The sequence below is a fragment of the Hyphomicrobium album genome, from assembly GCF_009708035.1.
GTDB classification, from domain to species: domain Bacteria; phylum Pseudomonadota; class Alphaproteobacteria; order Rhizobiales; family Hyphomicrobiaceae; genus Hyphomicrobium_A; species Hyphomicrobium_A album.
The window spans coordinates 730,152-841,948 of sequence record NZ_WMBQ01000002.1; the positions used below are offsets into that span (position 1 = coordinate 730,152).

Here is a 111,797-nt window from a genome sequence, read left to right on the forward strand (position 1 = left end):
GCGATCTGCCACGGGCTCGATGGGACCGGACAAGGCCCTTTGGCGCAAGCCATGAAAATCGTACCGGCCGATCTGACGCAGATTGCCGTGAAGCATGCGGGCGAATTTCCGGACGCGAAAGTTCGCGACGTGATCCGCAACGGCGGCGCCGTGCTCGGCCATGGCTCGACGGCGATGCTGCCTTGGGGGCTCTACTTCAGCGAACGGCGCAACCCAGATCTTGCAAAGGCGCGTATCAAGGCGTTGACCGAGTACATCAAATCAATCCAGCAGGGCAGCGCCCCCGGCCGCTGAATGAGCGCGGCCCGATGCGCCTAGTCCTCAGTCAAGCAGCTCGGCAAGGCGGTCGAGGAAGACGGCTTGGCCTTTGAGTATCTTGTCGCGTGCGATATCGAGAGAGAACCACTCGGCGCGATCCACTTCCGGATACTGTTGCGTGCAGCCGCTGCGCGGCGGCCATTCGATCTCGAATGAGCTGCTGACCAGCCGGCCCGGCTCCCAGTCGCTTAGCAGCGCGAATATCGTCACCAGCTTGCCGCTTGGCTGTTTGGCATCGCCGAGCGGAAGGCACTCGCCCTGCGGATGATAGCCCAGCTCCTCCGCGAACTCGCGGCGCGCGGCGGTCTCTTCTGCCTCGCTGCCCTCGATCTCGCCCTTCGGAATGGACCAGGCCCCCGCGTCTCTGCGGCGCCAATAGGGGCCACCGGGGTGGGCGAGCAGTACCTCGAGACGACCACCGCTGCGGCGGTAGAGGAGCAAGCCGGCGCTCTTCTTGCTCGGCATCTGTGGCTCGGACTACTGGATCGAGCAGGATCGCGCTCGCCGACTATTGCGGCCGTCGGCTTTCCGCGTCGGGGCTTCTATCGTGAAGATAATAATAGATGCTCTCGATGTCCTCGATGGAGAACTGGATTTGCGGCATATCCTTGTGCCGCGATCCGATGCCCTCGGAGAGTTCAACCTCGAGGCGCTCCCACGGGTAAGTACCCAGCACCGTATAGAGGTTGGGCGCCTCCGCGAGCGGGCTGGGCTGCCCGGCGACAACGGCGTGGCAACGGCTGCAGTTTCGCTCGAGAATTGCTTGGCCTGCTTCGCGCCCGTCGGCAGCTGCCGACGGCTGCAAGCTTGCGGTCAACAAGGCGCCGGCCAGCACGACGTGCATCGCATCCAATCTCAATCCAAGCATATTGCTCACCTCGTTGGGCCGCTGTCGATTTTAGCTGGCGAGTCTTTCGAGCGCGCTCATGTTGGTGAGTCGCAGGCCGTGGCCCTCGGCTCGCACGAGCCCACGCTGCTGCAGGGCAATGAGGGCGTCGGTGAGCATGCCGATGTCGACGCCAAGAAGATCCGCTACGAAGCCCGAAGCGAGGTTGTCGGGGATGCAGGCCGGATCGCGGCCCTCATACTGGTTGTTGCGCGATACGCTGATGAGCAGGGCGGCGAGTTGATCGATGGTGCGCTCGATGTGCGCCTCGGGCGTGAGCTCGAAGACTCCGCGAAGGCCGACGCGGCTTGGCGCTTCGAGCGGCAATTCGGGGCGCGATCCGGGCTGATGGGGCATTGTCGGCTGCATGCTCGTCTCCATCGCTGAACTCAGTGCAGCCAACCACGGCGAAGTCACTGTAAGTTTTGATCGGTGCGCAGTTTTGTAGAGTTTTGTAACAAGCCCAAAAGGGCGTGGGGCGAGAGCCGAGCCCCTGGCCATCGAGTTTGCCGCAGGATCTAGCAACGAGGCGCAACCTCAGTCGAGGTCGGTAACCGACACGATCCGGAACGTGCGCATGTGACCGTCATGCTCTTTGAGCGAGACATACTCGCCGGGAGCAAAGCGATGCTTGTCGAACCGGAAACCAGGTTCGTCGTCATCCTCGGTCTTCGGATCGTAATCTATGGCCCAGGTGCCGCCGCGCTTATGGACCAGGCGCCCACGCTCCTCCTCGCCGGCCCAGAAGCGGCGAACACGGCAGCGGTCTCGGTTGAGGCGCCACTCATCAGCGACTAGGCAGTCGTCCTCGCCGATCGGCGCGATCAAATCATAGCCGCGCTCGCGGCTGCCATCCGGAAAGTCGTGATCGCGCGCCAACTCAAGTCGAATACGTTTCAATGTCATGGCAAATCTCTCATGGGGCTTGCCCAATGCGGAACGGATTAGCGGGGTTCTGGGCGCCCTCCGAGAGCCCCGCCCTTGTTTCGATTCGAAAAGCGTTAGCAGCCGTGACGCACCATCCTTCTGTGGAAGCGTGGCGGGGCTACACGCATGCCTAGCGCGGAGGCGCGCCATCGGGGTTGATCTCGATCACAGAGGCGCGGGCAGCGGCGGAACGATCGATTCGTTTGGCCCCGCGGCGACCCAGAAACTGCGACATAGCGACTGCATTGATCTCGATCATGCTGCTTTGTTGGCACACTGATAGATTGGCTCTGAGTTTGGCGCGTTAGGGAGAATATTCATGTCCAAAATAGAAACGATGGCGTTCAATCCGTGGCTAACTCTGGCGCGACCGGTGCTCCAGGGTTTGCCGGAACAAGCCTTCGAAAAGTCGGCATCGTTGACGGTCCAATGGTTGGAGTTCCTCAATCTGCGCTTGCAGGAGGATATGGGGCTTTGGAATTCCCTCGCGCGTTGTAAGACGCCGCAAGACGTGCAGCGGGCTTACGCGGACTTCGGGAAGACGGCCTGGGCCCAATATCAGGAATACTTTCGCGCCCTCGCCGGAACGGCCCTGCCCAAGCAGGAGATCGTGCCGGTCCAGGGATCGCACGCGAAGTACAAGGCCGCGGCCTGAGTTGGTCGCGCGGAGCGCGGGCGAGGTTAGCTCTGGCGAGCGGTCAAGCGCAGCTACCTCAAGACCGATGCGGGCTGGCAAGCACGCGCGACCGCGGGAGGCGACAGAGCTAGAATAAAGTCTGTCACGCGCCCAGTGCGTGCTGTCGCGCGGCGTTGATCAACGCGCCCGGAAGATGCGAGCTGCAGGCCATGATGGGGGTAATGACCGCCGTGTCGTATTCGTCGCCGGCGCGATACGTCTCGAAGAAGCGATTCAACGAGCTTACGCGCTCGGGCATGGCATTCGAACCCTGCAGACCGACCGATCCACCATCGTTCGTGCAGGCGAACTTGACGTTTGGATGGCCCGGTTCGCGGCAGAAATAGCTGTTGGCCGTCCACATCCTATCCAGCATGCCGAGACATCTCCTCCGCTGCAGCTGTGCCCACGGCTCCTGCGGAAAAGTCGGGCGCCTGTGCTTTCTGGCCCACCCGGCGGTGGGCCTTGCTTGTCCATTCCTTTTAGGGGAACGGCGCTTCTCTATCGTGCTTAATTGACCCCACTTTGAGTGAGGGATACTTGGCTTGGACGAAGGTTAGGCGCAGGGATTAGCGCGCGTTAGCGCGGGAACGGGTGGAGCGACGGGATGTCCGAACTAAGGAACAAGTTGCCCCCGTGCGTGTGGTTTATGTTGGTCGGGTTGATCACGACCACGTTTGTTGTCAACCTCCTTACACCCCTCCGCACCGCACCGGACGCAATCAGCCTGATAATCGCACGCATGTGGGCCCTGATCGGCATCGGGGCAGGCCTTCTGATTTATGAGCTCGTGTGTTTGGTGCGGCGCTTTTCGAATCGAGCATCGGCCCCAAACTGAATCCGCGCGGCGCTGAAAGCGCTTGGTGATCGACCCCTGCGTCCCCCTTCCAGCGGACCGCCCAGCCTGCCGATCGCCGCGGGCAGTTGCAGGTCAAGCGTCTGGAAGTGAGCTGAAGGAGTCATACTTTTCTGATCGCCGCTTCGATCGAGAATTCGCAAGCTATTGCGTGTCCGCCGATGATCCTAGGTCTGTCGAAGTTCACCCATCAAACCCTCCGCAGGTTAATTGCATCAGGGAGCGGTCTCTACTACGCGCTCGTCGACCGGTTCGGCCGCTCGATCACCTACCTCCCTCGGTTTGTCGCAGGAAACGGACAGACGAAGTACTGCCTTGGAAGCGGTTCTTCTTTGAATGCCTATCTGGCACTAGGTGCTCTCTGTGCTTCGGGAAAACCGGCCCGCATGTACGTGATGATCTTCCAAATATCTTCGCGGGGAAGTGTCTCCTTGAAGGAAGGCATTGCACTGCCGAATTGCTTGCCACCTTCAGAGATTGACCAAAGCAGGTACTCGTCCACTGCTATAGGCTTTGTGATCATGTAAGCCAGCAACGCAGGGGATGGAGAGAGGGCTTTGGCCATGTCTCCTTTGCCCATGCCGTTCATGCCGTGGCATCCGGCACAATGCCGCGCATAAAGCTTGCGTCCGGCCACACTTACGCTCGTCGACTGTCCAACAGTCGAACGCATTCCCTGGTATTCCTTGGCCGCGCCTAATTCCACGAAGGCCTTGTGGCGCAACAGCCGGGTCTCCAAGCCCTTCGGCATGCGGCCGGGCTCCCACAGATGGCGCGTCATCCATTCAGGTTGCCAGTAGTCAAAGTCTGGTGGCCGCTGTCCCTCTTGTCCGATGGCCGCAACCGTAAGCCAAACGAGCGCCACGACCATGGATGCGGAACGGCATCGGCTAGACTTCGCGGTCGCGATTGGATTGCTCACAGGCGCGTCTCCTCGGGATGATGGAAGCGGCGACAACGAGAGGTAGGTGACTAAGACTATCGAGCCGCGTGGCTGAGACCCTTGACCCACGTCAACGCTGGCGCCCGGTGGAAGGCGCACAAGATCTTGCCAGCTCGCCACTAAGAGGTCCGTCCCGTGACTGATCTTGCGACAGAACGCGCTTACATGGTCGAGCACCACATTGCGGCCCGCGGCGTGCGCTCGCCCCTCGTGCTCGAGGCGATGGCGACGGTGCCGCGCGAAGAATTTCTGCCCTCTCACCTGCGCGAATATGCCTACGAGGACACGCCACTCCCCATCGGCGAAGCGCAGACCATATCGCAGCCATACATCGTCGCCTTCATGACCGAAGCCCTCGGCCTGTCCGGAGGTGAGAAGGTTCTTGAGATCGGTGCGGGGTCGGGCTATGCCGCCGCCGTTCTGTCGCGCATCGCCGGCGATGTCTACACGGTCGAGCGTATCGGAGAGCTTGCCGCGAAGGCTTCCGAGCGGCTGTCCGATCTCGGCTATGACAATGTGCACTTGCTGCATGCCGACGGCACGCGCGGGTGGCTCGAGCACGCGCCTTACGACGCGATCATCGTCGCTGCCGGCGGCCCGGAGGTCCCCAGGTCGCTGAAGCAGCAACTCGCCATCGGCGGTCGCCTTGTCATCCCCGTCGGTACCGACCCGCGCGTTCAGGAGCTCGTGCGTTTGACGCGCGGCAGCGAGGATGAATTCAAGTCAGAGGATATTGCGGACGTCCGCTTCGTCCCCCTGCTCGGTGAAGAGGGCTGGGCGGAGACGAAACCCCAGAAACGCGCGGCTAAGGCGGCACGGGACCGCGTTGGGGAACGCGATCTGATCGATGCGGTGCGGGAGCACGCGGAGCCGTTCGGGTCGATTGAGCTCGCCGACCTCGAACCGGTGCTCAAGCGGATCGGCGACGCGCGCTTGGTTCTAATCGGCGAGGCGACGCACGGCACCGCGGAATTCTATCGGATGCGCGAGCAGATCACGCGAGCGCTGATCACGGAGAAGGGCTTCAAATTCGTCGCCATCGAAGGTGATTGGCCGGACGCGGCGCGCATCGACAACTATGTGCGACACTTCGAGTACCAGCCCGCGGGGTGGACCGCATTCGCCCGCTTTCCTACGTGGATGTGGCGTAACCACGAGGTTCGCGAATTCGTGGAATGGCTGCGCGGCGAGAACGCAGATCGCGAACCGGGCAAGCGCGCGGCCTTCCACGGGCTTGATCTCTACAGCCTGCACAATTCGATCCGCGAAGTGCTCGACTACCTGGACGACGTCGATCCGCATGCGGCGCAGGTCGCGCGCGAACGCTATGGGTGCCTGACCCCATGGCAGGCAGATCCCGCCACCTATGGACGAGCAGCCCTCACCGGGCGCTACCGCTCCTGCGAAAAGGAGGTCGCCTCCATGTTGGCCGGCATCCTCACGAAGCGGCGGGAGTATGCGCTGCGGGACGGCGAACGCTACTTCGGTGCAGTGCAGAACGCGCGACTCGTTACCAATGCCGAGCGTTACTATCGCATCATGTACTACGGCTCGCGAGCGTCCTGGAACCTGCGCGACAGCCACATGTTCGAGACCCTGAGGGCGCTGCTCGCCTTCTATGGGCTCGATAGCAAAGCCGTCGTGTGGGCGCACAACTCCCACGTCGGCGATGCTTCAGCCACCGAGATGTCCATCAGGGGCGAGTACAATGTCGGTCAGCTGTGTCGCAGCGAATTCAAACAACAAGTCTATCTGATTGGTTTTGGCACCGACCGGGGGACGGTTGCTGCGGCCTCAGACTGGGATGGTCCAATGCAAACCATGGAGGTGAGACCCTCGATCGAGAAGAGCTATGAGCGACGGTTTCGCGCTGCCGCTCAAGACATGGGCGAGCCGAAGTACTTCCTGCCGTTGCGAGGCAAGGCGTCGATGCAAGAGGCACTGCAGCATCCGCGGCTGGAACGCGCCATCGGCGTCATTTACCGGCCCGAGACGGAACTCGCGAGCCACTATTTCCAGGCCGTCCTTCCACGCCAGTTCGACGAGTACATTTGGTTCGACGAGACATGCGCCGTAAGTCCTCTTCCAACGGTGGATCTCGCGGGCATGCCAGACACCTATCCGTTTGGTCTCTAGCGATCAGGAGGAGCGAATGAATCTCGAAAGGCTCACAGTGCGCTCGGCAAACTGCTCGCTACTTCTTCTCCTGGTCTGTGCGAGTACGCAGCTCGCCGCGGCCGAGGGAAGGACGCGGGCTGCGGTATTCAACGACGGCAAGCAGGAGTTCGAGGAGAACTGCATCGCCTGTCATGGTCGGGACGGCACTGGAAAGGGCGAGCTTGGCGTTAAGCTCGTGAAGCCGCCAAAGGACCTCACCGCCATTGCCAAAGCCAATGGCGGCGAATTCCCCTTCTGGCGCGTCTTCGACATCGTCGCCGGCGATACCGACGTGCCGGGGCATGAAACATTTCACATGCCACTTTACTCGCAACGCATGCGCAGTCAGGAGGCCGCCGGTCTTCCGCCGGCGCATGTGCGGGTGCTTGAGCTCACGCACTATCTCGAGAGCATCCAGCATGAGTGATCGCGCAACTGCGGCTCAATCCGCGTGAGGGCACTGCATGTGTGCTTGAGGGACGTGGACTCGTGCGCTAGTTAAGGAGTGCAACGCGTGTTGGACCGTTCGTTTTCGGCCCGCAGGGCGACGCGGCAATGCTGAGCTCGCTTCTGCGCCTACCGCTGCAATGGAAAGTGCCGATGCCGGGCAGGCAGCCGAACGACCCATCCGGATCGCGCCCAAACGTCAAGCCGTTGCTCGCGCTTGGCCTCGCCGCGCTCCTGCTCGTGGGCGGCGGCTACGTCGCCTGGCGCACGCTATCCACACCCAGCCTGCCGGCCGGTATCGCCAAGGCCAACGGGCGTATCGAGGCCGAGCGCGTCGACGTGGCGACCAAGCTCGCCGGGCGCCTGAAGCAGGTGCTCGTCAAGGAGGGTGACAGCGTGACCATCGGGCAGACGCTCGCCCTGATGGATACCGCGGAACTCGAGGCCCAGCTCAACGACGCCAAGGCAACGGCCCGACAGGCCGAGCGTCAGCTCGACCAGGCCATCGCACTCCTGGCGCAGCGCAAGAGCGAGCTCACACTTTCTGAGCAGGAGCTCGATCGCGCCGAAAAGTTGGCCGCCAAGGGATACACGTCCAAGCAGGTAGTCGAGCAGCGTACGTCCGTGAAGCTTACGGCCGTAGCCGCGGTCAACAGCGCTCAAGCCCAGATCGACGTGGCAAAGGCGAGCATCGAATCGGCGACGGCGCGGGTCGCCCGCATCCAGACCTATCTCGACGATAGCGTACTCACCGCGCCGCGGTCCGGGCGCGTGCAATATCGGCTCGCGCTGCCGGGCGAAGTTCTGGCCGCCGGCGGCAAGGTCCTCACCCTGCTCGACGTGACCGACGTCTACATGACCGTCTTCCTGCCGACGAGCGAGGCCGGCCGCTTGCCGATCGGCGCCGAGGCGCGCATCATTTTCGATGCGGCGCCCCAGTATGTCGTGCCGGCCTCGGTGTCGTTCGTCGCCACCGAAGCCCAGTTCACGCCCAAGTACGTGGAGACGCAAAGCGAGCGAGAGAAGCTGATGTTCCGCGTGAAGGTGCAGCTTCCGCCCGACGTGCTGGAAAAGTACGTTGCCTGGGTGAAGACCGGCGTGCCGGGCATCGCCTTCATACGGCTTTCGCCGAAGGTGCAATGGCCTGAGAATCTCGCCGTTGCACTGCCGTGAAAGCTTTTGGCGCCCCGCTTCCTGTTGCAGAACTCCGCTCGGTGACCCATCGCTACGGACGATCGGTTGCGCTCGACAACGTCTCCATCGAGATACCCGCAGGGCGCATGGTGGGTCTTATCGGGCCGGACGGCGTCGGCAAATCCACCGTTCAGGCACTGATTGCCGGCGTGCGCCAGATTCAGTCGGGGCGGGTGATCGTGCTCGGGGGCGACATGAGCAGCACGCGCCACCGCAACGACGTCTGCGCCCGCATCGCCTACATGCCGCAGGGTCTTGGTCGCAATCTCTATCCGACTTTGTCCGTCTACGAAAACGTCGACTTCTTCGGGCGGCTATATGCACAGGAGGAGGAGGAGCGGCGCGCGCGTATCCAAGAGCTGCTGCGCTCCACCGAACTCGAGGCATTCGCCGATCGGGCGGCCGGCAAGCTGTCTGGGGGCATGAAACAAAAGCTTGCGCTGTGCTGCGCGCTGATCCACGACCCGGATCTTCTGGTGCTCGACGAGCCGACCACCGGCGTCGACCCGCTGTCGCGCAGGCGGTTCTGGGAGCTGATCGAGCGCATCCGCGAGCGCCGCGACGGCATGAGCGTCATCACCGCCACCGCCTATATGGAGGAGGCGGAGCAGTTCCAGTCGCTGATTGCCATGGACGACGGGCGCGTCGTTGCCACCGGTACGGCTGCCGATCTCAAGAACATGACCGGCCGCGACACTCTCGAGGCGGCCTTCATCGAGCTCCTGCCCGAGGAAAAGCGCGCGGGGCACACGCAACTCGTCTTCGTTCCCCGCACGCGCAGCGGCGGCGCGCCGGCCATTGAGGCCAACAATCTAACCAAGCGCTTTGGCAGCTTCACGGCCGTGGATCGCGTCAACATCCGCATCGACCAGGGGGAGATCTTCGGGTTCCTCGGCTCCAACGGATGCGGAAAATCGACGACCATGAAGCTGCTGACGGGGCTGTTGCAGCCGAGCGCAGGTTCCGCTCGCCTCTTTGGGCGCCCGGTCGACGCCCGCGACCTGGAGACGCGCAAGCGCGTCGGCTACATGTCGCAGTCGTTCTCGCTCTACACGGAGCTGACGGTGCGGCAGAACCTCGAGCTGCATGCACGCCTCTTCGAGGTTCCGTCCGACGCGGTCGGTGCGCGTGTGGAGGAGATGCTGGCGCGCTTCGGGCTCGCCGCGGTCGCCGGCGCCATGCCCCTGTTGCTGTCGCTCGGCATGCGCCAGCGGCTGCAGCTCGCCGTGGCCGTCATCCACAGCCCGGACATGCTCATCCTCGACGAGCCGACGTCGGGCGTCGATCCTGTCGCCCGGGACAACTTCTGGGAGCTGCTCATCGAGTTGTCGCGCCGGGACGGCGTCACCATCTTCATTTCCACGCACTTCGTGAACGAGGCCGAACGCTGCGACCGCGTCTCGCTCATGCACGCGGGCCGCATTCTCGCGATTGGTGAGCCGAGCGAGTTGCGGAATGCGCGCGGGGCAGCGACGCTCTCCGATGCTTTCATCGACTATCTCGAGGTCGCCGACGGGAAGGAGGACGCGGCGGAGGAGGGCGCGATCGAGGCTGTCGCGGCCGGGCAATTCGCGTCGCCAGTGGCTGGGATCATAAACAGCCAACGGCGCCCTTGGTTCAGCCCCGCCCGCATATGGGCATTCGCGCGACGCGAAACTCTGGAGCTGGTTCGTGACCCCATACGCATCACGTTTGCCCTGCTAGGACCGGTCGTTCTTCTGCTCGCGATGGCGTACGGCATCTCGTTCGATCTCGAGAACGTGCGCTACTCCGTGCTCGACCGCGATCAATCCCAGGAAAGCGCCACACTGCAGGAGAGTTTCTCCGCGTCGCGCTACTTTCAGCAGCGGGCACCCCTGCGCAGCGAGGGCGAAATCGATGCGCGGCTCAGATCGGGCGACATCAAGGTAGCGATCGCCATACCGCCCGAATTCGGTCGCGATCTGTTGCGCGAGCGCGCGCCGGAAGTCGGCGTTTGGCTCGATGGCTCCGATACCTTCAGGGCCGAAACGGCACGCGGCTATGTGCAGGGGGTGATCAACACCTACCTGCAAGACCTGGCGCGCCGCGAGACGGGCTCAGTTCCCAATCTCAGCCCGGCCGATATCGAGACGCGCTTCCGCTACAACCAGGCCTTCCTCAGCATCTACGCAATATCTCCGGGTGTCTTGATGATGCTCATCATCATGTTCTGCACCATGCTGACGGCGCTGGGGATCGTACGCGAGAAGGAGCTCGGCTCGATCACCAACCTCTATGCAGCACCCGCCAGCAAGCTCGAGTTTTTGCTCGGTAAGCAGTTGCCGTATGTCGGCATTGGCCTCGTTAGCTTCGTCGTGTTGGTGCTTGTCATCGTCTTTGGGTTCCGCGTGCCGATGACCGGCAGCTTCGCAGCATTGGCTCTGGGAGCGGTTCTGTTCGCCGGCGCAGCGACCGCCTTCGGGCTCGTCATATCCACATTCGTGCGATCGCAAATCGCCGCCATCTTCGGCTCGGCTATCATCGTATCGATCCCCACGGTGAACTTCTCCGGCATGATGTACCCCGTCTCGACGCTCGAAGGCGGCGCGCGCGTGATCGGAACGCTATTCCCTTCCCTCTATTTCCAGCGCATCAGCACCGGCGTCTTCAACAAGGGACTCGGTCTCGCTGAGCTCTACGCAAACCATTTGATACTCGCGCTGTTCTGCGTCGTATTCCTAGCGGTCGCAGCGCTGCTCTTGCGCAAGCAGGAGGCGTGAGGCATGCGCTCACTCGCTCACATCTACCGCCTGGGAGTGAAGGAGCTCTACAGCCTGCGGCACGACCCCGTGCTTGTGTTTCTCATTCTCTACACCTTCACCTTCGCGATCTACACGGTCGCGACCGGAGTGAAGACGGAGGTGCGCAATGCCTCCATCGCCTTCGTCGACGAGGACGGAACCGAGCTATCGCGACGTATGCGGGACGCGTTCCTGTGGCCTTACTTCAAGCCCGCCGCGCTGCTGCCCTCCACCGCCGATATCGACCGCGCGATGGACGCGGGCAAATATACCTTCGTCGTCGTGATACCCAGCCGCTTTCAGGCCGACCTCGTCGCCGGACGGCATCCGACCCTGCAACTCGACGTCGATGCCACGGCTATGACTTTGGCCGGCAACGGCACGACTTACATCACCACTATTCTGCAGAACGAAATTTCCGGTTTCGCGGCCCGCAGCGAAGGCGGGGCGGCGCTGCCGGTGAGCATTTCGGTGCGCTCCAAGTTCAATCCAAATCTGGAATCGAGCTGGTTCATGGCCGTCATGCAGATCGTCGGCAACATCACCATGCTGTCCCTCATCCTTTCGGGTGCGGCCGTGATCCGCGAGCGCGAGCATGGCACCATCGAGCATCTGCTCGTCATGCCGGTCACGCCGGCGGAGATCATGTTGGCCAAGATCTGGGCCAACGGCAGCGTCATCGTCGCGGCGGCGCTCTTATCGTTGGTCGTCGTCGTGCAGGGACTGCTCGCCGTCACCATCGCAGGCTCGATCATGCTGTTCTTGCTGGGCACGGCGCTGTTCCTATTCGCCATGAGCTCGCTCGGCATCGCGTTGGCCACGCTGGCGCGCTCCATGCCTCAGTTTGGGCTGCTGGCGATTCCATTTTTCGTGGTGATGAACATGCTTTCCGGGGGTGTTACGCCGCAGGAAGGCATGCCGGCATTCCTGCGCATGCTAATGCAGGCATCACCGTCGACGCATTTCACCAGCTTCTCGCAGGCTGTGCTCTACCGCGGCGCCGGTGTCGACGTCGTCTGGCCACAGCTCGCCGCCATGACGTTGATCGGCACGGTACTGTTCGTGGTGGCCGTCCGGCGCTTTCGCAACACGATGGCCGTGGGCCAGAGCTGAAGTAGGTGGCAAAGTTGATGACACTGACGTCAGCCACCTTGCCCCGTCCGTACCCAGAGACCAAATGGTAGCGGTCGGATCTGGCTCTTAGCCGTCCACCGAGCGCGATGCACTCGACGAGCGGCAGATGCTGGTTTCAACTTATGTTGCTAGGTGCGCTGGTACGAGCAGGACATCACAGCTTGCGGTGCCCATGACCCATTCGGTGACGCTACCAAATATCGCCCGGGAGCTGCCCGTCTGCCCGTGGGTTCCCATGACCACTAAACCCGGCTTGCGAGTCGCGATGAAGGCATCGATAGCGTCTTCGGGCCAACCATAAACGGCGAGCGGCTCTGCGGCGGAGGCCACCGCTCCTAGTGGTCCCATTTCGGTCGCTACTTCGGAGAGGAGTCCGTGAACCGCCAGGCGGCGCGTCTCGCCTGCAAGGTCGGTCATCGGTTCCGCCTTATGACGCACCTTTCCGTAGGCGCTGAGGACGGTAATGTGGGCTGTCGAAAACCACTCCAGAGCAACGCGCAGGGCGCGGCGCGAAGCCGGCGAGAAATCTACTGCAACCATCACGGAGTCGTATCGACCACCGTCCTCTCCGCGTGCGACGAGCACAGGACGCTGCCCAGCTCGCAAAAGTTTCCCCGCAGTCGTTCCAAGCAGGTCCTGGGCAAAGCTGCTTGGGCGGTGGGGACCGAGGACAATCAGATCTGCGGCATAGTCAATCGCGTCGCGTAAGATCTCTTCAAAGGTTCTTCCTTCTAGAACCGCGGTTGTGACCTTCGCGATTCCTTCCTCTCTCGCCCGCGCGGCATGCGCGGCCAGCTCCTCACGGGCGAACTTTTCCTGGGCCAGCTTGAGCTGCTCAGGAAAGTCTTCGGAACAGACGTAAACGAGCCGCAGGTCAGCGCCCGATCCCAGAGCCAATTGTATGCCGCGCCTCAACGCACGATGGCCGCGCGGTGTCCAGTCGACGGCGACGAGAATGCGCTGCAAGGCTCCGTGCGGCATGGCGCTGCTCAGATGATGATGGTTTCGGCAAGATGGTCGGCAACTTCTTTGGACGAAGCTTTGGTAAGATCCTTTGCCACTTCGCCGTGCAATAACGGCTGCAGCCGCTTTGACATGGCTTTGCGAAAGTCGCCAAGCATTTTAGGGGGCGCCACGACAACAAACCGATCGAATGCCCGTTCAGCCACGCTCTGGTCGAGCACTTGCGCCAGATGCTCGGTAAACTCGCGCTTGGCATCCTGGTGGGGATCGACCCTTGGCTCGATGGCGTGGCGGGCATGCCCGACGGACTCGTGAGTGCGGGGCAGGCTATCCCTTACCATATCGCTAGTGCGCGGGTGCTCGGCGGTAAGCTCGCGCCCCGAAAGCTCAAGGCCCTTACCAGGGCCTCGATTGACGAAGATTCTGGCCCTCGCCCCATCAGCCACAACAATCCACGTGATGGTCGGCTTCATGCTCGTGCTCCTTCTCTGCAATGGCCGCTTACAGCGGCTATCACCGGCAAATGAGTACCGGAAGTTTCGTTCTCACAAGAACTTCTTGAGCCTGACTTCCCATGACGAAACGCGCGATCCCCCGGCGGCCATGGGAGGACATAATGATCAAGTCGCATCCACACGCATCGGCGGCTTCAAGAATGCCGTCCGCGGGGTAATTGTTCGGTACGTGGCGGACGGCGCACGCAACGCCGACATCGGCAGCTCTCTGCGCCGCGGCGTCTAAAATTGTCGCGGCGCGGGCCGCGCAGGCGTCATTGTATTTGACCCAGAAGGGCTCTTTCGTGAGCTCAGGGGGAAAATCGGTTGCCCAAGGCTCTGTGACATAGACCACCGTAACTGTAGCGCCCAGGTGCTTGGCCAAGGTCACGCCAGTCGATACCGATTTGTCGCCCAGAGCCGAACCATCCGTGGCAATCAAAATATTCCGGTACATGGCTTCATCCATAGAGAGAGGCCGGCGACGTTGTTGCGCCGGCTCCCCGACTCGTCAGCATCCGTGGCGACGTAGGCAACGGGCAAAGCGCCAGGTGCCAAGCCCCCACCGCCATGCGCACTTGTCGCTCCATGCATTGCAGCGGTTAAAGCCCGCGTGCTGCACAAGATTGGCCTGCAAGATTGGCAATTTAGCCGCCTGCAGCGCTTGGGCTTCGCCGATTGGTCCAAAGAACGGCATCGACACTGCGAGTAAAGCGGCGGTAACGACTGAATTGCGGGGCATATCTCTTTCTCCTTGCTAGAGACACGCCTACATTGCCGTCTTTGAATATGCCCGCCTTGATCTGGATCACCCATCTGGGCCTGATGGATCAGGCACGCACCGACCTCGAGGCCGTAGAGGGCGACATGACGAACACGCGCCGGGAGTTTCTCAGCTTGGCAGGCCGCTATTGCGCATCGTCGGCGCTCATCGCTGCGGCGGGCCCGCTCGCCCATGCGGCGGGACCCGGGCACGAGACCGTCGACAAACCGCTCCCCCTTCCGTCGGAAGGCATGCCCATGCCGCAGACCAGCGCCAGCAAACCCGACGCCAACCTCGTCCGGCGGATCAAGGCGATCTCCAACGTGTTCGAGGTCGGCGGAACCGAGCCGGACTACGCCTACGTCGAGAACCTGGGCGATGGACGCGGCTATACGGTCACCCAGTACGGGTTCTGCACCTATAACAGCGAGGTCTCGCAGGTCATCGATCGCTACGCGGCGCACGTACCCCAAACGCCGTTGAAGCGCTTCCTCGCGCAGTTGCCGCCGGTCAAATGGACGGACCAGGACCTGCGCGGTTTCGCGGCGGCGTGGCGCAGGGAGATCAAGGCATCGAAGTTCCTCGGCCAGGCGTGCGACGAGGAGGCTGACATTCTCTATCTGGGGCCGGCCGTCGAGGCGGCAGTGGCGGTGGGTGTCCGGTCACCGGTCGGCATATCGATTTTCTACGACACACTCTTGCAGCACGGGGGCAGCGGCGACCCGGATTCCCTGCCGACGATCATCAAGCGGACGCTCGAGGAGAACGGCGATGTCGACAGCAGCTCGGAAGCCGAGTTCCTGAGGACGTTTCTCGCCGTCCGCCACTCGGTGCTCGAGCATTCGCACAACCAGGAAACCCGCGACGTGTGGCGCGCCTCGGCGCGGCGCGTCGATGCCTTGCGCAAGCTGCTCGACGGCAATCCGGATCTCGTGCCGCCGATCAAGGTCACCAACGCCGACGTTGACGTCACGGTCCTTTAGTTCCATTCAAGGCGCGCGCGGCACCACGCTGTCGAGGTCGACCGTCGCCTTGCGATCGAGCTTGCCCCAGCCGACGAAGTGGCCCTTCGCCGCGTTCATCACCGACTTGGCGAGCACGTAGTAGAGCAGCTGCCGGTAGCCGAAGCGTTGCAGCGCCAGCCACCAGAGCAGCCGCCAGTTCTCCCGCTTCTCGAACATGAAGGCGACGACGGCCGTCATATAGTCGACCGCGATGAACACCGCGTAGTAGAACAGCGTGACCTTCAGGTGGGTGGCATCGTACTGACCGCCGTGCTGCAGGACGTCGGAGGTGACGGCGATCACCTGCACGATGAGCAGCAGGTCGACGAACGGCGACACCAGTCCGAGCAGGATCTGAAACAGCCACGCCTGCGGCAGGGCGACGAGACCGAGCGCGTGGTAGCGTGGGCGCAGCGTCACGTCCGCATGCTTCCACAGGCACTGCAGCGTGCCGAACGACCAGCGGAAGCGCTGCTTGGCGAGACCGGCGACGGTGTCCGGCGCCTCGGTCCAGGCCACCGCATCGGCATCGAAGATCGCCCGGTAGCCGGCCTTCTGCAGCGCGATCGTCAAATCCTGATCCTCGGCCAGCGTGTCGGTGGGGAAGCCGCCGAGCGCGAGGAGCGCCGACCGCCGCCAGGCGCCGACCGCGCCGGGTACGACGGTGATCGTGTCGAGCGCCGCCAGCGCGCGCCGCTCCAGGTTCTGCGCCGTGATGTATTCCAGCGCCTGCCAGCGGGTGATCAGGTTGATCCGGTTGCCGACCTTGGCATTGCCGGCAACCGCGCCGATCGACTTGTCACCGAACCAGCGTGCGAGACGCGCGATGGTGTCGGGCTCGAAGTGCGTGTCGGCGTCCAGCGCGACGACGATCTCGCCATGCGAGGCCGCGATGCCGGCGTTGACGGCGCGCGCCTTGCCGCCGTTGGGAAGGGTGAGAAGTTTCACGCGCGGATCGGATCCGAACCGGTCGCGCACGACCTCGCTGGTTCCGTCGGTCGAGCCGTCGTCGATGACGATCACTTCCAGATCGGCGTGGCCGCTTTCGAGGATGCGGGCCACCGACCCGGCGATGACCTTGGCTTCGTTGAAGGCGGGGATGAGAACCGAGACCGTGACGCCGTCGCTCGCCGACAGGGGCGGCGGGGGTACGGATTTATAATGCCCCCAGATTGCCAGGCCGCACAGCGCCGCGAGGCGTGCGAGGCCTAGACCGATCGCCAGCATGAACAGCCAGTGCAACGTCGCCTGCAGCCAGCTCGCGGTGATGAAGACGTACCAGTTGACGATGGCCGAGCGGTCGCCGGGGGGCACCGGCGGCATGACCTGATCGCGCGACCAGCCGGCCAGCTCCGAAACGGGGACGATGTCCAGCCCCTTGGCGCGCAGCCCGTCGATGATGCGCGGCAGCGCGGCGACGGTCCGGGCACGGTCGCCGCCGGCGTCGTGTAGCAGCACCACCTGGCCGTGGGTCTCGGGGTTGGTGTCGCCCATCCGGTCCATGATGCGTTTGACGATCTGGTCGGCCGGCGGCTCCATCCAGTCGTCGGGATCGACCCGCAAGCCGACCGTCACGTAGCCGAGCTGCTGCGCGATCTTCACCGCTTTGATCTCGTCCGGCGTGGTCGGCTCGGCGTCGCCGAAAAACGGCGGCCGGAAGAGACGCATCGAGCGGCCGGTGAGCGCTTCGACGAGGCGCTGCGTGGCGTTGAGCTCGAGTTTGGCGCCTTCACCGGACGCCTCGGCGATGTTCGGGTGGGTGAAGGTGTGGTTGCCGATTTCGTGGCCCTCGGCGAGGATCCGCTGCACGAGGCGCGGGTTGGTCTCGCCGTTCTCGCCGACGATGAAGAACGTCGCCTTGACGCCCTTCTGCTTGAGGATGTCGAGGATCTGCGGCGTCCAGTCGGCGCTCGGACCGTCGTCGAAGGTCAGCGCCACTTTGCCGGGCACCCAGCCGGAGCGGCGGATGACGTACGAGGTTGGGAGCTTGGTGAAGGTCTCCGACGTGATCAGGCGGCTCGCGGCGTCGGTCTCGAAGGTGCGCGCTCCGTCGGCCGGCTCGGCGGCGATGTCGAGGATCTCGCCCTCGCCTTCGATGTCGACGTCGCTGCCGGGGACGATCGTCTTGAGCGCGGTTGGGATAGGCGCATTGTAGGGCCGGCCGAACACCGACCAGATCGACGGATCCTCCGAGCCGAGACGCCAGAGCGCGTAGCCCTTGGGACGGAATACATCGGCGGCGCGGATCTGGTTCTGGGCGGTCACCGCGTCGAGGAACCAGACGTGATGCGTGCTGCCGTCATCCTCGAGGTAGTCGAAGTGCGGGTTCAGCGTCTTGTCGTCGAAGACGATGGGAGCTGCGGATTCCTTCGAAGCCAGCACCGCCTCCAGGAAGGTCATGTCGACGGCGGGCGGCTTGCCGGACCAGTCGTAGGCGTAGTTGCCGATGGCGACGATGGTCTTGGCCGGATCGAGCTCGCGCATGCGCCGGGTGAGCGTGTCGACGAACCACGGTTGCGAGGCGATGGGGCCGGGGGAGCCCTCCTCGAAGTGCTCGTCGTAGGCCATGAGGATCTGATAGTCGGTGGCCGCCGCGTAGCTGCGGTAGCTCCAGTCGGGATCGTCGAATGGCGCGGCGATGGCAGCCAGCCAGCCGTGTGGGGCGAAGGCGGCGCGCAGCTCGTGCAGGAAGGCGAGCATGTTGGCGTGGGCATCCTTCGGGACTTCCTCGAAATCGATCACGAGGCCCTGCGCAGCGTTGGCCGTCAGGAATGCGACGAGGCTGTCGATGCGCGCCTGGCGTTTGTCGGGATCGGCGAGCAGGCGGCCGAGACCGGGGCCGTCCCATTTGCCGTCGGTGGCGTTCTGCAGCATCGGCAGCACGCTGGGGCGCTGCTTCTGCTTGGCGAGCAACTCGACCGAGCGCTTGTCGACGCCGGTCTTCAATTCGAGATCGGGGCCGGTCAGCTCGAGCCAGCTCGGCACCACCCAATCGAGTTTCGGCAGCGCCGCTTGCAACGAGGCAAAGCTGCTGTCGTCCCAGGTGACGTAGAAGCCGATAGACAGGGGCCGGCTGCCGGTGCGCCCGTGCGCCGCGAGCAACTGCCGGGTCGTCGCCTTCGGCATGGTTGCGGTCTGTTCGGGAGCGCCGACGACGTTGGTGCGGGCGGCATCGGCGAGGCGCCGGGCAGCCGGGAGCAGCTCGCGGCGCTGGGCGATGTCATTCGCTGCGGCGACGGCGACGCGCTTGTGGGGCTGATCGATCGGCGGCGCGGATGCGCTCGGGAGAATGAGAAGGCTCGCCACGAAGAGGAGCAGCACCACCGTGCTGGCGACCGAGACGGTCCAGCCGAGATAGCCGAGGATCGCCGAGCGCCGCTTGGTGGGATCGAAGAAGATCGGGTGTCGCGTCAAAGGTGGACCTCAAGAGGTGTCGCGGGAGATGAAATGGTGCGGGCGCCGGCCGCGCGCCGAAGCCCGATCGGCAGCCATAGCAATGCTCGCCCGCGCCAAAAACATACTGTTCGGTAAGCCCATAGGAACGCGGGCTTATCCTTGAACACTTGTTAGCGATGCCGAACGACCGGCCGCAGCCGCGTTGCGGTTTTTGCAGGGCTACGACGCGGCAACCAACTTTGCTGCAGTGCGTTGCACCCTCCATCCCCCGCTATGGAGTGCCGTCATGAGCAAGCTGATCCCGGTTTTCGCTTCTTTGGCCTTCCTCGCAACCGCTCCGGCCACGGCGCGCGCCGCCGACCTCGACGACGGCGGCTATGCCGTCGAGGGGGTGGTAGTGGACGGCGACGCGCCCGTTGTGGTCGAGCGCGAGCGCATCATCGAGCGGCGCTATTACCCGAGCGGTGCCTACGTCGAGGTCGAGCCCCATCCGGAGGTCGAGGTCTACGCCCGCTACCGGCCGGACCCGTACCCCGCTCGCGGTTACTGGCGCGCCGGCGACGAGTGGTAGGACCCGCCCGCGGTAGAACACTCTGAAAACGCGTGCGCGCGGATGATGTGGGCGGCTATACCCGGCAGGAACTTGCAGCTGCCGGGAGCCTGGCTTGACCACATCTCATCCGCCCTGCCGCGCCACCGCGGGTGCCGGTGGCTAACATGCGCGTGCTCGTCACCGGTGCCGACGGCTTCCTGGGCCGCTACCTCGTAGCCGACCTTCCCGGCCACACTCTCGTTTGCGCGTCGCGGCGCCCGATGCCGGGCGTCGACTGGCGACCCTTGCCGGACCTCGGCGGCAAGATCGACTGGGCGCCGCTGGTCCAGGGTGTCGACGCCGTGGTCCACCTCGCCAATATCGCCCATCAGCAGGCGAGCGAAGATGATTTCGCGCGCGTCAATCAGCGCGCGACGGCATCGCTGTGCGCTGCGGCGAAGGCGGCCGGTATCCGGCAGCTCATCTATGTATCGTCGATCTACGCGCAGGTGGGCCATTCATCGGCGCGGGTGGTCCGCGAGACCGACGTACCGGCGCCGGTCAACGCCTACGGTCGCTCGAAGCTCGCCACCGAGCGCGCCGTGGCGGAGAGCGGCGTGCCGTACACGATATTGCGCCCGGCGCTGGTGCTCGGTGCCGGCGCCAAGGGCAATGCCGGGACGCTCGAGAAGCTCGCGCGCCTGCCACTGCCGCTGCCGCTCGGCTCGATCGACGCCAAGCGCTCGTTCCTGTCGGTGGAGAACTTCCCCGGCGCGGTCGCGACCGTGCTGGCCGATCCACGGGCGCTGGGGGAAACTTACATCGTGGCCGATCCGGAGCCGCGCACTCTGGGCGAGGTCGTCGCCGATATGCGGGCTCGCCTGGGGCGCAACCCGAACCTGTTCCCGCTGCCGCGTGCCGGCCTCGAGCTCGGGCTCAAGGCGATCGGCGGGCGGGGCACCTGGGAGAAGATCGGCATGCCGTTCATCGCCAGCGCCGATAAGCTCCTGGCGCTGGGCTGGAAGCCGAAGCGATAGGCGCCATTAGGCGGCGCAAACAAAAACGCGAGGCCCTGACGAGCCTCGCGTGAATTGTCTAGGCGCCGATCCTGAGATCAGAAGCCGAGGTAGATGCCGAAGCCCGGACGGCGACGGTAATAATAGGGATAGCCACCGCCGTAGTAGTAGGGCCGGTAGTAATACGGCCGGTAGCCGTAGCCGCCGTAACCGTAACCGCCGTAACCACCGTAGCCGTAATATGGCCGGCGGTAGCCGCCCCAACGGCGATAGCCGCGGCGGCGGTAACGGACTTCTTCGGTCACGCCGGCTGTTTTTGCGGTCGTGCTGGTCGTGATGTCGGCGCGGGACGCCGCGGGAAGCGCCGATGCGCTCGGCGCCGAGACGTAGAGCAGCCCGGCGATTGCGGTTGCGACGAGAGCGGTCGTTCTGAGGCGCATCGCGTACTCTCCTATTTCTTGTACACCTTTTGTTTGCTGACAAAGCAACCACCGCGCGCGGCAGTCGTTCCGCGGGGCGGAGGGTGATTGGTTAGATAATTGTCGAAGACGGCGATTTCCAGGACGCTCCGTGCAAATCCTGTTGCACGTCGTCACATTGCGCTGTCATGCGCACTGGTGCCGTCACATCGAGCACCTATATGGCGAGCCGGGACGCGTTCGCGTCTGCCGCAATTCAAGAGCGCAGGAGACATGCCATGGCGAACTGGTTCATCACCGGCGTCAGCAGCGGATTTGGCCGCGCGCTGGCAGAGGCCGTGCTGGCAAAGGGCCACAAGGTGATCGGCACGGTTCGCCAGGAGGAGGCGAGGGCGCCGTTCGAGGCGCTCTCTCCGGGCAATGCGACGGCGGTTGTGCTCGACGTCACGGACGAGGCGGACGTGCATACGGTGGTCGACGAGGTTGTGCAGCGCCACGGCAACATCGACGTGCTGGTCAACAATGCCGGCTACGGTCTCGAAGGCGCGGTCGAGGAAGTGAGCCTCGATCAGGTGCGCGACCAGTTCGAGGTCAACGTGTTCGGGCCGGTGGCGGTGATGCAGGCGGTGCTGCCGCATATGCGCAAACAGCGTTCGGGCCACGTCATCAACGTGACGTCGATGGGCGGCCTCACGGCATTTCCCGGCGTCGGGATCTATAACGGGAGCAAGTTCGCGCTGGATGGCATCTCGGAAGCCCTGGCCAAAGAGGTGAAGCCGCTCGGCATCAAGGTGACGATTGTCGCGCCGGGCTCGTTCCGCACCGACTGGGCGGGACGTTCCATGGTGCATGTCGAGAAGCCGATCGCTGACTACGAGCCGACGGCCGGTGCTTTCAGGCAGGCGCTCGCGGACCGCAACGGGCGCCAGGGCGGCGACCCGAAGAAGGCGGCCGCGGCGATCATCGCGGCGACCGAGGCGACCGAGCCTCCACTGCGCCTCATCCTCGGGCCGGACGCGCTACGCTTCGTCGGCGACAAGCTCAGCGCGCTGCAGGCGGAGATGCTGAAGTGGGAGGCCGTGTCGGCGTCGACCAACTTCGACGACTACGTCGCGCCAAAGCTCTAGGCAACGGGCGCCGGCGCCGAAGGAGCGGCAGACTTGCGCGCGGCCTTGCGGCGGGCGCGCCACTCCTCGAGCCGCTGCATGACGACGAACACCGACGGTACGAACGTGACGGTGAGGATCGTCGAACCGAGCATGCCGGTCAACACGGCGATACCGATCGACTTCTGCGCGTTGGCGCCAGCCCCCGAAGCGAGCACCAGCGGCACCACGCCGAGGATGAAGGCGAACGACGTCATCAGGATGGGGCGGAAGCGGGAGCGGGCCGCTTCCACGGCGGCCTCTAGGATGTCTTTGCCCTCGTGGATGCGCAGCTCGCGCGCGAACTCGACGATGAGGATGGCATTCTTGCTCGACAGCGCGATGAGCAGGATGAGGCCGATCTGGGTATAGAGGTTGTTGCCGACGCCGAGCGCCAATAGAGCTGCGGCGGTGCCGAGCAGCGCCAGCGGCACGGAGATGATGACCGTGGCGGGGGCGAGCCAGCTTTCGTACTGGCCGGCCAGCACGAGGTACACGAGCAGCAGGCTGAGGCCGTAGATCATATAGATCTGATTGCCGACCTCCTTCTCCTGGTAGGACATCGCCGTCCACTCGTAGCCGGTGCCCGGCGGCAGCGTGTCGGTGGCGATCTGCTCCAGTAGGTCCATGCCCTGGCCGGAGGAGAAGCCTTGCGCGGTGGCGGTGATCACGGTCGCCGCGGGGTAGAGATTATAGAGGCTGATGATCGATGGACCGGCGACGGTCTTCACCGAGGCGAGCGTGCCGAGCGGCACCATGTTGCCGTCGTTGTTGCGCACCTGCAGGTACTGCAGGCTTTCCGGATTGATGCGCGCCGAGGCGTCGGCCTGCACGTAGATCTGGAAGACGCGGCCGAACTTGTTGAACTGGCCGACGTAGCTCGAGCCGATGTATGTGGAGAGCGCGTCCAGGGCATTGCCGAGCGGTACGCCGAGCGTCTCGGCCTTCACGCGGTCGATCTCGACGTTGATCTGCGGGGCGTCGGCGCGAAACACGTTGGTCGCCGACTGGATCATCGACTGGTCGCCAGCGCGGCTCGTGATGGCCTCGGCGAGACGCTGCAGCTTGGCGTAATCGAACGAGCCGTCGCGCAGCTCGACCTTCATCGTCGCGCCGGCGACGTTGCCGATGCCCTGGATGGCCGGTGGCGGAATGATCAGCGCCGTGCCGTCGGGGATGTCCTTCACGCGCTTGGAGAGGCCGAGGTAGAGGCCTAAGAGGTCCTCGCCTTTGCCGCGCTGGTCCCAATCCTTGAGGATGACGTAGGCGACGCCGGCGTTCGACAGGCTGGCGCTGTCGTTGAGCGCGGCAATGCCGCCGATGGCGACGATGCGCTCGACGCCCGGCTGCTGCTTGAGGCGATTGGTGAGGTCGTCGAGCGCGCGGGTGGTGCGCTCGAGCGAGGCGCCCTCGGGCAGCTGCACGACGGCGATGAAGTAGCCTTGATCCTCAATGGGCAGGAAGCCGGTCGGCACGCGGCCCAGGCTCCACACGGCGAGGACGACGAGCGCGGCGACGATCAGCGCCATGAAGCCGGCATGGCGGACCATGCGGGCGACCATGCCGGTGTAGGCGTGCTCGAGCTTGTTGTAGACGTAGTTGAAGCCGCGGGCGAGGACGTTGCGCTTTTCGGGCGGCGTGACCGGGCGCAGCCACAGGGCGCACTGGGTCGGCTTCAGCGTCATCGCGTTGATGGCGGAGATGAGCGCCGTGGCGGCGATGACGAGCGCGAACTGGCGGTACATCTGCCCGGAGAGGCCGGGCAGGAAGGCGGCGGGCACGAACACCGCCATGAGCACGAGCGTGATGCCGATGATCGGCCCCAAAAGCTCGTCCATGGCTTTGACCGCCGCGTCGTGCGGGGTCAAGCCGCGCTCGATGTGCTTGGCGGCGCCCTCGACGACGATGATGGCGTCGTCGACGACGATGCCGATGGCTAGGATGATGGCGAACAGCGTCGACAAGTTCACCGTGAAGCCGAGCATGGCCATGGCGGCGAAGGCGCCGATGATGGTGACGGGCACCGTCGTCGCCGGCACCAGCGTGGCGCGCCAATCCTGCAGGAAGACGAGGATGACGACGAGCACGAGCAGCGCCGCCTCGATCAGCGTGCGGTAGACGTCGTGCACGGCGGAGGAGACGAATTTCGTCGTGTCGAACGGGATGAGCCAGGTCATTCCCTCGGGAAACGCCTTGGCCAGCTCGTGCATGCGCTCCTCGACGCGCTTGGCGACATCGAGAGCGTTGGCGTTGGGGAGCTGGTAGATGGCCATGCCGGCGGAGGGCCTGCCGTCGAGCTTGAAGGTCTGGCTGTACTGCTGCGCGCCGAGTTCGACGCTCGCCACGTCCTTCAGGCGCGTGATCCGTCCACCCTTGTCGGTCTTGACGATGATGTTCTCGAACTCGGAGACGTCGTCGAGCTTGCCGTGCACGTTGATCGAGTATTGGAACGCCTGGCCTTGCGGCACCGGGGGCAGGCCGACCTGGCCGGCGCTGGTCGAGCGGCTCTGCAGGTTGACGGCGTCGATCACATCCTTGGGGATCATGCCGCGCGCTTGCAGCTTCTGCGGATCGAGCCAGATGCGAATGGCGTATTGCCCGGCGCCGAACACCGAGACACTGCCGACGCCGTCGATGCGGGCGATCTCGTCGACGAGATTGATCGTCGCGTAGTTGGAGAGGAAGAGGCTGTCGTAGCGGCCATCCGGCGACGTCAGCGCCACGATCTCGAGGATCGAGGTGGACTTCTTGTTGGTCTGCACGCCCTGCTTCTGCACCGCGTCGGGGAGCGAGGCGAGCGCGCTCGAGACGCGGTTCTCGACGAGGATCTGCGCCTTGTCGCCGTCGGTGCCGATCTTGAAGGTGACGGTCAGCGTGTACTGGCCGTCGCTGGTCGACAGCGACGACATGTAGAGCATGCCCTCGACGCCGTTCACTTTCTGCTCGATCGGCAGCGCGACCTCGCGCGCCACGGTAGACGCGCTGGCGCCCGGATAGCGCGCGGTGACCACGACGGTCGGGGGTACGACGTCGGGATATTGCGCCACCGGCAGACGAGCGAGTGCCACGAGGCCGAGGATCACGATCAGAAGCGCGATCACGTTGGCGAGGACGGGCCGGTCGATAAAGAATTTGGCTATCATTTGCCGGCGGTCGCCGCGTCGTTGCCCGCCGCCGCAGCGGCCGAGGCGGTGGTCATGACCGGGACGACGGTGTTGCCGGGCAGTGCCCGCATGACGCCGCCGACGACCACGCGCTCCTTGGGCTCAAGGCCGCTGTTGATAATGCGCAAGCCGCCGTCGACCAATTCGCCGATCTGCACCTGCCGTTGCTCGACGACGTTCTTGTCGTTGACGACGAGCAGGTAGCGGCCCTCCTGGCTGGTGCCGAGAGCGATGTCCGGCACGAGCAGGGATTCGACGTTGTTCTGCTTGGGAATGCGCACGCGCACGAACAGGCCGGGAGTCAGCACGTTGTCCTTGTTGTCGAAGATGGCGCGGCCGGCCAGCGTGCCGGTCGAGGAATCGATTTCCGGCGCGACGTAGTCGAGCGTGCCGGTGTGCGGATAGCCCTGCTCCGTTTGCAGCCCGAAGCCGACGGGTATCGGCCCCAGGTCCGACAGCTTCACGCCGGCGATGCGCATCTGCTCGCGGACAGTGAGTACCTGCTGCTCGTCGATGTTGAACTTCACGTAGATGGGCTTCTGCTGGACGATCGTGGCGAGCTTGGTCGGCTCACCAGCGCCGACCATGGCGCCCGGGTCGACGTAGCGGGCCGAGACGGTGCCGTCGAACGGAGCGACGATGGTCGTGTAGTCGAGGTTGCGCTTGGCCTGCGCGACCTGCCCCTTCGCCTGCTCCAGCGCGGCGAGGGTGGAGTCGCGCTTGGCGCGCGATTCATCGACCTGGGCGATCGACACGGCGGCCGTCTTCACGAGATCCTGCTTGCGCTTCAGGTCGGCGTCTGCCTGCAGGAGGAGCGCCTCCTGCTGTGCCTGCGTCGCTTCGGCGATCTGCAGTTGGATCTCGAAGTCCTTCTTGTCGATCTGGAAGAGCAGGTCGCCCTTCTTGACGTCGGCGCCGTCCTTGTAGCCGACCTTGTCGAGGAACCCCTGCACGCGCGCGACGAGGTCGACGCGATTGAACGCGGCGGTTGAGCCCGTCACCTCCATGTAGAGGGTAACTTTGCGCTGCTCCGGCTTGGCGACGGTGACCTCGGCCGGCGGCGGCGGCTGGTAGGTGTTGCGATCGCCGCACGCGGTCAGCAACACGGCGAGCGCCGCGGCGCCGGCGCCCAAGCGAATTGTCGTTGCAAGTTTTGGCATCGCTGTCGAACCCATACCCCCGCGGCTGGCCACGCAAGATACGATACCGCGATTTAACAATTGCTGGCTCGGGCGCCCTGAAGATATTGGCTTCAGGATGGGGTTCGGCGGCAATCCAAAGGGTGTGGCGGGGAAGCTATGATATTCTGATAACAGAATTATTCCGGGCGGCTGCGTCCGCGGGCGCAGTTGCGCCGCCTTCCGCTTGCCGATACCGTCCGCCGGCAAGAAGCATTTATAAATTTGTTACAGGGCGGGATGTTTTCCAACGAACTCAATAGCGTCGGGCATCCCCTGGCGAGCCGCAGCCGCGGGATTCTCATCGGATCGGTGATCTTAGTCGCGGCGGCCGTCGCACTCGTCAGCGCGCGTACAGTCGCCGCCACTTTCTGGGTGCTCGTTGCAAGCTTTCTGATCAGCTTGCTATTCCGTCGCGACCTCGAGCTCGCGCACCTGCGGCCCGGCCCCGTGGCGATGTCGCTCGGCGCGTTCGTTCTTTATGCCACCTTGAGCGCCACGTGGGCCGCCGTTCCGCAACTGCCGCTCGAGAAGGGCGGATTGGCACTCCTCGCGGGCGCCTGCACGTTGCTGATGGCGGCGCTCATCAACGCCGAGACGCGGCCGAACCTCATGCACATGGGCGAGGGGCTCTACATCGGGCTTTTGATCGGTGTCGTCTACCTCCTCATCGAGATACTGACGGATCAGGCGATCAAGCTGTATCTATACCGGGCGCTGGACTTGGGACCGGGCGATCTGTTGCCACTGAGCTATTTCAGCTGGGAGGGCAACTATCTGCGCGCTATCTCGACGGAAGACCTCACCCGCAACATGACCGACGCGACGCTGTTCCTGTGGCCGGCGATCATGGCCGTCGTGGGAGTTTGGCGGCGTCCGTGGTGCCAGCTCGCGGCCGGCGCCCTGCTGCTGCTGACCGCGGTGGTCGTCTTGGCCTCGAACCACGCGTCGTCGAAGCTGGCGCTGGTGACCGGGTTGACGGTGTTTGCGCTGGCGTCGCTTTCGCTACGCTGGACGAGGCGTGCGGTGACCGTCGCTTGGCTGATTCTATGCTTGGCCGTCTTGCCGCTTGCGCTGTTGGCGCACCGCATAGACATCCAGGATGCAGACTGGCTCGAGCAGTCGGCCAAGCATCGCGTCATCATCTGGAATTATACCGCCGAGAAGACGCTCGACGCACCCATCCTGGGGGTGGGCGCCAACATGACATACCTGATCGGTCCAGAGCTCGAGCGGCACGCCCCGCCGTCGTCGCAGCTACTCGGCGTGCCGCGCACGCTGTCGATCCATTCGCACTGCATCTACCTGCAGACGTGGTTCGAGCTCGGCGCCGTCGGCGCGCTGCTGCTGACAGCCTTCGGCTTATCGGTCATCGCGGCGATCGGGGGGCTTGCGGCGCGGACGCAGCCCTACGCATACGCGACTTTCGCTTCGTCGGCGGCGATGGCCGCGGTGAGCTACGGCATGTGGCAAACCTGGTTCATTGCGTCGTTTGCCCTGACCGCAGTCCTCTGTGTCCTCGGCACGCGGTGCCTCGCGCGCGACGACCGGCCCGGCGCCCCGGCGCCTGGCGGCGCCGGGTAATCGCTCAGAGCGCGGGGTAGTCGGTGTATCCCTTCGCCTCGCCCGCATAGAAGGTGCTCGGGTCGGGCGTGGCCAGCGGCGCGCCCTCGCGCAAGCGCTCGACGAGGTCGGGGTTGGCGATGAACGGCCGGCCGAAGCAAATTAGATCGGCAAGATTCTCGGCGCGCGCCTCGACGGCGAGTTCCAGCGTGTAGTTGTTGTTGGCCATATAGAGGCCATTGAAGGCGCGGCGCAGCTTCTGCAGGTCGAAGGCGCCGGACGGGTTGCGGTCACCGCCGGTGTCGCCCTCGACGACGTGGATGTACGACAGCTTGAACGGGTTGAGCTGCTCGACCAGCGACAGGTAGACCGGTTCGGGGTTTGAATCGCCGATGTCGGCGAATTTGGTCAGCGGCGCGAGGCGGATGCCGACCCGGTCACCACCCCATACCTTCACCACGGCATCGACGACCTCGACGACAATGCGCGTGCGGTTCTCGATCGAGCCGCCGTACTGGTCGGTGCGCTTGTTGGTCTTGTCGGAAAGGAACTGCTGCAAGAGGTAACCGTTGGCGGCATGGATCTCGACGCCGTCGAAGCCTGCTTCCTTGGCGCGCTTGGCGGCGTGCGCGTAGTCGGCGACGATGCCGGAAATCTCGGCGGTCTCAAGGGCGCGCGGCGTGACGAGCGGCTTGAACCCTTCGTACGTGTAGGCCTGCTGGTTCTCGGCACGCACGGCGCTCGGCGCGACGGGGAGCGAGCCGCCCGGCTGGAGGTCGGGGTGCGAGACGCGGCCGACATGCCAGAGCTGCAGGTAGATGCGGCCGCCCCTGTCGTGCACGGCCTTGGTGGTCAGCTTCCAGCCCTCGACCTGCTCCTTCGACCAGATGCCAGGGGTGCGGATGTAGCCTTTGCCCTGCGGGGAGATGTTGGTGGCCTCCGAAATGATGAGGCCGGCGGAGGCGCGCTGCGCGTAGTAGGTCGCCTGCAGCTCGCCGGGCACGCCCTCGTCGTCGGCGCGCGAGCGCGTCAGCGGCGCCATGACGATGCGGTTGGCGAGGGTATAGGGGCCGAGCACAATCGGATCGAAGAGATCCGACTTGGCGGCAAGGGCGGAAACGGGCTTCGACATCGGGTGCCTCCGTTAGATAATCGTCTAAGCGAATGACCATCTAGGCGCTCGGCGCCGACAGACAAGGCCCGTGGCGACATTGCCGCTGGGTTAACGACTTTCGAGGGGCCCAAAAACAAAGAGGCCGCCCTGAGGGCGGCCTCCGTGAGACATCGGCGGCGATTGCAGCGATTGTTGCGCTGCGCCGCTAGTGCTTCAGGTGCAGACCGGAGGCATATCCGGCGTGAACCCGAGCGACCGCGACATCGCCGTCCTCAAGATCCCACTCGACATCGGATCACCTCCTCTCAGCTGTTGAACGATGGACTCAGGCTGCCATGGTTCGCGACCGTTGCAAAGTTACGATTTTGAAAGGCGGCGGAAGCTCCGGCGTTCTACCGGCAACCGTCAGAACCGCCAGGGCGCGGTGGCGCGCAGCCAGTCGGCGAGCTCCTGCCAGGGCTCGACCTTCCAGTACCGGCGCGCCGCGGCCGATGGTGACGGCAACACGAACGCGTCGCAGAAGTCGGGCGGACGCCGCTTCTGGCGACCGTAGGGGATGCGGTCGGTGCGCCGGCGCAGCCAGAGGCCCGCCGCCTTCTTGCCGGTAAAGGCGATGGCCCGCGGCTGGCACGCGCGGAGCTTCGCGTCGAAGACGGCGATGTCGGCCGCAGTGACGACGACATCGCGGTCCATGCCGCAGCCCGTCTTGCTCAAGTCAGTGAAGCCGATGCCGATGCTCATAAGCTCGGCGAAGTCGCGCGCTGCAAAGCGCGGCGGGATGAGCTCGACCTGCCGCAGCATCGGCCAGAACCTGTTTCCCGCACCGGCATAGTAGATGCCGCGCGCCAATGATCGGCGCCCGGCGGCGGTGCCGACGAACACGACGTCGAGATTGTCGGCGAGGACATCGGGGAGCAGATGCGCAATTGCCGCCGCATCCGATGGCGGCAAAGTCGGCGCGGCGATGCGAAGCGCGAGGTCCGCGTCCATGGAGGCCCGTTGGCGAATCAGCGGCGCGATCTGATGCAAACGCTGTGGCGTCGGCGGCCATGCCGCAATCGGAATTTGACGAGTATTCACGGGTTTGGCACCGCGCGTTGCTTTCATGCTCGCGGGGTGACGAGCATGTTGGACGCCGCGACGCTGGAAGCGGAACGCCAGGTGATTGCATTGCCATTTGCGTCTCCCCGCACGTGAGGCACTCCCAAGCCACACCTTGCGCAGCGGCAAAGCGCATCCCGTCGCCCTGCGTCCTTCGGCGATGCGATTGCGCCGTTTACGCTTCCTTGAGCATTCGGTTACGCCCCCGGCGCAAGCGCCGGGAGTGAGCAATTTTGCGAATAAGCTCAGAAGATCTTCTTCGTTCGGTCGCCGCCCGGCCAACGTTAGTTCTCTCTTCCCCGGACCTGATTGGTTGAGGTCACGGTTAGAGAGGATGCACCTATGAAGATCGATTTCACCCGGCGGCAGGCGCTGGCACTCGCCGTTGCCGCCAGCCTCGTCGGCGGCGCCTCGGTGGCGCAGGCCCAGACGACGCTGCTCAACGTTTCTTACGATCCGACGCGCGAGCTCTATCAGGAGTACAACGCCGCGTTCGCCAAGCACTGGAAAGAGAAGACCGGCGAGGACGTCACCATCCAGCAGTCGCATGGCGGTTCGGGCAAGCAGGCCCGCGCGGTCATCGATGGCCTCGACGCCGACGTCGTCACCCTGGCGCTCGCCGGTGACGTCGACCAGCTCGCCAAGAAGGGCAATCTCATCCCTGCCGATTGGCAGAAGCGCCTGAAGGACAATTCGTCTCCCTACACCTCGACGATCGTGTTCCTGGTGCGCAAGGGTAACCCCAAGGGCATCAAGGACTGGAACGATCTGGCCAAGGACGGTGTCGAGGTCGTCACGCCAAACCCGAAGACATCGGGCGGAGCACGCTGGAACTACCTCGCCGCGTGGGGTTATGCGCTCAAGCAGGCGGGCGGCAGCGACGCGACGGCGAAGGACCTCGTCGGCAAGATCTACAAAAACACCAAGGTGCTGGACACCGGTGCTCGCGGCTCGCTCACCACATTTACCGAGCGTCAGATCGGCGACGTGCTGATCTCCTGGGAGAATGAGGCCCATCTCGCCACTAAGGAACTCGGTCCCGACAAGTTCGAGATCGTCATTCCTTCGATCTCGATCCTCGCCGAGCCGCCGGTCACGGTCGTCGACAAGAACGTCGACAAGAAGGGCACGCGCAAGGTCGCCGAAGCCTACCTCGAGTACCTCTACTCGCCGGAAGGCCAGGAGATCGCCGGCAAGCACTTCTATCGCCCGCGCGATGCCAAGGTGGCCGAGAAGTACAAGGCTCAGCTGTCGCCGGTGAAGCTGTTCACCATCGACGAAGTCTTCGGTGGCTGGGCAAAGGCGCAGAAGACCCACTTCGACGACGGCGGGATTTTCGACCAGATCTATGCGCCGGGCGCCGCCGACAAGAAGAGCTGATCTGAATAGGACGATCGGTCAAAACCTCGATCAGCAACGGACCCACGCCGCACGCTGATCGAGGCTACCGCTCCCGAATACCGATCGTCGGGTGTGCGCCGACTTTCTCGCTGGGGTTCCCGCTCACGCAAGCGCAGGAAGCCGGCGCACGCACTTTCACCATCCAACGAGGCGAGGCTCGCCATGGATACCACTCTCATCGTACCCGGCCTGCACGGCAGCGGCAGCGATCATTGGCAATCCTGGTTCGAGCGGCAGATGCCCGACAGCGTGCGTGTCGAGCAGAACGACTGGGGCACGCCTGATCTTTCCCTCTGGTCGGCGCAAATCCATCACGCGCTCAACCGCAATTCCGGCCGCATCTATATCGTCGCTCACAGCTTCGGCTGCCTCGCAGCCGTGCAGACGGCGCACGACCATGGCCAGCGCATCGCCGGTCTCATGCTCGTCGCGCCGGCCGATCCGGCCCGCTTCGGATTGCAGAACGTCATCACCAACGGCGTGCTCGGCGCGCATTCGGTTGTCGTCGCGAGCACCAACGATCCGTGGATGCCGATCGATCGCGCCGCGGCCTGGGCGGAAGCTTGGGGCTCGGAGCTGATCAATCTCGGCGCTGCCGGACACATCAACGTCAGCTCGGGATACGGCGCGTGGCCGCGCGGTCTCGCCATCTATCGCTCGCTGCGAGGCGACGTGCCGCGCAGCTTCGCACAACGCCGCGCGCACGATGCGCTTCACGCAGGAGACTTCTGATGCGCGCGCGTCGTTCACCGCGGCACGCATTGCATTCGCTGCAACGGAAAAGTGTGTCCGCTGCGCAGCAGCGCGCGATCGCTGTCATCAGTCATCACAATGCGTCGTTGACGAGGAGGTGAGAGACCTAAAAGCTGTAGATATATCAGTCCGTTATAACTTCACTTGACGCCAATATAACGGAGACCAAGTCGCGTAGCGTCTGTTGCGTAATTGTAAGCGTAGGAGTTTGTGATGTACGGGGGAGTAGGGGGTAGGGTCGGCCTTGCGCTGGTCCTTGGTCTAGGCATATTCGCCGGAGCCGCGCCGGCTCGCGCTGCCGATCTCGGAGGAGATTGCTGCGCAGACCTAGAGGAGCGCATCGCCGAGCTCGAGGCGACCACGGCGCGCAAAGGCAACCGCAAAGTTTCGCTCGAAATTTCGGGCCATGTGAACGAGGCGGTGCTGTGGTGGGACGACGGTAGAGAGAGCAATGCGTACGTCGTTACCAACGACAACTCGCGCACGCGCTTTCGCTTCAAGGGCAAAGCCAAGATCGATAAGGATTGGGAGGCCGGCTATCAGATCGAGATCGGCATTCGTACCGCCAACTCGAAGCGCGCCAACCAGTTTAACGCAAAGGGCAATGACTTCGCTGAAGACGTGGGTTTCGATATCCGCGACTCATACTGGTTCGTGAAGAGCAAGACGTACGGCCGTCTCTCGGTCGGCAGGCAAGGGACCGCCACCGACCAGATTACCGAGATCAATCTCTCTCAGACAGCATCGTTCTCCAAGTATTCTGACATCGAGGATACGGGGCTGGGCATGCTGCTGCGCTCCAAGAACGGTGGCCTCACCGCCAATGGAGTCGGCGCCACGGGCCAGACGGGCCTTACTTGGCGGCGTCTCATCGGTGACGGCGGCGACCAGCCGGGCGAAGGCGAGCGGCGGTTCAACGCCGTGAAGTATGTATCGCCGGAGTTCGCCGGCTTTACCGCCTCTGCCGCCTGGGGCGAGGATGACTATTGGGATGCAGCCCTCAACTGGCAGGGCGAGTTCCATGGCTTCACCATCGAGGCTGGCATCGGCTACGGCGAGATTACCGATAACCTGCAGACACAGACTGTCTGCGCCTTTTCAGCTGTTGGGGCGCCCGACACCAAGTGCAGCCAGTTTGGCGGATCGATCAGCGTCCTGCACGAGAAGACCGGCCTGTTCGTCAACTTCGGCGCCGGCGAAAAGACGGATGACGTTGCGCGCCGTACGGCGGTCGGTGCCGCCGGAGCAAGTGACGAGCAGACGTTCTGGGCCGTCCAGGGTGGTATCGAGAAGAAGTTCACCGAGTACGGCAAGACGACCGTCTACGGCGAGTACTATGACTACGATGGCGGCGGTAACAGCCGCCGTACCATCGCGTCCGCGACCGACCCGCTCAATACGGTCGGCGTCGCCGGCGCGCAGATCTGGTCGACCGGCGTGCAATCCTACGGCGCCGGCATCGCCCAGGGCTTCGACAAGGCGGCGCTCCTCGTCTACCTCTCCTATCGCCACGTCGAAGGCGATTTGACCCTCCGCAATCCCGTCACGGGGGCGATCGCCGATTCGCCGCTCGACGACCTCGACCTCGTCATGTCGGGTGCGATTATCAAGTTCTGATCTCGCAACGCCGGTACAACACGCAGAAAGAGCCGCCTCCGGGCGGCTCTTTTTGTTTGCGCGATCGCTCAGAGTGGCGGCGGCGCCAACCATCGCGGAGAAAACCGGCAAACGGCTGTCACAGAATCACATGCCAATCCTGGGGTGAGGCGCGAATCGGTTAGCGTCGATGCAAATCAAAGCGTTGTGCCAGCACGCGGTCGTTTCTTTGCGGAGGCATGTCATTGACCCGGATCCTGACAGGCCCCGCGCGGGCGCAACTGATCGCCGCCACTTTGGCCGCTACCTTCGCATGTGCGCCGTCGCTTGCGCAGGCGACGGACCCCGGCAGCTCTTGCTGCGCCGATCTCGACGCGCGCATCGCTGAGCTCGAGGAGACGGTCGCACGCCGCGGCAATCGAAAGGTCGGCCTCGAAATCTATGGTCTCGTCAACCAGGCGCTGCTCGGCTGGTATGACGGCAAGGAATCAGACGCTTACTTGGTTACCAACGACAACCAGCGCACGCGCTTCGGCTTCAAGGGGAAGGCGAAGATCGACAAGAACTGGGAAGCCGGGTTCAAGATCGAGATCGGCATCCGCTCAGCGAACTCCAAGCGCGTCAGTCAGATCGACCCCAAGGGCGACGACAACCCGGACGACGTCGGCTTCGATCTGCGCGATATCTACTGGTACCTGAAGGAGAAGCACCGCGGCACTCTGATCGTGGGCTTGAGCAATGCCGCCACGGACAAGATCACCGAGATCAATCTCACGCAGACGGAATCGTTCGCCAAGTACTCGGACGTCGAGGATACCGGTCTCGGCATGCTGCTGCGCTCGGCCGTGAACGGGCGGTTGACGAGCAGCGGCATTTCCTGGCGGCGCCTCATCGGCGACAGCGGCGATCAGCCGGGTGAGGGTGAGCGCGGATTTGACATGATCAAGTACGAATCCCCCGCCGTGCACGGGTTCTTTCTGTCGGCTTCGCTGGGTACGAAGGAGTTCTGGGATGTGGCGCTCCGCTACAAGGGGGAGTTCGGCGACGTCAAGTTCGAGGCCGGTGTCGGCTACCTCGAGGTCATCGACGGCGCGGAACTGGCGGTGTGCGCCGCCGCGGAGGTCGACAATATCGCCTTCGACGGCACGGTACACTCAAACCAGGACTGCCAAAGCTACGGCGGATCGTTCAGCGTTCTGCACGAGAAGACGGGCCTGTTCCTGAATTTCGGCACCGGCTTGAAGGTGGACAACTTGATCCGCGACACGCAGCGCTTCTCCGGCACCAACGTTGACGAGGACCAGTTCTTCTGGGCGGCGCAGGCGGGCGTTGAAAAAAAATTCAACGACCTCGGCAAGACCACCATCTACGGCGAGTACTACAACTATGACGGCGCCGGCGGTACGCGGCGCACGGTCAGGGCCGGCGATGCGCTCAACCCGACCGGAACCGGCAACTGGGCCGAGTGGTATACGGACGTGAACATCATGGGTGCCGGCATCGCGCAGGGCATCGATAAGGCCGCGATGATCCTCTATCTTTCATATCGTCATGTAGAGGGCGAGCTGCAGCTCCGACAGCTCAACGGCGTCGTGGCCAACGGGCCGATCGCGGATGCGCCGCTCGATGATCTCGATCTTCTGTTGACGGGCGCGGTGATCAAGTTCTGATCGTCTTCGAGATCCGCGCTTTGCCGCCGGCTTCATAAGCTCATCTGTTTTTCTTCGTTCCCCGCATAACCCGTCGCTCCTAGCTTCCCTAACAAGAGTTGGGGCTGTTCAGGATGCGGGGGTGCCGATGAGCTCGTCGGCAGAATTGCTTATGGCGCGGACGGACAAGGAGCACGGCACACGTCGGCCGCGCTTCGATGGTGGCGCGAGTGCGCCGCGATCGCTTCCCGCCATCATCGGCACGAACCTGAAGCGGCTGCGCACCCGTCAAGGACATTCGCTGGAGCGTCTCGCCAAGCTTGCCGGCGTCAGCCGCGCGATGCTGAGTCAGATCGAGACCGGCAAGAGCGTCCCGACCATCAGCCTGTTGTTGAAGGTCGCCGAGGCACTCGGCGTGTCGCTGGCGACGCTGGTGTCGAAACCCGCGTCGCAACAAACCAAAGTTCTCGTGCGCAATACCTCGCCGCTGCTGAGCAGCAATGGCGGCCGCTTCACGGCGCGGGCGCTGTTCGTTCCCTCCGAGGCGGACGCACGCGTCGAGTTCTACGAGTGTCGCCTCGCCGCCAAGCACCGCGAGGCGTTCGAGCCGCAGGTGGGCGGCACGCGCGAGAGCATCGTGGTGGTGAAGGGACGCGTCGAGCTGACGGTGGGGGTCGACCAGCCGCTGCTGCTGTCCGAGGGGGACGCAGCGCTGTTCCAGGCAGACGTCGAGCGCATCTTCCGCAATCCCGAGGGGAACGAGGCCTTGCTCTACCGGGTCGTCACCTACAACGGGAAGAGCGGCTGACGGCGCCGAGCCATTAGCAGTTTTCCGCATAAGCACTGCAGTTTTTGTTCGTTCGCGCTGAGCAGACGTATCGCTACGCTGCCGGCGTCATAACGAAGGGGGTAACCATGTCTGCCGACCACGTGCTGTCCTGGGCCGGACTGCTCAGCGCAGTGCTGTTCCTGACGCTCATCGTCGTCATCGCATAGGCACGGCGGATCGGGAGCCAAAGGTCATGGCGGCGGCGCGCAGGGTACTGCCCGGTTTCGGGCTTTCGATGGGGGTGACGCTCGCGTACCTCTCGCTGATCGTATTCATTCCACTCACGGCTGTCTTCATCAAGAGCGCGTCGCTCGGGTGGAGCGAGTTCTGGCACGTCGCGACGACCCCACGCGTGATGGCCTCCTACCGCTTGAGCTTCGGGGCCTCGCTGCTGGCGGCAGCGATCAATGTCGTATTCGGCCTGATGCTGGCGTGGAGCCTGGTTCGCTATAACTTCCCCGGCCGTCGCATCGTCGATGCGCTCATCGATCTGCCGTTCGCCCTCCCGACCGCCGTCGCCGGCATTGCCCTGACCGCTCTCTACGCGCCCAACGGGTGGCTCGGCCATTACCTCGAGCTGATCGGCATCAAGGTTGCGTTCACACCGCTCGGGGTGCTCGTCGCTCTGGTTTTCATCGGCGTGCCCTTCATCGTGCGTACGGTGCAGCCGGTGCTCGAGGACCTCGACATCGAGTTCGAGGAGGCCGCTGCCAGTCTCGGCGCCACGCGTTTGCAGACCATCCGTCGCGTCGTGCTGCCGGCGTTGGGACCCGCGCTGCTGACCGGTTTTGCGCTGGCCTTCGCCCGCGCCGTCGGCGAATACGGCTCGGTGATCTTCATCGCCGGCAATCTGCCGATGATCTCGGAAATCACGCCCCTGATCATCATCACCAAGCTCGAGCAGTACGACTACGCCGGCGCGACGACGGTGGCCGCCGTCATGCTGATCGTGTCCTTCATCCTGCTGCTCATCATCAACGTGCTGCAGGCCTGGACGGCGCGCTCGAACGAAAGGTCGCGGTAAATGGCCGTCGTCGCCCACGCCGCGCCGTTCGCCCGCGCCGAGCGCTTCGAGGCGAGCCCCGCCGCTGCCGATCCGCCGCTGGTGAAGTGGATCGTCATCGGCATTTCGCTGGCCTTCTTCGCCACCTTCCTACTGTTGCCGCTGGTGGCGGTCTTTGTCGAAGCCTTCAAGAAGGGCTGGGAAGCCTATTTCAGCGCCATCGCTACGCCCGACACGCTCTCCTCTATCAAGCTAACGCTGCTGGCGGCGGCAATCGCCGTCCCGCTGAACGTCGTCTTCGGAATTGCTGCCGCGTGGGCGATCGCCAAGCACGACTTTCGCGGCAAGCAGTTTTTGATCACACTGATCGACCTGCCGTTCTCGGTTTCGCCGGTCATCGCCGGCCTCATCTACGTCCTGGTGTTCGGTCTGCAGGGCTGGTTTGGGCCATGGCTGTACGAGCACGACATCAAAATCATCTTCGCCGTGCCCGGCATCGTGCTGGCGACGATCTTCGTCACGGTGCCGTTCGTCGCCCGCGAGCTCATTCCGCTCATGCAGGCGCAGGGACGCGAGGAAGAAGAGGCGGCGCTGGTGCTCGGCGCCACGGGTTGGCGGATGTTCAAGAGCGTGACGCTGCCCAACATCAAATGGGGTCTGCTGTATGGCATCATCCTCTGCAACGCCCGCGCGATGGGCGAGTTCGGCGCCGTGTCGGTCGTGTCCGGCCACATCCGCGGTCAGACCAACACCATGCCGCTGCACGTCGAAATTCTTTATAATGAGTACCAATTCGCCGCCGCGTTCGCCGTGGCGTCGTTGCTGGCACTGCTAGCCCTGGTCACCCTGGTCCTGAAGACCTTCGTCGAGTGGCGGGCCGGCATTCAACCGCATGAGCCCGAGGCACCATGAGCATCGAAGTCCGCGGCATCCGCAAAACGTTCGGCAGCTTCGTCGCGCTGGATAACGTCAGCCTGGATTTTCCGACCGGCCAGCTTGTCGCGCTGCTCGGCCCTTCGGGATGCGGCAAGACCACGCTTTTGCGCATCATTGCCGGCCTCGACTACGCGGATCAGGGCAGCATCATCCTCGACGGCGAGGATGCCTCCGGTACGCACGTGCGCGAGCGGCAAGTCGGATTCGTGTTCCAGCACTATGCGCTGTTCCGGCACATGACGGTGTTCGACAACGTCGCCTTCGGGCTGCGCGTGAAGCCGCGCCGCCTGCGGCTGCCCGAGCGCGAGATCAAGAAGAACGTGAAAGAGCTGCTCGAGCTGGTGCAGCTCGGCTGGCTCGCCGATCGCTATCCCTCCCAGTTGTCCGGCGGCCAGCGCCAGCGCATCGCACTTGCCCGCGCCCTCGCAGTGCGTCCGCGTGTGCTGCTTCTCGATGAGCCGTTCGGCGCGCTCGACGCCAAGGTGCGCAAAGAGCTGCGACGCTGGCTGCGCCGGCTGCACGACGAGCTGCACATCACCTCGCTGTTCGTGACCCACGATCAGGACGAGGCGATCGAGCTGGCCGACCGGCTGGTGCTGATGAACAAGGGCAAGGTCGAGCAGACGGGCACCGTGCGCGAGGTCTACGCCAAGCCGGCCACGCCGTTCGTCTATTCGTTCCTCGGCGCGGTGAACAAGTTCAGCGGCCGGGTCGATGGCGAATATCTGCGGGTCAACGGCAACGTGATGCCGATTGCCGGCGGGGGCGGCGTCAATGGCAGCGACGTCGTTGCGTTCGCCCGCCCGCACGAACTCGACATCGTTGCCGCCGACCGGGGCGATGCGGTGGGCGTGCCTGCAACTGTGAACCGCATCCTCGACGTCGGCGCCGTGGCCCGGGTCGAGCTGAGCGCGCCGGCTTACCAGTCGAACGGCGCCGGAAAGCCGGCCGAGCCGCAGTTCTTCGAGGTGGAATTATCGGCCCAGAAACTTTCCGAGCTTAATCTCGCCGCCGGCCAGCCAGTCCGCCTCGTGAGTTCGAGGCTCCGGGTCTTCGATCGAGGCGCCCAGACGTGAACTTCCAGCAGCTTCGCATCATCCGAGAAACCGTACGGCGCAAGTTCAATTTAACGGAAGTCGCCAACGCCCTGCACACGTCGCAGTCGGGTGTCTCCAAGCACATCAAGGATCTCGAGGACGAGCTCGGCATCGAGTTGTTCGTGCGTCGCGGCAAGCGGCTGCTCGGCCTGACGGAGCCCGGAAAGGAGCTGGTCGGCATCGTGCAGCGCATGTTGCTCGACGCGCGCAACATCAAGCAGCTCGCCGAGCAGTTCGCCTCTGCCGATCTCGGCGAGCTGACGGTGGCGACGACGCACACCCAGGCGCGCTATGCGCTCCCCCAGGTGGTGGTGAAGTTCAAGCAGGAGTTCCCCAAGGTGCGCCTCGTTCTGCATCAGGCGAGCCCGAAGGAGATCGTCACCATGCTGCTCGAGGGAAGCGCCGACATCGGCGTCGCCACCGAAGCGCTGGAGGAGAACCCGGACGTCACCTCGTTTCCGTACTACTCATGGGACCATGCGGTGATCGTGCCGGCGGGGCACGAGCTCGAAAAGGTCGATCCGCTGACGCTCGAAGCGATCGCCGAGTGGCCGATCATCACCTACGACCCGGGCTTCACCGGCCGCTCGCGTATCGATCAGGCATTCGCCAAAGCGGCGATCGTGCCGGACATTATCATGACGGCGCTCGACGCCGACGTGATCAAGACCTACGTCGAGGCGGGGCTGGGCATCGGTATCATCGCCTCGGTCGCGTACGATCCCAAGCGTGATACGGGGTTGAAGCTTCTGTCGGCGAAGGGGCTGTTCGCGCGCAACACCTCGCGCATCGCCGTGCGCCACGGCCGCTACCTGCGCGGCTACGCCTATCGCTTCATCGAGTTGTGCTCGGCGGACCTGACAGAATCGGTGGTGCGCTCGCGTATTGCGCCCAAGGCCGACGACGACGTCACCGACTAATCTCAGCCAACAGCTTCTATGCGAAGCGCGAGCTGCGGCGGGCAGTCGATCAGCCAGTCCTTGATGCCGTCGGCGACGGTGCGATAGACGGCGGCGCCGGTCGCCTCGCCGAGCGCGGTGTGCTTACCCGCGTATGATTGCGGGTCACCGCCTAGGGGAGCGGCGACCGCGACGCAGTCCGTGCCTGTGCCGGTGACGGCGAGGCCACCGCGCGCGATGCTGGCGTCGATTACGGCCGCGGTGCGCGCCTCGGTGGCGATCGACATGGCTTCGAGCATCGCGCCTTCGGTCAACGACTGCCCGACGTGCACGAGCAGATTGATGGTGCCGGTGAACGGCGGCGGCTGATGCAGCCGCGTACCGACGCGCTCGCTGTTCGACAGTCCGACGGTCGCGATGCAGCGCACGTGCTGATCTTCGACCGTCGCGCGCGCCACTTGGTAGCGCGAGATATCACGCGAGGTGACGAGCGTCACGGCATCGTCGAGGCCGGCAGCGGCGATCCGCTGCCGGATGACCTCGAACGCGTCCACCTCGGGCGGCAGGTCGGCGTTGCGCACCTCGAGCCATGCCACGCGGGTCGCAACCTGGAGACCGGGGCGGAGCGGCGCCCAGCTCAGGACCTGGTGCGGCCCGTTGAACGCCACGACCAGGTGCGGCGGAGCAAGCGCGATCGAGAATGGGTCGTGCATCCGCCTCTCGCGGTGAATTGGGCCACGGCATCGCTACGGTCGGACGGCGATTTATGCAAGTGCGACGGCGATACAACCGATGGTCAGGGCCTGCAGGACGCAGGCTAGGCGAATGACGGATAGTGCACGCCGGATGTCGCCCGCGGTGGCCTCGGCGCGGCCGTCGCCCATCCAGTGGTCGTCCACGGCGACACCGCCATAGACGCGCGGTCCGGCGAGCCGCAGGCCGAGGGCGCCCGCCATTGCCGCCTCGGGCCAGCCGGCGTTGGGCGAGCGGTGTGCCCGGGCGTCGCGCATCACGGCGCGCGCCGCCGCGGACGCGTCGAGCCCGGGCAGCAACGCCGCCGCAACGACGATGAATAGGGCCGACAGACGTGAGGCCGGCAGGTTGACGAGGTCGTCGAGGCGCGCTGCGGCCCAGCCGTAGGCGTGATAGCGCTCGCTCTTGTGGCCGATCATGCTGTCGGCGGTGTTGATGGCCTTGTAGGCGCCGGCACCGGGGAGCCCGCCGACGAGCAGCCAGAACAGGGGCGCGACGACGCCGTCGGAATAGTTCTCCGCCAGGCTCTCGATGGCGGCCCGGCTGACCGCGGCCGTATCAAGCGCGGCCGTATCGCGGCCGACGATCCGCGCCACCGCCGTGCGTCCGCCCCCGATGCCGTCCTGCTCCAGCGCCGTGGCGACGGCGCTCACATGCTCGTAAAGGCTCCGTTGGGCGATCAGCGTGCTGGCGAGTGCTCCCACCAGGATAAGGGCGAGGACGGGCGGCAGCAGGGACTGGACGACTGCGACAATGGCGACGCAGAGCCCTGCCGTGACGCCGACGGTGACCAGAAGTGCGGCCAATCCGTGCAAGCGGCGGCGGCCGAAGGAGAGGCCGGGCGCGTTCCAGTGGCGCTCGCACCATGCTATCAGGCGCCCCATCCAACTCACCGGATGGCCGATGCGGGCGAACACCCACTGCGGATAGCCGAGGGTGGCGTCGAGTGCGGCGGCGGTGAGCGCAGTGAGCGGGTACATGAAAGTCGATCCAAGCGCGGTGGTGCAGCCGGGTGCTAGCACGCCTGAGGGGCGGGCAGAAACCATCGAGCATGGCGGCGATCTCGCCGCGGCGCGCTTGCGGTTTCCGGCGGCACCCGAGCCGTGGATCGATTTGTCGACGGGCATCAACCCGCATGCCTACCCCTTGCCGGCAATCGATGCAGACCTATGGGAGCGGCTGCCACAAGCTTCCGACGAACAGGCGGTGTTGCAGGCGGCGGCGCAACGCTACGGCTGCAAGGCAAACAATATCGTCGCGGCGCCGGGCAGCCAGGCATTGATTCAGGTTCTGCCGCGTCTCTTCGAGCCATCCGACGTCGTCGTGCTCGGTCCGACCTACGGCGAGCACGCAGCCGCGTGGGAGCGTTGCGGGCATCGCGTTGTGGAGCGGCGCGCGTCGTCTGACATTGGCGAGGCGCGTGTCGCCGTCGTCGTCAACCCGAACAATCCGACCGGGCGGGTGATCGCCGCCAACGAGTTGCGCGCCCTGGCTGCCGTGCTGGCACAGCGTCGCGGGCTGCTGGTCGTCGACGAGGCGTTCGCCGATTTCGCGGAGCCGGGCGTGAGCGTCGCGGCGCAACTTCCGCCGGCGACGGTCGTGCTGCGCTCGTTCGGCAAGGCGTATGGGATCGCCGGCGCGCGGCTAGGGTTTGCCGTGGCAGATCCAACCTTGTGCGCGAGGCTGAGCGGTGAGCTCGGACCGTGGGCGGTGTCGGGGCCGGCGCTCGCGATCGGTTCAGCAGCGCTTGCCGATGAGCGCTGGCTCGCCGCCATGCGCGTTCGGCTGGCTGAGGATCGGCGGCGGCTCGATACATTGCTGCAAGCGTGCGGATTGGTAGTCGAGGGCGGCACGCATCTGTTCTGCCTGGCGCGGCACGCACAGGCGCGAGCGATCGCCGACAAGCTCGGCCGCTCGGGAATTCACGTGCGCCGCTTTGCGGCGGAACCGAAATGGCTGCGCTTCGGCCTGCCGGGTGCGGAGGCCGAATGGGAGCGCCTTGCGGACGCGACGACCGCAGAGTGAGCCGCGGTACTCACCGCCCCGGCGGCTGGTCGAGCGCCTTGCGCACGAGGTTCTCCTTCAGCGCCGGCGAGCACAGCTCGATAAAGCGGTAGACGTAGGCGCGCAGGTAGCGGCCGCGCCGCACGCCAAGGCTCGACGTGTTGGTCTCGAAGAGACCGGTGGCCTCGAGCCGGCGCAGCTTGGTATCGCGCTCCATGTCGAACGCCATGGCGGCGATGATGCCGACGCCGAGACCGAGCTCGACATAGGACTTGATCACGTCGGCATCCAGCGCCGAGATGGCGATATCGGGCACGACGCCGGCGCGCGCGAAGGCGTCGTCGATGCGCGTGCGGCCGGTCAGGCCCTCGTCGTAGGTGATGATCGGCCACTCGGCGATGTCGTCCAGCGTTAGCGGATCGCGGGAGAGAAGCGGGTGCCCGACAGGAACTACGACGGCGTGCTCCCAACTAATGTAGGGGAAGGTCGCCAGGCCGCTGGTGTTTTCCATGCTGTCGGTAGCTAGGCCAATATCCGTTTCACCCTCGAGCAGGATGGTGGCGATATCGCGCGGGCTAGCTTGGTTGAGCGCCAGGCGCACGTTGGGAAACGCTTGTTTGAAACGGGCGATGATCGGTGGCAGCGTATAGCGCGCCTGCGTGTGAGTGGTGACGATGCGCAGCGTGCCTTCGTCCTGAGCCGAAAGGCGGCTACCGATTTCCGACAGGTTGCCGGCGTCGATGAGCATGCGCTCGACGATCTCGATGGCCTGCTTGCCGGCCTCCGTGAGGCCGAGCAGGCGCTTGCCGCGTCGCACGAACAGCTCGACCCCCAGCTCGTCCTCGAAATCCTTGACGTGCTTGGAGACGCCCGACTGGGAGGTCAGCAGCACGTTGGCAACTTCCGTTAAATTGAAGTTGCAGCGCGCGGTTTCGCGGATGATGCGGAGTTGCTGGAAGTTCATGCCGGGCTCGCGTCCGGCGCATATGAGGATTGGCGCATCGTCTCCCCGCAAGACAGCACTGATCTGCGGGGAACGTAGAAGCTTTAAGCGCCGGACTGAATAACGATATTCGGATTAGCTTATGCAGATTCCTGCTTAGGCCGGTCCGTAGACTGTCATCGCGTGACGAATGTCTGAATTAGGAAGCGGCGGGCTCCGCGGCAGTGCCCTGGCTGCGCCAGCGCACCACGAAGTCGAGCGGCATGGCGATCGACCAGCGCACACCCTGGGGCGGGAACTCGTAGTCGACGTTGGCGCTCAACGCCTGGCCGACGACGCGCTCGATGACGACGTGGCCAAAGCCCTTGACCGCCGCCGGCACGACCCTGGGACCGCCGCGCTCTTCCCAGCGTAGAACGAGCCGCAAGGTGTCTTCCGCGTCGGGCTCGAAGGCCCAAGTGATACGCAAGCGTCCGGCCGAGGTGGACAGCGCGCCGTACTTGGCCGCGTTGGTCGCGAGCTCGTGCAGCGCTAGACCGAGGTTCTGGGCGGCGGTCGCGTTGACGAACACCGGCGCGCCGCGCAATTCGAGGGCCTCGGACGTGGCGCCGGTGAACGGCTGCAGCACGGCCCGGATCAGCTCTTCCAGCGACGCGCCGGTCCAATCCTCGGCGACGAGCAGGTCGTGCGAGGCGGAGAGGCTCTGCAGGCGCTGGATGAGCTGCGACTGCAGCACCGCGACATCGGTGCTGTTGCGAGCCGTCTGCCTTACCATGGCGACGATTACGGCGAGGAGGTTCTTGGTGCGATGCGACAGCTCGCGCATGACCATGCGCAGATGCTTCTCGACGCGCTTGCGCTCGGTGATGTCGCGGAAGACCGCGGAAAACCCGAAGATTCGTCCATCGGCCCGGCGCATCGGCGCGACGTTGACGGCCACGTCGATCAGCGTCCCGTCCTTGCGGCGGCGGACGGTGTCGCGCGACACGTGCTCACCATGCCGGAGGTGACGATACTTTTCGGCAAACTCCTCGTCAGCGTCCTCGGCGAAAAGCAGCCGATCGGATTTACCTATGACTTCCTCGGCGGTGTAGCCGAACATCTGTTCGGCCCCGGGATTCCACGACTGGATCAAGCCTTCGCTGTTCATCGAGACGATGCCGTCGGGCGAAGTGGCGACGATGGTTGCCAGCTGGGCGTTCTTCTCGGCTTCTTCCAGGTGCTCGGTGATGTCGGTGTTGGTGCCGAACCAGCGGATGACGTGCCCCGCGTCGTCGCGGATGGGCATGGCGCGCGACAGGAACCAGCGATACACGCCGTCGCGGCCCTTGAGCGGGAAGGTGTCTTCCCATACCTCGCCCGTCGTCAGGCAGCGGTTGACCTTTTCCATCGCGCGGTCGACGTGGTCGGGGTGCTGGCGCTGCGGCCAGCCCCACTGCTTGGCTTCCTCGAAGGGGAGGCCCGTGTAGTCGAACCAGCGCTTGTTGTACCAGAAGATGTTGCCTGCCTCGTCGGCCATCCAGGCGAAGGCGGCGATGTTGTCGGCGAGCGTCCGGAAGCGCGATTCGCTCTCGCGCTGGGCGCGTTCGGCAAAGACCCAGGGCGTGGTGTCGACGACGATGGCGAGCGTACCGCCGACCTTGCCATCCTCGAAGCGGACCGGGCTGTAGTCGAGATTGACCCACACGTCCTCGGGCACACCGCGGCGCTTCAAGTTGAAGTACTTGTCGCGGAACGACAGCGCTTCGCCGCTCATCACGGATTCAACGACGCGGGCGTTGAAGTCGGCGACTTCCGGCCACGCCTCGGCGACCGGCAGGCCCAATAGTTCTGGATGGCGCGATCCGGAAAACGTCGCGTAGCCGTCGTTGTAGATCATGATGCCCTCCGGCCCCCACAACAGCACCATCGGCACGGGCGATGCCATGATGAGGTCGACGGCGCATCTGAGGCAGATCGGCCATGCCTCTCTGGGGCCGACTGGGGTAGCGCCCCAGTCGAACTGCTCGACGAGCTCTTTCATTTCGTGGCTAGCGGATGATGGCATGTGGCGGAATTTGCTCAATCAACTGCCGGTATAGCATTCGGTTCCGTATCGGCATCGCTACCGAGGGACTTACCGAGCGACGCGGGAACCAACGGGTGAGCCTCAGGTTCTTCTACAACGTCACTGACGGCTTTCTATAGACGAGGAGATCATGAGCAACCTTCTCTACTGGGCGGTTATCTTTCTTATCGTGGCACTCGTCGCCGCCTTCCTCGGATTTGGTGGCGTCGCCGGCGTCGCGACGGAAGGAGCCCGCATCCTGTTCTGGGTGGCTATCATCCTCGTCGTTCTGTCCTTTATCGGCGGCATGATCCGCCGCGGCTAGAGCATCGCCGATCCGTGCTTCTGAAAAATAAACGTGATATAATAATGGCTTGGCCACGTTCTCGGGTCCGGCCATTGGCTGCATGGAACCCGTTTCGGAACTTTTCACGAAGTTGAGCGTTTGTGCCGGTTGCGAAGACACCGAACAGTGGGCGGCCTATAAAGGGGAGACCATGTCCATCTCAGAAATCATCGCGCCGCAGCTTCCGTATCTGAGACGGTTCGCGCGCGTATTGTCAGGCAGCCAGGACAGCGGCGACGCCTACGTCGTGGCCATGCTCGAGGCCATCGCGGCAGATCCGTCGATGTTCCCCGCCGATCTCGAGCCGCGCGTCGCGACCTATCAGAGCTTCCTCGACGTCTGGAGTTCGGTGCGGCTCAATCAGAAGAAGTACGACGCGCCCGTATCCGAGCGCCTTGCCGCCGCCGATCGCAAGCTCGAGGCGATCACGCCGCGTGCCCGCCAGGCGTTTCTGCTGATGGCCGTCGAGGAATTCTCGACCGCGGATACCGCGAAGGTGCTGAAGACCAACGAGACCGAGGTCAAGGCGCTCGTCGATCAGGCAGCGTCCGAAATCGCCGAGCAGGTCGCGACCAACGTTCTCATCATCGAGGACGAGCCGATGATCGCGCTCGATCTCGCCGACCTCGTCACCGGCCTGGGCCACGACGTGTGCGAGACGGCGCGTACGCATAGCGAAGCGGTAGCCGCCTTCAAGAAGCACAAGCCGGGCCTCGTGCTGGCTGATATTCAGCTGGCCGATGGCAGCTCGGGCCTCGAGGCCGTCAACGAGATCCTGCAATCGTTCGACGTGCCGGTGATCTTCATCACGGCCTACCCCGAGCGCCTGCTCACGGGCAGCCGTCCGGAGCCGACCTTCCTCGTCAACAAGCCCTTCCGCACCGAGACGGTCCAGGCCGTCATCAGCCAGGCGCTGTTCTTCGACTACAAGGCGCACCGGCCGAACGCGAAGGTCGCCGCCGGCTAAGGCAGGCCAATCGAGACAACGAAAAGGCGGGCCCCGGCCCGCCTTTTTCGTTCGACTGGATTTTCGTTACTTGCCCGAGCGCCGCGGATTCCGTTACAGCGCCCGCGCCGTGCGCGAGCGAGGCCGCGGCGGAGATTCCTCGCTATCAGCCTCGGCGCCGGACGCGGCGCCGCCGGACTGCGCAGGCGTCGTCGTCATCAACTCGTTGAGGCGGGTGCGGGCGCGGTTTACGCGGCTTTTCACGGTGCCTACGGCACAGCCGGAGATGTTGGCTGCGTCCTCGTAGGAGAAGCCTTCGGCGCCGACCAGGATCAGCGCCTCGCGCTGGTCCGGTGGCAGCTTGGAGAGCGCCCGATTGAGATCGAGAAGGTCGAGATGCCCCTGCTGCTCGGGCGGGACCGAAAGCTTGGCCGCGAGCTGCCCCTCGCTATCGGCGATCTCCCGCTTCGTCTTGCGCAGCTCCGAGAAGTAGGCGTTGCGCAGAATGGTGAACAGCCACGCCTTGAGGTTGGTCCCCTGCTCGAAGGAATCGAGATGGTTCCAAGCTTTGACGAGGGCTTCCTGGACGAGGTCGTCGGCGCGGTCGCGATTGCCGCACAGCGAGATCGCGAAGGCCCGCATGTTGGGGATCGCCGCCACCAAATCGTCGCGCAGCGCGGTGTTCTGTTGTGCCCGACTGCTCACTCGCGGTCCTCCCCATCACGCTCTTTCCCCGAGCCTTGGCGGGACTCGGCGTCCTTGAGCTGATTGATGAGGTCGTTGATCCTATCGGGAACGGGCGTGTTGAGGAGTTCTCCATACGCAGCCCTCAATTGTTTGCCGAGGATGCCCTGCAGAACCTGCTGGCTATTGCCTCGGCCGGGCTGAGCGGCGGTATCCTCGCTAGCGGCCTTAACGGGCCGCCCTGTCGTGGGCTCGGAGGCGTCGTCAGCCGCCGCCGGCGCGGCGGCGCGCTGCGGCTCTTGGGGGGCAAACGCGCCGTAGGGCTTCCCCCAAGAGGTCTTCTTTTCCTCGGACATTAACCGGCCCTCCCGCCTCCCGCTTTATGGTTCTTGCGCTACCGCCCTGGATTGCGAGCCAGGGTTGTGCGGCTGCGGATCATATCGTCCGACTCCCAAGGGCAAGCAACGTCCAAACCGAGAATAAGTTCCCGCCACTCGATTTAATTGACGCAGTGCGGAACGTTCGCGCGGAGCTGACGTTAGGTTCGCTGGGCGCAGGTGTGCGCGAAAGGGGCCAAGGGGGCGCACGTCCATGAATTTTTGGTCCGATGCTTGAGCGCTTCCGTCAGGGCGGATGGTCCATCCAGGCCCAATTCCTGCTCTACAGCGCCGCGCTGCTCATTCCCGCTCTCATCTTCAGCGGCCTCATGATCCTGCGCTCCGCTTCCCTCGAGCGGGAGGCGATGGAGGACGATGTCAACGGCGTCGCGCGTACGGTGGCCTCCGCGCTCGACCGCGAGCTGGCGGCGATAACCACGACACTCACCGCGCTCGCGTCCTCTCCGGCGCTGACCGAAGGGGACCTCAAGGCATTCTACAAGCAGGCCATGGCCGCCCGTGATGTGAGCGGCAACGACTTCCTGCTGACGAACCGGACCGGCAAACTGCTGCTGACCACGCGCATCCAGTGGGGGGACGACGTACCGGCGGACTCTCCGATCGACCCGAAGGAAATCATCCAATCGGGTAAGCCGCAGGTGTCGAATCTCCACCGCGGCGAGCTGCCCGGCGGGGTAACAACGTTCCTTATCAGCGTGCCGGTGACGCGCGGGAACAAGACAATCTTCGTGCTCAGCGCGTCGCTCCCGTCGCAGCGCATCCTCGAAATATTCCACCTCGAGGAGCTGGAGCCTGGGTGGCTGGCGGTCGTGACCGATCGCACCGGCGCCGTCGTCGCACGCTCGACCGGGCCACCAGCCGAGGCCGGTAGCGTCACGGCGCGGAGCACCGGTCCGAAAGAGGCGCAAGCGGGATTGTGGCGCGCGACCGACAGCGACGGTGAATCGGTGCTTCGCGCCTCCACGTATTCTCGGCTGTCGGGTTGGCTCGTGTCGACGACCGTGCCTGAGCTGATTGCCAATCGGCCGATCGTGCGCTCGTGGGCGCTGGTGGCGACGCTCGCAGTGAGCTTCGGATTGCTCTCCGCCTTGCTTGCCTATCTTTTCGGCCGGCGCATTTCCGATCCCGTGCGGGCGCTTGCGGGTCGCGCCGGGGAGCTGGGCCGCGGCGAGACGGTAGCGCCGATAAAGTCTTCCATCCCGGAGGTGCGTGCGGTCGGCGACGCGCTCGTCAAGGCGAGCAGGACGCGCGAGCAGATGGAGCATTCGCTGCGCGAGAGCGAGGACCGGTTGCGCGTGGCGCTCGCCTCGGCCGAGACCGGCGCCTGGGACTGGGATCTCGTGGCGGGCGTGCTCACCTGGGACGCACGGATGCGCGAGCTCTGGGGTCTCGCGCCGGAAGACACGGTGTCGTTCGACGTGTTCGCTTCGGCGCTCAATCCGCTCGATCGCGATGCGACGTTTGCCGCCGTCGAGCGTTCACAGGATCCCGAGGTGAATGCGGAATACGACGTCGAGCATCGGGTAAAGGGCGTGCGCGACGGCGCGGAGCGCTGGGTCGCCACCAAGGGCCGGACCCAGTTTGCTAACGGAAAGGCAGTGCGCATGAGCGGTACGGCGCGCGACATCACCGAGAGCAAGCGATGGGAGGAGCACACCCAACTTCTCATGCGGGAGGTGACGCATCGCTCGAAGAATCTTTTGGCGGTGATCCAAGCGATGGCGCGCCAGACCAAGCTCGCCAGCCGCGATGTCAATGACTTCGAGGTGCGTTTCTCGGGACGCTTGCAGGCGCTCGCCGCATCGCACGATCTGCTGGTGCAGCGCGACTGGCACGGCGTCGCCCTTCCCGAGCTCGTCCGGTCGCAGCTGGCGCACTACCTCGACCAGCACGCGACCCAGATCACCATCGAAGGGCCGGGCCTGATCGTCACGCCGGAGGCGGCGCAGAACATCGGGCTCGCTGTGCACGAGCTGTCGACGAATGCGGCCAAGTACGGGGCGTTGTCGGTGCCGGAAGGGCGGGTGGCCGTGTGCTGGTCGCAGGCCAATAGCGGCGGTAACGAACGCCTGCACATGAGCTGGTTGGAAACGGGCGGACCGGCGGTCGTTCCGCCGTCCCGCAAGGGATTTGGGCAATTGGTGACCGAGCAGCTTACCGCGCGGGCCCTGCAAGGAACGGCGGACCTTAAGTTTGGCGCCGCGGGCGTCAGTTGGAAGTTGGACATACCGGCCAGCCACCTCCTTGCCGCCTAAGACACAGCGAGCGTTCGAAGCGTCAAGTGCACGGAACTTTCGGCAAACTATCGGGTTCTGAGCTGAACACCTCAGTGAGGGCCGAAAGTTGAAGCTGGATAAGAATCAAGAGCTTACGAAGCTCATCGGCAGACGGTTGCGAGAAGCATGCGAAAGCGAAGTTTCCGTCGCACTTCCGCCAGCGATGACTACCGGGCTCGCGAAGATCAGGCAGGCGGAGACTCGCTCTGTCCTTAGCATCGATATCTGCACTTCGAGCAATGGCAACGGCCATGCGCTCGATCGCGCGAGCGCGGGCAGTGATGCTGCGCTTTCACCCCACGAGCCACTAGACGCGAACGCGTAACGCGGGACCCGATTCGCGTCGGCGAGGATGTGGCGATGGCGCACAAAAAGGAACTGCACGGGCGGCAAGTGCCCTGCCAGCTTTGTCCCCTCCGCAAGCAAAAGGTCTTCCGCCCCTTCACGCCTAAAGAGCTCGCGTTCGTCATGTCCTTCAAGTCGGGAGAGGTGGCGCTCAAGGCGGGCGAGCCACTGTTTCTCGAAGGCAACTCTTGCGCCAATCTCTATACCGTTCTGTCCGGTCTTGCCTTCCGCTACAAGCTGTTGCCCGACGGCCGGCGGCAAATTCTCAACTACTGCATGCCGGGGGACTTCCTCGGGCTGCAGGGCTCGGTGATGCTGGAGATGCAACACTCGGTCGAGGCGCTGTCCGACATGGTGCTTTGCGTCTTCCAGCGCGAGGGGCTGTGGCGGCTGTTCGAATCGCATGCGGGCCTGTCCTTCGACGTCACCTGGCTGGCGGCGCGCTCCGAGCAGCTGCTCGATCAGCAGCTCTTGTCGGTGGGACGGCGCAGCGCGAAAGAACGCTGTGCGCACCTTCTGCTGCATCTCGCCGACCGGGTCAGTGAGGTCGGCCTGTCGCGCAAGCGGGATACGATCCGGATTCCCATAACGCAGCAGCACGTGGCCGACACGCTTGGCCTGTCGCTGGTGCACACCAATCGCACCTTGGGCCGGCTCATACGCAGCCGGGCCATCCGTTGGCGCGAGCAGGAATTCGAGATTCTCGATCGCGATCAGCTCGTCGAGCTCGCCGGTGGCGACGACGCGATCCCCGGCGCGGTGCGACCGCTGCTCTAGGTGACGCTAGGGCGCTCCAGACATTGCACGAGCGCCCGGGCAAGAGCCTCGATCGCGTAAGGCTTGCGCACGATCGGCACCTTCAGGAAGTGAGCCGGAAACATCGTGCTGTCGCCGTAGCCGGTCGTGAATATGAAGGGCACCGCGCGCTGGACGAGGAACTCGGCAACCGGGAATGATGTCGCCGTACCGAGGCTGACGTCCAAAACTCCGACATCGACCTCCGCCGTCGCGAGCCACGCAATCGCGCCGTCGCTTGTCGTGAACGAATGCACGCTTGCCGCCCCCAGGTCGAGCAGCATGCTTTCGGTGTCGAGGGCGATGATCGTCTGGTCTTCGACGAGAACGGCGCGCAGTCCGTACAGCGGATGCGGTCGGCGCCCATTCACGCACTGCATGGATGTAGGAGGGTCATCACCGCCGGTGGTCGGCGGGGAAAGTTTCGCGAGATGGCCGCGCCAGGAACCTGGCAGAGGCCGTGGGGTCGGGTTGGCCAATTCTCACCGGAGCTCCGCTGCAGAAGTGCGCGTCAACCCATACGGCTTTGCACGACAGCGGGCGATGTCATTTGATGTACCGCGAAACATGGGGTCGCCGACCCGCAGAAATGCAGAAAGCCGGGACGAAAGTCCCGGCTTCCTTTGCCAGTTGCGCAATAAAGGGCTACTTACGCGGCCTGCTTGTTAAGCTTGCCCTCGGCGAGCTTGTTCAGCTTGCTATCGGCCGCGTGCTCTTCCTTGAGCGTCGCCGACAGGAGCTTGACCGCGTCCTTGTGGCCCAACAGCTCGCCCCACGAAACCAACGTGCCGTAACGCGTGATCTCATAGTGCTCGACCGCTTGGGCGGCAGCGATCATTGCAGCGTCGCGCGTGTCGGGATCCTTGATCTCCTTCATCATCTCCTCGCCCTCGGTGAGGATCCCGTCGATCGCCGGGCACTTCTCGCCGGCCGCCTTCTTGCCGAGTATCTCGAAGACCTTTTCGAGGCGGACGATTTGTTCTTTCGTTTCTTCCAGGTGTGATTCGAAGGCGCGCGCCAGCTCGGACGAGTCAGTGGCTTTCACCATCTTGGGCAGGGCCTTCACGATTTGCTTTTCGGCGTAATAGATGTCCTTGAGCGTGTGCTCGAACAAATCAGACAGGTTTTTGATTTTCATGGACGGCTCTCCTGGTGCGGGTGTGTGCGCACTCAACGTGCGCAAATTCCGGAGAGTTCCCGAGCCGCCCTTGGAGTGAGTGAACATCATTTGGCCGGGTTTGAAGCTAAGCCTCGGCCTGGGGACACGGACGGACGTCGTACGCAACGGGAAGCGAGCTTCGCGCGCCTATGCGTGCTGCGTAGAGGGGGAGACTGCGATGGGCGCGATCATGATTCGCTGTCCGGCGACCAACGAGCTCATTCCTGTCGGCATCGACGCGGATCGCGACACGTTCGCGGGTCTGCCGGATGTGAAGGCCGCTCCCGTCCACTGCCCGGCATGCGGCGGCAAGCATGCATGGTCGAAGAAGGACGCCATTCTGGAGCAGACGATGCGCATCCGCTCCAGAAGCTACGACTGACAGAAATTACGCGGCGTCGGCGAAGCGCTCGAGAGCTTCGAGATCAGCTATGCGCAGGCCGTTGCGGACGGGCGTGACGATGCCGCGCGCTTCCAGATCGCGCAGCGCAGCGGCCAGAGCGTCGACCGTCATGTTGAGATGATCGGCGACGGCGCCGGACGAAAACTCATCGGTGATGAAGGCCGGATCGCGACCCTCGCTCGCGCCCATGCGTGAGAGCGCCGCGAGAAACGAAGCCACGCGCCCCGCCGCCGGCAACTTACCGGCTGTAGCGAGCGCGCGGGCGCGCAGGAAGTCGAACTCGCGGTCGGCGGCGGCCGTAAACCGCGCGGCGAGCTGGCCGTCGGTCTCGAGCAGCTGCTCGAACTCCTCCTCGCTGACCGGGCTTACGATGGTCTTGGCTACGGCCTGCGCCGTGCTGGTGTGCACGTCGAGATGCCCGAGCCCGATGATGTCTCCGGGGAAGGCGAACTCGATCACCTCGTGATGACCGTCGTCCCAACGCAGGTAGTGGCACAGGGCGCCGCGCTCGACGCGATACAGCCGGCGCTGGTCGCCGGCATGAAACAGCGTCTCGCCGCGCCCCATCCGGCGCACCCGCGCCGACTTAGGCGCCGGATCGACGCTGGCGGGCGGCGTGCACCGATCGACCGACTGAGATACTGCAAGCATGAAATTACTCATCACTACGAACGAGATGGGGATCGCGCATGCCACAATCAAGTCAAAATCCGTGCGCTGCCAATCCCCTAGGCGGTTGAGCTATCTCTACAACGAAAGGGTCCGGCTGCTGTTCCCTGGGGAACACGTCCAATCTTCGCTAAATACCGCGGCGTTGTTTCTCATCCATTCGTCGGTGTCCCCCGCAAGCTCGCGGCATGGTTTCCGCACATGGTGAATTTGCGCGCTGCGGTGCGACAAAAGCGGAACCGTACCGTCGGACATCCCGTTCTCTTGTCAGTTGAGCAAGAGGACAGACACAACATGAAGAAGCTTCTGGCGACCGCGTCGATCGTCGCCCTGATGGCCCTGCCGGCGCTGGCGCAGGACGCGGCCGCGCCGGCCGTCGAAAAGGCCCCGGCCGAGAAGACAGCGGCGCTGCATGCGGGCGACGTTTCCGCCAAGGCGCTGCTGAATGAGAGCGTCAAGAATGCCGCCAACGAAACCATCGGCGACATCAACGACGTGCTCATCGGCGGCGACGGTAAGGTCTCGGCGGTGATCGTCGGCGTCGGCGGCTTCCTCGGTATGGGCGAGAAGGACGTCGCGCTGCCCTACGATCAGCTCGTCTTCGCCAAAGATGTAGGGGACGACCTCGTAGTCACGACCCACGCAACCAAGGAGAGCCTCGAAACGGCTCCCGAATACATCAAGCCAGAAGACCGCTCGTAAGGCGGCAGATCCACGCTCACTTTAGCCTCGCGGCTCGGAATCCATCCGGGCCGCTATTTGTTTTCCTGAAGCGCCCGTTCTTGGAACCTTTGCACGGGTGTGGGCATTTCTCGGTTTTGGAGGACCAAATGCACGAGCCACAGGAAGTTCTCACTCCTACCGAGGCGCGCCAGGCTTCGCCGCGGCGCCTGAATTTCCGCGTTCTGACGACGTCGCTCATTCTGGCCGTCGCAGCCGCGGCTGCTCTCTATTGGGTATTCTACGCAGGCAATACTCCGGTGAGCACGCCCGATCCGGCGCCGACGGAGCAGACCGCGCCCGGTCCGTAAGGACGGGGAACCCAAAACGACGAAGGGACGGCCGATCGGCCGTCCCTTTTTATTTCGTCTCGCCGGTCGGCGCGGTCATTCCATGCCGCTGCTGCGCCAGGTCGAGGTCGACTTGCACTTCCGGCACACGCGCTCGCCCGCCCACGCGCTCGGAAACGAGTCGCGGCAGATGAGGCACTTGCGGACCTTCTGCTCCGCGCTGCGCCGGGCCTCACGTTCAGCCTCGCACACGTCCGCGCAACCGTCGTTGCACGCGTCGTGGCAGTCGGCGAACGCGCCAGTATGTTCCTTTAGACTGCTCAACTCGTCCTCGACCACGCTCACTGCCGGCCTCTTTGTCTTAAGCACAGGGTCTTAAGCGCAGACCTTTAAACGCCGCGCTAACCCCGGCGTTTCCAGTAAAAAAGTTGAAATTTCCTGGAGACCGGGGCTGACAGGCACCGAAAACAATATGTCTCGGGAGGCTATATCGGGTCGTGGGCCGCGTTTTTCAAGGAATATCGTCATGACGCGGCAGGATGCGCGCGTTCAGGGCGCCTCGCCTGCGACAAAACGGTGGAAAACCGACAAAACCATTCAATTTCGCACTATCCGTGGCGAACTAACTGACCCGGCGGCTCGTTTACGTCGCAAGTCGAACGTCGAACACTTTGCAAAGCTGGGGATTTCCGATGCGCACCGCAACTGCCGAAAACTTCATTACGCCTCCTTTTTACAGGCGCGGCATGCCATCGGCAGCCAAGTGCGGCGATGCCGTTCCGGTTACAACGCCGGCGTGCATCCCCAAGACGCACGAGGAGCCGCTTGCCCGGGTCGCCGCGCTGCTGATCTCGATCTCGCGCAACAACAGCTATGAAGGACGCGACCCGAGCGTCATGCCCGACGCCCTGACGTCCGGGTTCGTCGCCGATCTACTTGGCATCGATATCGACGAGCTTTCGACGCTTCTCGTCGATCTCAATCGCCGCGGTCTGGTCGAGCCTTGCGGGTCCACCCTGAAGTTGAAGGACATGCCGGCGCTGGAGCGCCTGGCGGACTAGCATCTAGCATTGAGACAGGGCCCCACCCTCGAGGGTGGGGCAGAGAACCGCGTACAGAGCGGGTCGAACCGATCCCCCTAGCGCTGGCGATGGGGCAAGCCGATTGCAAATACCGTGGACGCGGCGCGGCTTGAAGCAGCGAAATGCCCACACGGTAGAAATCCATTAATTCGCACCTATGTTTCATGGCCGCCGCGCGGGGTGCCGCGCGGCGAACGGATTGGGCAAAGGCGCAATGAAGGACGATCCCACGAGATTGATGTGGTCGGAGGCCTGCGAGATGCTGGCTAGGGCAGAACGCATGCATCGTCAGTTCTTTCAGCCGGTGCGCTCGGTATCGCGGCTTCCGGCATGGGAGCCGCCGGCCGACGTGTTGGAGAGCGCCGAAGATGTGCTGGTCGTCGTCGCCTTGCCGGGCGTGAAGCCAGAGTCGGTCGAGGTGGCAATCGACAGCGGGGGCGACCTGCTCGTCGCCGGCGCCCGCACCGTGCCGCCGGAGCTGCGCTCCGCCGTCATCCATCGGCTGGAGCTGCCGCAGGGACGCTTCGAGCGCCGGCTGCGTCTGCCGCCCGGCAGCTACAGCAACGTTCGCCACAAGTTCGTCGACGGCTGTCTCCTCGTGCTGTTGTCAAAATCGGAGCCCTCGCGTGGCTGACAATGAAATGAAACTCGACGCGGCGCAGGGCGAAGCTGGCGGGCGCCCTGCCGGAAATAATCTGCCGCCGCTGCCGGCCGACGCCATCGCCATCATCCCGGTGCGCGAGATGACGCTTTTTCCGGGCGTCGTCCTGCCAGTGACCGTGGGCCGCCAGCGATCGATCGCGGCGGCGCAGAGCGCGGTGCGCGAGCAGCGCCAAGTCGGCATCCTCATGCAGCGCGACGGCGAGCAGGCCGAGCCGCAGCCGATCGATCTGCATCGCATCGGCACGGTGGCCAATGTCGTGCGCTACGTAACGGCGCCCGACGGCACGCATCATCTCGTGGTTCAGGGCGACGAGCGCTTCCAGGCGGTCGAGTTCCTGAGCGGCTGGCCGTTCTTCGTCGCGCGCGTGCAGCGCGTCGCCGACACGGAGGATCGCACTCCGGAGATCGAGGCGCGTTTTCTCAACCTGCAGCGCCAGGCCGTCGAGGCACTCGAGCTTCTGCCGCAGGCACCGCCGGAGATGATCGTCGCCGTGCAGAGCGTGCGCTCGCCCGGCGCGCTGGCCGATCTTGCGGCCGCGTATCTCGATCTGCAGCCGGCGGAGAAGCAGGAGATCCTCGAGACGATCGACGTCTCCGCCCGCATGGACAAGGTATCGAAGCTGCTGGCGCACCGCATCGAGGTGCTGCGCCTGTCGCAGGAGATCGGCCGGCAGACCAAGGCCGCGCTGGACGAGCGCCAGCGCGAGGTCTTGCTGCGCGAGCAGATGGCGGCAATCCAGCGGCAGCTCGGCGAGGGCGAGCAGAGCAAGGCGCAGGACATTGCCGAGCTCTCCGAGGCCATCGCCAAGGCGGGCATGCCGAAAGAGGTCGAGGATCAGGCGCGCAAGGAGCTGCGGCGGTTGGAGCGCATGCCCGAGGCATCGCCCGACTACGGCATGACGCGCACCTATCTCGACTGGCTGATCGAGCTGCCGTGGAAGCTGCCTGAAGAGACGCCGATCGACATCAAGGAGGCGCGCAAGATTCTCGACGAGGACCACTACGGCCTCGACAAGATCAAGCGGCGCATCGTCGAGTTCCTCGCCGTGCGCAAGCTCGCGCCCGGCGGCAAGGCACCGATCCTGTGCTTCGTCGGACCGCCCGGCGTCGGCAAGACGTCGCTCGGGCAATCGATCGCACGCGCCATGAACCGCAAGTTCGTGCGCGTCAGTCTCGGCGGCGTGCACGACGAGGCTGAGATTCGCGGTCACCGCCGCACCTACATCGGCGCGCTGCCGGGCAACATCATCCAGGGCATCCGCAAGGCGGGGGCGCGCAACTGCGTGATGATGCTGGACGAGATCGACAAGCTCGGCTCCGGCATCCAGGGCGATCCGCGCGCCGCGATGCTCGAGGTGCTCGACCCTGAGCAGAATGCGACCTTCCGCGACAACTATCTCGCCGTGCCGTTCGACCTGAGCCGCGTTGTTTTCATCACGACCGCCAACGTGCTGGATTCCATTCCCGGCCCGCTGCGCGACCGCATGGAGATCATCCAGCTCTCCGGCTATTCGGCCGAGGAGAAGTTCAACATCGCCAAGCGCTATCTCGTGGCGCGCCAGCTCGAGGCCAACGGCGTGAAGGCCGAGCAGGTGGCGCTCGACGATGATGCGCTGCGCGACATCATCGGCCTCTATACGCGCGAAGCGGGTGTTCGCAACTTGGAGCGTGAGATCGGCAAGGTCTTGCGGCACGCCGCCGTGCGCATCGCCGAAGGCGAGTCGGGGCCGATCCGGATTACCGCGGCGGACCTACCTGCCATCCTGGGCGGTCCGGTGTTCGAGAGCGAGGTCGCCATGCGCACATCCGTGCCGGGCGTCGCGACCGGGCTCGCGTGGACGCCGGTGGGCGGCGACATCCTCTTCATCGAAGCGACGCGGAACGCGGGCAACGGCAAGCTCATCCTCACCGGCCAGCTGGGGGAGGTCATGCGCGAAAGCGTTCAGGCGGCTTTGTCGCTCCTCAAGAATCGCGCTGGGCAACTCGGCATCGACGCCGGCGTGTTCGAGAAGAGCGACATCCACGTGCACGTGCCGGCCGGCGCCATCCCCAAGGACGGCCCTTCGGCAGGCGTGGCGATGTTCATCGCGCTGTCGTCGCTGATGACCGATCGCTCGGTGCGCTCGGACACGGCGATGACGGGGGAGATCAGCCTGCGCGGGCTGGTGCTGCCGGTGGGCGGCATCAAGGAGAAGCTCGCCGCCGCCGCGCGGGCCGGCATCACGCGGGTGATGCTGCCGGCCCGCAACAAGAAGGACATCGAGGACCTGTCGGAGGAGACGCGCCGGCAACTCGAGCTGATCTGGCTGGAGAAGGTCGAGGACGCGCTCGCCGCAGCCCTCGACGTCCAGCCAGCCGCCGCTACCGCCTGAGCCTGCGGCGTTCCGTCGGCAACCAATTGGCCGGTGTCGCCGCCGTGGGGCTCGCCCGCGGCGGCGCCCCGTGCTAGAGCCGCGCGATGACAGCCACCCTGGAAAAATCCGGTTCGGACGAGAAGAAGCGTGGCCACGTGCCGACCGTCGGCTTCGTGTCGCTGGGCTGCCCCAAGGCGCTGGTCGATAGCGAGCGCATCCTCACCAAGCTGCGGGCCGAAGGCTATCGCGTGGCGCCCGACTACGCCGGCGCCGACGTGGTGGTGGTGAACACCTGCGGGTTTCTCGATTCCGCCAAGCAGGAGAGCCTCGACGCTATCGGCGAGGCGATGGCCGAGAACGGCCGCGTCATCGTCACCGGCTGCTTCGGCGTCGAGGAAGGTCGCATTCGCGAGAGCCACCCGGGCGTGCTCGCCGTCACCGGTCCGCATCAATATGAGCAGGTTGTCGAGGCGGTACACGCCGCCGTGCCGCCGGTGCATGACCCCTTCATGGACCTCGTGCCGGCCGAGGGCTTGCGGCTGACGCCGCGCCATTATGCCTACCTGAAAATTTCCGAAGGCTGCAACAACCGCTGCTCGTTCTGCATCATCCCGCAGCTGCGCGGCGACCTAGTGAGCCGGCCGTCGAACCACGTGATGACCGAGGCGGAGCGGCTGGTGAAGGCGGGCGTCAAGGAGCTGCTCGTCATCAGCCAGGACACGAGCGCCTACGGCCTCGACCTCAAGTATGCCGAGAGCCCGTGGAAGGGGCGCCCGCTGCCGGCGCGCTTCCAGCAGCTGTGCGAGGCATTGGGCGAGCTCGGCGCCTGGGTGCGGCTGCACTACGTCTATCCCTACCCGCACGTCGACAACGTCATCCCGCTGATGGCCGAAGGGAAGATCCTTCCCTATCTGGACATCCCCTTCCAGCACGCCTCGCCCGCGGTGCTCAAAGCCATGCGCCGCCCGGCGCATCAGGAGAAGACGCTGGAGCGCCTCCGCCGCTGGCGGGAGATGTGCCCCGACCTCGCGGTGCGCTCGACCTTCATCGTCGGCTTCCCCGGCGAGACCGACGAGGACTTCGAGTTCCTGCTGCAGTGGCTGCGCGAAGTAGAGCTCGCCCGCGTCGGCTGCTTCCGCTACGAGCCGGTGGCGGGCGCGCCGGCGAACGACATCGCCGCTGTCGTGCCGGACGAGGTGAAGGAGGAACGCTGGCACCGGTTCATGGCGACGGCGAAAGAGGTGAGCGAGAAGCGGCTCGCCGGCATCGTCGGGCGCGAGATCGACGTCATCGTCGACGAGGTCGACGATGAAGGTGCGCTCGGGCGCTCGCAGTGGGACGCGCCGGAGATCGACGGCAGCGTGTTCCTCAACGGCGATACCGCGTTGAAGGCCGGCGACATCGTCAAGGCGCGCGTCACCAACGCCGACGACTACGACCTGTGGGCCGAGCGCGTTTAGCGGCTCAGAATCCGTAGATCGCCACGCTGACGCCGAAGGCGATCACCGACAGCACGTGGGCCAGCGTCGGCAGGACGGCCAGCACGGTTGCCAGCGTCAACTGCGTCTCCCGCAAGGCCAGCCCGGCAACCGCCAGAGCCAAGACCGGCGCGACGATCAGCTCCCAGCCGAGCATCGTGGTAGTGAACGCGTCGCCCTGCGAAAGGTCGAGGCCGTGCAGCCGGACCGAAGGCACGTAGCTCAGCCACGCCATCAGGATGATGAAGGCCATGGCCACCAGGGCATAGGGGATCTTGCCGCGGACGGTGAAGAACAGCGCCGCGAGAGCGAGCAGCGGCTTCAGCACGATTCCAGCAAGGATGATTTGACCGTCGAGCCCGGGTCCGGGCACCTCATTGAGGTCGCCGAAAAGGATCGGCAGGCTGCCGAGCCCGCCGAGGAATTCGATCATTGCCGCGATGAGTAGCAGTAGCCGGGCCCACTTTGCCGGTTGCGCTGCCGGCGCGACGCTAGCCGTATCCGTCATGATCGTCGTCCCCCGAGGTCTCGCCCCGGCGGCAGACTAGCAAGGCGCGCGGCAAAGACAATTGACACGCACAACCACGTTGCGGCGTAAGGAAAAAGCGGCGGACAAGAAGCTCACGTTTATCGCCGAGGTTAGCCTCAGCAAGGGCTCGACACGTAGCGAGCGCGGCGCTGCTCGCCGGCCGCACACGCGCGCGCAAGAAAACGGCAGGCGTCGTGAACGCCTGCCGTTGTCGTTTCAGTGGGCCATCGCGTTGGCGAGCACGATGACGAGGGCGGCGGCCCCCACGGCCGCACAAAGCAGCCACGCCTTCAGCGTAAGCGTGCGCTCAATGCGCCGCGCTTCGTCGCGGAAGGTTTCGAGCTCGGAGATCTTGCGGCTCACCGCCTCGAAGCTGTTGTACGCGTGGAAGTCGCCGCCGGTGCGCGCCTCGATGCGGTCGAAGCGTGCCTTGAGATCGCGACAGCTGCGAAGAAGCTCGTCGAGCTTCGCCTCTTTGCTGCGCTTCTCGCCTTTCTGGAAAGTCTGCCAGCGCAGATCCTGCTCGGCGGTCGCCTGCAGGTCGGCAACCTTTCCCGCGAGCTGTCCCATGTCGCGCGACATCAGCCGGACGGTTGCCTGCAACTGCTCGATCTTGCTCGCTGTCTCGGCGACGAAGCTGTCGCGCGCGATCAACTGAACCGAAGGAGCGATGTCATATCGGATTTCGGGGGTCGTTCGGTCGGCGGCGGCTTTGCTCAACAGGGGCGGCCGACCATTGCGGCGTTCTTCAACTCTCAGCACGGCACCACGTCTCCCAACGCCAACTTTTACTGCGCCCGTCCGGAGCAGGAACAGCAGGCAAGTTTCATCGTTCGCGCGGCATCGAGAGGCGCGCAGAGACGCGCCTAAGCGCGTGCCGCAAAGCCTCTCCCGTCCGCAACGTCAGGGCAGAAATTTGTCTTGAGCTTCAGTTTGTTGACGATAACTCAGACGCCAAACTTTGGCTAGTCTCGCATGCGGCAAATTAGCATGTCGCACGCAATTTTTTTCAAAGCTGTTGATTGCCGGAGCGAGCGGCCGACGTCGTCAGCCGATCTGTGCGCGATGGCGCAGGAAGTGGTCGGCCAGAACGACAGCGAGCATCGCTTCGCCGATCGGCACGGCGCGAATGCCGACGCACGGATCGTGGCGTCCCTTGGTGACCACTTCGGTCTCGTCGCCATCGAGATCGATGGTCTTGCGCGGCGTCAGAATGGACGACGTGGGCTTCACGGCGAAGCGGCAGACGATGGGTTGTCCCGTCGAGATGCCACCTAAAATGCCGCCGGCGTGGTTGGACAGGAAGCACGGCTGCCCGTCGCGGCCGATGCGAATTTCATCGGCGTTTTCCTCGCCGGTCAATTCGGCAGCGTCCATCCCGGCGCCGATCTCGACACCCTTGACGGCATTTATGCTCATCATGGCCGAAGCGATGTCCTGGTCGAGCTTGCCGTAGATCGGAGCGCCCCAGCCGGCAGGCACGCCTTCGGCGATCACCTCGATCACCGCGCCGATCGAAGAGCCGGACTTGCGCACCTTGTCGAGGTACTCGGCCCAGTGCACGGCGGTCGCCGCGTCGGGGCAGAAAAACGGATTGGCGTTCACCGTGTCCCAGTCCCACAGCGAGCGGTCGACCTTGATGTTGCCCATCTGCACGAGGGCCCCGCGGATGGTCACACCCGCCAGCACCTTGCGGGCGATGGCGCCGGCCGCGACGCGGGCTGCGGTCTCACGAGCCGACGAGCGGCCACCGCCGCGGAAGTCGCGGATGCCGTACTTCTTCCAATAGGTGTAGTCGGCGTGGCCTGGGCGAAATTTGCTGGAGATGTCGCCGTAGTCCTTCGACCGCTGGTCGACATTGCGGATCATCAGCGAGATGGGCGTGCCGGTGGTCACCTGGCGGCCCTCCGCATCGGGGAAGACGCCGGACAGTATCTCCACCTCGTCCGGCTCCTGCCGCTGGGTGGTGAAGCGCGACTGTCCCGGGCGGCGCTTGTCGAGGAACGCCTGGATCTCGGCCGCCTCGAGCGGAATTCCCGGCGGGCATCCGTCGACGACACAGCCGAGCGCCGGCCCGTGGCTTTCGCCCCAGGTCGTCATACGGAACAGATGGCCGAAGGTGTTGTGGGACATTGCCGGTCGCCGAGCGTGAGAGGAGGTCCGGGTGCGCGTGCAACCCGGTGCCGTGGCAGTTGTGCCAGTCTTAGGAGTCCAAGCGTATGCGGGCAAGAGCCGAGCCCGGCAAACACCGTGACAGACTCACGCGATGCAGCTTATCTGGCTCGCAGTACCGCGTCGCGCTACGCGACAAGCTGCAAGGAGACAGCACGGTAGAGGCGCATCGCTCACGCGCTGCGTGATCTTCCTGCGAAACCGCCGTTTGGCGGAGACCGCCGGTCACCATCAGGCTTCGACCTGGGGACCAATGGTTTCACGACGTTTCTGAGCTGAGGCGCAACAACCGCCGGTCGCGTGTCGCAAGAGGCGTATGCGTCATGGGCCGCCGCAAGGTTGGCCCCCATCCAGCTGCTCCTTGCCGGTCTGAGCAACCGGCACCGAGCGGCTAATTCGACGTGTCGGGGAGCCGAGGCAGCCGCTGCCTCGGCTCTTCTGCATTTTGGGCTGCTACAACCACTCCAGGCCGTCGCGGCGCAGGATGAGCACCTTGTCTTGCGGTACCTCGAGCTCCGGCACGGCGGACGGGTCGACGCCGTAGAGGTGGCCCCGCAGCACCCGGCTGATGCCCCCATGACCTGCGACGACCGTGTCGTCGGCGACGTCGGCGAGCCAGCCGACCGCGCGCGCCATCAGGTCCTCGTAGCTTTCGCCGCCCGTCGGCCGCCAGCGGAACGTATCCTGCGACCGTGCGGCGATGCCGGCCGCGTCGACGTCCGGCAGGTCAGCGGCGAAAATGCCCTGCCAGTGGCCGTAGTGGAGTTCCTTGAGGCGCTCGTCGATCGAGTAGGCTCCGGGGTCGAGCCCCATGACGCCACGCACGATCTCCATCGTCTCGCGGGCGCGCAGGAGCGGGCTCGCGACGTAGCGGCATTGAGCGATGCCGGGCAGCAGTCCGCGGAGCGCCTCGCCATTGCGGCGGGCCTGGGCGCGACCGGTCTCGTTCATCGGGATATCGGCCTGGCCCTGGTAGCGCGACTGCGCGTTCCAGTCGGTCTCGCCGTGGCGGATGAAGTAGATGGTGGGCCCGGCGCGCATCCTAGTGTCCCGATTCCGAAGTTCGCCAGAGCTCGCCGCCGGGACTGGGAGCGAACTTCGGGATAGTAAGGGACACTGGGATCACAGACTGGCTCGTGTGATTCAAATCGAGAAGTTCGCTAGATCCCTCGCCGCTGACGACAGCGAATTTCTCGATCATCACACTAGGCGATACGCTCCGCTTGTCTCAGGCGTCGTCGGACTTGGCCACGGTGATGTCCGGGGCATCTTCGTTCTTCATGCCCTGCACGTGATAGCCGCTGTCGACGTGATGCACCTCGCCGGTGACGCCGCGCGACAGATCGGACAGCAGATAGAGACCGGCGCTGCCGACCTCCTCGATGGTCACCGTCCGGCGCAGCGGGGAATTGTACTCGTTCCAGCGCAGGATGTAGCGGAAGTCGGCGATGCCGGAGGCGGCCAGCGTCTTGATCGGGCCGGCCGAGATGGCGTTGACGCGGATGCCCTTTTGGCCGAGGTCGGCGGCGAGATAGCGCACGCTCGCCTCGAGCGCGGCCTTGGCGACGCCCATGACGTTATAGTGCGGCATCACCTTCTCGGCGCCGTAGTAGGTCAACGTGAGCATCGAGCCGCCGGGCGGCATGAGCTTCTCTGCCCGCGACGCCAGTGCCGTGAACGAGTAGCAGGAGACGAGCATCGTCTGCGTGAAGTTCTTCTCGCTGGTGTCGACGTAGCGGCCGTCGAGCTCTGCCTTGTCGGAAAAGGCTATGCAATGGACGAAGAAGTCGAGCCGGCCCCAGACCCTCTGCAACTCGTCGAATACGGCATCCATCGACTGGGCGTCGACGACGTCGCAGGGGAGGACGATCTTGGAGCCGAGCTCGGCGGCGAGCGGCTCGACCCGCTTCTTCAGGGCATCGCCCTGATACGTGAAGGCGAGCTCGGCGCCTTGCGCCGCCGCCGCCCGGGCGATACCCCAGGCGATCGAGCGATTGTTGGCTAAGCCCATGATAAGGCCGCGTTTGCCAGCCAACAGGTTGCCCTTCGCAACCCCTGCGCTCGGCAATGGCTCCGTCATGGGTGTCTCTCTATTCCTAGTTATCGTCCAGGGCGTTCGGCGCGCATCCTACACAAATGGACTGATGGGTCCAGATGCGCGGTTTTCGCACGGGTAGCACGAAAAAGGCCGGCCCTGAGGCCGGCCTTTTTGCCGATCGCTATGCGGGAAGGGGGTTACCGCGCGCGGTCAGCCGTCGAGTTGCCAGCGGCCACTCGGCAGGCGGCAGGCGATGCCTTCCTGCTTCTTGGTGTTGTGGCCGGTGGTCATAAGGACGATCAGGTGGCGGCAAACCTTACCGCTTTGATCTTTGAAGGAGCCGGTCGGCTGCACGAGACCCGAGAGGCGGCCGTGCCAGCGGCGCCAGACGTAGGTCTTACCGTCGCTGACCTCGGAGAGGGCGTATTGGATGCGCTCGAGCGCCGCGATCTCATCCTTCTCGTCGAGCTTGTAAGGGCCGACGGGGATGTCGACGAAGGTGCCGGGCATGATCGACGTGCCGGGGACCGGAGGAAGCGCGGCGGGCGGCGTGTCAGTCGTCTCGGTAGAAACGGATGTCTCCCACTGCTCGCCGCCGAAGGCGGTCGTGGGACCCATCAAGATGACGCCGACAAGGACGATGCCGGTGGTGACAACTGCGGCAAGCGTAACTAGAGAGGGGTTCTGACTCATGACGCTTCACTCGATGCTGACGACGCAACGATGCGCAACTTGTGGTGTGACCTGTCGTGAGTATGAGCTGCTTTGGTTAAGACCGGCTGAATGCGTGTCCCAGTGACGGGCTGGGCAAGCGAGAGAGGACCAAGGTGACCGAGAAGCCTAGCGGGCCGCCTACGGAGGATCATACGCCCGGCGACTTTGCCGAGGCGGCGGAGCCGTTCGCGCTATTCGATGAGTGGATGGCCGACGCGACGCGCCACGAGCCGAACGATCCGAACGCCGTGGCGCTGGCGACGGTCGATGCCGCCGGTCATCCCAACGTGCGCATGGTCTTGTTGAAAGCCGTCGATCCCGCCGGGTATCCCGCGCGCGGCTTCGTGTTCTTCACGAACTACGAAAGCACCAAGGGCGTGGAGCTGCTCGCCCACCCCTATGCTGCGCTCGACTTCCATTGGAAGAGTCTGCACCGCCAGGTGCGCGTGCGCGGTCCGGTTACGCAGGTGAGCGACGCCGAGGCGGATGCCTACTTCGCCACACGTCCCCGGTCGGCGCAGATCGGCGCCTGGGCATCGCAGCAGTCGCGCCCGCTCGAAAGCCGCTTCGCGCTCGAGAAGGCGGTCGCCGCCGAGACTGCTAAGCATCTCGTCGGCAAGGTACCGCGGCCGCCGCATTGGTCGGGCTTCCGCATCACGCCGCTCGAGATCGAGTTCTGGCATTCGCGCCTGTCGCGCCTGCACGAGCGGGTCATGTTCAAGCGCGCCGAGGCCGGCGGGGACTGGACCAAGACGCGCCTTTATCCCTGACCCTTAAGGCAATGGGGCGCCGCCGCTTGACCCCGCCCGGATAACCCGAGCTAATCCGCTATCGCTGCCAGGATCGAACGGTGAACCGCATGCCGGCGAGCGGCAAACAAAAGCGCAAGACGCTGGTGCTGACGGGAGCGTCGCGCGGCATCGGCCACGCCACCGTGAAGCGTTTCGCTGCCGCGGGGTGGCGCGTGATCAGTTGCTCCCGGCATCCTTTTCCGGAGCAGTGTCCCTGGGAGCAAGGACGCAACGATCACCTGCAGGTTGATCTAGCGGAGGCGGCCGACACGGCGCGAGCAATCAACGATCTCAAGGCGCGCCTGGCGGAAGATGGTTCGGAGCTGCACGCGCTCGTCAATAATGCGGGCATCAGCCCGAAGACCGAGCGCGGGACGCGGCTCAACTCCATCGAGACGTCGCTCGACATCTGGCGGCATGTCTATCAGGTGAACTTCTTCGCGCCCATCATGCTGGCGCGCGGCTTGCTCGACGAGTTGGAACGCGCACAGGGCGCGGTCGTCAACGTCACGTCCATCGCCGGCAGCCGCGTGCATCCGTTCGCTGGGTCGGCCTATGCGACGTCGAAAGCCGCGCTCGCGGCGCTGACGCGCGAGATGGCGGCCGACTTCGGGCCGCGCGGCATTCGCGTCAACTCCATCTCGCCGGGCGAGATCGACACGTCGATCCTGTCGCCGGGGACGGGCAAGATCGTCGAGGAGCAAATTCCCATGCACCGCCTCGGATCGCCCGAGGAGGTGGCCCGGGCGATCTATTTCCTATGCAGCGAGCAATCGAGCTACGTGCATGGCGCCGAGCTGCACATTAACGGTGGCCAGCACATCTAGATCTGCGCTTTTGCGGACCCGCGGCTTTCTGTGGGCCGTCGCTGTTTTTCGCCCGATTCTCGGCTATTCTGCCGCCCGCACCACCAACGCGGCACCAGGACCAGTAGCCACGTCATGAACTTCGCCGGGCTCCAATACGCCGCCGCAGGGCCACCTCGCGCATGAGGCCGCCTCCGCCCCTGGGGCCATCCTTCTTTGCGCGTTGGACGAGCCGTGTCGCCGTGTTTTCGGCCGTGCTCCTCGCCACGGCGATCTTCCTACACCGCCTATTCTCGTTGCCGACGCCGATCGCCGAGAACCTGGCTTGGGTCGCCTTCGTCGGCGCCGGACTGTCGCTGCTGATGTCGGCCTTGGCCACCATCGGCATCTGGCGGACCGGCAGGCCCGGCACCGCGCGCGTTGTGTTCGCCATCATTGTCAGCCTCGGCCTGATGCTGTGGCCGATCATCTTCCTGCCGAAGTACGAGAGCCTGCCCAGCATCAACGACGTGACAACCGATGTGACGAGCCCGCCGCCGTTCGTCGAAATTGCCAAGCTTCGCGCGCCGGGTAGCAACCCGGTCGAGTATCCCGGACCGTCGTTCGCGCGTAAGCAGCTTGCCGCATATCCCGACATCAAGCCCATCGAGATCGATCGCCCGGCGGAAGAAGTGTTTGGGCTCGCCGCGGAGGCGATCAAGCGGCTGAAGATGGAGATTGTGCATCAGGAAGCGCCCGACGTTGGCGCCGGCCGCGCTGGCCTCATCGAGGTCGCCGACCGCACGCTGATCCTCGGCCTCTATGAGGACGTCGCCATCCGCGTGACCGGTAGCGATCAGAGCGCACGCGTCGACGTGCGCTCCGCCTCGCGCTACGGGTCGCATGATCTCGGCCGCAACGCCGACCGCGTTCGCCAGATCCTGAAAGAGATCGTGACGGTGATGGAGTCGACCGTGCCCGCGGCGCGTGTCGAGCAACCGGACGAGGCAAAGGCCGCTAAAGAGGAACGGCCACGCAATCGACGTTCGAAGAATCGGCGCAGGCGATAAGCCCTCGCTCGGCGAGGTGGTCGAGGTGAGCGCGCAGCGACAGGGCGGCCGCGCCGACGACGGCCTTGTCGAGGTCGCGGTAGATGACCGGCAGTAGGGAGCGCACCGTGTTGGTGCCGTTGCGGACGGCATCGAGAATGGCCTGCTCGCGCCACCTGCGATGCAAGAGGTAGGCTTTCACCGTGCGGCGCGGCTCGTTTATGATCCCGCCGTGGCCCGGCAGTAGCTGCCGCGCATCGCGGTCGAGCAACAGTTCCAACGAGCGCAGATAGTCCGCCATGCGCCCCTCGGGCGGTGCGACGACAGACGTATTCCAGGCCATCACGTGGTCACCGGAGAAGATGACGGCGCGATCCTTCAGCACGAAACACAGATGATCCGGCGCATGGCCGGGCGTATGCAGCGCCGTAAGCTCCCAGTCCTCACCGGCGATCGTACCCCCGTGCTCGACGTGGACATCGGCAATGAAGCCGTGGCCGACGTATTCGGCGTCGGCATCGCCGCCTCCGCCTTGCGGGATCTCGGAGCGGCGATAGGCATAGGTCTGGGCGCCTGTCGCTGCCACGAGCGCGGCGACGCCGTCGACGTGATCGCGGTGGGCGTGCGTGGCGATGATATGCGTGATCGGTCGCCCCGCGGCGGCAGCGAGTATCGCGGCGCGATGGGCGTCGTCGTCAGGACCCGGATCGATCACCGCTAAGCTGCGACCGCCGACGAGATAGGTGTTGGTCCCCTTGAAGGTGAGCGGCCCGGCATTGGGGGCAACGACGCGCTGCACGTCCGGCGCTAACTGGTCCGGCACGCCGTAGGTAAAGGTCATGCTCGTATTGAACTTCAAGTTTTCACTCATATCGAATTTATGCCTCCTGCGCGGAAATGCGCAGCGGCGATGCTCAGCCTAGAGGCCGATTGCCGCCCTTTCCAGGGCCTGCGGCATTCGCGCGGAACGCATTGCGGCCTCACGGGTTTGGCGGGTTGAGCGAAGGAGGTGCAATATGTCACGCGAACGAGATTTTCCCGCTTCGCGCAATCGAGGCGTGGAAAGCGCCACCAGCTGGATTCTCGCCATGCTGGCCATCGGCGTCATCGCTGCCCTGCTGGTCGTCGCGGTCGTTCCCGCCGACAACGGTAGCTCGGACGGAACCAGCGCCACGGAGCAGGTGATCCCCAACACGCCGCCGCCCGTGCGCACCGAGTAGAGCGCCGCGCCGGCTGCTTTGGCGTGCAACCTTCCAATGCTCGGCAGCTTCTGCTGCTGCGCGTTAACGTCGATGGACGCGGAACTCGCGCGGTGCTCGCGCATTGGCCCGGCAGCATCGCGACAATGAGGCCCGTCATGACCTGTGCAATCCGGGGGCACGCGTCGGTTCTATCCCTCTTGCTTGTACTGGCGCTGAGCACCGGCGGTGCGCTGGCGCAAGCGGGCGGTTCGTCGGGCGGCAGCTCCGCCGGTAGCGCAGCCAGCCGCGGCGGCGGCGCGGCGGGCGGCATCGGATCTCCGGCAGCTCGTGTCGGACCGGGCGGCACATCAGGCAGTGGCACATCGGCTGGAGGCGACCCGCGTAGCCTGAGCAACCAGCCGGCGACCGCGGCCGCACCCGGTTCGACCGCTCCGGGAACCTTGCCCCCCGGTGGCACGCCCGCGCCGGCGGGCACGGCGACGCCTTCCGGCACCGCCTATCCATCGGGCACGCCGCTCGAGGCCGCGCGCCAACGCGCGCTTCAAGCCCCTTCGGGTACGGCCATTCCGCCTTCGGCGCCGGGCGTCGGTGCGGACCGCAGCAGTACTTCCGGCGTCGGGAGCGACTCGGCGACCGAAGCCGCAACCCCCGGACTTCCCGATCAAGCGACGCCCGATCGCGGAACGAGCGGCGACCCCGCGCGGGCCACGGCGGGTGGCCGGGCTGTCCGCCAAGGCGCGGTCGGCAAGACGATGGCCGAGTGCGAGGCCGCGTGGGACGCCGAAACGCATATGTCGAAGGAAAAATGGCGCGACACGTGCCGGCGCACGCTCACCGAACCGCATCTTTAGCGCGTGGTCGTCCCCTGACGCCGGGGAGTGGCTTAGTGCCAAAGAAAATGATGGTCGGAGCGGGGAGATTCGAACTCCCGACCCCTTGCTCCCGAAGCAAGTGCGCTACCAGGCTGCGCTACGCTCCGCCCGACTCATCAGTCCTGTAAGGGACATCGCCGGGATCTCCTGAGCGGAGGCCGCGGCGAGGGCGGCTTTATAGCGGCCATGTGCCAGCCCCGCAAGCGAACGGTTTTTCGCGCACTGAAGGCCGCATCCGATGCGTCTCCGGGCGCTTCAGGCGTTGGGATTGCTCGCGTACACCGGCTCGACTATACGGGGTCGCCGCCTTCACCGTGGGCGGCCGGTGGGGCGTAGCCAAGTGGTAAGGCAGCGGATTTTGATTCCGCCATTCCCAGGTTCGAATCCTGGCGCCCCAGCCAATGCTTTTGCCTGCGCGGTGACTGCCGTTAAGCAGCCGAGCCGTCTCCATGCCTGATCCTGCCGCCTGGGCGATTGTCGAATATCTCGGGCCGGTGGTCTGGCTCGCCGCGCTGCTGAGCTGCGCGCTGATGATCCTCGTCCTCACGCCGGTTCTGCGCAACGCGGCCATGGCCGTGCCGACACATCGGTCTTCGCACGTGAAGCCGACGCCGCAGTGGGGCGGCCTCGCCATCACCTGCGCCACGCTCGGCGTGACCCTGTTGGCGATCTATGGCTACGCCGACTTCCCGGCCGAGGCCCGGACCGGCACGCTGCTCGCAGTTCTCGCAGCGCTCCTATTGCTCCTGCTCGGAGCCGTCGACGACTTCTACCACCTTGAGCCCAAGGTGAAGCTCCTGGTGCAGGCCCTGGCCGCCGCCCTGATGCTCGCGGCGCTTCCCGGCGAACTGCGGACCATTCCCATGCTGCCGCTGTGGCTCGAGCGCGCCATTCTGCTGGTCGGCACCGTTTGGTTCATCAATCTCGTCAACTTCATGGACGGCATCGACTGGATGATGGTCGCCGAGGTGGTGCCGCTTACTGCCGGGGTGGCGATCATCGGGGCGCTGGGTGCGCTGCCTCCCGCCGCGCTCGTCGTTGCGCTGGCGCTCAACGGCGCGATGCTTGGCTTCGCGCCGTTCAACAGACCGGTGGCGAGCCTCTTCATGGGCGACATGGGAAGCTTGCCGATCGGGCTCTTGCTCGCCTGGCTGCTGATCGTGGTTGCTGGATCCGGCTACGTGATCGCAGCTGTGCTGTTGCCCCTCTATTTCGTCGCCGACACCGGACTGACCATCGTGCGGCGCGCGCGCGCCGGCGAGCGTCTGTCTGTCGCGCATCGGACGCACTTCTATCAGCGCGCGCGCGACAACGGATTCACCAATATGCAGATCGTCGGGCGCGTTCTGGCGGTCAATATCGGCCTGGTCGTCCTGGCGGCGTTGAGCGTCGTGGCGCAGGCGCCGCTGTCGTCCGCCCTGGCGCTGCTCGCCGGCGCCGGGCTCGTCGCCTGGTTGATGATCGGGTTCGCGATCCCGCGCGTTACTGGGGACGCTTGATCGAGGCTGTCTCGACCGACGGGCCGCAGCCCTTGCGCTGCAGGCTCTCGTTGACGGCGGCTGACTCAGCCTTGGCCTCATTGTATTCGGCGAGTGCGGGCACGCCCTTGTCGGCCGAGCCGACAAGGCGCCCCCATGCATCGGCCACAGTGGTCGGCAGCTCCTGCATCTGCTTGACGGCTTGGGCCGGTAGTGCCGTGAGCTGCTCCTGCAACCCGACTTGGCGCGCTTGCAACTCGCGGCAGCCGAGGCCCTGCTCCTGGGCGCTCAGCACGTAAGTGCCGTCCTTCTGGTAGCCGGGGCGCGGCGCGCCGCTGAGCTCATTCATCGTCGAGCAGCCGCCAGCCGATATGGCGAGCGCACCTAGCAGCGCCGCCCGATACACAGTTTTCAATGACCGCCAGCTGGTTGCCATTATGGCCGAATCTCCGCGTACCCCAGAATTTATGCACAACCACTTGGCGAGACTATTGGTGCGGCGAACATTCTCTCTGGATGTGTTCCGGCAGACACGGATTCGCCGAAGTGGCGATTTTCTGGGCGAAGGGGAAACTTTACGGGCTTCGTCCGACGCGCTCGCGCGCTCCATCATCCGCTACGATGCCCCGGTCTTGCAGCAGTGAAACGATGCGATGCGCGAGTTCCGTCGCAGGCGCCGTCGTCGTGTCGAGCACGAGGTCGGCGTTCTCCGGCGCTTCGTATGGTGAATCGATGCCGGTGAAGTTCGGTAGCTGACCGGCGCGGCATTTGGCGTAGAGGCCTTTCGGGTCGCGCGCCTCGCAAACCTCGAGCGGCGCAGTGACGTGGATCTCGATAAACTCGCCGGTGTCGAGCAGGCTGCGCACGGCTTCGCGCTCGGCGCGGAAGGGCGAGATGAACGAGCACAGCACGATGACGCCGGCGTCCACGAACAGCCGCGCCACTTCGCCGACCCGCCGAATGTTCTCGACGCGATCCACCGCCGTGAAGCCGAGATCCTTGTTGAGGCCGTGGCGGACGTTGTCCCCGTCGAGCAGGTAGGTGTGGCAGCCGCGCAGCGCCAGCCAGCCCTCGACGAGATTGGCGAGTGTGGATTTGCCCGAACCCGAAAGCCCGGTGAGCCAGATGACGCAGGGGCGTTGCTGCTTCAGGGAGGCGCGCAGCTCTTTGGTGATCGTCAGCGGCTGCCAATGAACGTTCATGCCGCGCCGCAGGGCGAAGTCGACGGTGCCGACCGCGATGGGCGAGTCCGAATGCATGTCGCTGATGATGAAACGTCCCGCGCCGGGCACATCCTCGTCGCTGGCGAGTGCGACGGGCGCCTGCGTGGCGATGGTGCAGACGCCGATCTCGCCGCGACAGAGTGTGCGGGCAGGCAAGCGGTGCAGGCTGTCGACGTCGAGGCGGTACTTGATGGCGGTGACGCTTGCCGTGAGCTCGCGCCCCGCGAGCTTGAGCTTGTAATCGCGGCCGGGAAGCAGCTCCTCGTCCGCGATGCAGGCCACGTGCGCGGCAAACTGCTCGGTGAGCTGGGTTGCTTCCACGAACGCGCCGGAAGCCGCGCGCAGGTCGGCGGCGAGCGCGTCGAGGTGGGCCGCTAGAGACGGGCCCGCGAACCAAGCGACGCCAGACGCGTCGGCGCCGCCGACGGGAATGGCTATAGCCGTCGCGAACTCGAGGCGGCGGACGTATTCGTGGAAGTCACTGCTCACCGCGTCGAAGGCTACGTTGTCGTGAGCGGAAAGCGCGGGCGTATGCACTGCCAGCACGATGTGCCGCGCGCCCCCGGTGCGGGCGATCGCGGCCGCCTGCCGCGCTGGCGATGTAAACCCGTGGGCCCCGTCGACAACGACAACGGAGACATCGGCGCCCGGCGCGCCAGCAGCGTCTGCCGCGAGTACCGGCAACGACAGCACGAGCCGTTGCAGTTGCAAAACGAGAGTGGATTGATCGGTGCCGGCCAGATTGTGGACGCTGATTCTCAGGGCCCGATTGTCCGGCTCGCTGGTTGGGCCTGCGTTCAGCATCCGGATGAGCGTTCCCGTTGCGGATGGCGGCGACGCCCGGGATGCGACTACTTCGCGGGGCGCCGCGGGAAGACGTAGAGATCGAGTATGGCCTGAATCAGCGCGTGATGCGCAACCTCCACAAAGCCATACTGGTTGGAGTTCACGTAGAAATTCACGTCGCCGCGACCGCGCAGCAGGTTGTCGGGCTGAAAACCACTCAAGGTGACGACCTTCATGCTGCTGGCACGGGCCGTCTCGACCGCCTTGAGGATGTTGACTGACTGGCCGGAGCTGGAGATCGCGATGAGCACGTCACCAGGAATGCCATGCGCCTTCAGCTGCTCGGAGAAGACGTTGGCATAGCCGAAGTCGTTGCTGAGGCAAGTGAGTGCGGCCGAGTCATTGAGTGCCGTCGCGCGGATGCCGCCGTTCTTGAGGAACTCGATGGCGTGGTGGCTGGCGACGGCTGCGCTGCCGCCGTTGCCGATCAGCACGACTTTCTTGCCGGCGTTGTGCGCCTCACGGGCCGCGTCGGCGACCCACTCGAAGCCTGCGCTCAGGTCGAGCGGTCGGCCTTCCGCATCGCTTACCCGAACCGCCGTCAGTACACGGCTAAGCTCGTTGAAGTACGACGATATCGGATCGGCTGGGGTAGCTTCGACGACGCCTTTCAACACGCTCATTGTCCTCCGGGACCAAATGCTTGGTGCGGTTCGGTTGCCAAGAAATTCATGTGCACGGGATGCTGCAACGCGCGCCGGCTGGCCAGCTCGAGAGTGATCAAGGGGTGGCAGGATTCGCGCTCGGAAACATCCACTGCTGACCCGAACCCTCCTGGAAAATTACGGCCAACGTACGCCTGTCCGAGCGAGGGAGCGACTTGCACAATAGGATGTGACGGAACTGCCCGCATACCGCTTCTCGTCACGGACAAACAAGGCTTCTTGACACGTCCGACTGTATCACTTAGCGCCGGCAGGCGATATGCCGGCGTCATCAAGACGCGGTCGCCAAAAGACGCAGGAAAGGTCCGACATGCGTGTCCTGGTGACCGGTGCTGCCGGCTTCATCGGCTATCATACTGCCAGGGCTCTTTTAGACCGCGGCGACGAGGTCGTCGGGTTAGATAATCTCAATGCCTACTACGACGTTAAACTGAAGGAGGACCGGCTCGCCCAACTCGTCGGCAAGCCGGGCTTCACCTTCTCCAAGCTGGACCTGGCCGACCGAGCCGGCATGGAGCGGCTGTTCGCCGAGGTGCGCCCGCAGCGCGTCATCCACCTCGGCGCCCAGGCCGGCGTCCGCTACGGCGTCGATCACCCGCACGCCTACATCGATGCCAATATCGTCGGCACGCTGCACGTGCTCGAGGGCTGCCGCCACAACGGCGTCGAGCACCTCGTGTTCGCCTCGTCGAGCTCCGTCTATGGCGCCAACACGCAGATGCCGTTCAGCGTGCATCAGAACGTCGACCATCCCTTGAGCATCTACGCCGCGAGCAAGAAGGCGAACGAGCTGATGGCGCATTCGTACGCGCATCTCTATCGCTTGCCAGTGACGGGGCTGCGCTTCTTTACCGTGTACGGTCCGTGGGGGCGCCCCGATATGGCGCTGTTCAAGTTCACGCGCTGCATCTTGGCCGGCGAGCCGATCGACGTGTTCAACGATGGGCATCATGCGCGCGACTTCACCTATATCGACGATATCGTCGAGGGAGTGCTGCGCACGACGGATCGAATCCCGCAGCCCAATCCGAGCTGGGACGCAGCGAAGCCCGATCCTGCTACCTCATCGGCGCCCTATCGCATTTACAACATCGGCAACCACAGCTCGGTCGAACTGATGCACTTCATCGGCGTTCTCGAGAAGACGCTGGGGCGCGAGGCCAAGAAGAACTTCCTGCCCATGCAGCCGGGGGACGTCCCGGCGACCTTCGCCGATGTCGACGACCTCGCCGCTGACGTGGGCTTTGCTCCTGCCACCCCGGTGGAGGTCGGCATCGCACGTTTTGTTGACTGGTATCGCAGCTACTATCGTTCCTAGGTGCAGCCCTGGCGCGCGGAGACCGCATGGCAAGGATACTGGTAACCGGAGCGCTCGGACAGATCGGCTCCGAGCTGGTGCCGGCGCTGCGCCAGCGCTACGGCGTCGACAACGTTGTCGCCACCGACCTGAAGGCGCTGCAGCCGAGCGGCGCGGCAGCGTTGGCGCCGGACGATCACCTTGATTGCACGGAGCCGAACCAGCTGCACGAAGCCGTGCGCCGCTACGACATCGACAGCATCTATCACCTCGCGGCGCTGCTCTCCGCATCCGCCGAAGCCGCTCCGCAGCTGGCGTGGAGCGTCAACATGAGCGGTCTCTATAACGTACTGGAGGTGGCGCGCGCCTACGGTTGTCAGGTCTTCTTCCCAAGCTCGATCGGTGCCTTCGGTCCCGACACGCAGCGCGACATGACCCCGCAAGTCGCGGTGCAGCGTCCGACCACGATCTACGGCATCACCAAGGTGGCGGGTGAGCTGCTGTGCGACTACTACGCTTCGCGGTTCGGCATAGACACGCGTGGGCTCCGGCTGCCGGGGCTCATCTCGTACGTCGCGGCGCCGGGCGGCGGCACGACGGACTACGCCGTGGAAATGTTCTACCATGCCATCCGCTACGGCCGGTACACGTGCTTCCTGTCGGCCGACACGCGTCTCGACATGGCGTACATGCCCGATGCCATCACCGGCATGGTCGACCTGATGGCGGCGGATGCATCGCGCCTGCGCTACCGCAACGCCTACAACATCACGGCAATGAGCGTGACGCCGGAAGATATCGCAGCAGCTATCCGCAAGCATATTCCCGGCTTCGAGATCGACTACGACGTCGATCCCGTACGCCAGGCCATTGCCGATAGCTGGCCCCGCTCGCTCGACGACAGTGCCGCGCACGCAGACTGGGACTGGGCGCCGCGCTACGATCTCGACGCCATGACGAAAGACATGCTCGCGCGTCTCACCGAGAAGCTCAAACCCGCCCCGCGCCGCCAGCGGACGTGACCGGAGTGGATCATGCCGACCGATAGATTGACGCCGCTGCTGCAGGCGAGAGTGGACGAGCTGCGCGATAGCGGCCGCTTGAAGGGTGCCGAGGCCGTCACTGTCGGCGTCGTCGAACCGGCCGGCGGCAAAGGCCCGCGCTTCCTGATCGAAGGCCACGGCGAGCGGCCGTTCCTGCGCATGAACTCCAACAGCTATCTGGGCCTGTCGTTCGCAACGCGCGTGATCGAGGCCGACGAGGAGGCAGTGCGCCGCTACGGAGTGGGGCCGGGTGCGGTGCGCTTCATCTCCGGCACATGGGCGCCGCACGTGAAGCTCGAAGCGCGGCTCGCGGCCTTCCACGGACGTGTCGCGGGCATGCTGTTCTCGTCCGCCTATGCGACCGTCATGGGCGTGCTGCCGGCGCTAATCACCGACAAGACCGCCGTCATCAGCGACGCGCTCAATCACAACTCGATCATCAATGCCATTTCGCTGGCGCGACCGGCGGAGAAGCGCATCTACGCCCACGTGGATTACGACGAGCTGGACAGGCACCTAGCCTCGCTGTCGAAAACTTGCGCGCGCGCCGTCGTCGTCACCGACGGCGTGTTTAGCATGCGCGGCGACCACGCCGATCTCGCCCGGATCATGCAGATCGCCGCCAAGCACGATGCGAGCTACGCCGAGAACGTCATCGTCGTCGCCGATGATTCCCACGGCGTCGGGGCCTTCGGCAACGGCGGCCGCGGCACGGAAGAGGTGGTCGGCGGCAAGGTGGACGTGCTGATCGGCACCCTCGGCAAGGCTTTCGGGGTCAACGGCGGGTACGTCGTCGCTTCGGAGCCGATCGTCCAATATCTGCGCGAGACGTCGCCCTTTTACATCTACTCCAACCCCATTACGCCAGGCGAGGCGGAGGCGGCGCGCGCCGCGGTCGATCGCGTCGACAGCGAGGAGGGGCGCGGACTGCTGGCGCACTTGCAGGCAATGACGCGGCGCTTCCGCGACGGGCTGCGACAGCTCGGGCTGGAGACGGTCGAGGGACAGCATCCCGTCGTGCCACTGCTGGTCCGCGACACGCACCGCACCGGGCAGCTCGTGGCCCACCTGCGCGACAATGCCATCCTGGCGACCGGGCTCGCGTTTCCGGTGGTGCCGAAGGGCGAGGAGGAGATCCGCTTCCAGATTTCCGCCGATCACTCGACCGCGGATATCGATGAAGCGCTGGCGGCGCTCGCCGCGTTTCGCTGAGGAGGGCCGCGCATGAAATTCGCCGACAACGAGACGCGCTACGAGTTCCGCAAGTTCGCCACCGATCTTACGACGGTGCGCGATGCCTTCGCCGCGCGCGCTACCGGGACGGCGCAGCCGGCGAGCCGCGAAACCTATGTCGTGACGCGCCTCAATATCGAATCGAACGTCAAAGTGCGCGGCGGCCGGCTGCAGGTGAAGACGCTCCGCGGGCGGCTCGGCATGCTCGAGCAGTGGGCGCGACCGCTCAATGCCGAGTTCCCCGTGCCCGTCGAGGAGGTCGAGAGCATCGTTCTGCCGGCCCTCGGTCTCGACCTGGAGATCGGCCGCGGTGGCGCGTTGAGCGAGAACGCGCTGCTGGCTGTGGTCTCCGGGCAGCATGCCCTGGCGACGACGAGGGTCGACAAGCGCCGCACGCTTTACGACGTTGGCAACTGCGTAGCCGAGTTCTGCGAGCTGCGTATCGATGACGACAAACTGCACACGATCGCCATCGAGGCGTCGGATACGGATGCGGCGCTCGTCCTCTTAAACGAATTGGGATTGGGCGACGCCCAGAACGAGAGCTACGCAGAGTTCCTGCAGCGGCGCTTGTTCTGACCGCAGTCCGCCGTAAGGCTAGTTGCGCACGAGCTGGCCGCGCAGCTCGCCCTTGGGGAATCCGGAGGTGCGGACGACGATCTGCCATTCGCCGGCGACTAGGCCTTCGCCCTGCGGTGCCGACAGGATCGCCGTGCCCTCGAACGGACTATCGACATTGAGAATGCGCACGAAAGCGCGGCGTGGCCCGGCGCCCGCACCGTGAAAGCTCGCCGAGGTGGCGTAGGTTCCTACGCCCTTGTAGGTTCCGTTCCAAATGAGCTTCTTGCTATCGGTGTCGTAGTCGGCCGTGAGGCTGCCGGAGGCGGTGCTGTTTGTGCCCGCAACAGGGATTAGGTCCGCCTTGAAGCGCACGACTTCAGCGTTTGCAGAAGCCGCAGCGCCGAGAAGCGCAATTCCCACGATCGCGGCGCGCAGGGCGGTCGGCGGCATCTCGTTTCTCCCACAGATCACGATTGTGAACCCGAACCGCGACGGCCGCATTTATGCATGGTCCCGTGGCAAGAGAAAGCCCGCAAAACGGGGGTCGGGGGCTGGCCCCGACGCGCATTTGGCGCTAAGTGCACTGCAGACAATTCCTACCCCATGCGAGGTCGTTCATGACAGAAGAGCTTTCAAAGATCGCTGAAGCGCTCGTCACCCCTGGCAAAGGGATCCTTGCCGCCGACGAAAGCTCGGGCACCATCAAGAAGCGCTTCGATTCAATCGGCGTCGCCTCGACCGACGACACCCGCCGCGACTATCGCGAGATGCTGTTCCGCGCCGGCGAGGGCATGAAGAACTACGTGTCCGGCGTCATCCTCTATGACGAGACGATCCGCCAGAAGGCGAAGGACGGAACGACGCTCGTCGACGTCATGAAAGCGGCGGGCTCGATTCCCGGCATCAAGGTCGACACCGGCGCCAAGCCGCTCGCCGGATCGAACGCCACCATCGAGACGGTCACCGAGGGCCTCGATGGTCTGCGCGAACGCCTTGCCGAGTATCACAAGCTGGGTGCGCGTTTCGCCAAGTGGCGCGCCGTCATCACCATCACCGACGACCTGCCGTCGTGGAACTGCGTCAAGGCTAACGCGCACGCGCTCGCCCGCTACGCCGCGCTGTGCCAGGAAGCCGGCATCGTTCCGATCGTCGAGCCCGAGGTGCTGATGGACGGACCGCACGCCGGCCATACCATCGAGCGCTGCTACGAGGTGACGGAGTGGACGCAGCGCACGGTGTTCCGCGAGCTCTATGACGCGCGCGTGGCGCTGGAGGGCATCGTCTTGAAGCCGAACATGGTCATCGCCGGCCAGAAGTGCCCCAAGCAGGCGAGCCCGCAGCAGGTGGCTGAGCTCACCGTGAAGTGCCTCAAGGCGACCACGCCGGCGTCCGTTCCGGGCATCGCCTTCCTGTCCGGCGGCCAGTCGGACGAGCAGGCGACCGAGAACCTGTCGCTGATCAACCAGATCGGCAACCTGCCGTGGAACGTCACCTTCTCGTATGGTCGCGCGTTGCAGGCGGCCGCGCTGAAAGCCTGGGGCGGCAAGACCGAGAACGTCGCCGCCGGTCAGCGCGCCTTCACCCACCGCGCACGGATGAACTCGCTCGCTGCGCTCGGCAAGTGGAACCAGCAGCTCGAAAAGGCTGCTTAAACTCGCATCGATTGCGTTGGATCGGCACGGCTCGCGGGGGGATGTCTCGCGAGCCGTCGATTTTTGCCGCGGCAATTGGCCGGTCGTTTACCCGCTTCTGCAAACCTGCCGAAGACCTACATAGGCTCCACTGGACCCCTTACGGAGAACCCGACGATGCACGTGACGATGGAAAGCGCCCTGGCGGCGATCAAGGCCGCCCAGAAAGAGGCAACGAAGCTCAAGACGCAGATGTGTATCGCCGTGGTCGACTCCGGCGCGAACCTAAAGGCGTTCGTGCGCATGGACGACGCCTGGGTCGGCTCGATCGACATCGCCATCAAGAAGGCGAAGACGGCGGTGTTCTTCGGCATGCCGACGGGCGAGATCGGCAAGCTTTCGCAGCCGGGCAAGTCGCTCTATGGGATTGAGCACTCGAATGAAGGTCTGATCACCTTCCCGGGCGGTCTCCCGATCGTCGATGAGGAGGGCGTGCTCGTCGGCGCCATCGGCGTTTCCGGCAGCTCGGTCGAGAACGATCACAAGGTGGCCGCGGCCGGCGCGAAGGTCGTCGGTGTCAGCGAGCTGCCGGCGCATCCCTGGCGCACGTAAGCGCCGGCGCGTTGCAAGAGAAAAGGCGGGACGCAAGTCCCGCCTTTACTGTTTCGATGCCGGTGCGAGATGCTCAGAGCTTCTCGACGTGATCGGCCATGTCGCCGACGAGGCGCACGCGGTACGTCGCGTTCTCGCAGGTCAATATCCAGACGGGCAGGTCGGCCTCGGACGCTTTGGGATCGCGCTTGGCGCTCTTCGGGTTGATGCACTCATAGCCCTGCTTGCGGATCTGCACGGCGATGATCTCGGCCGGCATCTCCTCATCTGACGAGGCAACCTGCACCGGCGCTTGCGCCTGCGCATCGGGAACGCCCGACGTCAGTGCATTGAGCATCAGCCCCGCGCCGAGCGCGAGCACCGGAAAGATACCAAGCATATTCATCACCGAACTCCTGCGCGCGCTCAGCGCACCGGTTCAGCGCTTCGCCGCTGTCTCGTGCGCGCGCCGTCCCGCCAGCGCCAGGAAAACATAACTCCAACCTGAGAATAGAAGGTTGATGCCGACCAGCAATCCGAGCGCCCAAACCGCCGAGCCGGGAAGATCGATGGCAATGAGCAAGCCGACAGCTAGCGCCGCGAGGCCGCTCAGCAGCAGCCAGAACCAACCTTCGTGCGGGCGGACGCGGAAGGCCTGGATCACCTCGAAGATGCCCTCGGCGATGAACAGGACCGCAAGCACGATCGCGAGCGTGATGAGACCTGTGAACGGGAAGAAAGCGAGATAGCCGCCGGCGATGACGTAGAGCAGTCCCACCAGCAACTCCCAAAGGAAGCCCTGCCAGCCGGGGGCTTGGAAGGCGTGGACGACCATTACCACGCCGGCAATCAGGAACAGCCAGCCGAGGAACGTCTTGGCGACGATGGTGCCGGCGAGCGGAAAGGCAATGGCGGCAATGCCGGCTACGATGAGCAGGATGCCGAGGGCGAGAAACCAGCCCCACTTCTTGGTGATGAGCTCGCGCGTCTCTGCAACGCGCATTTCGATGTCGGATACGGTCAGCGGTTGTGCCATGGCGGTCCTCCCCATGCTCAGTTTTCCCACCCGCTTATAGCTGAATCGCGCCCCACTCGGCGGGCTTCATCCTTCTATGGTGGCGCGACTGCCAACGCCCGTTCCAACTTCGATCGTGCCACCAAGCGAGCACGCGCGCACCTCGCAATTGGTGTTCAATTGCGGGAATTGGAGTCGAATATTCGAATAATTTGGTGCCCGGGGTTAGGCGCAGCGGCCGATGCAACCGATGCAATGCGCTGCAGCCGCCCGCTTAATGCGGGCGGCTGCAACTTGGCGACGGCTTCAGTCGCGCGCCATCAGCGGGGTGATGCGGCGGACCGCGACGCGCCGGTTGGCGCGCTCAGCCTGCAGCGTCGGCACCTTGAGGAACTCCTCGCCGTATCCCTGGGTGACCAGGTTCTCGAACGGTACGCCGAAGTTGTCGGTGAGGATGATCGCCACCTCCTCGGCGCGCCGGTCCGACAGCGTGAGGTTGTCGATCTCGGAGCCGACCGCGTCGGTGTGCCCTTCGATCAGGAACACCTCGTCCGGCCGCCGGTCGATCACGCGATGGATGGCGCGGGCGATGCGCTCGAGGCGATTGTACTGGTCCGGATGCACCCGCCAGGCGCCAAAGTCGAACGTCACCGTGTCGAGGTCGACGCGGCGCATGCGATCGCGCAGGTAGGTATTGTAGCGGATCTCATCCAGTGAGTAGCCGCGCGGCAGCCGCTCCACTGGACCCGCCATGAGCGCATCGTAGATGTCGTCGTCGGAAGCGCGCTCGTAGTTGACGATGTAGCGCTCGCGCGGCATGCGCAGCGTCAGCGGACCCAGGTCGATATGTACCGGGGCGCCGCGGCGGAAGCGGCGGTTGTCGATGAAGTTCGTCTCGCGTCCGTCGCGACCGCGGCGGTAGCGCCGGGTGAGACGTCCGGATGAGTCGAACTCCGAGAACACCTCGATGCCGCCCGGGCGGACGGCGATGGTGACGTTGCCGCCGTCACGCCGCTTCTCGCTGCGCACGTCGCGCGCCGAGCGGCGCATGCGCTCCGTCTCGTCGGCACGGATGACCGGGCGCGCGCCCTTCTCCTGCACGATGGTGCGGCCGGGCTCCTCGATGATGGTGCGCTTGCCGCCTTCCTCGACGCGCTGGCGGCGGCGGCGCTTCACATCCTCGATCGACTTCGGCGCGGGACCTTGCGCGCGCTCGCCACCTGCCGCTGGTGGGGGAGGCGGCGGTGGCGGAATGACGACGGCCGGCTGCGGGGGCGTGGCCGGCGGTTGCGCTGGGGGCGGGGTCGGCTGCGCCTGTTGTGGCGGAGGCTCGCGGTCATCGCCGCGCTTGCCCCGGTCACCGCGGTCACCACCGCGCTCTCCGCGGCGTTGACTATCGTCACGCTGCGCCGCCGGTGGTGGCGACGCGGGTGGTGCGGTCGGCTGCGCCTGTTGCGGCGGTGGCGGTTGTGCTTGCTGCGATGCCGGCGGAGGCGGCTGTTGAGCGGGCGGCGCGGGCTCGGCCTGTTGCGGCGGGGGTGCCGGCGGAGCTGGAACAGGGGGAGCGGGCTCAGCCTGCTTTGACGGCGGTGGCACATCGGGCTGCGGGGGAGGAGCGGCGGTGTCGTCACGGTCGCGGCGACCGCGACGTTCGCCACGGCGCTCGTCGTCGCCATCTTGTCGCGCCGTTGGAGGCGGCGGCGGAGCCGCGGGCGGCTCGGCCTGCTGGACTGGAGGCGGTGGTGCAGAGGCAGGAGGCGCATCGTCATCGCGATCGCGGCCACGGCCACCGCGGCGCTCGCCATCGCCACGCTGCTGCGCTTGCTCGGGTGGTGGACCCGGCGGTGCCGCTTGTGGTCCGCCTCCGTCCCCCCCGCCGTCACGCTTGCGTTTGCCGCGCCGTTCGCCTTGCTCCGGCTCAGCCTCGGCAGCCGGTGGCGGCGGAGGTGGTTCCGCTTGCGGAGCGGGCGCCGGCGCTTGCTCGGCTGGGGGTGGAGTACCTTCGCTCGCCGGTGGACCTGCGGCGTCGGACGCCTGCGCAACCTGAAGCGGCCGACCGTCGATTTCTGCAGTCGTCGCCAAGGGCGCGGCGGCACTTAGTCCGGTGAGGCAAATGGCAGTGGCAATTAGACGTCGGCGCATTGGATGGCCTGGCTCCTTGTTGTTATTGTTAGCGATAGGGGAAATGTTGTTGAGGTTGTGGCCTCCAGGCCATGGCTCGAAAAGCGGGTCGCTTTTCCGCCCTATTGAGCCCTAATAGGCTGGGTTCTCGACGTGAGGAAACGTGCCGATGGGGCGTGAGGTTCAGTCGCAGCTGTACGTGTGCGCGGTTGCGGGTGCCGATCCGCAACAGGTTGCCGCGCGGCTCGATGCGGCCGGAGCCGCGACGCTGCTGATTGCTGCACGCGAGGGTAGTGCCCTGACGGCGGCCGAGGCGCGGCCGCTCGTGGAGCTGGCGCAGAAGAAAGACGTTGCCGCGCTGATCGAGGGCGATGCGCAACTCGCCCGCACGCTGCGCGCCGACGGCGTACACCTGCCGTGGAGCAAGGACATCGTGGCGCGCTATGTCGAGGCGCGCGAGATCCTCGGCACCCGCTACATCGTCGGCGTCGACGTCGGCCGCTCGCGTCACGACGCCATGAGCCTCGCCGAGGACGGCGCCGACTACATCGCGTTTGGAATTCCGCCGCACGTGGAGGATCGCGCCAGCGCCGCCGAACGCCGGCTCGAGCTGATCTTCTGGTGGAGCGAGATTTTCGAAGTTCCTTGTGTGGCCTTCGACGTCGATAGTGTGGAGGACGCGACCGCGCTCGCCGCCGCGGGCGCCGACTTCGTCGCCATGCACCCGGGTATCGAGCTGGCGTCGACCGACTACGCGAAGCTCGCGTCCGCCGTCGCCGAAGCTGCAAGCCGGGGCGAGGCGATCGCATGAGCCGGCACCTCACGCTCTTGCTGCTCGGCGTGTTGACGCCCTTGGCCGTGCTGCCGGCCCTGGCCGACACAAGCTCCTGGGTCATGGAAACGACCGAAGCGCCGAAGCCCAAGAAGGGCAAGGCGGTGAAGATCGCGCCGAGCGAGACGTTCGCCAAGCCGACCCCGAGCGCGGCGGCGCGGGCCAACGAAGGCGGTCTCGCGAAGTCGCTCGTCGAGCCGACCGGCGACGAGGCGGCGTACATCGCCTTCGACCAGGGCCAGTATCTCACCGCCAAGAAGCTTGCCGAGGAGGGTGCGGCGCGCGGCGACCCGCAGGCGCACACGCTGCTCGGGCGCCTCTACGCAGAGGGTCTCGGTGTCAGCAAGGACACTCAGGCGGCAGTGAAGTGGTACGCACGCGCCGACGAACTGGGCGATGTGCAAGGAACGTTTGCGCTCGGCGTGCTCTATGCCGAGGGGCGCGGCGTTAAGAAGGATCGCCTCAAGTCGGCCGAGCTGTTCGAGAAGGCGGCGCGCACCGGCCATCCACTCGCCAACTACAACCTCGGGCTTCTCTTCCTCAAAGGCGACGGCAAACCGCAAAACCCGTATCGCGCCGCCATGCACATTCGCTACGCGGCGGAGAAAGGCATCGCCGTCGCGCAGTACGATCTTGCCGGCCTCTATCAGAACGGTTCGGGCGTAGAGCCGAGCGCGCTCGAAGCCTCGCGCTGGCTATCGAAGGCTGCCGAGCAGGGCATGGCGGAGGCGCAGTTCGAATATGCCGTAGTGCTGCTGCGCGGGCTCGGTCTCACCAAAGACGAACCGAAGGCGGTTCCCTATCTGCGGGCGGCGGCGCAGAAGGGTCTCGCTTCCGCGCAGAACCGTCTCGCCTACGTGTTCGCCGAGGGTGTCGGCGTCAAGAAGAACGAAGAGGAGGCGGCCAAGTGGCGGCTCATCGCCCAGGCCGGCGGCCTCAAGGACGAGACGCTCGACGCCCTTGTCAGCAAGTTGCCGAAGGCCAAGCAGATGGCCGCGCAGCAGGCGGCAAGCGAGTGGCGCGAGAAGGCCGGGATGTTCTGAAGCGGCCGACGGCGGCCTTGCCAGGCGTGCGTTCTGGGTCTAGTCCGGGCGCCTTGTCTCCTCCGCCCCGGCGCCCCCAAGGATTCTTCGATGCCCGCCTCAGCGCTTATGAACGTCATGATCGGCGCCGCTCGCAAGGCCGGGCGCAGCCTCGCCCGCGACTTCGGCGAGGTGGAGCAGCTACAAGTCTCGATCAAGGGACCGGGCAACTTCGTCTCCGCCGCCGACCACAAGGCCGAGGAGATCATCTACCGCGAGCTTTCCAAGGCGCGGCCCGGTTACAGCTTCCTCATGGAGGAGCGCGGCGAGGTGGCGGGCGACGATAAGAGCCATCGATGGATCGTCGATCCGCTCGACGGCACCACCAACTTCCTGCACGGAGTGCCGCTGTTCGCCATCTCCATCGGCTTGGAGCGCGAGGGCCAGCTCGTCGCCGGGCTCGTCTACAATCCGATCTCGGACGAGCTTTTCGCCGCCGAGAAGGGGAAGGGCGCCTACCTCAACGATCGCCGCCGGTTGCGGGTGGCCGTGCGCAAGAAGTTGGCGGACGCGCTCGTGACCACCGGCATTCCGCACTTGGGCCGTCCGGGCCACGTCGCTTTCAATCGCGAGATCAAAGAGATCATCAAGCACGTTGCCGGCGTGCGCCGCACCGGATCGGCGGCGCTGGACCTCGCCTGGGTGGCCGCCGGCCGCTTCGACGCCTATTGGGAGCGGGGCATCAAGCCCTGGGATATGGCGGCGGGAATCGTGCTGGTGCGCGAGGCAGGCGGTGCCGTGAGCGATCTTAAGGGCGGTGCGGAGATGCTCGAGCGGGATGAGGTGCTTGCCACCAACAGCACGCTGCAGAAGGACTTTCTTCCCCTCTTGGCGCCCGAGCGGGCAGGTGCTTAACGCCCGGCGCTGCCGTCCAAAGGGCACGATGTTGCCCCGTTTATGCTGTCATTGGCTTCGGGTAATGTCACGAGGCTGAATTAAAGGCGCGGGCGGCGGAGCTCCTGGATGGCAAGAAGACGACAAAACGATCCAGCGGTTTCGGCGCTGGCGCATCGGCCGCTGACGCCTCCTGGCGTCTTCCTCATCCGCATGCTGATCTTCCTCACGCTCGTCGCCTTCCTGGCGGCGATCCTGCACAAGCAGCTGATCGACAGCTTCCTGCACAACCCCGGACTCAACGGGTTGATCCTCGGCGTGCTCGCCCTGGGCATCGTCTATGCGTTTCGCCAGGTGATCCGGCTCTATCCGGAGATCCGCTGGGTCAACGCCTTCCGCATCGCCGACCCGGGGCTGTCCATCTCGCATCAACCGATCCTGCTGGCGCCGATGTCGGCGATGCTGCGGGACCGAACTGGTGCCCTGTCGCTGTCCACTGCGTCGCTGCGCTCGATCATGGATTCAATCGGCTCGCGTTTGGATGAAGCGCGCGATACCGGCCGTTACCTCGTCGGGCTGCTCGTGTTTCTCGGCCTGCTCGGAACCTTCTGGGGCCTGCTCGAGACCATTCAGTCGGTGGGCGGAGCCATCGATGCCATCGACACCAACGCCGCCAACAACGTCACGATGTTCTCCGACTTGAAGGCCGGCCTCGCCGCGCCGTTGAAGGGCATGGGTACGGCGTTCTCGTCCTCGCTGCTCGGTCTCGCCGGTTCGCTCGTCCTGGGCTTCCTCGAGCTGCAGGCGAGCCACGCGCACAACCGTTTCTACAACGAGCTGGAGGAATGGTTGTCGGGCATTACCGAGCTGACGCCCGGCACCAACGTCTCCTCCGACCAGGTGAACCGCCAGCTGTCGAGCGCGATCCTGCATATGCAGCGCGCCGTCGAGGACCTGTCGACGAGGCTCGCCGATCAATCCATGGCCGGCGCCATCGGCGTGCCGGGAGGCGGCGACGAGCAGCTGCGCGAGCTCGCACGTGGCGTGACCCAGCTCGTGTCGCAGATGCGCGCCGAGCAGAAGGTGGTGCGCGAGTGGGTCGACGAGCAGGCCTCGCAGCATTCTGAAGTGGCGAGCGCTCTGAAGGAGCTCGCCGTCAATATGCGTCGCAAAGGTTAGCGCATGGCGGGTGGACGCTCGCGCCGGCACAGCGCCGACTACGGTTTGTTCTGGCCGGGCTACGTCGACGTGCTGTCGACGCTGCTGCTCGTCGTCACCTTCCTCATGTCGATCTTCATGCTGGCGCAGTACTTCGCCAGCCAGGAGGCGAGCGGCAAGGACACTGCGCTGAAGCAGCTGACGCTGCAGATCAACGAGCTCACCAGCCTGCTGTCGCTCGAGAAGGGGAAAGCCAAGTCCACCGCCGACGAACTCGCCGCGCTGCAGGCCACGCTATCGACGCTGCGCGAGGAGAACACCAAGCTGTCGGGCTCGGCCCTCTCCGGCGGCGAGGCGGCCAAGGCGGCCGAGGGGCGCATATCCGGACTCACTACGGAGTTGGAGAGCCAGAAGAAGGTCTCCAACGAGGCGCTGGCCAAGGTTGACTTGCTCAATCAGCAGCTCCTGTCGCTGCGCCGGCAGATTGCCGCCTTGAATGAGGCGCTGCAGGCCTCAGAGGCGAAGGACGCCGAGAGCCAGACCCGCATCAAAGACTTGGGCTCACGTCTCAATGCGGCGCTGGCGCGACAGGTGCAGGAGCTACAGCGCTATCGTTCCGACTTTTTCGGCCGCCTGCGCGAGCTATTGAAGAACCGCAAGGACATCCGCGTCGTCGGCGACCGCTTCGTGTTCGAGTCCGAGGTGCTGTTCGCATCGGGCTCCAACCAGCTGACGCCGGAAGGGCTCGCTGCCATGGACCAGCTCGCCGCTGCCATCATCGAGCTCCAGAAAGAGATTCCCAAGGAGATCGACTGGGCGCTGCAGGTCGACGGCCACACCGACATTCGGCCGATCGCCAGTCCGACGTTCCCGTCGAACTGGGAGCTGTCGACGTCCCGCGCCATCGCCGTCGTCCGCTACCTGATCAGCCGCGGTGTACCGGCTGACCGGCTGGTCGCGGCAGGCTACGGCGAGTTCCGCCCGCTGGAAGCCGGGAAAGACGAGGCGAGCCTGCAGCGCAACCGCCGCATCGAGCTCAAGCTGACGAACCGTTAGAGGCGCGCCGCGCCTATTGCTTGGGAGCGGCGGCTGCCGGTGGGGGACCCATCGGCACTGGGCTCACCTGCTCGCGCTCCTTCTTGAGGTCGGCGAGGGCCTGGTTCAGCTTCTTCTGTGCCGCCGCGAGTTGCGTCTTGAGGTTGGCGACTTCCTTGTCCGCCGCTTCCTTGGCGCCCTTTAGAGCCTCGGCATCCTTGGCGACCGCTGCTGCTGAATCGCGCGCGCGCTCGAGGTCGCCGGACTTCTGCTGCAGCTCGCCGACCTGCTTCTGCAAATCCGCGATCTGTGCCGAGGCCGCCTCGGTGTTGGCACGCGACTGCTTGAGCGCGTTCTCGACTTCGCCGCGTGTGCGGTTCGCCTGCTCGACCTGCCGTGTCAGGTCGCCGACGTTGGCTTTCAGACGATCGCGCTGCTGCGCGAGGTCGTTCCGTACCGCCTCACCCTCATGATAGAGCTGGCGCGCCGATAGTGCCTGATAGCCTGCGTAGACGCTGACGGCGCCGAGCGCCACGACGAGCAGCCATACCCACAATGGGATGGGCGCCGAATGCGGCTCCGGCGGCAGAATTTGATCGAGTTCCGGATTCATCGTCTTCTTCCCCTCAGTACTTTTCGGCGTTCAAACAGAGTACGCCGCTTCCTCCCCCGCAGTTCCTCTGCGCGCTGCAAGCAATGCCGTGGAATTGGGCTATTCGGCGGCCTCGGCGGCAAACTGCATTTCGGCCAGCCGCGCGTACAGTCCACCCTTGGCGATCAGCTCCGCATGCGTGCCTTCCTCGACGATGCGACCCTGGTCCATGACGAGGATGCGCTTGGCCTTCTGGACCGTAGCGAGACGGTGGGCGATGACGAGCGTCGTGCGGCCGACCATGAGCCGCTCCAGCGCTCGCTGGACCTGGGCTTCGCTCTCCGCATCTAGCGCGCTGGTCGCCTCGTCGAGCAACAGGATCGGCGCGTCTTTCAGAACGGCACGGGCAATTGCAATACGCTGGCGCTGGCCGCCGGAAAGCGTGATGCCGCGTTCGCCGAGCCTGGTCTGATAACCGCCCGGAAGCGCACGAATGAACTCGTCGGCTTGGGCGGCGACGGCGGCGCGGCGCACGGTGTCCATATCGGCTTCGGGGCTGCCATAGCGGATGTTGTCGGCGACGGTTCCCGCGAACAGCGCTACGTCCTGCGGGACGAGTGCCATACGCGCGCGCAATTGCTCGAGGTCGGCGCTGCGCGCATTGACGCCGTCGATGAGAACCTCGCCGATCTGCGGATCAAAGAAGCGAAGCAGCAGATTGAAGATCGTGCTCTTGCCGGCGCCCGACGGGCCAACGAGCGCGATCGTCTCGCCTGGCAGCGCGTGGAACGATACCCCGTTAAGGGTCGGCAGCTGAGGCCGGCCCGGATAGGCGAAGCGCACGTCCTTGAACGCCACCTCGCCGCGCGGCGGTGACGGCAGGGGTACGGGCACGGCCGGCGAGCGGATCTCGGGCTCGATGGCGAGCAGTTCGGTCAGCCGCTCGGCGGCACCGGCGGCCTGGCTGACCTCGCCCCAAATCTCGGAGACCTGCGCGAACGAGGCGCCGGCAAAAACCGCATAGAGGACGAACTGGCTCAAACGGCCGACGGACATGCTGCCGTCGACGACGGCGGCGGCGCCGAACCAGAGCACGGCGACGATGCTGGCGACGACGAGGAACATCGCGAGCGCGGTGAGCCAGGCGCGGGCGCGCATGCGCTCCTTGGCGGCGTCGAACGCAAGCTCGACGGCATAGCGGTATTGCGCTGCTGCCGGTTTCTCGTAGGCGAATGCCTGCATGGTCCGCGAGGCAGCCAGGTTTTCCGCCGCATAGGCGGAAGCCTCGGCCAACTGGTCCTGCGCGCGGCGCGACAGGCGGCGCACGGAGCGGCCGACGGCGATGAGCGGCAGCACGATCAGCGGGATGGCGAGCAGCACCATGAGCGTCAGGTGCACGCTGGTGACGAACATCATGACCAGTGCGCCGACCAGCATGATGAAGCTGCGCAAGGCCTGCGAAAGCGACGAACCGGCAATGGCCTTGATCTGCGTGGTGTCCGCCGTGAGGCGGCTCATCAGCTCGCCGGAATGCGTGCGCTCGAAGAACGCCGGGCCTAGGTCGGCGACGTGGCGGAAGACGTCGGAGCGCAAGTCGGCAACGACGCGCTCACCGAGCCAGTTGACGTAGTAGAAGCGCGCGGCGCTCGCCACGGCGAGGATAAGGCCGATGACGATGAGCATCGCGAAGTAGTGGTTGATGAACACGCCGTCATGGCCGCCGAAGCCGAGGTCGATCACCCGGCGCACGGCGAGCGGGATCGCCAGCATGGCAACGGCGGAGACGACGAGCGAGACGCCGGCAAGGATGAGCTTGCCGCGGTGGCGGGCGAGGTAGGGCCACAGAGACAGGAGTGGGCGCAGCTCCAAGCGCTGCCGCCCTTCCTGGTCATCCTCCCCAAGCGCGGGATTTATCCCGTCTATTTTGGTGATGTTGTCGCGGTTCAAGGCGTTGCTCATCAGTCGGCCGGTGGCGGCCGGGCGGTTGGTCGAAACCATGCCCGACGGGGGGATGCGGCTCAAGTGGCATCGGGACGCGGCGCGGCGGGAACAAAGTGACCGTGCAGCCGCTGCTTGTGCCGATTGACCAAGTCGATTATAGAGGCCGCTCCGAACGCCAGTTTTGCCGCCTGAAGAGGCCGTTTGACCTCAGGCTAGCCTTTGTGAGCGCCGCTATGAAGAACGATCCCGATCTGCACCCGGACTACCACCAGATCAAGGTCAAGATGACCGACGGAACCGAGTTCATCACCTATTCGACCTACGGGAAGGAAGGCGACGAGCTGCACCTCGACATCGACCCGACCTCGCATCCGGCCTGGACCGGCGGCGACCAGCGCCTGACCGACCGCGGCGGACGCCTGTCGCGCTTCAAGAAGAAGTTCGAGGGCATGTTCTGATCCGAACGGCCCTGCCGTTCGCGCAATAAAAAAGCCCGGCTCGAAGCCGGGCTTTTTTGTTTAGGCGTTCGTTAACTCGCTCAGCGGCTGAAGGCGAGGCGCAAACGGTCCATTTGCGTGCCGACGGGGTTGGCGAGCAGCGCTTCGGTGGCGCCGGCATTGTCCGCCTTGACGTTCATGGCGCGGTCGAGCTGCACGATGCGATCGTGCAGCGCGTAGCTTTCCTCGACGAGCCCGCGCAGCGTCTCCGGCAGCTCGCCGAAGCCGCCGACGTGTGAGGAGCGGGATGGCGCCTGCAGCGCCACGCCCTTGCGCTTGCGCTGCGCTTCGGTCTCGCTGATGTCGCCTTCCTTCAGCGCGCGGCGGATCAACAGCCAGGAGGCCATGTCCAGAAGCCGCGTCGTGAGACGCATGCTCTCGCTGGCGTAGAGGACGTTGACGGAGGGGGGAAGGCGCTTGGCCTCGGCGCGGCCAGGACCTTCGAGGTAAGCGGCGGTGCGCTCGACGAGCGCCATGCCTTGCTTGAAGACGCCGTCGAACTGAGCGGAGGCCTGGAAGCGCTCACCGAAAGAGACGGTGACGCCCTGTGGAGCTAAAGCCGCTTCAGCACGCGATACATTGCTCATGACTAGATTTGACACACTCACTCACCTGCAGCTCATCAATAACACGGACGCATCCTGCCAAGCCATAGTTAACAACATGACCAAAAGCGGGACGGTCTCGCGTTGGTTCCGATCACAGTTGGGGATATGCAAAAAAAGAGCCGCTTTGCAGCGGCTCTGAAGTCAACAGGGAGGCGTCAAACAGAGCGGCCGTGCCGCTCGGGATCCAGGTGACTGGATAACGGCAGGTTAGCGGGTGTTCGCTAACAAAGGCTTAATGGCTAACGATGCGTAAGCAACGCGCTGGTGACGATTGCGGCGCGTTTCGGGCATCGTCTCGCGCGCTACCGCCGAGTGCGCGCGCGTCGAGCGTATGGTGCCTTATTGGGCAGGGCGTTCATCACTTCTTGAAGAGCGCGCTCGCCGCTGCCTCGTGCTTGCGCTTGGCGTCGAGCTCCGCCTTCACCCGCTCGATCTCGCGCTCGAACTCGGCGATGCGCGCCTCCAGCTCGGCGACCGACAAGGTCGCAAGGGTGTCGCCGACGGCGGCGTTCGTCTTGGGCTTTTTCGGAACGATGTCGTCCCAATCCATGGCGCAGCTCCGGCCTCGTTCACTGCTTTGGTGGAGTCTGCTCCAACGTTTCAGCCACGGCAACCGGTGCGCGAGCGCCTTGTCTCGGCGCCCATGCTCGGGCATCACCGCCGCAGAGGCCAATCGAGGAAGACCATGACCGCACTGCCCGAGACCATGACCGCCATTACAATCGTCGGCAAAGGCGGACCAGACGTGCTCCAGCCCGCCACCGTGCCGGTGCCGCTGGTCGGTCGCGGCCAAGTGCTGATCAAGGTGGAGGCAGCGGGAGTGAACCGTCCGGACGTCATGCAGCGGCTGGGCCTTTACCCCGCACCGAAGGGGCATTCGGAGATTCCGGGTCTCGAAGTATCCGGCACCGTCGTTCTTCTCGGCCCGGAGGCGCCGCGCTTCAGCGCAGGCGGCAAGGTCATGGCGTTGGTCAACGGCGGCGGCTACGCGGAGTACTGCGTCGCCGACGAAGGCTCCTGCCTGCCGGTGCCGGACGGCGTGTCGATGATCGAGGCGGCAGCGATTCCAGAGGGCTTCTTCACCGTCTGGCACAACGTGTTCGAGCGCGGTGGTCTCAAGTCGGGCGACTGGTTCCTGATCCACGGCGGGACCAGCGGCATCGGCGTCGCCGCCATCCAGCTTGCCGCGGCGATGGGCGCCAAGGTCATCGCGACCGCCGGCTCGGCCGAGAAGTGCGCCGTCTGCCGCGAGCTGGGGGCCGTTCGCGCTGTCGACTACAAGACCGAGGACTTCGCTGAAGCCGTCAAAGCCGAGACCGGCGGCCGCGGCGTCGACGTGATCCTCGACATGGTCGGCGGCGACTACGTCGAGCGCAACATCCGCTCGCTCGCCGACGACGGGCGCCTGGTCAACATCGGCTTCCAGTCCGGCTCCAAGGTGACGATCGACATGATCCGCATCATGCTGAAGCGCCTGACGGTCACCGGCTCGACGCTGCGCATCCGCTCGGCCGAGGTGAAGGCCGCCATCGCGCGCGCCGTGGAGGAGAAGGTCGTGCCCCTCATCGCCGCGAAGCGCGTGAAGGTCGTCATCGATGCTACGTTCCCCCTCCGCGAGGCGGCGGCGGCGCATGCCCGCATGGACGCCGCCCATGTCGGCAAGATCGTCTTGACGGTTTAGGGTTATCGTTCCGCGGCATCCCTGTTGTCGGGGGATTGCCGGGGGTTGCCATCAAATTGACAATACGCGGTTTTCTTGTCTCCCGTGCCCAGGCTCGGGGTGGGCCGGGAAAGGCCGCAATTGCCGGGAAGGATGCGCACGTGGGCGTGCGGGTTGGTCATTTCATGCGTCAGCGTCTCGGCATATTCGGTCTGTGCGTCGCCGTATCGGTGGCCTTGTCGGCCGTCGGCGATGCTGACGCCGCCAAGAAGCGCAAGGAGCCGCCGCCCCAGCCGTTCTCGCGCCCGGAGATCATCCTCTCCTGGATCAACGACTACCGCCACAACCCGACGCCCGAACGCCTGCCCGATGCCTTCAAGGCCATGCGCGAGCAGGGGCAGTTCAAGGAAGTCGAGCAGGCTGGCATCTACGTCGGGTTCATCGCCGGCGTCATCGGCGCCAATCCGGACAAGGCGGAAAAGCTTGTCACCGACATGTTCCCCATGCCGCCGCCGGATCAAGTCGTGGTGGTGAAGGCGATCGCCTACTCGGGCCTCGCCGAATGGAAGGAGCTGCTCGGCAAGTTCGTCGAGCGCATGCCCGCCCGCAAGGTGATCATCGAACGCTACCTCTACGGCAAACTGCCAGTGCTCCGCGATCTACCGCTCGACAGCCCGATCGGCGTCGACGCCAACTGGGGCTACTACTTTGCGACCGGTTCGTCGGAGCCGATCCAGCGCCTGGTGCGCACGCTGGCCTGGTCGCGCGAGAAGAACAACGTCGAGAAGCTGACCATCGGCTCGATGGTGAAGTGGACGCTGGCGCAGAACGCGTCGAAGGACCACGACCTGCTCGGCTACCTCAAGACGTCGCTGCCGCACCAGCCCGACAACGTGGCGAAGCCTTTGGGCGAGGTGATCGAGGGCGCCGAGACCTTCGAGCTGGCGGCGATCCGCAAGGATGCGCTTGCCTCCATCGAAGAGCTGAAGACCAAGGGTTCGGAGAATGCGCGCAACTTCTCCTGGTGGGGCCAGGCCGGCCAGACCGTATTCGCGCTGGGCTGCGTTGCGGCCGGCGTGATGGGCCAAGTCTACATGGGCGTGCCGTGCGTCGTCGGTGGCGCGCTGTCCAACGTCGCGTTGAAATACCTCACGCCAGCCGAGTAAGCAGCGCTAACCATGCCCTCCGCTTGCGCCATTTCGCGCCGGGCGCCTAGGTGCTCCTGTCATCAACGTGTCACGTGAATCCGCTGAAAGCCTTGCGTATTGGGTTGTTACGCAAGGCTGCTCATGAACGAGATCGCCTGGGGCTGCGCGATGTTCGCCGCCCTCGCCACGCTGCTGCACTTCGCCAGCGCGCTGCTCGCCTGCTATCGCGCTCGCCGCGGTCAGGATGACCCTTCCGTCATAGCAGCCGATACGGTGAACCTGCCGCCGATCAGCGTGCTGCGCCCGGTACGAGGTCTCGATCCCTATGATGAGCTGACGCTGCGCTCGAGCTTCGAGCTCGCCTACGCGCACTACGAGCTGATCCTGTGCTGCGAGGACCAAGACGATCCTGTCGTGCCGGTCATCCGCCGGCTCATGGCCGCGCATCCGCATATCGACGCCAAGCTGCTCATCGGCCGCGATACGCTGTCGTCGAACCCGAAGCTCAACAACCTGATCAAGGGCTGGCGGGTTGCAAGCCATGCCTGGGTCGTGATGGCCGACAGCAACGTGCTGATGCCGCCCGACTACCTGCAACGCCTGCTCGCCGGCTGGCGGGCCGACACGGGGCTTTTATGCGCGCCGCCGATAGGCTGCATGCCCGACGGCTTCTGGGCGGAGGTCGAGTGCGCCTTCCTCAACACCTACCAGGCCCGCTGGCAGTACGCGGCCGACACCGTGGGGCTCGGCTTCGCGCAGGGCAAGACGATGCTGTGGCGGCGCACCGATCTCGAGCGTGCAGGCGGGATCCGCGCGCTCGGCGCCGAGATCGCCGAGGATGCGGCGGCGACCAAGGTCGTGCGCCGTGCCGGCAAGCGCGTCCGTCTCGTCGATCGCGCCTTCGGCCAGCCGCTCGGCGTGCGGTCGGCGGCGCAGATCTGGTCGCGGCAGGTGCGTTGGGCGAAGCTGCGCCGCGCGACCTTCCCGCTGTTTTTCCTCCCCGAGGTGCTTTCGGGCTCCTTTGCGCCGCTGGTCGCGGCGGCCGTTGCGGCGGAGGCAATGGACGTGTCGGGTGTCGGCGTCGCCGCCGCGCTCGGCGCCGTGTGGTACGGGTGCGAAGCGATCCTCGCGCGCACTGCTGGCTGGCATTTGACGACGCTGTCGCCGCTCGCGTGGGTGGCGCGCGATGTGATGCTGCCGGCGCTATGGGTGCAGGCGTGGCTCGGCAACTCGTTCAGCTGGCGCGGCAACGACATGCGCCTCGCCGACGCAGTAGCCAGCAACTGACGCGAACATGATGTCTAGCGCGGGCGCCGCTCCCTCTGGCGCTCCGTTTGACCGGTGCAGCCAGAGAGAAGCGGTCCCCGTCTAGCCTGCGCTTGCTCCCTCGCCTTTGGGAGTGCCCGCCGCACGCGGGCAGAGCTCCCTGGCTTTTGCAAGCGCGGCATCCTTGTTCGCGAACTCGCCGACACTCGTGCCGCCCGGCGCATGCGCCTTGAGGTAGTTGGCGAGCATCGACTTCTCGAAACCTTCAAGCACGGTGAGCACCGTGTAGCGCACCTCGGTTTGGGCCTCGGAGCGGACCAGCAATGCCTTCTTGCCGCCGTAGCTGGCGGTGCTGACGCGACAGCCGGCAGGCGTTGCAGCGGCGGTCGGGGCGCCGGGTTTCGCCAGAGCGGTGCCCATGCCGGCGGCAAAGGCGAAGGCAACGCGCTCCTGCGCCGGAGGTGCTTGGGCCGAAGTCGGCTCAGTGGAGGGTGGGCTCGGCGGGGTGGGCGCTGCCTCGGACATTTGTGCGGGCGGCGTAGGCTCTTCGCCCGTCTGGATCACTTGCTCGGCGACGACCTCGTCGGCGGCTTCTGCCTGCGGGCTCGGCTTGCGCGACGGCAGCGGCGCATCTTCAACAGCGTGGGACGGCGCAACTGGCGCCTCGACGTGCGGCTCACGCGGAGCATCCGGCACGGTTGCACCATCGGCGGCCGACCAGATCGTGCGCACGGGAGGACCGGCGGGCGCCTCCGGCGCGTTTACGGGTTGTGGGCCGCCCAGGTTGGCGGCGCGCGCCAGCTCCTGCTTGGGAGCCGTACGCTTTTGTGGCTTCGGCGGGGTGGGTTTGCTTTCCGCGTCTTCAACAGGGTCGGGGCCAGTGCAGAAGCTCTGGCGGAAGTTGTTCGCCACCCACTCGATCGATGCGCCGTAGTGGCGGTCAGCGGCCCAGCGGCGCGCGAGGTCGGCGAATGTCGTGCGACCTTTCTTGGACGTCATCGTCGTGAGGATGTCGTCCTGCTTCAGCCGCGTGCGCGCGCCGACTGGCTCGTCGATGCGCTCGCCCGAGTAGACGACGAGATGTTGGATCTGGGCGAGAACGCCGGTGGTGACGTCGGGATAGCTGTCGCCGGGGACGCCGCCGCCGGTGGTGCCGAGACCGGCGAAGTTGTTCTGCTTGGGATTAACGTCGCCCCAGCTGCCGTTGCCGGTGCGGTAGGTCAGAAAGTTAGTCTCCACCGCCATCTGGAAGAAGGCATAGTCCCACCGCACGCGCCAGATCTCGCCGTGCTTCTTGTAATAGCTGGCGATGTCGGCGAAGCGCGGATCGAGGTTCGAATTGCGCGTCTTGATGAAGGCCATCAGGCGCTTGGGCGTCACGCAGCGCGGCACGGTGTTGTCAGCGTCGGCACGGATGCGCGGCGGGGCTGCCATTGCGGATGCTGCGAATACCGCGAGCAAAGCCGCTGTTACCAGCGACCGTCGCGCCAAGCGCATAACCGAAACTCGCCCGTTCGCCGTCAATGGGGTCCCCATGGCGTTGCTACGTACGTTCAGACGGCTGCTGGAGGCGCGTCGCGGAATTCTTAGGCGCGGCAACCAATCGCCGCGCCCGGGCGCTCAGCCTTCGGGGCAGAGCTCGAAGGCCTTGCTCAGGGCCTTGTTCTGGGTCGGGAACGAGCCGACCTTCTCGCCGCCCTTGGCGTAGGCGGCGATGTAGGCATCGACCTCGCGCTTCTCGTTCGCTTCGGTGACGTCGAGCACGGTGTAGTTCAGCATGCCGCCGTTGCCGTTGGCCCTGATGATGACGGCGCGTTGGCCGCCATAGCTTGCCGTCCAGACCTTGCACTTACTGCTTTTCGCGGGCGCGGCTTTCATCTGGGTCGCGGCGCTGCCGAGCGCGGCGGTCTGAATCTCGGCACCCTTGGTCTCGGGAGCCTTGCTCTCGGTAGCCTTGCCGTCGGCAGCCGGATCAGCCTTGGCGACCGATTTGGCCTCGGGCTTGGCTTTGGCCTTGGTATCGGGCTTCGCCTTCGCGTCGGGCGTCGCTTCTGCCGTGGCGGCCGGAGCGGTGTCGGCCTTGGCATTCAGCAGCGTGACGGGGGGCGCCTCTTCGGTAGCTGCCGCTGCCGGCGCGGCGCTGGCCTCGGCGCGCGTGCCGAGCATCCCGGCGCCGAGAGCCTTGAGCGGAGCGCCCTGCGTGCGCTCTTGTTCGATATTGCGTTTCGCGATCTCGGCACCCTTGGCCGGGGTTTCAGCCTTAGCGGGAGTTTCAGCGGCCGGAGCTTCGTTGGCGGGCTCTGCTGCTGCAATTTCCGTCGCAGGCTCGGCCTTCGGCTTCGCTTTGGTCTTCGCCTTGGACTTCTGCTGATCGTTGTTGGCTTCCTGCGCCAGGCCGGGGTTCGGATCGTCCCCGTTGCAGTACTCGTTATAGAAACCGTCGGTGATGGTGGAGATGTCGCGCACGTAATTGCGCGATGTCGGCGCCCACTGCTTGGCGACCAGCGTGTAGGTCATGGGGCCGTCGATCGACTTCTGCCATTCGGTCAGCACGCCCCATTCCTGAACCTTGCGCGTGCGGTCGGCGACCGGGTCGTCGATGCGCTCACCGGCGTACATGAGGAGGTGCTGAAGGTGGGCTTTGACGCCCGTCGATACGTCGCCGAAGCTTTCACCGCGCGCTCCCCCACCGGAGGCGCCGAGGCCGGCGAAGTTGTTCTGCGTAGCCTTCACGTCGCCGCCGAAGCGGAGCGCGCCGGTCTCGAGGATCATCTGGAAGAAGGCGATATCCCACCGGATGCCGAGCGCTTGTCCGTGGCGCATGTACTGGGAGGCGACATCCTCGAAGCGTCCATCAACTTGAGGGTTGCGCGATCGAAGGTAAGTCATCAGGCGACCAGGGGTGGCGCACTGCGGGACCTTGTTGTCGGCGGTGATCTTAACTTCGGGAAGGTCGGCCGCGAGAACTGACGTCGAGAAGACTGCGGCGAGAGCAATGGTGAGCGATGCTCCGAAGAGGCTCTTCATGAGAACACCCGTCTATAACGCGGCGCTGTGAAACTGAGCGCCCGACGAAACCACCAAACGTTCTTAAAGACTTAACGTTAACAGGTGGTTTACGAATCGCCGGCACCCCGAGACTTGCGAGAAAGCCGGAGCATTTGGGCGCGAGTTAGGGCGAGCCGAAGCGGAATTGTGGCGCTGAGCATTACGCAGGCGATGGTAAATAGGTGCCCTGGGCTCAGGCGAGGTGCTGACCGCCGTCCAGGGCGATCATCTGCCCGGTCATCGACGGCGTCGCCAAAATGAAGCGCACCGCGGCGGCGATCTCCGGTAGGGACGGGCCGCGCTGCAGCGGCGTCGACAAGGTCTCGGCCGCGAAATCGGACTGCGTCTGGTGCACGCTCTGCAGGACGGGACCGGGGCCGATGGCGTTGACGCGCACGCGCGGCGCCATGGCCTGCGCCAGCGTCTGCGTTGCGGTCCACAGGCCGGCCTTCGAGATCGTGTAGGAGAAGAAATCGGGTGTCGGCCTCCAGACCCGCTGGTCGATGATGTTGATCACGTTGCCTTCGACGCCGTCCGGCAGGTTGGCGTAGAGCGCCTGGGCGAGGAAGACGGGCGCTTTCAGGTTGATGTCGAGGTGGGTGTCCCAGCCGGCCGGTGTCACCGAGCCCATGGTGTCGAGGAAGAACTCCGACGCGTTGTTGACGAGGCACGTGGGCGTCCCGATGGTTTGCGCACAATTGCCAATCAACGCCTGTACGTCATTGATATCGCCGAGGTTTGCGTACAGCGCCGCGGCCGTTCCGCCGGTTCGAGCGATCTCTCCGGCGAGCGCTTCGGCCTCATCGCGTGAGCGGCGATAGTGGATCGCGACGTGCCAGCCATGGGCAGCAAGATCCAGCGCGATGGCGCGGCCGATACGCCGTGCGGCGCCAGTGATCAAGGCTGTCGGCGTGAGACTTTGCGGCATGCGGATGTCGATGATCGCAGGTCCTTTTGGGCTACGCCAGATGCGGCGACGCGGTGCGCGGGCAACTCCGCTGATCGAAAGCGAAAACGGAGCGCGCGGCACGCACCGGTTGCCGTGCCCTCAATTTGAGCAGACGCCTAGTCGATGGTCCTTGCCTGCCAACCTGGGTGCTCCCCCGCCAAGCGATAATTGGCCAATTAATAGCCAAAACGGCCCGTCCGTTGCTTTCCGGCTACACGGTGGCAGACGAGACGTGCTGCGACGGTGATTCGGCTTGTAGCAAGCGCTGTTTACGCTTTTTCTACACTCCAGAAGCGTTCGAGAAGCCGTGTCCGGCAGTGACGAGTTCGGCGCTTTAAGTGGTCAGTAGTGTACGGGGGTAAGTTCCATCATGGCCGAGTCTCGTAAAGTAACTAAGCTTTTTGGTGCAGCGGGTGCTGCGCTCCTTGCCCTCTCGGGTGCCGCGCTCGCCGACGGCTACGAAGGCAGCATCAAGGACGCTCCGGCCGACGAAGGTCGCAAGTTCACCTACTCGTTCTCCATCACCGGCACCTCGGACTACGTGTTCCGCGGCATCTCGCAGACCGACAACGATCCGACCCTCCAGGGCGCGATCAACATTGGCTACGGCATCTTCTACGCCGGCGTCTGGGGCTCCGGCCTCGACTTCGAATACTTCGGTAACGACGCAGAGGTCGAGTTGGATTGGTACGGCGGCATCAAGCCGACCTGGGGTCCGCTCACATTCGACTTCGGCATCATTTACTACACCTACCCGGGCTCGAACTACGTTGGTGGCGTACCGCCGGAACTTCCCTACATCGAGTACAAGGCTGGTGTCAGCGGCTCGCCGATCACCAACCTGGCGTTGGGAGCCACCGTCTACTATTCCGATGACAGCTATGCCGAGACCGGCGAAGTCTGGACCGTCGAGGGTACGGCCGCCTACACGTTCCACGCCATTGGGCCGTTCACGCCGACCATTAGCGGCACCGTCGGCCACGTCGAAGGTGATGATCCTGCTTACCTGACGTTCAACGGCTTCGACAGCTACACCTACTGGAACGCCGGTATTGCTCTCGCCGTCGAGAAGCTGACCTTTGATTTCCGCTACTGGGATACGGACGGAGCTGAAAACCCCGTCTCGACAACAGGGTTCAGCAGCTGCGTCAACGATCTCTGCGGCGAGCGGTTCGTGTTCAGCGCAACGGTCGCGCTGCCCTGATCGGACGACACGACGGAGTTTGTACTGCGAACGGGGCCGAGAAATCGGCCCCGTTTTGCGTCATTTGCCTAATTTCTGGTCACGTAGAAGCCTGAAATTCCACGCGAAGTTGCTCTACTGCCACGGCAACCTGTCCACGACATTGGGATAACCTGATTACATCTTGTGAACATCGGTGATTTGGGTCGTTTCTCAACCACGCCGTGGATTCCCGTAACGCGCACCTCGGATGTCATTTCTGGCGGTTGGGCGCGTTCTTGCCCTCTAAAGCAAGAGGGAATTGGCTTCTCATGACGAACACTTCAAAGCTTGCTGCCCTGTGCGGGGCAGTGGGACTTGCGCTCATCGCGATCTCCGGGACCGCCGCGGCCGACGGCTACGAGGTTGCTGCCCCGGCCGCTGCCGACGAGGGCCGCAAGTTCACCTACAGCTTCAATCTCGGCGCGACCTCGGACTACGTCTTCCGCGGCATCTCGCAGACCGACAACGATCCGACCATCCAGGGCGGCGTCGACTTCGGCTACGGGATTCTCTATGCCGGCTGGTGGGCGTCGGGTCTGAACTTCGACGCCATCTTCAACGACGCCAATGTCGAGATGGACTGGTACGGCGGCATCAAGCCGGCCTGGCACGGCGTGACCTTCGACTTCGGCGTCATCTACTATGCCTACCCTGGCGCGTCCTACAGGGTCGACCCGCCGTTCGGCTTTGACCTGAACTACGTGGAGCTCAAGGCTGGTGCCAGCACGACGATCCACGAGAAGCTGGCGCTCGGCGGCTATGTCTACTGGTCGCCGGACTACTTCGCCCAGACCGGGAGCGTGTGGACCCTCGAAGGCCAGGCCGGCTACACCTTTGACAAGGTCGGCGTGTTCACGCCGACGGTCAACGGTGTCATCGGCTACCAGACCGGCTCCGACGACTACTACGAGGCTTGGAACGGTTTCAGCGAGTACTGGTACTGGAACGCCGGCCTCGCCCTTGCGGTCGACAAGCTAATCTTCGACTTCCGCTACTGGGGGACCGACGCTTCGAATACGGTGTCCGACGCGTTCACTTGCATCAACGACTATTGCGACAGCCGCTTCGTGTTCAGCGCCAAGGTCGTGCTTCCGTAGCTATCTTCTCTCGAGACGCATTTCGTTCGGGGCCGGGCATCCGCTCGGCCCCGTTCGCGTTACAAGCGCCTGATCTACTGAATTAATTCTTTGTTTACGAAGCGTTGCAGGGACGCAACACGGACACAGCAAGCCGTTTGTGGTCCGCAAATCCACCTAGTGCCGAATCGAGTTCTCAGGCTCTCCTAGAGGTCGAGGCCGCGGTCGCGGCAGGTGTGATGGCGCGTCTATGCCAAAGGGATGGACCACATCATGACTCGCAGAATCGCTTCGCTTTTTGCCGCCACCGGTGCGGCACTCCTGCTCAGCACCGCTATCGCGCAGGCTGACGGCTACGAGGTCGCAGCTCCCGCCGCCGCCGACGAAGGGCGCAAGTTCACCTACTCCTTCAACGTCGGTGCGACGTCCGACTACGTGTTCCGCGGTGTCTCGCAGTCCGACAACGATCCCGCCATCCAGGGTGGGGCCGATTTCGCTTATGGCATCCTTTATGCCGGCGTCTGGGCCTCGCTGGTCGACTTTGCCGATGCTCCTCCGGCCGACGCCGAGGTTGACTGGTACGGCGGCATCAAGCCGACCTGGAATTCGCCGCTCGGCACCATCAACATGGACTTCGGCGTCATCTACTACTCGTACCCCGGCGCCAATCCGGACTCTGTCGCCCTCCCTGACCTGAACTACGTCGAGCTCAAGGCGGGCTACAGCTGGTCGGCTCTGCACCCGAGCCTCGTAACAGGCACGACCGTTTTCTGGTCTCCGGACTATGTCTTCGAGACTGGATCGGTTTGGACCATCGAGACGATGGCTGCCTGGACGCTGCCGAAGGTCCACATCTTCACGCCGGTGATCAACGGCGTACTCGGCTGGCAGAAGGGTGACTCGAACGACAACTACTTCGTCAACGTCAACGGCACCGACGACGAGTACTACTACTGGAACGCCGGCTTGAACGTGGCGGTTGAGAATATCTCTTTCGACTTCCGCTACTGGGATACGAACATTGGCGGCGATGCGGCTGGCCCCGTCTGCGCGGCCGACTTCCTGTGCGACGAGCGCTTCGTGTTTTCTGCGAAGGTCGTCGTTCCCTAACCGGGTCGAGAAGCGAGCAAGATTGCAGGGGCGGTGCAGCGCGCATCGCCCCTTTTTGTCTTACGGTAGAGCAGGGTGCAGCGCCGACACAGGCCTGTCATAGACCTCGGATATCCGTACGCGTGCTTTTTGCTGAATTGGCCGCCGCCCGATCCGCTGGCTGACCAGCGGTGGGCTCGGCAGCCAAGACGCAGGGCACGCCAGACGCCCTCAAATGGCGTGCTCCGCGAGGCCAGAGGCCAGCTTTGCGGTATCCGCCGGAAACCCGCTGCCGGCGGTGACGCAAGCTGGCCTCGATCGCCTCGACTAAGGCTGCCGTTTTCCCCAGTCCTGCTGCCGCCCTATCTTGCTTGCGCGCCACGATGCGCACCATAAACGCGGCGAATAAGCAGCAAACGGGCGCCGCGTGATCATCACCATCGTCGGCATGATTGCCTTCACCGTCGTGGCGGCGTACTGGCTCGCCTGCAGCGGCGGCGAGAAGCAAGTGGTCTTCTCGCAGGCTGCAGACGTCCCGAGCGCTTTCGGCTGCAGCATGGCGTGGCTCGCCATCCGCTGCGACGAGCCCGAGAGCGTGATCGACGTGCTCGGGCTGGAGGGTGCTGCTACCTGCAACTGGAACTCCGGCATCGGTGCGGTCTACGACGACTGGCTCGGCGCCTCGCGCGTATTCGTCTCACCTCCGGTCGATGGCTGGACGTTCGTCGCGGGCCTGTCGCTGCCGCATCCGTTGGGCACGGGGTTCGTCGACAAATGCACGCCGATGCTGGTCGATCTCGGCGGCAGCTTCGACGAGATCCAGTACTTCTTCAGCTATCCGCCAATCGACTACTATGCCTGGGCGCGCGTGCGCGACGGCCGCCTGGTACGCGCTTTCGCGGTGAGCGACGAAGGAATCATCTGGAACAAAGGCCGGGCGAGCAAGGAGGAGCGCGCGCTAGGCCTCAAGCTTTTCGAGCTGCGCGGCGTGCGCGAGCGCAAGGGCGATGCTGGCGGCGAATTAATCCTGCACCCGACAGAGGATCACGTCATGCGGCTCGCCAGCCGCTGGAGCATCGATCCTACCGCCCTCGCACAGGAGCAGCGGCACGCTGGGCTCGGCTACATCGCATTGGCGCCGGCACGCTGGCGCGCCGAACGTCTGCGCAGGGCGGCGTGACCAAACGAAAGCGGCTTAGCGGGCGTCGTTGTCGAAGAGGATTGCAAGATCCTCGCGGTCATCGCCGTTGTCGAGGCGCAGCGCCAGACCGTCCGCCGGACACGGCCGCTCCACGGTGCGGTTCGATTGCCGATCGAGCTCGAGGCTCGTGCAGGCGGCGGGATCGACGCGATGGATGGTCGGCAGGCTTCCGGTCTCGAGTGGGCTGGTGCCACCAGCGTCGGCGAGCGCATATGCTGCCTCGCCCGTGGGGTCGGCAGGCGCCTTGACGTAGAGGCCGGCGATGCCGAGCGCGTGCCAGAACACCGCGCCGCATGCGAAGCCGATAGCGGTTCCCACGGCGGCGGAGCGCCGCCGCCGCCGGACGATCCCCGCCCGCGTAGCCTCAGGCGCACGCGGCTTGGGGGGCTGCCCCGGCCGCGCTCCATCCGCTGCTGTTGTCCCCATAGCGCCGATCCCCAGTTTCGGCATGAATCACTGGAGCAAGTCTGCGAAGTGGCAGGCAGGCGGGCAAGGCGGCGTCTTGGCGGGAGCGTGGCCGCCGGATCGATTTCCACAGCGTTGCGCTGTCAGAACCGGGCGGGTGATTCGAGCACGCGCGGGCGCGGCAGGCCGCGGTCGCGCTTGGGCTGCAATTTATTCGGCGACGCCGAATAGTCCTCACGGCGCGTCGAGCGGACGGGCGGTACATGTACCTCGTCCGCGCGGCAGAGCTTCTGTTGGTTCTCGTTCTGCCCGCAGGCGCGACCTTCGCCGTTGCGGGTCATGCAAATGCGCACGTCGCGCAGCCGGTTGCCGGGGCCCCCGCACGTGACGGCGATCATGTCTGGTCGCAGCCAGGGATTGGCGCGGATGAATTCGACCTCGACTTCACGCGGGGTCGTGAACTGCATCTCGAATGGGTTCTTGAATCGGTCAGGCACGCGCACGCTCGTGAACAGCTGGCGCGAGAGCTGGTAGTACTCGGCGGGGTCGAGCCCCGAGCAGGTTCCGTGCAGCTTGTACTCGTGGATGACGAGGCCGCCCGACGGCATGATGTCGAGCATGCTGTTGATCACCGGTTGCGGCACGAATGGCTTGCGGCCGACGCGGCAAGCCTCCGGGTAGCCCTTCTCGTACTGCGGCCAGAGTCCGTGCAGGACGAAGCCATAGCGCAGCCCGTCGAGGCGCGCGCACTGGTCCTCGTCGCGACCCTCCTGCGCCGTCACGCAATGCGTGGGGCTCCACGACATCACCATCGTGTAGTAGTCGAACTTGCCGGCGACGTTCGCCTGCGACTTCTGATTGAACACTTCGCTCGGCCAGAGTCCCTGGCGGGGGTCCTCTGCCCGCGCCGGGGCGCCGACGGCGAGAGTCGTCAGGGCGATGATCGCCAACCGCGGCAGGATAGAATCGTGTCTCTGCATCAGGCTCGCGCGCTCCGCGTCATTGTCATTTCTTGGCGGCGACGATCATCTCGGCCACCATGGTCGGGTGATGCGTCGCGCAGACGATAGGAAAGGTGCCAGGCTTGTCGGCCGCGAATGTGACGCGTGTGGATTGTCCGCGCTTAAGCTCGAAACTCTTGTCGTATCCGCCGATCGTTATGGGATGGCTGGCGCCGTTGATGCCGACGAACTCGAGCGTGACCTCGTCGCCTTCGTTGACGAAGATCTGGCGCGGATCGAACACGTAAACTGCCACCTCCCAGCGACCCTCGGCATTCGGCGGCTTCAACTGAAAGCCGCCGCCCTCAGGCAGCGGGGTGGTTGGGAACGGCTCCTTCGCGACGTTGGCCCCGCCCTTCGGCTCGACCGCCGTCACAACGATATAGCGCTTCTCAGCGTGCGCCGGCGCGGGCGCCAGCGCTACAAGCGAGAGCGCTAGGAGGACAGCCGCGTATGCCCGGGGATACCGCGTGAGATGCATCGTTCACTCCGTTCGTCGCATGCTTGGGCGAGGAGGGCAGAGGTTTGCGGCAACCTCAAGCCGTCGCTGTCTTCGCAAGGCGATCCAGGATGCGCGCCCAGCTGCGGGCGCCCTTCTTGAAGCTCGACAGATTGTACTTCTCATTGGGGCTGTGGATGCGGTCGTCGTCGAGGCCGAAGCCGATCATCAGGCTATCGCAGCCGAGCGCCTCCTTGAACGAGGTGACGATGGGGATCGACGCGCCCGAGCCCATCAGCACCGGAGGTCGGCCCCATTCGTCGGCGAGGGCCGCAGCGCTTGCCTGCATGGCGGGCGTGTCGGTGGCAAATGAGATGGCGGTGCCCGCCTGCTTGGAGGAGAACTCGGCGGTGCAGTCGGCGGGCAGCCTTGCGCGCACGAAGTCCTCGATGTTGGCGGTCAGCGTGTGCGGATCCTGGCCGGCGACGAGGCGGCAGGTGATCTTCACGGACGCTTTCGACGGTATGACCGTCTTGGTGCCGACACCCTGATAGCCGCCGGTGATGCCGTTGAACTCGAGCGTCGGTCGCGACCAGAGCTGCTCGAGCACCGAACGATCGGTTTCGCCTGCTGCCTGTTTCAATCCGACGGCACTGAGGAACGCCTCGGCGCGGAAGCCGAGCTTGCTCCATTGCTCCTTCTGCGCCGGCGGCGTCTCGGCAACGCCGTCGTAGAAGCCCGGCACGGTGATGCGGCCGTTGTCGTCGTGCATGGCGGCTACGATCCGCGCCAGCACGCGGATCGGATTGGCGGCAGGACCGCCGTAGATGCCGGAATGCAGGTCGCGTGTCGGGCCAGTTACTGTCACCTCGATCGACGCAAGCCCGCGCAGCATGGTCGTGATGGCCGGCGTATCCTTGTCCCATTGGCCGGTGTCGCAGACGAGCACGGCGTCGGCTTTGAGCTCGTCGGCGTACTCGGTGAGAAATGCGGGCAGCGAGGGCGATCCGCACTCCTCCTCACCCTCGAGCATGACCGACACGGAGATTGGCAGCGTGCCGGCAACCGCCTTCCAGGCGCGCACTGCCTCGAAGAAGGTCATCAATTGACCTTTGTTGTCCTCGGCGCCGCGGGCGACGATGACCTGCCCGTTCGCTGGATCGGAAATGATGATCGGCTCGAAGGGCGGCGACGTCCACAGATTGACCGGGTCGGCCGGCTGGACGTCGTAGTGGCCGTAGAACAGGACGTGCGGCGCGCCCGGCACGCGCTCGCTTGTGTCGTGGGCGAGGACCATGGGGTGGCCCGTGGTCGAGATAACCCGGGCGTCGAAGCCGAGGTCGCGCAGCTCGTTGGCGCACCAGTCGGCCGCCTCCTGGCAGCTTGCCTTGTAGGCGGGGTCGGTCGAGATGCTTTCTATACGCAACAGTTGGAACAGCCGCGTCAGCGCCGCATCGCTCGACTCGTCCAGCGTCGTCAGGACTTGGTTTAGCTGTTCGCTCATAGGCTCATCTCCGGTTCGGCGCGGCGCACAGTGAGATAGCACGGCAGCCACGTCAAAGGCGCTGGAACGCGCAGGCGCAACTCACAGTTTCACTGCGGGGCAGCCCGTGCACCTTCCGGACTGGCGAGGAGGCTGATATGCCATCACACTTGCAGCGAGCGATGACGTCGCGGGGAGCGGACAAGATGGCGGACAGGTCTGGCAAGACCGAGCCGAAATGGGTGTACGCCTTCGCCGCCGGCTATGTCGACGGCCGTGCCAACATGACCGAGCTGCTCGGCGGCAAGGGCGCCAATCTGGCTGAGATGGCGAGCCTCGGGCTGCCCGTGCCGCCCGGGTTCACCATCACCACCAAGGTGTGCGACGCCTACTACGCCCTTGGGCGCAAGCTGCCCGAGGGGCTCAAACCGCAGGTCGAGAAGGCAATCCGCCTCGTGGGCGATGAGGTCGGAGCCGCCTTCGGCGACGTCAACCGTCCGCTCCTCGTATCGGTGCGCTCAGGTGCCCGCGCCTCGATGCCGGGCATGATGGACACCATTCTGAACCTCGGCCTCAACGACGAGACGGTCGAGGGCCTGGCCAAGCGTTCCGGCGACCGCCGCTTCGCCTACGACAGCTACCGGCGTTTCATCCAGATGTATGCTGACGTCGTTCTGGGCGTCGACCACGGCGTGTTCGAGGACCTGCTGGAGAATTTCAAGAACCTCAACGCCCTGTCCTCGGACACGGAGCTGACAGCCGAGAACTGGGCGGAGATCATCGAGGAGTACAAGCAGGCCGTTCAAGACAACCTCGGGCGGCCGTTCCCGCAGGACACGAACGAGCAACTCTACGGCGCCATCGCCGCCGTGTTCGGCTCCTGGCAGAACGCGCGCGCCAACACTTATCGGCGCCTGCACGACATCCCCGACAGCTGGGGCACCGCCGTCACGGTGCAGGCGATGGTGTTCGGAAACCTCGGCGAGAGCAGCGCCACCGGCGTTGCCTTCACGCGCAACCCATCGACCGGCGCTAAGGAGATCTACGGCGAGTTCCTCATCAACGCGCAGGGCGAGGATGTGGTCGCCGGCATCCGCACGCCGCAGCCGCTGACGGAGATGGCGCGGCGCGAGGCAAAAGAAGAAGCCCCTTCGCTCGAATTGCTGATGCCCAAGGTGTTCGCCGGCTTGGCGAGCGTCTTCGAGCGGCTCGAGAAGCACTACCGCGATATGCAGGACATTGAGTTCACGATCGAGAACGGCAAATTGTGGATGTTGCAAACGCGGTCGGGCAAACGCACGGCGGAAGCGTCGTTGCGCATCGCCGTCGATCTCGCCGAGGATGGCGTGCTCTCCAAGTCCGAGGCGGTGATGCGCGTGAACCCGTCGGCGCTCGACCAGCTGCTCCATCCCACGCTCGATCCTGATGCGAAGAAGGACGTGCTGACCACGGGGCTGCCCGCTTCGCCCGGCGCCGCCTCGGGCGAGATCGTGTTCACCGCCGACGACGCCGAGGCGGAACGCGCCCACGGGCACGAGGTGATCCTCGTGCGCCTCGAGACGAGCCCGGAGGATATTCATGGCATGCATGCTGCCGCCGGTATCCTCACGGCACGCGGCGGCATGACAAGCCATGCCGCGGTCGTCGCGCGCGGCATGGGGCGGCCGTGCGTCTCGGGCGCCGGCGCGCTGCGCATCGACCCGAAAGCGGGCACGCTGCAGGTCGGTTCGCACAAGCTCAAGAAGGGCGACGTGATCACCATCGACGGCAGCACAGGCCAGGTGCTGCTGGGCCGCGCCAAGATGCGCGAGCCCAAGCTATCGGGCGCATTTGCGACGTTGATGGGATGGGCCGATGCGGAGCGCCGCATGCGCGTGCGCACCAATGCCGATACGCCTCGCGATGCGCGTCAGGCGCGCGACTTCGGTGCCGAGGGCATTGGCCTTTGCCGCACCGAGCACATGTTCTTTGACGCTGAGCGGATCCTGGCCGTGCGCCAGATGATCCTTGCCGACGACACGAACGGCCGGAGGGCGGCGCTCGCCAAAATCCTTCCCATGCAGCGCACCGACTTCGAGCAGCTGTTCGAGATCATGGCGGGGCTGCCGACCACCGTGCGCCTGCTCGACCCGCCGCTGCACGAGTTCCTGCCGAACAATCCGGACGAGGTGCCGGCCATCGCCGCCGACCTCGGCGTTCCGCCGGACAAACTGCGTCAGCGCATAGCCCAGCTATCGGAGTTCAATCCGATGCTGGGCTTCCGCGGCTGCCGACTGGCGATCCTCTTTCCGGAAATTCCCGAAATGCAGGCTCGCGCCATTTTCGAAGCCGCCGTCGCGGTGGAGAAGAAGACGGGGCAACGCGCCAAGCTGGAGATCATGGTGCCGCTGGTCGCCTATCGCGACGAGTTCACCATCCTGCGCGGGGTGATCCTGCGTACCGGCGCCGCCGTTGAAAAGGAGACGGGCGCGAAGCTCGACTATTCGATCGGTACGATGATCGAGTTGCCGCGTGCCGCGTTGCGCGCCGGCGAGGTGGCGGAAGGCGACGACGGTGCGGCATTCTTCTCGTTCGGCACCAACGACCTGACGCAGACGACGCTTGGCCTCAGCCGCGACGACGCGGCGCCGATCCTCGAAGCCTATGCGCACCAGAAAATCTTCGCCGTCGATCCGTTCGTGTCGATCGACGTGGAAGGCGTC

At 65.0% G+C, this 111,797-nt stretch carries 110 protein-coding genes and 2 tRNA genes (2 of these 112 cut by a window edge); 61 read left to right on the forward strand and 51 right to left on the reverse strand.

Annotated elements, in window-relative coordinates; all coding sequences use genetic code 11:
- Nucleotides 1-294: the 3' portion of a c-type cytochrome gene (locus GIW81_RS15650; RefSeq protein WP_195930597.1), read on the forward strand. Its footprint begins 63 nt before the window's first position; 294 of the gene's 357 nt are visible here — the last part of the coding sequence; its start codon lies beyond the left edge, outside the window; it ends in the stop codon at nt 292-294.
- Nucleotides 295-321: 27 nt separating this feature from the next.
- On the opposite strand, the gene GIW81_RS15655 is transcribed toward GIW81_RS15650, so the two are convergent.
- The 4 genes from GIW81_RS15655 to GIW81_RS15670 all read right to left on the reverse strand — a co-directional run bounded on the left by GIW81_RS15655 (nt 322) and on the right by GIW81_RS15670 (nt 2,110).
- Nucleotides 322-783, reverse strand: coding sequence for an NUDIX domain-containing protein (locus GIW81_RS15655; protein ID WP_154740277.1), 462 nt, complete (start codon nt 781-783; stop codon nt 322-324).
- 43 nt (nt 784-826) lie between these two features.
- Nucleotides 827-1,186 (reverse strand): c-type cytochrome, encoded by a 360-nt coding sequence (locus GIW81_RS15660; RefSeq protein ID WP_154740278.1) that lies wholly within the window; start codon nt 1,184-1,186, stop codon nt 827-829.
- 30 nt (nt 1,187-1,216) lie between these two features.
- Nucleotides 1,217-1,573, reverse strand: a complete 357-nt coding sequence (locus tag GIW81_RS15665) for a cyclic nucleotide-binding domain-containing protein (RefSeq protein ID WP_154740279.1) — start codon at nt 1,571-1,573, stop codon at nt 1,217-1,219.
- Between the two features lie 168 nt (nt 1,574-1,741).
- Complete coding sequence (locus GIW81_RS15670; protein WP_154740280.1) at nt 1,742-2,110, reverse strand: hypothetical protein; 369 nt, start codon at nt 2,108-2,110, stop codon at nt 1,742-1,744.
- Between the two features lie 340 nt (nt 2,111-2,450).
- On the opposite strand from GIW81_RS15670, the gene GIW81_RS15675 reads away from it, so the two are divergent.
- Nucleotides 2,451-2,786 (forward strand): phasin family protein, encoded by a 336-nt coding sequence (locus tag GIW81_RS15675; RefSeq protein WP_154740281.1) that lies wholly within the window; start codon nt 2,451-2,453, stop codon nt 2,784-2,786.
- A gap of 124 nt (nt 2,787-2,910) precedes the next feature.
- On the opposite strand, the gene GIW81_RS15680 is transcribed toward GIW81_RS15675, so the two are convergent.
- Together GIW81_RS15680 and GIW81_RS19390 are read right to left on the reverse strand one after the other, a co-directional pair.
- Entirely contained in the window at nt 2,911-3,183 is a 273-nt protein-coding gene (locus GIW81_RS15680) for a hypothetical protein (protein ID WP_154740282.1), read from the reverse strand.
- 820 nt (nt 3,184-4,003) lie between these two features.
- Entirely contained in the window at nt 4,004-4,585 is a 582-nt protein-coding gene (locus GIW81_RS19390) for a c-type cytochrome (RefSeq protein WP_154740283.1), read from the reverse strand.
- Nucleotides 4,586-4,771: 186 nt separating this feature from the next.
- On the opposite strand from GIW81_RS19390, the gene GIW81_RS15690 reads away from it, so the two are divergent.
- From GIW81_RS15690 to GIW81_RS15710, 5 genes are all read left to right on the forward strand, one after another.
- Nucleotides 4,772-6,742 carry a protein-L-isoaspartate(D-aspartate) O-methyltransferase gene (locus GIW81_RS15690; protein ID WP_154740809.1) on the forward strand — a complete coding sequence of 657 codons (1,971 nt, stop codon included), beginning with the start codon at nt 4,772-4,774 and terminating at the stop codon, nt 6,740-6,742.
- A gap of 16 nt (nt 6,743-6,758) precedes the next feature.
- Nucleotides 6,759-7,190: a c-type cytochrome gene (locus tag GIW81_RS15695; protein WP_154740284.1), complete on the forward strand. Its 432-nt coding sequence runs from the start codon at nt 6,759-6,761 to the stop codon at nt 7,188-7,190.
- A 128-nt stretch (nt 7,191-7,318) separates the two neighbouring features.
- Complete coding sequence (locus GIW81_RS15700; protein WP_407658201.1) at nt 7,319-8,383, forward strand: HlyD family secretion protein; 1,065 nt, start codon at nt 7,319-7,321, stop codon at nt 8,381-8,383.
- Nucleotides 8,380-11,145 (forward strand): ribosome-associated ATPase/putative transporter RbbA, encoded by a 2,766-nt coding sequence (gene rbbA / locus GIW81_RS15705; RefSeq protein WP_324615067.1) that lies wholly within the window; start codon nt 8,380-8,382, stop codon nt 11,143-11,145. Before GIW81_RS15700 ends, rbbA begins: the two co-directional genes overlap by 4 nt.
- Before the next feature lie 3 nt (nt 11,146-11,148).
- A complete protein-coding gene (locus GIW81_RS15710; protein WP_154740285.1) occupies nt 11,149-12,279 on the forward strand; it encodes an ABC transporter permease in 1,131 nt (376 codons plus the stop codon).
- Nucleotides 12,280-12,420: 141 nt separating this feature from the next.
- Here the strand turns inward: GIW81_RS15710 and GIW81_RS15715 are convergent, their stop codons facing one another.
- From GIW81_RS15715 to GIW81_RS15725, 3 genes are read right to left on the reverse strand one after another with little or no spacing between them, the layout of a single operon-like run.
- Complete coding sequence (locus GIW81_RS15715) at nt 12,421-13,266, reverse strand: universal stress protein (RefSeq protein ID WP_210251949.1); 846 nt, start codon at nt 13,264-13,266, stop codon at nt 12,421-12,423.
- Nucleotides 13,267-13,289: 23 nt separating this feature from the next.
- Nucleotides 13,290-13,736, reverse strand: a complete 447-nt coding sequence (locus tag GIW81_RS15720; RefSeq protein WP_154740287.1) for a host attachment protein — start codon at nt 13,734-13,736, stop codon at nt 13,290-13,292.
- A gap of 40 nt (nt 13,737-13,776) precedes the next feature.
- A complete protein-coding gene (locus GIW81_RS15725) occupies nt 13,777-14,226 on the reverse strand; it encodes a universal stress protein (RefSeq protein WP_229309353.1) in 450 nt (149 codons plus the stop codon).
- A 329-nt stretch (nt 14,227-14,555) separates the two neighbouring features.
- On the opposite strand from GIW81_RS15725, the gene GIW81_RS15730 reads away from it, so the two are divergent.
- A complete protein-coding gene (locus GIW81_RS15730) occupies nt 14,556-15,503 on the forward strand; it encodes a chitosanase (protein WP_210251950.1) in 948 nt (315 codons plus the stop codon).
- A gap of 6 nt (nt 15,504-15,509) precedes the next feature.
- On the opposite strand, the gene GIW81_RS15735 is transcribed toward GIW81_RS15730, so the two are convergent.
- On the reverse strand, nt 15,510-18,938 hold the full coding sequence (locus tag GIW81_RS15735; protein WP_154740289.1) for a polysaccharide deacetylase family protein: 3,429 nt from the start codon (nt 18,936-18,938) through the stop codon (nt 15,510-15,512).
- A 268-nt stretch (nt 18,939-19,206) separates the two neighbouring features.
- Between GIW81_RS15735 and GIW81_RS15740 the strand changes: the two genes are divergently transcribed.
- Nucleotides 19,207-19,491 (forward strand): hypothetical protein, encoded by a 285-nt coding sequence (locus GIW81_RS15740; protein ID WP_154740290.1) that lies wholly within the window; start codon nt 19,207-19,209, stop codon nt 19,489-19,491.
- Between the two features lie 146 nt (nt 19,492-19,637).
- Complete coding sequence (locus GIW81_RS15745; RefSeq protein ID WP_154740291.1) at nt 19,638-20,489, forward strand: NAD-dependent epimerase/dehydratase family protein; 852 nt, start codon at nt 19,638-19,640, stop codon at nt 20,487-20,489.
- Between the two features lie 77 nt (nt 20,490-20,566).
- Here the strand turns inward: GIW81_RS15745 and GIW81_RS15750 are convergent, their stop codons facing one another.
- Complete coding sequence (locus GIW81_RS15750; protein ID WP_154740292.1) at nt 20,567-20,908, reverse strand: hypothetical protein; 342 nt, start codon at nt 20,906-20,908, stop codon at nt 20,567-20,569.
- A 257-nt stretch (nt 20,909-21,165) separates the two neighbouring features.
- Between GIW81_RS15750 and GIW81_RS15755 the strand changes: the two genes are divergently transcribed.
- A complete protein-coding gene (locus tag GIW81_RS15755; protein ID WP_154740293.1) occupies nt 21,166-22,014 on the forward strand; it encodes an oxidoreductase in 849 nt (282 codons plus the stop codon).
- Here GIW81_RS15755 and GIW81_RS15760 read toward each other — a convergent pair.
- The gene (locus tag GIW81_RS15760; RefSeq protein ID WP_154740294.1) at nt 22,011-25,175 is read right to left on the reverse strand and encodes an efflux RND transporter permease subunit; all 3,165 of its coding nucleotides are present in this window, start codon (nt 25,173-25,175) and stop codon (nt 22,011-22,013) included. The two genes, GIW81_RS15755 and GIW81_RS15760, sit on opposite strands and share 4 nt — an antisense overlap.
- The gene (locus GIW81_RS15765; RefSeq protein WP_154740295.1) at nt 25,172-26,356 is read right to left on the reverse strand and encodes an efflux RND transporter periplasmic adaptor subunit; all 1,185 of its coding nucleotides are present in this window, start codon (nt 26,354-26,356) and stop codon (nt 25,172-25,174) included. The genes GIW81_RS15760 and GIW81_RS15765 overlap by 4 nt, the downstream gene beginning before the upstream one ends.
- Before the next feature lie 258 nt (nt 26,357-26,614).
- Between GIW81_RS15765 and GIW81_RS15770 the strand changes: the two genes are divergently transcribed.
- Nucleotides 26,615-27,958, forward strand: a complete 1,344-nt coding sequence (locus GIW81_RS15770) for an O-antigen ligase family protein (RefSeq protein WP_154740296.1) — start codon at nt 26,615-26,617, stop codon at nt 27,956-27,958.
- Nucleotides 27,959-27,962: 4 nt separating this feature from the next.
- Here the strand turns inward: GIW81_RS15770 and GIW81_RS15775 are convergent, their stop codons facing one another.
- Both GIW81_RS15775 and GIW81_RS15780 read right to left on the reverse strand, forming a co-directional pair.
- On the reverse strand, nt 27,963-29,069 hold the full coding sequence (locus GIW81_RS15775; RefSeq protein WP_154740297.1) for an alkene reductase: 1,107 nt from the start codon (nt 29,067-29,069) through the stop codon (nt 27,963-27,965).
- Nucleotides 29,070-29,456: 387 nt separating this feature from the next.
- Nucleotides 29,457-30,041 (reverse strand): mismatch-specific DNA-glycosylase, encoded by a 585-nt coding sequence (locus tag GIW81_RS15780; protein ID WP_154740298.1) that lies wholly within the window; start codon nt 30,039-30,041, stop codon nt 29,457-29,459.
- A gap of 453 nt (nt 30,042-30,494) precedes the next feature.
- On the opposite strand from GIW81_RS15780, the gene GIW81_RS15785 reads away from it, so the two are divergent.
- From GIW81_RS15785 to GIW81_RS15830, 10 genes are all read left to right on the forward strand, one after another.
- The gene (locus tag GIW81_RS15785; protein WP_154740299.1) at nt 30,495-31,532 is read left to right on the forward strand and encodes a sulfate ABC transporter substrate-binding protein; all 1,038 of its coding nucleotides are present in this window, start codon (nt 30,495-30,497) and stop codon (nt 31,530-31,532) included.
- Nucleotides 31,533-31,715: 183 nt separating this feature from the next.
- Nucleotides 31,716-32,285 (forward strand): RBBP9/YdeN family alpha/beta hydrolase, encoded by a 570-nt coding sequence (locus GIW81_RS15790; RefSeq protein ID WP_154740300.1) that lies wholly within the window; start codon nt 31,716-31,718, stop codon nt 32,283-32,285.
- Nucleotides 32,286-32,519: 234 nt separating this feature from the next.
- Entirely contained in the window at nt 32,520-33,923 is a 1,404-nt protein-coding gene (locus GIW81_RS15795; RefSeq protein WP_229309355.1) for a porin, read from the forward strand.
- A 218-nt stretch (nt 33,924-34,141) separates the two neighbouring features.
- Nucleotides 34,142-35,572: a porin gene (locus GIW81_RS15800; protein WP_154740301.1), complete on the forward strand. Its 1,431-nt coding sequence runs from the start codon at nt 34,142-34,144 to the stop codon at nt 35,570-35,572.
- Between the two features lie 127 nt (nt 35,573-35,699).
- Nucleotides 35,700-36,359 (forward strand): helix-turn-helix domain-containing protein, encoded by a 660-nt coding sequence (locus GIW81_RS15805; protein WP_210251951.1) that lies wholly within the window; start codon nt 35,700-35,702, stop codon nt 36,357-36,359.
- 44 nt (nt 36,360-36,403) lie between these two features.
- Nucleotides 36,404-36,547: a hypothetical protein gene (locus GIW81_RS15810; RefSeq protein WP_154740302.1), complete on the forward strand. Its 144-nt coding sequence runs from the start codon at nt 36,404-36,406 to the stop codon at nt 36,545-36,547.
- Between the two features lie 26 nt (nt 36,548-36,573).
- Complete coding sequence (cysT, locus tag GIW81_RS15815) at nt 36,574-37,404, forward strand: sulfate ABC transporter permease subunit CysT (RefSeq protein WP_154740303.1); 831 nt, start codon at nt 36,574-36,576, stop codon at nt 37,402-37,404.
- On the forward strand, nt 37,405-38,295 hold the full coding sequence (gene cysW, locus GIW81_RS15820) for a sulfate ABC transporter permease subunit CysW (RefSeq protein WP_154740304.1): 891 nt from the start codon (nt 37,405-37,407) through the stop codon (nt 38,293-38,295).
- Nucleotides 38,292-39,395 carry a sulfate/molybdate ABC transporter ATP-binding protein gene (locus GIW81_RS15825; RefSeq protein ID WP_154740305.1) on the forward strand — a complete coding sequence of 368 codons (1,104 nt, stop codon included), beginning with the start codon at nt 38,292-38,294 and terminating at the stop codon, nt 39,393-39,395. Before cysW ends, GIW81_RS15825 begins: the two co-directional genes overlap by 4 nt.
- Nucleotides 39,392-40,336 (forward strand): CysB family HTH-type transcriptional regulator, encoded by a 945-nt coding sequence (locus GIW81_RS15830; protein WP_324615068.1) that lies wholly within the window; start codon nt 39,392-39,394, stop codon nt 40,334-40,336. The genes GIW81_RS15825 and GIW81_RS15830 overlap by 4 nt, the downstream gene beginning before the upstream one ends.
- A 2-nt stretch (nt 40,337-40,338) precedes the next feature.
- Here the strand turns inward: GIW81_RS15830 and GIW81_RS15835 are convergent, their stop codons facing one another.
- Both GIW81_RS15835 and cbiB read right to left on the reverse strand, forming a co-directional pair.
- Nucleotides 40,339-41,028 (reverse strand): adenosylcobinamide amidohydrolase, encoded by a 690-nt coding sequence (locus tag GIW81_RS15835; RefSeq protein ID WP_154740306.1) that lies wholly within the window; start codon nt 41,026-41,028, stop codon nt 40,339-40,341.
- Nucleotides 41,029-41,079: 51 nt separating this feature from the next.
- Nucleotides 41,080-42,048 carry an adenosylcobinamide-phosphate synthase CbiB gene (gene cbiB, locus GIW81_RS15840; RefSeq protein ID WP_154740307.1) on the reverse strand — a complete coding sequence of 323 codons (969 nt, stop codon included), beginning with the start codon at nt 42,046-42,048 and terminating at the stop codon, nt 41,080-41,082.
- Between cbiB and cobD the strand changes: the two genes are divergently transcribed.
- Entirely contained in the window at nt 42,047-43,093 is a 1,047-nt protein-coding gene (cobD, locus tag GIW81_RS15845; protein WP_154740308.1) for a threonine-phosphate decarboxylase CobD, read from the forward strand. The genes cbiB and cobD overlap by 2 nt on opposite strands.
- A gap of 10 nt (nt 43,094-43,103) precedes the next feature.
- On the opposite strand, the gene GIW81_RS15850 is transcribed toward cobD, so the two are convergent.
- Nucleotides 43,104-44,036: a CysB family HTH-type transcriptional regulator gene (locus tag GIW81_RS15850; protein WP_154740309.1), complete on the reverse strand. Its 933-nt coding sequence runs from the start codon at nt 44,034-44,036 to the stop codon at nt 43,104-43,106.
- A 178-nt stretch (nt 44,037-44,214) separates the two neighbouring features.
- Nucleotides 44,215-46,062: a PAS domain-containing sensor histidine kinase gene (locus tag GIW81_RS15855; protein WP_154740310.1), complete on the reverse strand. Its 1,848-nt coding sequence runs from the start codon at nt 46,060-46,062 to the stop codon at nt 44,215-44,217.
- A 151-nt stretch (nt 46,063-46,213) separates the two neighbouring features.
- Between GIW81_RS15855 and GIW81_RS15860 the strand changes: the two genes are divergently transcribed.
- Together GIW81_RS15860 and GIW81_RS15865 are read left to right on the forward strand one after the other, a co-directional pair.
- The gene (locus GIW81_RS15860; protein ID WP_154740311.1) at nt 46,214-46,387 is read left to right on the forward strand and encodes a DUF1328 domain-containing protein; all 174 of its coding nucleotides are present in this window, start codon (nt 46,214-46,216) and stop codon (nt 46,385-46,387) included.
- Nucleotides 46,388-46,559: 172 nt separating this feature from the next.
- The gene (locus GIW81_RS15865; protein ID WP_154740312.1) at nt 46,560-47,375 is read left to right on the forward strand and encodes a response regulator; all 816 of its coding nucleotides are present in this window, start codon (nt 46,560-46,562) and stop codon (nt 47,373-47,375) included.
- 93 nt (nt 47,376-47,468) lie between these two features.
- Here the strand turns inward: GIW81_RS15865 and GIW81_RS15870 are convergent, their stop codons facing one another.
- Nucleotides 47,469-47,996, reverse strand: coding sequence for a sigma-70 family RNA polymerase sigma factor (locus tag GIW81_RS15870; RefSeq protein ID WP_229309436.1), 528 nt, complete (start codon nt 47,994-47,996; stop codon nt 47,469-47,471).
- A 59-nt stretch (nt 47,997-48,055) separates the two neighbouring features.
- A complete protein-coding gene (locus GIW81_RS15875; RefSeq protein ID WP_154740313.1) occupies nt 48,056-48,394 on the reverse strand; it encodes a NepR family anti-sigma factor in 339 nt (112 codons plus the stop codon).
- A gap of 251 nt (nt 48,395-48,645) precedes the next feature.
- On the opposite strand from GIW81_RS15875, the gene GIW81_RS15880 reads away from it, so the two are divergent.
- Nucleotides 48,646-50,691 carry a sensor histidine kinase gene (locus GIW81_RS15880; protein ID WP_154740314.1) on the forward strand — a complete coding sequence of 682 codons (2,046 nt, stop codon included), beginning with the start codon at nt 48,646-48,648 and terminating at the stop codon, nt 50,689-50,691.
- A gap of 381 nt (nt 50,692-51,072) precedes the next feature.
- Nucleotides 51,073-51,834: a Crp/Fnr family transcriptional regulator gene (locus GIW81_RS15885; protein WP_154740315.1), complete on the forward strand. Its 762-nt coding sequence runs from the start codon at nt 51,073-51,075 to the stop codon at nt 51,832-51,834.
- Here the strand turns inward: GIW81_RS15885 and GIW81_RS15890 are convergent.
- The gene (locus GIW81_RS15890) at nt 51,831-52,223 is read right to left on the reverse strand and encodes a response regulator (RefSeq protein ID WP_195930599.1); all 393 of its coding nucleotides are present in this window, start codon (nt 52,221-52,223) and stop codon (nt 51,831-51,833) included. The two genes, GIW81_RS15885 and GIW81_RS15890, sit on opposite strands and share 4 nt — an antisense overlap.
- A 278-nt stretch (nt 52,224-52,501) precedes the next feature.
- Complete coding sequence (locus tag GIW81_RS15895; protein ID WP_154740317.1) at nt 52,502-52,990, reverse strand: YciE/YciF ferroxidase family protein; 489 nt, start codon at nt 52,988-52,990, stop codon at nt 52,502-52,504.
- Between the two features lie 199 nt (nt 52,991-53,189).
- Between GIW81_RS15895 and GIW81_RS15900 the strand changes: the two genes are divergently transcribed.
- Nucleotides 53,190-53,393 carry a hypothetical protein gene (locus tag GIW81_RS15900; RefSeq protein ID WP_154740318.1) on the forward strand — a complete coding sequence of 68 codons (204 nt, stop codon included), beginning with the start codon at nt 53,190-53,192 and terminating at the stop codon, nt 53,391-53,393.
- 6 nt (nt 53,394-53,399) lie between these two features.
- Here GIW81_RS15900 and GIW81_RS15905 read toward each other — a convergent pair whose 3' ends face one another.
- Nucleotides 53,400-54,065 (reverse strand): Crp/Fnr family transcriptional regulator, encoded by a 666-nt coding sequence (locus tag GIW81_RS15905; protein WP_195930600.1) that lies wholly within the window; start codon nt 54,063-54,065, stop codon nt 53,400-53,402.
- Nucleotides 54,066-54,377: 312 nt separating this feature from the next.
- On the opposite strand from GIW81_RS15905, the gene GIW81_RS15910 reads away from it, so the two are divergent.
- Together GIW81_RS15910 and GIW81_RS15915 are read left to right on the forward strand one after the other, a co-directional pair.
- A complete protein-coding gene (locus tag GIW81_RS15910) occupies nt 54,378-54,785 on the forward strand; it encodes a PRC-barrel domain-containing protein (RefSeq protein ID WP_195930601.1) in 408 nt (135 codons plus the stop codon).
- A gap of 128 nt (nt 54,786-54,913) precedes the next feature.
- On the forward strand, nt 54,914-55,114 hold the full coding sequence (locus GIW81_RS15915; RefSeq protein ID WP_154740321.1) for a hypothetical protein: 201 nt from the start codon (nt 54,914-54,916) through the stop codon (nt 55,112-55,114).
- Between the two features lie 75 nt (nt 55,115-55,189).
- Here GIW81_RS15915 and GIW81_RS15920 read toward each other — a convergent pair whose 3' ends face one another.
- Nucleotides 55,190-55,438, reverse strand: coding sequence for a hypothetical protein (locus tag GIW81_RS15920; RefSeq protein ID WP_154740322.1), 249 nt, complete (start codon nt 55,436-55,438; stop codon nt 55,190-55,192).
- A gap of 401 nt (nt 55,439-55,839) precedes the next feature.
- Here GIW81_RS15920 and GIW81_RS15925 point away from each other — a divergent pair, with 401 nt between their 5' ends.
- The 4 genes from GIW81_RS15925 (at nt 55,840) to rimO (ending at nt 60,652) form a co-directional block, all read left to right on the forward strand.
- A complete protein-coding gene (locus GIW81_RS15925) occupies nt 55,840-56,154 on the forward strand; it encodes a helix-turn-helix domain-containing protein (RefSeq protein WP_195930602.1) in 315 nt (104 codons plus the stop codon).
- Between the two features lie 235 nt (nt 56,155-56,389).
- Nucleotides 56,390-56,809, forward strand: coding sequence for an Hsp20/alpha crystallin family protein (locus GIW81_RS15930; RefSeq protein WP_229309357.1), 420 nt, complete (start codon nt 56,390-56,392; stop codon nt 56,807-56,809).
- 7 nt (nt 56,810-56,816) lie between these two features.
- Nucleotides 56,817-59,210, forward strand: coding sequence for an endopeptidase La (lon, locus tag GIW81_RS15935; protein WP_154740816.1), 2,394 nt, complete (start codon nt 56,817-56,819; stop codon nt 59,208-59,210).
- Nucleotides 59,211-59,296: 86 nt separating this feature from the next.
- Nucleotides 59,297-60,652, forward strand: coding sequence for a 30S ribosomal protein S12 methylthiotransferase RimO (gene rimO / locus GIW81_RS15940; protein ID WP_154740324.1), 1,356 nt, complete (start codon nt 59,297-59,299; stop codon nt 60,650-60,652).
- Between the two features lie 4 nt (nt 60,653-60,656).
- Here the strand turns inward: rimO and GIW81_RS15945 are convergent, their stop codons facing one another.
- The 6 genes from GIW81_RS15945 to GIW81_RS15970 form a co-directional block, all read right to left on the reverse strand.
- Nucleotides 60,657-61,178, reverse strand: a complete 522-nt coding sequence (locus GIW81_RS15945) for a hypothetical protein (RefSeq protein WP_154740325.1) — start codon at nt 61,176-61,178, stop codon at nt 60,657-60,659.
- Between the two features lie 237 nt (nt 61,179-61,415).
- On the reverse strand, nt 61,416-61,961 hold the full coding sequence (locus tag GIW81_RS15950) for a hypothetical protein (protein WP_154740326.1): 546 nt from the start codon (nt 61,959-61,961) through the stop codon (nt 61,416-61,418).
- Nucleotides 61,962-62,246: 285 nt separating this feature from the next.
- Nucleotides 62,247-63,332: a chorismate synthase gene (gene aroC, locus GIW81_RS15955; RefSeq protein WP_154740327.1), complete on the reverse strand. Its 1,086-nt coding sequence runs from the start codon at nt 63,330-63,332 to the stop codon at nt 62,247-62,249.
- Between the two features lie 492 nt (nt 63,333-63,824).
- Nucleotides 63,825-64,412, reverse strand: coding sequence for a histidine phosphatase family protein (locus GIW81_RS15960; RefSeq protein ID WP_154740328.1), 588 nt, complete (start codon nt 64,410-64,412; stop codon nt 63,825-63,827).
- 187 nt (nt 64,413-64,599) lie between these two features.
- Nucleotides 64,600-65,451 carry an enoyl-ACP reductase FabI gene (gene fabI, locus GIW81_RS15965; RefSeq protein WP_154740329.1) on the reverse strand — a complete coding sequence of 284 codons (852 nt, stop codon included), beginning with the start codon at nt 65,449-65,451 and terminating at the stop codon, nt 64,600-64,602.
- A gap of 168 nt (nt 65,452-65,619) precedes the next feature.
- Nucleotides 65,620-66,102 carry a hypothetical protein gene (locus GIW81_RS15970; protein WP_154740330.1) on the reverse strand — a complete coding sequence of 161 codons (483 nt, stop codon included), beginning with the start codon at nt 66,100-66,102 and terminating at the stop codon, nt 65,620-65,622.
- A 134-nt stretch (nt 66,103-66,236) separates the two neighbouring features.
- On the opposite strand from GIW81_RS15970, the gene pdxH reads away from it, so the two are divergent.
- From pdxH to GIW81_RS15985, 3 genes are all read left to right on the forward strand, one after another.
- Complete coding sequence (gene pdxH, locus GIW81_RS15975) at nt 66,237-66,893, forward strand: pyridoxamine 5'-phosphate oxidase (protein WP_324615070.1); 657 nt, start codon at nt 66,237-66,239, stop codon at nt 66,891-66,893.
- An 89-nt stretch (nt 66,894-66,982) separates the two neighbouring features.
- Entirely contained in the window at nt 66,983-67,741 is a 759-nt protein-coding gene (locus tag GIW81_RS15980; RefSeq protein ID WP_154740817.1) for an SDR family NAD(P)-dependent oxidoreductase, read from the forward strand.
- A gap of 221 nt (nt 67,742-67,962) precedes the next feature.
- On the forward strand, nt 67,963-68,769 hold the full coding sequence (locus GIW81_RS15985) for a DUF1499 domain-containing protein (protein ID WP_195930603.1): 807 nt from the start codon (nt 67,963-67,965) through the stop codon (nt 68,767-68,769).
- Here the strand turns inward: GIW81_RS15985 and GIW81_RS15990 are convergent.
- Nucleotides 68,717-69,619: an MBL fold metallo-hydrolase gene (locus GIW81_RS15990; RefSeq protein ID WP_154740333.1), complete on the reverse strand. Its 903-nt coding sequence runs from the start codon at nt 69,617-69,619 to the stop codon at nt 68,717-68,719. The two genes, GIW81_RS15985 and GIW81_RS15990, sit on opposite strands and share 53 nt — an antisense overlap.
- Nucleotides 69,620-69,764: 145 nt before the next feature.
- Between GIW81_RS15990 and GIW81_RS15995 the strand changes: the two genes are divergently transcribed.
- On the forward strand, nt 69,765-69,968 hold the full coding sequence (locus tag GIW81_RS15995; protein ID WP_154740334.1) for a hypothetical protein: 204 nt from the start codon (nt 69,765-69,767) through the stop codon (nt 69,966-69,968).
- A 137-nt stretch (nt 69,969-70,105) separates the two neighbouring features.
- Nucleotides 70,106-70,801, forward strand: coding sequence for a hypothetical protein (locus GIW81_RS16000; protein WP_154740335.1), 696 nt, complete (start codon nt 70,106-70,108; stop codon nt 70,799-70,801).
- 51 nt (nt 70,802-70,852) lie between these two features.
- Here GIW81_RS16000 and GIW81_RS16005 read toward each other — a convergent pair.
- Nucleotides 70,853-70,929 (reverse strand) — tRNA-Pro (locus tag GIW81_RS16005).
- Between the two features lie 219 nt (nt 70,930-71,148).
- On the opposite strand from GIW81_RS16005, the gene GIW81_RS16010 reads away from it, so the two are divergent.
- Both GIW81_RS16010 and GIW81_RS16015 read left to right on the forward strand, forming a co-directional pair.
- Nucleotides 71,149-71,223 (forward strand) — tRNA-Gln (locus tag GIW81_RS16010).
- A 48-nt stretch (nt 71,224-71,271) separates the two neighbouring features.
- A complete protein-coding gene (locus tag GIW81_RS16015) occupies nt 71,272-72,321 on the forward strand; it encodes an MraY family glycosyltransferase (protein WP_154740336.1) in 1,050 nt (349 codons plus the stop codon).
- On the opposite strand, the gene GIW81_RS16020 is transcribed toward GIW81_RS16015, so the two are convergent.
- From GIW81_RS16020 to GIW81_RS16030, 3 genes are all read right to left on the reverse strand, one after another.
- Nucleotides 72,305-72,736 (reverse strand): hypothetical protein, encoded by a 432-nt coding sequence (locus GIW81_RS16020; protein WP_154740337.1) that lies wholly within the window; start codon nt 72,734-72,736, stop codon nt 72,305-72,307. The two genes, GIW81_RS16015 and GIW81_RS16020, sit on opposite strands and share 17 nt — an antisense overlap.
- 139 nt (nt 72,737-72,875) lie before the next feature.
- Entirely contained in the window at nt 72,876-74,327 is a 1,452-nt protein-coding gene (gene cysC / locus GIW81_RS16025) for an adenylyl-sulfate kinase (RefSeq protein ID WP_154740338.1), read from the reverse strand.
- 47 nt (nt 74,328-74,374) lie between these two features.
- A complete protein-coding gene (locus GIW81_RS16030) occupies nt 74,375-74,992 on the reverse strand; it encodes an SIS domain-containing protein (protein ID WP_154740339.1) in 618 nt (205 codons plus the stop codon).
- Between the two features lie 352 nt (nt 74,993-75,344).
- Between GIW81_RS16030 and GIW81_RS16035 the strand changes: the two genes are divergently transcribed.
- Genes GIW81_RS16035 through GIW81_RS16050 form a run of 4 tightly spaced genes read left to right on the forward strand, consistent with a single transcriptional unit; the run spans nt 75,345 to nt 79,186 of the window.
- On the forward strand, nt 75,345-76,352 hold the full coding sequence (locus GIW81_RS16035) for an NAD-dependent epimerase (protein WP_154740340.1): 1,008 nt from the start codon (nt 75,345-75,347) through the stop codon (nt 76,350-76,352).
- Nucleotides 76,353-76,378: 26 nt separating this feature from the next.
- Nucleotides 76,379-77,353: an NAD-dependent epimerase/dehydratase family protein gene (locus GIW81_RS16040; protein WP_154740341.1), complete on the forward strand. Its 975-nt coding sequence runs from the start codon at nt 76,379-76,381 to the stop codon at nt 77,351-77,353.
- A 12-nt stretch (nt 77,354-77,365) separates the two neighbouring features.
- Nucleotides 77,366-78,586: an aminotransferase class I/II-fold pyridoxal phosphate-dependent enzyme gene (locus GIW81_RS16045; protein WP_154740342.1), complete on the forward strand. Its 1,221-nt coding sequence runs from the start codon at nt 77,366-77,368 to the stop codon at nt 78,584-78,586.
- Between the two features lie 12 nt (nt 78,587-78,598).
- Complete coding sequence (locus tag GIW81_RS16050; RefSeq protein WP_154740343.1) at nt 78,599-79,186, forward strand: hypothetical protein; 588 nt, start codon at nt 78,599-78,601, stop codon at nt 79,184-79,186.
- A gap of 18 nt (nt 79,187-79,204) precedes the next feature.
- On the opposite strand, the gene GIW81_RS16055 is transcribed toward GIW81_RS16050, so the two are convergent.
- On the reverse strand, nt 79,205-79,618 hold the full coding sequence (locus GIW81_RS16055) for a CHRD domain-containing protein (RefSeq protein WP_195930604.1): 414 nt from the start codon (nt 79,616-79,618) through the stop codon (nt 79,205-79,207).
- A gap of 167 nt (nt 79,619-79,785) precedes the next feature.
- Here GIW81_RS16055 and GIW81_RS16060 point away from each other — a divergent pair, with 167 nt between their 5' ends.
- Both GIW81_RS16060 and GIW81_RS16065 read left to right on the forward strand, forming a co-directional pair.
- Entirely contained in the window at nt 79,786-80,820 is a 1,035-nt protein-coding gene (locus GIW81_RS16060; protein ID WP_154740345.1) for a class I fructose-bisphosphate aldolase, read from the forward strand.
- A gap of 156 nt (nt 80,821-80,976) precedes the next feature.
- Complete coding sequence (locus GIW81_RS16065) at nt 80,977-81,411, forward strand: GlcG/HbpS family heme-binding protein (protein WP_154740346.1); 435 nt, start codon at nt 80,977-80,979, stop codon at nt 81,409-81,411.
- 73 nt (nt 81,412-81,484) lie between these two features.
- On the opposite strand, the gene GIW81_RS16070 is transcribed toward GIW81_RS16065, so the two are convergent.
- The 3 genes from GIW81_RS16070 to GIW81_RS19395 form a co-directional block, all read right to left on the reverse strand.
- Entirely contained in the window at nt 81,485-81,796 is a 312-nt protein-coding gene (locus GIW81_RS16070) for a hypothetical protein (RefSeq protein ID WP_229309359.1), read from the reverse strand.
- Between the two features lie 33 nt (nt 81,797-81,829).
- Nucleotides 81,830-82,426 carry an HdeD family acid-resistance protein gene (locus GIW81_RS16075; RefSeq protein ID WP_210251952.1) on the reverse strand — a complete coding sequence of 199 codons (597 nt, stop codon included), beginning with the start codon at nt 82,424-82,426 and terminating at the stop codon, nt 81,830-81,832.
- Nucleotides 82,427-82,711: 285 nt separating this feature from the next.
- Entirely contained in the window at nt 82,712-83,581 is an 870-nt protein-coding gene (locus GIW81_RS19395) for an OmpA family protein (RefSeq protein ID WP_324615071.1), read from the reverse strand.
- A 1,114-nt stretch (nt 83,582-84,695) separates the two neighbouring features.
- Between GIW81_RS19395 and GIW81_RS16085 the strand changes: the two genes are divergently transcribed.
- The 5 genes from GIW81_RS16085 (at nt 84,696) to GIW81_RS16105 (ending at nt 89,488) form a co-directional block, all read left to right on the forward strand.
- Nucleotides 84,696-85,337: a thiamine phosphate synthase gene (locus GIW81_RS16085; protein ID WP_154740347.1), complete on the forward strand. Its 642-nt coding sequence runs from the start codon at nt 84,696-84,698 to the stop codon at nt 85,335-85,337.
- The gene (locus GIW81_RS16090; protein ID WP_154740348.1) at nt 85,334-86,401 is read left to right on the forward strand and encodes an SEL1-like repeat protein; all 1,068 of its coding nucleotides are present in this window, start codon (nt 85,334-85,336) and stop codon (nt 86,399-86,401) included. The genes GIW81_RS16085 and GIW81_RS16090 overlap by 4 nt, the downstream gene beginning before the upstream one ends.
- A 90-nt stretch (nt 86,402-86,491) precedes the next feature.
- On the forward strand, nt 86,492-87,295 hold the full coding sequence (locus GIW81_RS16095; protein ID WP_154740349.1) for an inositol monophosphatase family protein: 804 nt from the start codon (nt 86,492-86,494) through the stop codon (nt 87,293-87,295).
- 108 nt (nt 87,296-87,403) lie between these two features.
- Entirely contained in the window at nt 87,404-88,453 is a 1,050-nt protein-coding gene (locus GIW81_RS16100; RefSeq protein WP_154740350.1) for a tautomerase family protein, read from the forward strand.
- A gap of 3 nt (nt 88,454-88,456) precedes the next feature.
- Complete coding sequence (locus GIW81_RS16105) at nt 88,457-89,488, forward strand: peptidoglycan -binding protein (protein WP_154740351.1); 1,032 nt, start codon at nt 88,457-88,459, stop codon at nt 89,486-89,488.
- Nucleotides 89,489-89,501: 13 nt separating this feature from the next.
- On the opposite strand, the gene GIW81_RS16110 is transcribed toward GIW81_RS16105, so the two are convergent.
- Nucleotides 89,502-90,080: a hypothetical protein gene (locus GIW81_RS16110; RefSeq protein ID WP_154740352.1), complete on the reverse strand. Its 579-nt coding sequence runs from the start codon at nt 90,078-90,080 to the stop codon at nt 89,502-89,504.
- Between the two features lie 99 nt (nt 90,081-90,179).
- Nucleotides 90,180-92,018 carry an ABC transporter transmembrane domain-containing protein gene (locus GIW81_RS16115; RefSeq protein WP_154740820.1) on the reverse strand — a complete coding sequence of 613 codons (1,839 nt, stop codon included), beginning with the start codon at nt 92,016-92,018 and terminating at the stop codon, nt 90,180-90,182.
- A 215-nt stretch (nt 92,019-92,233) separates the two neighbouring features.
- Between GIW81_RS16115 and rpmE the strand changes: the two genes are divergently transcribed.
- The gene (gene rpmE, locus GIW81_RS16120; protein ID WP_154740353.1) at nt 92,234-92,458 is read left to right on the forward strand and encodes a 50S ribosomal protein L31; all 225 of its coding nucleotides are present in this window, start codon (nt 92,234-92,236) and stop codon (nt 92,456-92,458) included.
- Nucleotides 92,459-92,538: 80 nt separating this feature from the next.
- Here rpmE and GIW81_RS16125 read toward each other — a convergent pair whose 3' ends face one another.
- The gene (locus GIW81_RS16125) at nt 92,539-93,084 is read right to left on the reverse strand and encodes a DUF1465 family protein (RefSeq protein ID WP_154740354.1); all 546 of its coding nucleotides are present in this window, start codon (nt 93,082-93,084) and stop codon (nt 92,539-92,541) included.
- A 379-nt stretch (nt 93,085-93,463) separates the two neighbouring features.
- Nucleotides 93,464-93,655 carry a DUF1192 domain-containing protein gene (locus GIW81_RS16130; protein WP_154740355.1) on the reverse strand — a complete coding sequence of 64 codons (192 nt, stop codon included), beginning with the start codon at nt 93,653-93,655 and terminating at the stop codon, nt 93,464-93,466.
- Between the two features lie 135 nt (nt 93,656-93,790).
- On the opposite strand from GIW81_RS16130, the gene GIW81_RS16135 reads away from it, so the two are divergent.
- From GIW81_RS16135 to GIW81_RS16145, 3 genes are all read left to right on the forward strand, one after another.
- Entirely contained in the window at nt 93,791-94,786 is a 996-nt protein-coding gene (locus tag GIW81_RS16135; protein WP_154740356.1) for an NAD(P)H-quinone oxidoreductase, read from the forward strand.
- Nucleotides 94,787-94,950: 164 nt separating this feature from the next.
- Nucleotides 94,951-95,931, forward strand: coding sequence for a hypothetical protein (locus GIW81_RS16140; RefSeq protein ID WP_154740357.1), 981 nt, complete (start codon nt 94,951-94,953; stop codon nt 95,929-95,931).
- Nucleotides 95,932-96,054: 123 nt separating this feature from the next.
- A complete protein-coding gene (locus GIW81_RS16145) occupies nt 96,055-97,200 on the forward strand; it encodes a ceramide glucosyltransferase (protein WP_229309361.1) in 1,146 nt (381 codons plus the stop codon).
- A gap of 81 nt (nt 97,201-97,281) precedes the next feature.
- On the opposite strand, the gene GIW81_RS16150 is transcribed toward GIW81_RS16145, so the two are convergent.
- From GIW81_RS16150 to GIW81_RS16160, 3 genes are all read right to left on the reverse strand, one after another.
- On the reverse strand, nt 97,282-98,613 hold the full coding sequence (locus GIW81_RS16150; RefSeq protein ID WP_229309363.1) for a glucosaminidase domain-containing protein: 1,332 nt from the start codon (nt 98,611-98,613) through the stop codon (nt 97,282-97,284).
- Between the two features lie 186 nt (nt 98,614-98,799).
- Entirely contained in the window at nt 98,800-100,206 is a 1,407-nt protein-coding gene (locus tag GIW81_RS16155; protein ID WP_154740359.1) for a glucosaminidase domain-containing protein, read from the reverse strand.
- A gap of 214 nt (nt 100,207-100,420) precedes the next feature.
- A complete protein-coding gene (locus GIW81_RS16160; protein ID WP_154740360.1) occupies nt 100,421-101,155 on the reverse strand; it encodes an SDR family oxidoreductase in 735 nt (244 codons plus the stop codon).
- 391 nt (nt 101,156-101,546) lie between these two features.
- Between GIW81_RS16160 and GIW81_RS16165 the strand changes: the two genes are divergently transcribed.
- The 4 genes from GIW81_RS16165 (at nt 101,547) to GIW81_RS16180 (ending at nt 105,746) form a co-directional block, all read left to right on the forward strand.
- Nucleotides 101,547-102,380, forward strand: a complete 834-nt coding sequence (locus GIW81_RS16165; protein WP_154740361.1) for a TorF family putative porin — start codon at nt 101,547-101,549, stop codon at nt 102,378-102,380.
- A gap of 290 nt (nt 102,381-102,670) precedes the next feature.
- Complete coding sequence (locus GIW81_RS16170; RefSeq protein WP_154740362.1) at nt 102,671-103,498, forward strand: TorF family putative porin; 828 nt, start codon at nt 102,671-102,673, stop codon at nt 103,496-103,498.
- A 252-nt stretch (nt 103,499-103,750) separates the two neighbouring features.
- Nucleotides 103,751-104,587, forward strand: a complete 837-nt coding sequence (locus GIW81_RS16175) for a TorF family putative porin (RefSeq protein ID WP_154740363.1) — start codon at nt 103,751-103,753, stop codon at nt 104,585-104,587.
- Between the two features lie 406 nt (nt 104,588-104,993).
- Nucleotides 104,994-105,746, forward strand: a complete 753-nt coding sequence (locus tag GIW81_RS16180; protein ID WP_324615072.1) for a hypothetical protein — start codon at nt 104,994-104,996, stop codon at nt 105,744-105,746.
- A 15-nt stretch (nt 105,747-105,761) separates the two neighbouring features.
- Here GIW81_RS16180 and GIW81_RS16185 read toward each other — a convergent pair whose 3' ends face one another.
- The 4 genes from GIW81_RS16185 to GIW81_RS16200 all read right to left on the reverse strand — a co-directional run bounded on the left by GIW81_RS16185 (nt 105,762) and on the right by GIW81_RS16200 (nt 109,116).
- Nucleotides 105,762-106,085, reverse strand: coding sequence for a hypothetical protein (locus GIW81_RS16185; RefSeq protein ID WP_154740364.1), 324 nt, complete (start codon nt 106,083-106,085; stop codon nt 105,762-105,764).
- A 230-nt stretch (nt 106,086-106,315) separates the two neighbouring features.
- Nucleotides 106,316-107,152 carry a ribonuclease T2 family protein gene (locus GIW81_RS16190; protein WP_154740365.1) on the reverse strand — a complete coding sequence of 279 codons (837 nt, stop codon included), beginning with the start codon at nt 107,150-107,152 and terminating at the stop codon, nt 106,316-106,318.
- 25 nt (nt 107,153-107,177) lie between these two features.
- The gene (locus tag GIW81_RS16195) at nt 107,178-107,654 is read right to left on the reverse strand and encodes a cupredoxin domain-containing protein (RefSeq protein WP_154740366.1); all 477 of its coding nucleotides are present in this window, start codon (nt 107,652-107,654) and stop codon (nt 107,178-107,180) included.
- 55 nt (nt 107,655-107,709) lie between these two features.
- Nucleotides 107,710-109,116, reverse strand: coding sequence for a dipeptidase (locus tag GIW81_RS16200; RefSeq protein WP_154740367.1), 1,407 nt, complete (start codon nt 109,114-109,116; stop codon nt 107,710-107,712).
- Between the two features lie 185 nt (nt 109,117-109,301).
- Here GIW81_RS16200 and ppdK point away from each other — a divergent pair, with 185 nt between their 5' ends.
- Nucleotides 109,302-111,797, forward strand: partial view of a pyruvate, phosphate dikinase gene (ppdK, locus tag GIW81_RS16205; RefSeq protein WP_154740368.1) — the 5' portion only. It continues 228 nt past the right edge of the window; only the first 2,496 of its 2,724 coding nucleotides appear in the window; the start codon lies at nt 109,302-109,304; its stop codon lies beyond the right edge, outside the window.

Coding starts and splice junctions, on each gene's coding strand:
- GIW81_RS15665 (WP_154740279.1), bottom strand. CDS start 1,573: ATGCAGCCGACAATGCCCCATCAGCCCGGATCGCGCCCCGAATTGCCG.
- GIW81_RS15670 (WP_154740280.1), bottom strand. CDS start 2,110: ATGACATTGAAACGTATTCGACTTGAGTTGGCGCGCGATCACGACTTT.
- GIW81_RS15775 (WP_154740297.1), bottom strand. CDS start 29,069: ATGTCGAAGCCCGTTTCCGCCCTTGCCGCCAAGTCGGATCTCTTCGAT.
- GIW81_RS15960 (WP_154740328.1), bottom strand. CDS start 64,412: ATGCGCGCCGGGCCCACCATCTACTTCATCCGCCACGGCGAGACCGAC.
- GIW81_RS15915 (WP_154740321.1), top strand. CDS start 54,914: ATGCACGAGCCACAGGAAGTTCTCACTCCTACCGAGGCGCGCCAGGCT.
- cysC (WP_154740338.1), bottom strand. CDS start 74,327: ATGCTGAACGCAGGCCCAACCAGCGAGCCGGACAATCGGGCCCTGAGA.
- GIW81_RS16125 (WP_154740354.1), bottom strand. CDS start 93,084: ATGAGCAATGTATCGCGTGCTGAAGCGGCTTTAGCTCCACAGGGCGTC.
- GIW81_RS16060 (WP_154740345.1), top strand. CDS start 79,786: ATGACAGAAGAGCTTTCAAAGATCGCTGAAGCGCTCGTCACCCCTGGC.
- GIW81_RS15865 (WP_154740312.1), top strand. CDS start 46,560: ATGTCCATCTCAGAAATCATCGCGCCGCAGCTTCCGTATCTGAGACGG.
- GIW81_RS16115 (WP_154740820.1), bottom strand. CDS start 92,018: ATGAGCAACGCCTTGAACCGCGACAACATCACCAAAATAGACGGGATA.
- GIW81_RS16105 (WP_154740351.1), top strand. CDS start 88,457: ATGGCGGGTGGACGCTCGCGCCGGCACAGCGCCGACTACGGTTTGTTC.
- GIW81_RS16030 (WP_154740339.1), bottom strand. CDS start 74,992: ATGAGCGTGTTGAAAGGCGTCGTCGAAGCTACCCCAGCCGATCCGATA.
- GIW81_RS16065 (WP_154740346.1), top strand. CDS start 80,977: ATGCACGTGACGATGGAAAGCGCCCTGGCGGCGATCAAGGCCGCCCAG.
- GIW81_RS15875 (WP_154740313.1), bottom strand. CDS start 48,394: ATGTCCGAGGAAAAGAAGACCTCTTGGGGGAAGCCCTACGGCGCGTTT.
- GIW81_RS15855 (WP_154740310.1), bottom strand. CDS start 46,062: ATGCCATCATCCGCTAGCCACGAAATGAAAGAGCTCGTCGAGCAGTTC.
- GIW81_RS16000 (WP_154740335.1), top strand. CDS start 70,106: ATGACCTGTGCAATCCGGGGGCACGCGTCGGTTCTATCCCTCTTGCTT.
- GIW81_RS16130 (WP_154740355.1), bottom strand. CDS start 93,655: ATGGATTGGGACGACATCGTTCCGAAAAAGCCCAAGACGAACGCCGCC.
- GIW81_RS15700 (WP_407658201.1), top strand. CDS start 7,319: ATGCTGAGCTCGCTTCTGCGCCTACCGCTGCAATGGAAAGTGCCGATG.
- GIW81_RS15945 (WP_154740325.1), bottom strand. CDS start 61,178: ATGACGGATACGGCTAGCGTCGCGCCGGCAGCGCAACCGGCAAAGTGG.
- GIW81_RS16075 (WP_210251952.1), bottom strand. CDS start 82,426: ATGGCACAACCGCTGACCGTATCCGACATCGAAATGCGCGTTGCAGAG.
- GIW81_RS15805 (WP_210251951.1), top strand. CDS start 35,700: ATGAGCTCGTCGGCAGAATTGCTTATGGCGCGGACGGACAAGGAGCAC.
- GIW81_RS15755 (WP_154740293.1), top strand. CDS start 21,166: ATGGCGAACTGGTTCATCACCGGCGTCAGCAGCGGATTTGGCCGCGCG.
- GIW81_RS15870 (WP_229309436.1), bottom strand. CDS start 47,996: ATGCGGGCCTTCGCGATCTCGCTGTGCGGCAATCGCGACCGCGCCGAC.
- GIW81_RS15990 (WP_154740333.1), bottom strand. CDS start 69,619: ATGAGTGAAAACTTGAAGTTCAATACGAGCATGACCTTTACCTACGGC.
- GIW81_RS16095 (WP_154740349.1), top strand. CDS start 86,492: ATGCCCGCCTCAGCGCTTATGAACGTCATGATCGGCGCCGCTCGCAAG.
- GIW81_RS15740 (WP_154740290.1), top strand. CDS start 19,207: ATGAGCAAGCTGATCCCGGTTTTCGCTTCTTTGGCCTTCCTCGCAACC.
- GIW81_RS16040 (WP_154740341.1), top strand. CDS start 76,379: ATGGCAAGGATACTGGTAACCGGAGCGCTCGGACAGATCGGCTCCGAG.
- GIW81_RS15850 (WP_154740309.1), bottom strand. CDS start 44,036: ATGAACTTCCAGCAACTCCGCATCATCCGCGAAACCGCGCGCTGCAAC.
- cbiB (WP_154740307.1), bottom strand. CDS start 42,048: ATGTACCCGCTCACTGCGCTCACCGCCGCCGCACTCGACGCCACCCTC.
- GIW81_RS16110 (WP_154740352.1), bottom strand. CDS start 90,080: ATGAATCCGGAACTCGATCAAATTCTGCCGCCGGAGCCGCATTCGGCG.
- GIW81_RS15835 (WP_154740306.1), bottom strand. CDS start 41,028: ATGCACGACCCATTCTCGATCGCGCTTGCTCCGCCGCACCTGGTCGTG.
- GIW81_RS15780 (WP_154740298.1), bottom strand. CDS start 30,041: ATGGACGCGGACCTCGCGCTTCGCATCGCCGCGCCGACTTTGCCGCCA.
- GIW81_RS16100 (WP_154740350.1), top strand. CDS start 87,404: ATGGCAAGAAGACGACAAAACGATCCAGCGGTTTCGGCGCTGGCGCAT.
- GIW81_RS15765 (WP_154740295.1), bottom strand. CDS start 26,356: ATGCCAAAACTTGCAACGACAATTCGCTTGGGCGCCGGCGCCGCGGCG.
- GIW81_RS15800 (WP_154740301.1), top strand. CDS start 34,142: ATGTCATTGACCCGGATCCTGACAGGCCCCGCGCGGGCGCAACTGATC.
- cysW (WP_154740304.1), top strand. CDS start 37,405: ATGGCCGTCGTCGCCCACGCCGCGCCGTTCGCCCGCGCCGAGCGCTTC.
- GIW81_RS16170 (WP_154740362.1), top strand. CDS start 102,671: ATGACGAACACTTCAAAGCTTGCTGCCCTGTGCGGGGCAGTGGGACTT.
- GIW81_RS15930 (WP_229309357.1), top strand. CDS start 56,390: ATGAAGGACGATCCCACGAGATTGATGTGGTCGGAGGCCTGCGAGATG.
- GIW81_RS16200 (WP_154740367.1), bottom strand. CDS start 109,116: ATGAGCGAACAGCTAAACCAAGTCCTGACGACGCTGGACGAGTCGAGC.
- GIW81_RS16160 (WP_154740360.1), bottom strand. CDS start 101,155: ATGCCGCAAAGTCTCACGCCGACAGCCTTGATCACTGGCGCCGCACGG.
- GIW81_RS15655 (WP_154740277.1), bottom strand. CDS start 783: ATGCCGAGCAAGAAGAGCGCCGGCTTGCTCCTCTACCGCCGCAGCGGT.
- GIW81_RS15995 (WP_154740334.1), top strand. CDS start 69,765: ATGTCACGCGAACGAGATTTTCCCGCTTCGCGCAATCGAGGCGTGGAA.
- GIW81_RS15725 (WP_229309353.1), bottom strand. CDS start 14,226: ATGGATGAAGCCATGTACCGGAATATTTTGATTGCCACGGATGGTTCG.
- GIW81_RS16135 (WP_154740356.1), top strand. CDS start 93,791: ATGACCGCACTGCCCGAGACCATGACCGCCATTACAATCGTCGGCAAA.
- GIW81_RS15675 (WP_154740281.1), top strand. CDS start 2,451: ATGTCCAAAATAGAAACGATGGCGTTCAATCCGTGGCTAACTCTGGCG.
- GIW81_RS16070 (WP_229309359.1), bottom strand. CDS start 81,796: ATGAATATGCTTGGTATCTTTCCGGTGCTCGCGCTCGGCGCGGGGCTG.
- GIW81_RS15910 (WP_195930601.1), top strand. CDS start 54,378: ATGAAGAAGCTTCTGGCGACCGCGTCGATCGTCGCCCTGATGGCCCTG.
- GIW81_RS16020 (WP_154740337.1), bottom strand. CDS start 72,736: ATGGCAACCAGCTGGCGGTCATTGAAAACTGTGTATCGGGCGGCGCTG.
- GIW81_RS15860 (WP_154740311.1), top strand. CDS start 46,214: ATGAGCAACCTTCTCTACTGGGCGGTTATCTTTCTTATCGTGGCACTC.
- cysT (WP_154740303.1), top strand. CDS start 36,574: ATGGCGGCGGCGCGCAGGGTACTGCCCGGTTTCGGGCTTTCGATGGGG.
- GIW81_RS15680 (WP_154740282.1), bottom strand. CDS start 3,183: ATGCTGGATAGGATGTGGACGGCCAACAGCTATTTCTGCCGCGAACCG.
- GIW81_RS15980 (WP_154740817.1), top strand. CDS start 66,983: ATGCCGGCGAGCGGCAAACAAAAGCGCAAGACGCTGGTGCTGACGGGA.
- rimO (WP_154740324.1), top strand. CDS start 59,297: ATGACAGCCACCCTGGAAAAATCCGGTTCGGACGAGAAGAAGCGTGGC.
- GIW81_RS15880 (WP_154740314.1), top strand. CDS start 48,646: ATGCTTGAGCGCTTCCGTCAGGGCGGATGGTCCATCCAGGCCCAATTC.
- lon (WP_154740816.1), top strand. CDS start 56,817: ATGAAACTCGACGCGGCGCAGGGCGAAGCTGGCGGGCGCCCTGCCGGA.
- GIW81_RS16085 (WP_154740347.1), top strand. CDS start 84,696: ATGGGGCGTGAGGTTCAGTCGCAGCTGTACGTGTGCGCGGTTGCGGGT.
- GIW81_RS16015 (WP_154740336.1), top strand. CDS start 71,272: ATGCCTGATCCTGCCGCCTGGGCGATTGTCGAATATCTCGGGCCGGTG.
- GIW81_RS16150 (WP_229309363.1), bottom strand. CDS start 98,613: ATGGCAGCCCCGCCGCGCATCCGTGCCGACGCTGACAACACCGTGCCG.
- GIW81_RS15770 (WP_154740296.1), top strand. CDS start 26,615: ATGTTTTCCAACGAACTCAATAGCGTCGGGCATCCCCTGGCGAGCCGC.
- GIW81_RS15970 (WP_154740330.1), bottom strand. CDS start 66,102: ATGAGTCAGAACCCCTCTCTAGTTACGCTTGCCGCAGTTGTCACCACC.
- GIW81_RS16195 (WP_154740366.1), bottom strand. CDS start 107,654: ATGCATCTCACGCGGTATCCCCGGGCATACGCGGCTGTCCTCCTAGCG.
- GIW81_RS16145 (WP_229309361.1), top strand. CDS start 96,055: ATGAACGAGATCGCCTGGGGCTGCGCGATGTTCGCCGCCCTCGCCACG.
- GIW81_RS15900 (WP_154740318.1), top strand. CDS start 53,190: ATGGGCGCGATCATGATTCGCTGTCCGGCGACCAACGAGCTCATTCCT.
- GIW81_RS16090 (WP_154740348.1), top strand. CDS start 85,334: ATGAGCCGGCACCTCACGCTCTTGCTGCTCGGCGTGTTGACGCCCTTG.
- GIW81_RS15905 (WP_195930600.1), bottom strand. CDS start 54,065: ATGCTTGCAGTATCTCAGTCGGTCGATCGGTGCACGCCGCCCGCCAGC.
- GIW81_RS15795 (WP_229309355.1), top strand. CDS start 32,520: ATGTACGGGGGAGTAGGGGGTAGGGTCGGCCTTGCGCTGGTCCTTGGT.
- GIW81_RS15790 (WP_154740300.1), top strand. CDS start 31,716: ATGGATACCACTCTCATCGTACCCGGCCTGCACGGCAGCGGCAGCGAT.
- cobD (WP_154740308.1), top strand. CDS start 42,047: ATGAAAGTCGATCCAAGCGCGGTGGTGCAGCCGGGTGCTAGCACGCCT.
- GIW81_RS16140 (WP_154740357.1), top strand. CDS start 94,951: ATGCGTCAGCGTCTCGGCATATTCGGTCTGTGCGTCGCCGTATCGGTG.
- GIW81_RS15710 (WP_154740285.1), top strand. CDS start 11,149: ATGCGCTCACTCGCTCACATCTACCGCCTGGGAGTGAAGGAGCTCTAC.
- GIW81_RS16050 (WP_154740343.1), top strand. CDS start 78,599: ATGAAATTCGCCGACAACGAGACGCGCTACGAGTTCCGCAAGTTCGCC.
- fabI (WP_154740329.1), bottom strand. CDS start 65,451: ATGACGGAGCCATTGCCGAGCGCAGGGGTTGCGAAGGGCAACCTGTTG.
- GIW81_RS15760 (WP_154740294.1), bottom strand. CDS start 25,175: ATGATAGCCAAATTCTTTATCGACCGGCCCGTCCTCGCCAACGTGATC.
- GIW81_RS16055 (WP_195930604.1), bottom strand. CDS start 79,618: ATGCCGCCGACCGCCCTGCGCGCCGCGATCGTGGGAATTGCGCTTCTC.
- GIW81_RS15895 (WP_154740317.1), bottom strand. CDS start 52,990: ATGAAAATCAAAAACCTGTCTGATTTGTTCGAGCACACGCTCAAGGAC.
- GIW81_RS15825 (WP_154740305.1), top strand. CDS start 38,292: ATGAGCATCGAAGTCCGCGGCATCCGCAAAACGTTCGGCAGCTTCGTC.
- GIW81_RS16155 (WP_154740359.1), bottom strand. CDS start 100,206: ATGAAGAGCCTCTTCGGAGCATCGCTCACCATTGCTCTCGCCGCAGTC.
- GIW81_RS15720 (WP_154740287.1), bottom strand. CDS start 13,736: ATGAAGCCGACCATCACGTGGATTGTTGTGGCTGATGGGGCGAGGGCC.
- GIW81_RS16035 (WP_154740340.1), top strand. CDS start 75,345: ATGCGTGTCCTGGTGACCGGTGCTGCCGGCTTCATCGGCTATCATACT.
- GIW81_RS16165 (WP_154740361.1), top strand. CDS start 101,547: ATGGCCGAGTCTCGTAAAGTAACTAAGCTTTTTGGTGCAGCGGGTGCT.
- rpmE (WP_154740353.1), top strand. CDS start 92,234: ATGAAGAACGATCCCGATCTGCACCCGGACTACCACCAGATCAAGGTC.
- GIW81_RS15690 (WP_154740809.1), top strand. CDS start 4,772: ATGGTCGAGCACCACATTGCGGCCCGCGGCGTGCGCTCGCCCCTCGTG.
- GIW81_RS16190 (WP_154740365.1), bottom strand. CDS start 107,152: ATGCAGAGACACGATTCTATCCTGCCGCGGTTGGCGATCATCGCCCTG.
- GIW81_RS15885 (WP_154740315.1), top strand. CDS start 51,073: ATGGCGCACAAAAAGGAACTGCACGGGCGGCAAGTGCCCTGCCAGCTT.
- GIW81_RS16045 (WP_154740342.1), top strand. CDS start 77,366: ATGCCGACCGATAGATTGACGCCGCTGCTGCAGGCGAGAGTGGACGAG.
- GIW81_RS15745 (WP_154740291.1), top strand. CDS start 19,638: ATGCGCGTGCTCGTCACCGGTGCCGACGGCTTCCTGGGCCGCTACCTC.
- GIW81_RS15785 (WP_154740299.1), top strand. CDS start 30,495: ATGAAGATCGATTTCACCCGGCGGCAGGCGCTGGCACTCGCCGTTGCC.
- GIW81_RS16175 (WP_154740363.1), top strand. CDS start 103,751: ATGACTCGCAGAATCGCTTCGCTTTTTGCCGCCACCGGTGCGGCACTC.
- aroC (WP_154740327.1), bottom strand. CDS start 63,332: ATGTCCCACAACACCTTCGGCCATCTGTTCCGTATGACGACCTGGGGC.
- GIW81_RS15660 (WP_154740278.1), bottom strand. CDS start 1,186: ATGCTTGGATTGAGATTGGATGCGATGCACGTCGTGCTGGCCGGCGCC.
- GIW81_RS15925 (WP_195930602.1), top strand. CDS start 55,840: ATGCCATCGGCAGCCAAGTGCGGCGATGCCGTTCCGGTTACAACGCCG.
- GIW81_RS15750 (WP_154740292.1), bottom strand. CDS start 20,908: ATGCGCCTCAGAACGACCGCTCTCGTCGCAACCGCAATCGCCGGGCTG.
- GIW81_RS15695 (WP_154740284.1), top strand. CDS start 6,759: ATGAATCTCGAAAGGCTCACAGTGCGCTCGGCAAACTGCTCGCTACTT.